114 protein-coding genes and 1 pseudogene (1 of these 115 running past the window's edge) are annotated in these 110318 nt (G+C 61.7%); 63 read left to right on the forward strand and 52 right to left on the reverse strand.

The window, feature by feature from the left end:
• Together AC1D1Z_RS01420 and AC1D1Z_RS01425 are read right to left on the reverse strand one after the other, a co-directional pair.
• A partial coding sequence (locus AC1D1Z_RS01420; RefSeq protein WP_477849256.1) for an ATP-binding cassette domain-containing protein occupies window positions 1-1243 on the reverse strand: 1243 nt, incomplete at its 3' end.
• A 195-nt stretch (window positions 1244-1438) separates the two neighbouring features.
• Entirely contained in the window at window positions 1439-3004 is a 1566-nt protein-coding gene (locus tag AC1D1Z_RS01425; protein ID WP_047619594.1) for a helicase HerA-like C-terminal domain-containing protein, read from the reverse strand.
• Window positions 3005-3226: 222 nt separating this feature from the next.
• On the opposite strand from AC1D1Z_RS01425, the gene AC1D1Z_RS01430 reads away from it, so the two are divergent.
• From AC1D1Z_RS01430 to AC1D1Z_RS01440, 3 genes are all read left to right on the forward strand, one after another.
• Window positions 3227-3619 carry a hypothetical protein gene (locus tag AC1D1Z_RS01430; RefSeq protein ID WP_018449432.1) on the forward strand — a complete coding sequence of 131 codons (393 nt, stop codon included), beginning with the start codon at window positions 3227-3229 and terminating at the stop codon, window positions 3617-3619.
• Between the two features lie 102 nt (window positions 3620-3721).
• Window positions 3722-4177, forward strand: a complete 456-nt coding sequence (locus AC1D1Z_RS01435; protein ID WP_047619596.1) for an NUDIX hydrolase — start codon at window positions 3722-3724, stop codon at window positions 4175-4177.
• 189 nt (window positions 4178-4366) lie between these two features.
• Window positions 4367-4690 carry a hypothetical protein gene (locus tag AC1D1Z_RS01440; protein WP_018241198.1) on the forward strand — a complete coding sequence of 108 codons (324 nt, stop codon included), beginning with the start codon at window positions 4367-4369 and terminating at the stop codon, window positions 4688-4690.
• Window positions 4691-4705: 15 nt separating this feature from the next.
• Here AC1D1Z_RS01440 and zwf read toward each other — a convergent pair whose 3' ends face one another.
• The 3 genes from zwf to AC1D1Z_RS01455 form a co-directional block, all read right to left on the reverse strand.
• The gene (zwf, locus tag AC1D1Z_RS01445; protein ID WP_018449431.1) at window positions 4706-6223 is read right to left on the reverse strand and encodes a glucose-6-phosphate dehydrogenase; all 1518 of its coding nucleotides are present in this window, start codon (window positions 6221-6223) and stop codon (window positions 4706-4708) included.
• Window positions 6224-6335: 112 nt separating this feature from the next.
• Entirely contained in the window at window positions 6336-7106 is a 771-nt protein-coding gene (tam, locus tag AC1D1Z_RS01450) for a trans-aconitate 2-methyltransferase (protein WP_439007375.1), read from the reverse strand.
• A gap of 83 nt (window positions 7107-7189) precedes the next feature.
• Window positions 7190-8464, reverse strand: coding sequence for a hemolysin family protein (locus AC1D1Z_RS01455; protein ID WP_477849261.1), 1275 nt, complete (start codon window positions 8462-8464; stop codon window positions 7190-7192).
• An 867-nt stretch (window positions 8465-9331) separates the two neighbouring features.
• On the opposite strand from AC1D1Z_RS01455, the gene AC1D1Z_RS01460 reads away from it, so the two are divergent.
• The 5 genes from AC1D1Z_RS01460 to AC1D1Z_RS01480 all read left to right on the forward strand — a co-directional run bounded on the left by AC1D1Z_RS01460 (window position 9332) and on the right by AC1D1Z_RS01480 (window position 14073).
• The gene (locus tag AC1D1Z_RS01460) at window positions 9332-11710 is read left to right on the forward strand and encodes a methyl-accepting chemotaxis protein (RefSeq protein WP_477849263.1); all 2379 of its coding nucleotides are present in this window, start codon (window positions 9332-9334) and stop codon (window positions 11708-11710) included.
• A gap of 157 nt (window positions 11711-11867) precedes the next feature.
• Complete coding sequence (locus AC1D1Z_RS01465) at window positions 11868-12431, forward strand: P-loop NTPase family protein (protein ID WP_439007377.1); 564 nt, start codon at window positions 11868-11870, stop codon at window positions 12429-12431.
• Window positions 12406-12882 (forward strand): GNAT family N-acetyltransferase, encoded by a 477-nt coding sequence (locus AC1D1Z_RS01470; RefSeq protein ID WP_018449427.1) that lies wholly within the window; start codon window positions 12406-12408, stop codon window positions 12880-12882. The genes AC1D1Z_RS01465 and AC1D1Z_RS01470 overlap by 26 nt, the downstream gene beginning before the upstream one ends.
• Before the next feature lie 67 nt (window positions 12883-12949).
• Window positions 12950-13444: a P-loop nucleotide/nucleoside kinase family protein gene (locus AC1D1Z_RS01475; protein WP_439007378.1), complete on the forward strand. Its 495-nt coding sequence runs from the start codon at window positions 12950-12952 to the stop codon at window positions 13442-13444.
• Window positions 13445-13497: 53 nt separating this feature from the next.
• Window positions 13498-14073: a histidine phosphatase family protein gene (locus AC1D1Z_RS01480; protein WP_439007379.1), complete on the forward strand. Its 576-nt coding sequence runs from the start codon at window positions 13498-13500 to the stop codon at window positions 14071-14073.
• Window positions 14074-14323: 250 nt separating this feature from the next.
• Here AC1D1Z_RS01480 and AC1D1Z_RS01485 read toward each other — a convergent pair whose 3' ends face one another.
• Both AC1D1Z_RS01485 and AC1D1Z_RS01490 read right to left on the reverse strand, forming a co-directional pair.
• The gene (locus AC1D1Z_RS01485; protein WP_028733820.1) at window positions 14324-14773 is read right to left on the reverse strand and encodes a hypothetical protein; all 450 of its coding nucleotides are present in this window, start codon (window positions 14771-14773) and stop codon (window positions 14324-14326) included.
• A gap of 126 nt (window positions 14774-14899) precedes the next feature.
• Complete coding sequence (locus tag AC1D1Z_RS01490; protein WP_439007380.1) at window positions 14900-15586, reverse strand: TetR/AcrR family transcriptional regulator; 687 nt, start codon at window positions 15584-15586, stop codon at window positions 14900-14902.
• 183 nt (window positions 15587-15769) lie between these two features.
• Here AC1D1Z_RS01490 and AC1D1Z_RS01495 point away from each other — a divergent pair, with 183 nt between their 5' ends.
• The 5 genes from AC1D1Z_RS01495 to AC1D1Z_RS01515 all read left to right on the forward strand — a co-directional run bounded on the left by AC1D1Z_RS01495 (window position 15770) and on the right by AC1D1Z_RS01515 (window position 20692).
• Window positions 15770-16948, forward strand: coding sequence for a patatin-like phospholipase family protein (locus tag AC1D1Z_RS01495; protein WP_112906313.1), 1179 nt, complete (start codon window positions 15770-15772; stop codon window positions 16946-16948).
• Between the two features lie 28 nt (window positions 16949-16976).
• Window positions 16977-17735 carry an acetoacetate decarboxylase gene (locus AC1D1Z_RS01500; RefSeq protein WP_439007381.1) on the forward strand — a complete coding sequence of 253 codons (759 nt, stop codon included), beginning with the start codon at window positions 16977-16979 and terminating at the stop codon, window positions 17733-17735.
• A gap of 26 nt (window positions 17736-17761) precedes the next feature.
• The gene (locus AC1D1Z_RS01505; RefSeq protein WP_128402272.1) at window positions 17762-18544 is read left to right on the forward strand and encodes a 3-hydroxybutyrate dehydrogenase; all 783 of its coding nucleotides are present in this window, start codon (window positions 17762-17764) and stop codon (window positions 18542-18544) included.
• 136 nt (window positions 18545-18680) lie between these two features.
• A complete protein-coding gene (locus tag AC1D1Z_RS01510) occupies window positions 18681-19574 on the forward strand; it encodes a DUF2092 domain-containing protein (RefSeq protein WP_439007382.1) in 894 nt (297 codons plus the stop codon).
• Between the two features lie 383 nt (window positions 19575-19957).
• A complete protein-coding gene (locus tag AC1D1Z_RS01515) occupies window positions 19958-20692 on the forward strand; it encodes a hypothetical protein (protein WP_439007383.1) in 735 nt (244 codons plus the stop codon).
• Between the two features lie 111 nt (window positions 20693-20803).
• On the opposite strand, the gene AC1D1Z_RS01520 is transcribed toward AC1D1Z_RS01515, so the two are convergent.
• Window positions 20804-21487: a TetR/AcrR family transcriptional regulator gene (locus AC1D1Z_RS01520; protein ID WP_439007384.1), complete on the reverse strand. Its 684-nt coding sequence runs from the start codon at window positions 21485-21487 to the stop codon at window positions 20804-20806.
• A gap of 120 nt (window positions 21488-21607) precedes the next feature.
• Between AC1D1Z_RS01520 and AC1D1Z_RS01525 the strand changes: the two are divergent.
• The 5 genes and pseudogenes from AC1D1Z_RS01525 to AC1D1Z_RS01545 all read left to right on the forward strand — a co-directional run bounded on the left by AC1D1Z_RS01525 (window position 21608) and on the right by AC1D1Z_RS01545 (window position 28704).
• Window positions 21608-22562: pseudogene (locus tag AC1D1Z_RS01525) on the forward strand (efflux RND transporter periplasmic adaptor subunit).
• A gap of 1 nt (window position 22563) precedes the next feature.
• Window positions 22564-23661, forward strand: a complete 1098-nt coding sequence (locus AC1D1Z_RS01530) for an efflux RND transporter periplasmic adaptor subunit (protein WP_439007386.1) — start codon at window positions 22564-22566, stop codon at window positions 23659-23661.
• The gene (locus AC1D1Z_RS01535; protein WP_439007387.1) at window positions 23658-26708 is read left to right on the forward strand and encodes an efflux RND transporter permease subunit; all 3051 of its coding nucleotides are present in this window, start codon (window positions 23658-23660) and stop codon (window positions 26706-26708) included. Before AC1D1Z_RS01530 ends, AC1D1Z_RS01535 begins: the two co-directional genes overlap by 4 nt.
• A gap of 1 nt (window position 26709) precedes the next feature.
• On the forward strand, window positions 26710-27999 hold the full coding sequence (locus AC1D1Z_RS01540) for an alpha/beta hydrolase (protein WP_439007388.1): 1290 nt from the start codon (window positions 26710-26712) through the stop codon (window positions 27997-27999).
• A gap of 66 nt (window positions 28000-28065) precedes the next feature.
• A complete protein-coding gene (locus AC1D1Z_RS01545; protein ID WP_439007389.1) occupies window positions 28066-28704 on the forward strand; it encodes a TetR family transcriptional regulator in 639 nt (212 codons plus the stop codon).
• A gap of 18 nt (window positions 28705-28722) precedes the next feature.
• On the opposite strand, the gene AC1D1Z_RS01550 is transcribed toward AC1D1Z_RS01545, so the two are convergent.
• A complete protein-coding gene (locus AC1D1Z_RS01550; RefSeq protein WP_028733833.1) occupies window positions 28723-29190 on the reverse strand; it encodes a cupin domain-containing protein in 468 nt (155 codons plus the stop codon).
• A gap of 444 nt (window positions 29191-29634) precedes the next feature.
• On the opposite strand from AC1D1Z_RS01550, the gene AC1D1Z_RS01555 reads away from it, so the two are divergent.
• Window positions 29635-30453, forward strand: a complete 819-nt coding sequence (locus tag AC1D1Z_RS01555) for a sugar phosphate isomerase/epimerase family protein (RefSeq protein ID WP_439007390.1) — start codon at window positions 29635-29637, stop codon at window positions 30451-30453.
• 68 nt (window positions 30454-30521) lie between these two features.
• Here the strand turns inward: AC1D1Z_RS01555 and AC1D1Z_RS01560 are convergent, their stop codons facing one another.
• On the reverse strand, window positions 30522-31565 hold the full coding sequence (locus AC1D1Z_RS01560; protein ID WP_477849271.1) for a zinc-dependent alcohol dehydrogenase family protein: 1044 nt from the start codon (window positions 31563-31565) through the stop codon (window positions 30522-30524).
• 247 nt (window positions 31566-31812) lie between these two features.
• On the opposite strand from AC1D1Z_RS01560, the gene AC1D1Z_RS01565 reads away from it, so the two are divergent.
• Window positions 31813-32700 carry a branched-chain amino acid aminotransferase gene (locus tag AC1D1Z_RS01565; protein ID WP_477849273.1) on the forward strand — a complete coding sequence of 296 codons (888 nt, stop codon included), beginning with the start codon at window positions 31813-31815 and terminating at the stop codon, window positions 32698-32700.
• 154 nt (window positions 32701-32854) lie between these two features.
• Here the strand turns inward: AC1D1Z_RS01565 and AC1D1Z_RS01570 are convergent, their stop codons facing one another.
• Window positions 32855-33757, reverse strand: a complete 903-nt coding sequence (locus tag AC1D1Z_RS01570; protein WP_018446283.1) for a LysR family transcriptional regulator — start codon at window positions 33755-33757, stop codon at window positions 32855-32857.
• Between the two features lie 138 nt (window positions 33758-33895).
• Here AC1D1Z_RS01570 and AC1D1Z_RS01575 point away from each other — a divergent pair, with 138 nt between their 5' ends.
• From AC1D1Z_RS01575 to nadE, 4 genes are all read left to right on the forward strand, one after another.
• On the forward strand, window positions 33896-35197 hold the full coding sequence (locus tag AC1D1Z_RS01575; protein WP_446983237.1) for an HlyD family secretion protein: 1302 nt from the start codon (window positions 33896-33898) through the stop codon (window positions 35195-35197).
• Between the two features lie 118 nt (window positions 35198-35315).
• Complete coding sequence (locus tag AC1D1Z_RS01580) at window positions 35316-36935, forward strand: MDR family MFS transporter (protein WP_477849276.1); 1620 nt, start codon at window positions 35316-35318, stop codon at window positions 36933-36935.
• Between the two features lie 30 nt (window positions 36936-36965).
• Entirely contained in the window at window positions 36966-38171 is a 1206-nt protein-coding gene (locus tag AC1D1Z_RS01585; RefSeq protein WP_439007393.1) for an adenylate/guanylate cyclase domain-containing protein, read from the forward strand.
• A 118-nt stretch (window positions 38172-38289) separates the two neighbouring features.
• Complete coding sequence (gene nadE / locus AC1D1Z_RS01590; protein WP_439007394.1) at window positions 38290-39126, forward strand: ammonia-dependent NAD(+) synthetase; 837 nt, start codon at window positions 38290-38292, stop codon at window positions 39124-39126.
• Here nadE and gstA read toward each other — a convergent pair.
• Window positions 39069-39764, reverse strand: a complete 696-nt coding sequence (gene gstA, locus AC1D1Z_RS01595; RefSeq protein WP_439007395.1) for a glutathione transferase GstA — start codon at window positions 39762-39764, stop codon at window positions 39069-39071. The genes nadE and gstA overlap by 58 nt on opposite strands.
• Window positions 39765-39882: 118 nt before the next feature.
• On the opposite strand from gstA, the gene AC1D1Z_RS01600 reads away from it, so the two are divergent.
• Complete coding sequence (locus AC1D1Z_RS01600; RefSeq protein WP_477849279.1) at window positions 39883-40497, forward strand: TetR/AcrR family transcriptional regulator; 615 nt, start codon at window positions 39883-39885, stop codon at window positions 40495-40497.
• Between the two features lie 109 nt (window positions 40498-40606).
• Here AC1D1Z_RS01600 and AC1D1Z_RS01605 read toward each other — a convergent pair whose 3' ends face one another.
• Complete coding sequence (locus tag AC1D1Z_RS01605; RefSeq protein WP_439007396.1) at window positions 40607-41842, reverse strand: multidrug efflux MFS transporter; 1236 nt, start codon at window positions 41840-41842, stop codon at window positions 40607-40609.
• A gap of 330 nt (window positions 41843-42172) precedes the next feature.
• Here AC1D1Z_RS01605 and AC1D1Z_RS01610 point away from each other — a divergent pair, with 330 nt between their 5' ends.
• Window positions 42173-42517: a nuclear transport factor 2 family protein gene (locus AC1D1Z_RS01610; protein WP_047619637.1), complete on the forward strand. Its 345-nt coding sequence runs from the start codon at window positions 42173-42175 to the stop codon at window positions 42515-42517.
• A 31-nt stretch (window positions 42518-42548) separates the two neighbouring features.
• On the opposite strand, the gene AC1D1Z_RS01615 is transcribed toward AC1D1Z_RS01610, so the two are convergent.
• The 3 genes from AC1D1Z_RS01615 to AC1D1Z_RS01625 form a co-directional block, all read right to left on the reverse strand.
• Window positions 42549-43280 (reverse strand): sulfite exporter TauE/SafE family protein, encoded by a 732-nt coding sequence (locus tag AC1D1Z_RS01615; RefSeq protein ID WP_018241221.1) that lies wholly within the window; start codon window positions 43278-43280, stop codon window positions 42549-42551.
• Between the two features lie 61 nt (window positions 43281-43341).
• Complete coding sequence (locus AC1D1Z_RS01620; RefSeq protein WP_439007397.1) at window positions 43342-43995, reverse strand: class I SAM-dependent methyltransferase; 654 nt, start codon at window positions 43993-43995, stop codon at window positions 43342-43344.
• A 319-nt stretch (window positions 43996-44314) separates the two neighbouring features.
• Window positions 44315-44641, reverse strand: a complete 327-nt coding sequence (locus AC1D1Z_RS01625; RefSeq protein ID WP_439007398.1) for a hypothetical protein — start codon at window positions 44639-44641, stop codon at window positions 44315-44317.
• Between the two features lie 225 nt (window positions 44642-44866).
• Here AC1D1Z_RS01625 and AC1D1Z_RS01630 point away from each other — a divergent pair, with 225 nt between their 5' ends.
• Together AC1D1Z_RS01630 and AC1D1Z_RS01635 are read left to right on the forward strand one after the other, a co-directional pair.
• Window positions 44867-45469 (forward strand): superoxide dismutase, encoded by a 603-nt coding sequence (locus tag AC1D1Z_RS01630; protein ID WP_008528928.1) that lies wholly within the window; start codon window positions 44867-44869, stop codon window positions 45467-45469.
• Window positions 45470-45606: 137 nt separating this feature from the next.
• Window positions 45607-46452 carry a metallophosphoesterase gene (locus AC1D1Z_RS01635; RefSeq protein WP_439007399.1) on the forward strand — a complete coding sequence of 282 codons (846 nt, stop codon included), beginning with the start codon at window positions 45607-45609 and terminating at the stop codon, window positions 46450-46452.
• A 52-nt stretch (window positions 46453-46504) separates the two neighbouring features.
• On the opposite strand, the gene AC1D1Z_RS01640 is transcribed toward AC1D1Z_RS01635, so the two are convergent.
• A complete protein-coding gene (locus tag AC1D1Z_RS01640) occupies window positions 46505-47197 on the reverse strand; it encodes a helix-turn-helix transcriptional regulator (protein WP_131605359.1) in 693 nt (230 codons plus the stop codon).
• A 130-nt stretch (window positions 47198-47327) separates the two neighbouring features.
• Here AC1D1Z_RS01640 and AC1D1Z_RS01645 point away from each other — a divergent pair, with 130 nt between their 5' ends.
• The 3 genes from AC1D1Z_RS01645 to AC1D1Z_RS01655 all read left to right on the forward strand — a co-directional run bounded on the left by AC1D1Z_RS01645 (window position 47328) and on the right by AC1D1Z_RS01655 (window position 49646).
• Window positions 47328-47963 carry a LysE family translocator gene (locus AC1D1Z_RS01645; protein WP_439007400.1) on the forward strand — a complete coding sequence of 212 codons (636 nt, stop codon included), beginning with the start codon at window positions 47328-47330 and terminating at the stop codon, window positions 47961-47963.
• Between the two features lie 190 nt (window positions 47964-48153).
• Complete coding sequence (locus AC1D1Z_RS01650; protein WP_477849286.1) at window positions 48154-48594, forward strand: c-type cytochrome; 441 nt, start codon at window positions 48154-48156, stop codon at window positions 48592-48594.
• A 137-nt stretch (window positions 48595-48731) separates the two neighbouring features.
• Entirely contained in the window at window positions 48732-49646 is a 915-nt protein-coding gene (locus AC1D1Z_RS01655) for a cytochrome c (protein WP_018241228.1), read from the forward strand.
• A 145-nt stretch (window positions 49647-49791) separates the two neighbouring features.
• On the opposite strand, the gene AC1D1Z_RS01660 is transcribed toward AC1D1Z_RS01655, so the two are convergent.
• Together AC1D1Z_RS01660 and AC1D1Z_RS01665 are read right to left on the reverse strand one after the other, a co-directional pair.
• Window positions 49792-50421 (reverse strand): glutathione S-transferase family protein, encoded by a 630-nt coding sequence (locus AC1D1Z_RS01660; protein WP_018241229.1) that lies wholly within the window; start codon window positions 50419-50421, stop codon window positions 49792-49794.
• Window positions 50422-50528: 107 nt separating this feature from the next.
• Window positions 50529-51023: a GNAT family N-acetyltransferase gene (locus AC1D1Z_RS01665; RefSeq protein ID WP_018446273.1), complete on the reverse strand. Its 495-nt coding sequence runs from the start codon at window positions 51021-51023 to the stop codon at window positions 50529-50531.
• Between the two features lie 269 nt (window positions 51024-51292).
• Between AC1D1Z_RS01665 and dmeR the strand changes: the two genes are divergently transcribed.
• From dmeR to bla, 3 genes are all read left to right on the forward strand, one after another.
• The gene (gene dmeR / locus AC1D1Z_RS01670; protein WP_018241231.1) at window positions 51293-51565 is read left to right on the forward strand and encodes a Ni(II)/Co(II)-sensing transcriptional repressor DmeR; all 273 of its coding nucleotides are present in this window, start codon (window positions 51293-51295) and stop codon (window positions 51563-51565) included.
• Between the two features lie 157 nt (window positions 51566-51722).
• On the forward strand, window positions 51723-52754 hold the full coding sequence (gene dmeF, locus AC1D1Z_RS01675; protein ID WP_477849290.1) for a CDF family Co(II)/Ni(II) efflux transporter DmeF: 1032 nt from the start codon (window positions 51723-51725) through the stop codon (window positions 52752-52754).
• A gap of 113 nt (window positions 52755-52867) precedes the next feature.
• Window positions 52868-53785, forward strand: coding sequence for a class A beta-lactamase (gene bla / locus AC1D1Z_RS01680; protein WP_182565361.1), 918 nt, complete (start codon window positions 52868-52870; stop codon window positions 53783-53785).
• A 61-nt stretch (window positions 53786-53846) separates the two neighbouring features.
• On the opposite strand, the gene AC1D1Z_RS01685 is transcribed toward bla, so the two are convergent.
• The 4 genes from AC1D1Z_RS01685 to AC1D1Z_RS01700 all read right to left on the reverse strand — a co-directional run bounded on the left by AC1D1Z_RS01685 (window position 53847) and on the right by AC1D1Z_RS01700 (window position 59337).
• Window positions 53847-54311, reverse strand: a complete 465-nt coding sequence (locus AC1D1Z_RS01685; protein ID WP_477849292.1) for a hypothetical protein — start codon at window positions 54309-54311, stop codon at window positions 53847-53849.
• 94 nt (window positions 54312-54405) lie between these two features.
• The gene (locus AC1D1Z_RS01690; protein ID WP_028733854.1) at window positions 54406-56745 is read right to left on the reverse strand and encodes a glucose/quinate/shikimate family membrane-bound PQQ-dependent dehydrogenase; all 2340 of its coding nucleotides are present in this window, start codon (window positions 56743-56745) and stop codon (window positions 54406-54408) included.
• 197 nt (window positions 56746-56942) lie between these two features.
• Window positions 56943-58445, reverse strand: coding sequence for a protein adenylyltransferase SelO (locus AC1D1Z_RS01695; protein ID WP_439007402.1), 1503 nt, complete (start codon window positions 58443-58445; stop codon window positions 56943-56945).
• 109 nt (window positions 58446-58554) lie between these two features.
• On the reverse strand, window positions 58555-59337 hold the full coding sequence (locus tag AC1D1Z_RS01700) for an HAD-IIB family hydrolase (RefSeq protein WP_018446267.1): 783 nt from the start codon (window positions 59335-59337) through the stop codon (window positions 58555-58557).
• Window positions 59338-59697: 360 nt separating this feature from the next.
• Here AC1D1Z_RS01700 and AC1D1Z_RS01705 point away from each other — a divergent pair, with 360 nt between their 5' ends.
• A complete protein-coding gene (locus tag AC1D1Z_RS01705; protein WP_047619664.1) occupies window positions 59698-61152 on the forward strand; it encodes a DHA2 family efflux MFS transporter permease subunit in 1455 nt (484 codons plus the stop codon).
• Window positions 61153-61169: 17 nt separating this feature from the next.
• Here the strand turns inward: AC1D1Z_RS01705 and AC1D1Z_RS01710 are convergent, their stop codons facing one another.
• Together AC1D1Z_RS01710 and AC1D1Z_RS01715 are read right to left on the reverse strand one after the other, a co-directional pair.
• Window positions 61170-61400, reverse strand: coding sequence for a hypothetical protein (locus tag AC1D1Z_RS01710; RefSeq protein ID WP_047619666.1), 231 nt, complete (start codon window positions 61398-61400; stop codon window positions 61170-61172).
• A gap of 21 nt (window positions 61401-61421) precedes the next feature.
• Window positions 61422-62369 carry a homocysteine S-methyltransferase family protein gene (locus AC1D1Z_RS01715; protein WP_047619670.1) on the reverse strand — a complete coding sequence of 316 codons (948 nt, stop codon included), beginning with the start codon at window positions 62367-62369 and terminating at the stop codon, window positions 61422-61424.
• Between the two features lie 218 nt (window positions 62370-62587).
• Between AC1D1Z_RS01715 and AC1D1Z_RS01720 the strand changes: the two genes are divergently transcribed.
• Window positions 62588-63256 carry a TetR/AcrR family transcriptional regulator gene (locus tag AC1D1Z_RS01720; RefSeq protein WP_018241240.1) on the forward strand — a complete coding sequence of 223 codons (669 nt, stop codon included), beginning with the start codon at window positions 62588-62590 and terminating at the stop codon, window positions 63254-63256.
• An 11-nt stretch (window positions 63257-63267) separates the two neighbouring features.
• On the opposite strand, the gene AC1D1Z_RS01725 is transcribed toward AC1D1Z_RS01720, so the two are convergent.
• Together AC1D1Z_RS01725 and AC1D1Z_RS01730 are read right to left on the reverse strand one after the other, a co-directional pair.
• On the reverse strand, window positions 63268-63792 hold the full coding sequence (locus AC1D1Z_RS01725; protein ID WP_047619674.1) for a DUF1697 domain-containing protein: 525 nt from the start codon (window positions 63790-63792) through the stop codon (window positions 63268-63270).
• Window positions 63793-63809: 17 nt separating this feature from the next.
• Entirely contained in the window at window positions 63810-65918 is a 2109-nt protein-coding gene (locus tag AC1D1Z_RS01730) for a S9 family peptidase (protein WP_047619675.1), read from the reverse strand.
• A 253-nt stretch (window positions 65919-66171) separates the two neighbouring features.
• Between AC1D1Z_RS01730 and AC1D1Z_RS01735 the strand changes: the two genes are divergently transcribed.
• Both AC1D1Z_RS01735 and AC1D1Z_RS01740 read left to right on the forward strand, forming a co-directional pair.
• Window positions 66172-66561, forward strand: a complete 390-nt coding sequence (locus AC1D1Z_RS01735; protein WP_003557772.1) for a DUF930 domain-containing protein — start codon at window positions 66172-66174, stop codon at window positions 66559-66561.
• A 102-nt stretch (window positions 66562-66663) separates the two neighbouring features.
• Window positions 66664-67476: a polysaccharide deacetylase family protein gene (locus tag AC1D1Z_RS01740; protein WP_047619677.1), complete on the forward strand. Its 813-nt coding sequence runs from the start codon at window positions 66664-66666 to the stop codon at window positions 67474-67476.
• A 33-nt stretch (window positions 67477-67509) separates the two neighbouring features.
• Here AC1D1Z_RS01740 and AC1D1Z_RS01745 read toward each other — a convergent pair whose 3' ends face one another.
• The 3 genes from AC1D1Z_RS01745 to AC1D1Z_RS01755 all read right to left on the reverse strand — a co-directional run bounded on the left by AC1D1Z_RS01745 (window position 67510) and on the right by AC1D1Z_RS01755 (window position 71021).
• On the reverse strand, window positions 67510-68799 hold the full coding sequence (locus AC1D1Z_RS01745) for an NAD(P)/FAD-dependent oxidoreductase (RefSeq protein ID WP_047619679.1): 1290 nt from the start codon (window positions 68797-68799) through the stop codon (window positions 67510-67512).
• Between the two features lie 18 nt (window positions 68800-68817).
• A complete protein-coding gene (locus AC1D1Z_RS01750) occupies window positions 68818-69984 on the reverse strand; it encodes an AI-2E family transporter (RefSeq protein ID WP_018241245.1) in 1167 nt (388 codons plus the stop codon).
• Between the two features lie 176 nt (window positions 69985-70160).
• Complete coding sequence (locus AC1D1Z_RS01755) at window positions 70161-71021, reverse strand: VOC family protein (protein WP_018446259.1); 861 nt, start codon at window positions 71019-71021, stop codon at window positions 70161-70163.
• A 293-nt stretch (window positions 71022-71314) separates the two neighbouring features.
• Between AC1D1Z_RS01755 and AC1D1Z_RS01760 the strand changes: the two genes are divergently transcribed.
• The 4 genes from AC1D1Z_RS01760 (at window position 71315) to AC1D1Z_RS01775 (ending at window position 73992) form a co-directional block, all read left to right on the forward strand.
• Window positions 71315-71734 carry a universal stress protein gene (locus tag AC1D1Z_RS01760; protein ID WP_477849367.1) on the forward strand — a complete coding sequence of 140 codons (420 nt, stop codon included), beginning with the start codon at window positions 71315-71317 and terminating at the stop codon, window positions 71732-71734.
• Window positions 71735-71850: 116 nt separating this feature from the next.
• On the forward strand, window positions 71851-72519 hold the full coding sequence (gene trhA / locus AC1D1Z_RS01765; RefSeq protein ID WP_018446257.1) for a PAQR family membrane homeostasis protein TrhA: 669 nt from the start codon (window positions 71851-71853) through the stop codon (window positions 72517-72519).
• 34 nt (window positions 72520-72553) lie between these two features.
• Window positions 72554-73105 carry a GNAT family N-acetyltransferase gene (locus AC1D1Z_RS01770; protein ID WP_018446256.1) on the forward strand — a complete coding sequence of 184 codons (552 nt, stop codon included), beginning with the start codon at window positions 72554-72556 and terminating at the stop codon, window positions 73103-73105.
• Between the two features lie 185 nt (window positions 73106-73290).
• Window positions 73291-73992, forward strand: coding sequence for a pentapeptide repeat-containing protein (locus tag AC1D1Z_RS01775; RefSeq protein WP_018446255.1), 702 nt, complete (start codon window positions 73291-73293; stop codon window positions 73990-73992).
• 20 nt (window positions 73993-74012) lie between these two features.
• On the opposite strand, the gene AC1D1Z_RS01780 is transcribed toward AC1D1Z_RS01775, so the two are convergent.
• Together AC1D1Z_RS01780 and msrB are read right to left on the reverse strand one after the other, a co-directional pair.
• Window positions 74013-74540, reverse strand: a complete 528-nt coding sequence (locus AC1D1Z_RS01780; protein ID WP_168297951.1) for a GNAT family N-acetyltransferase — start codon at window positions 74538-74540, stop codon at window positions 74013-74015.
• A gap of 105 nt (window positions 74541-74645) precedes the next feature.
• Window positions 74646-75059, reverse strand: a complete 414-nt coding sequence (gene msrB, locus AC1D1Z_RS01785) for a peptide-methionine (R)-S-oxide reductase MsrB (RefSeq protein WP_018241252.1) — start codon at window positions 75057-75059, stop codon at window positions 74646-74648.
• A gap of 187 nt (window positions 75060-75246) precedes the next feature.
• Here msrB and AC1D1Z_RS01790 point away from each other — a divergent pair, with 187 nt between their 5' ends.
• From AC1D1Z_RS01790 to AC1D1Z_RS01830, 9 genes are all read left to right on the forward strand, one after another.
• Window positions 75247-75462 (forward strand): hypothetical protein, encoded by a 216-nt coding sequence (locus tag AC1D1Z_RS01790; RefSeq protein ID WP_018241253.1) that lies wholly within the window; start codon window positions 75247-75249, stop codon window positions 75460-75462.
• A gap of 188 nt (window positions 75463-75650) precedes the next feature.
• A complete protein-coding gene (locus AC1D1Z_RS01795; RefSeq protein ID WP_446983240.1) occupies window positions 75651-78008 on the forward strand; it encodes a putative monovalent cation/H+ antiporter subunit A in 2358 nt (785 codons plus the stop codon).
• A 4-nt stretch (window positions 78009-78012) separates the two neighbouring features.
• On the forward strand, window positions 78013-78432 hold the full coding sequence (locus AC1D1Z_RS01800; protein WP_027685425.1) for a Na(+)/H(+) antiporter subunit B: 420 nt from the start codon (window positions 78013-78015) through the stop codon (window positions 78430-78432).
• On the forward strand, window positions 78432-78809 hold the full coding sequence (locus AC1D1Z_RS01805) for a Na+/H+ antiporter subunit C (RefSeq protein WP_032994420.1): 378 nt from the start codon (window positions 78432-78434) through the stop codon (window positions 78807-78809). The genes AC1D1Z_RS01800 and AC1D1Z_RS01805 overlap by 1 nt, the downstream gene beginning before the upstream one ends.
• A 67-nt stretch (window positions 78810-78876) precedes the next feature.
• Window positions 78877-80445 carry a Na+/H+ antiporter subunit D gene (locus AC1D1Z_RS01810; protein ID WP_446983241.1) on the forward strand — a complete coding sequence of 523 codons (1569 nt, stop codon included), beginning with the start codon at window positions 78877-78879 and terminating at the stop codon, window positions 80443-80445.
• A complete protein-coding gene (locus AC1D1Z_RS01815) occupies window positions 80442-80918 on the forward strand; it encodes a Na+/H+ antiporter subunit E (RefSeq protein WP_446983242.1) in 477 nt (158 codons plus the stop codon). The genes AC1D1Z_RS01810 and AC1D1Z_RS01815 overlap by 4 nt, the downstream gene beginning before the upstream one ends.
• Complete coding sequence (locus AC1D1Z_RS01820) at window positions 80915-81265, forward strand: cation:proton antiporter (RefSeq protein ID WP_446983243.1); 351 nt, start codon at window positions 80915-80917, stop codon at window positions 81263-81265. Before AC1D1Z_RS01815 ends, AC1D1Z_RS01820 begins: the two co-directional genes overlap by 4 nt.
• Entirely contained in the window at window positions 81262-81594 is a 333-nt protein-coding gene (gene mnhG, locus AC1D1Z_RS01825; RefSeq protein ID WP_018241260.1) for a monovalent cation/H(+) antiporter subunit G, read from the forward strand. Before AC1D1Z_RS01820 ends, mnhG begins: the two co-directional genes overlap by 4 nt.
• A 440-nt stretch (window positions 81595-82034) precedes the next feature.
• On the forward strand, window positions 82035-82466 hold the full coding sequence (locus AC1D1Z_RS01830) for a Ros/MucR family transcriptional regulator (RefSeq protein ID WP_003557810.1): 432 nt from the start codon (window positions 82035-82037) through the stop codon (window positions 82464-82466).
• Window positions 82467-82867: 401 nt separating this feature from the next.
• Here AC1D1Z_RS01830 and AC1D1Z_RS01835 read toward each other — a convergent pair whose 3' ends face one another.
• Both AC1D1Z_RS01835 and AC1D1Z_RS01840 read right to left on the reverse strand, forming a co-directional pair.
• Window positions 82868-83290 (reverse strand): SufE family protein, encoded by a 423-nt coding sequence (locus AC1D1Z_RS01835; protein ID WP_446983244.1) that lies wholly within the window; start codon window positions 83288-83290, stop codon window positions 82868-82870.
• 361 nt (window positions 83291-83651) lie between these two features.
• On the reverse strand, window positions 83652-84146 hold the full coding sequence (locus AC1D1Z_RS01840; RefSeq protein ID WP_446983245.1) for a DUF5330 domain-containing protein: 495 nt from the start codon (window positions 84144-84146) through the stop codon (window positions 83652-83654).
• A gap of 412 nt (window positions 84147-84558) precedes the next feature.
• Between AC1D1Z_RS01840 and AC1D1Z_RS01845 the strand changes: the two genes are divergently transcribed.
• Together AC1D1Z_RS01845 and AC1D1Z_RS01850 are read left to right on the forward strand one after the other, a co-directional pair.
• Window positions 84559-86139: a sensor histidine kinase gene (locus AC1D1Z_RS01845; RefSeq protein ID WP_245498925.1), complete on the forward strand. Its 1581-nt coding sequence runs from the start codon at window positions 84559-84561 to the stop codon at window positions 86137-86139.
• A complete protein-coding gene (locus tag AC1D1Z_RS01850) occupies window positions 86111-87064 on the forward strand; it encodes a peptidoglycan-binding domain-containing protein (RefSeq protein WP_446983246.1) in 954 nt (317 codons plus the stop codon). The genes AC1D1Z_RS01845 and AC1D1Z_RS01850 overlap by 29 nt, the downstream gene beginning before the upstream one ends.
• Before the next feature lie 3 nt (window positions 87065-87067).
• Here the strand turns inward: AC1D1Z_RS01850 and AC1D1Z_RS01855 are convergent, their stop codons facing one another.
• Window positions 87068-88105 carry an AraC family transcriptional regulator gene (locus tag AC1D1Z_RS01855; RefSeq protein ID WP_446945478.1) on the reverse strand — a complete coding sequence of 346 codons (1038 nt, stop codon included), beginning with the start codon at window positions 88103-88105 and terminating at the stop codon, window positions 87068-87070.
• Window positions 88106-88163: 58 nt separating this feature from the next.
• Here AC1D1Z_RS01855 and AC1D1Z_RS01860 point away from each other — a divergent pair, with 58 nt between their 5' ends.
• The 3 genes from AC1D1Z_RS01860 (at window position 88164) to AC1D1Z_RS01870 (ending at window position 91125) form a co-directional block, all read left to right on the forward strand.
• Window positions 88164-89138, forward strand: coding sequence for an oxidoreductase (locus AC1D1Z_RS01860; RefSeq protein WP_446983247.1), 975 nt, complete (start codon window positions 88164-88166; stop codon window positions 89136-89138).
• 132 nt (window positions 89139-89270) lie between these two features.
• The gene (locus AC1D1Z_RS01865; protein WP_131605300.1) at window positions 89271-90719 is read left to right on the forward strand and encodes a methyl-accepting chemotaxis protein; all 1449 of its coding nucleotides are present in this window, start codon (window positions 89271-89273) and stop codon (window positions 90717-90719) included.
• A 61-nt stretch (window positions 90720-90780) separates the two neighbouring features.
• Window positions 90781-91125 carry a DUF1491 family protein gene (locus AC1D1Z_RS01870; RefSeq protein ID WP_018446238.1) on the forward strand — a complete coding sequence of 115 codons (345 nt, stop codon included), beginning with the start codon at window positions 90781-90783 and terminating at the stop codon, window positions 91123-91125.
• A gap of 67 nt (window positions 91126-91192) precedes the next feature.
• Here the strand turns inward: AC1D1Z_RS01870 and AC1D1Z_RS01875 are convergent, their stop codons facing one another.
• Entirely contained in the window at window positions 91193-92242 is a 1050-nt protein-coding gene (locus AC1D1Z_RS01875; RefSeq protein ID WP_477849314.1) for a DUF2336 domain-containing protein, read from the reverse strand.
• Window positions 92243-92489: 247 nt separating this feature from the next.
• The gene (locus AC1D1Z_RS01880; protein WP_446983249.1) at window positions 92490-92696 is read right to left on the reverse strand and encodes a hypothetical protein; all 207 of its coding nucleotides are present in this window, start codon (window positions 92694-92696) and stop codon (window positions 92490-92492) included.
• 541 nt (window positions 92697-93237) lie between these two features.
• Between AC1D1Z_RS01880 and AC1D1Z_RS01885 the strand changes: the two genes are divergently transcribed.
• Entirely contained in the window at window positions 93238-93405 is a 168-nt protein-coding gene (locus tag AC1D1Z_RS01885; RefSeq protein WP_003546657.1) for a hypothetical protein, read from the forward strand.
• 13 nt (window positions 93406-93418) lie between these two features.
• Here the strand turns inward: AC1D1Z_RS01885 and AC1D1Z_RS01890 are convergent, their stop codons facing one another.
• The 3 genes from AC1D1Z_RS01890 to AC1D1Z_RS01900 all read right to left on the reverse strand — a co-directional run bounded on the left by AC1D1Z_RS01890 (window position 93419) and on the right by AC1D1Z_RS01900 (window position 96940).
• A complete protein-coding gene (locus AC1D1Z_RS01890; RefSeq protein ID WP_018241270.1) occupies window positions 93419-93967 on the reverse strand; it encodes a DUF1254 domain-containing protein in 549 nt (182 codons plus the stop codon).
• Entirely contained in the window at window positions 93960-94547 is a 588-nt protein-coding gene (locus AC1D1Z_RS01895; RefSeq protein WP_018241271.1) for a DUF1214 domain-containing protein, read from the reverse strand. Before AC1D1Z_RS01895 ends, AC1D1Z_RS01890 begins: the two co-directional genes overlap by 8 nt.
• Before the next feature lie 206 nt (window positions 94548-94753).
• Window positions 94754-96940 (reverse strand): transglycosylase domain-containing protein, encoded by a 2187-nt coding sequence (locus tag AC1D1Z_RS01900; protein WP_446983250.1) that lies wholly within the window; start codon window positions 96938-96940, stop codon window positions 94754-94756.
• 203 nt (window positions 96941-97143) lie between these two features.
• Between AC1D1Z_RS01900 and AC1D1Z_RS01905 the strand changes: the two genes are divergently transcribed.
• Window positions 97144-97620: a YcgN family cysteine cluster protein gene (locus tag AC1D1Z_RS01905; protein ID WP_018241273.1), complete on the forward strand. Its 477-nt coding sequence runs from the start codon at window positions 97144-97146 to the stop codon at window positions 97618-97620.
• A 119-nt stretch (window positions 97621-97739) separates the two neighbouring features.
• On the opposite strand, the gene AC1D1Z_RS01910 is transcribed toward AC1D1Z_RS01905, so the two are convergent.
• Complete coding sequence (locus tag AC1D1Z_RS01910; RefSeq protein ID WP_247266020.1) at window positions 97740-98300, reverse strand: TetR family transcriptional regulator; 561 nt, start codon at window positions 98298-98300, stop codon at window positions 97740-97742.
• 179 nt (window positions 98301-98479) lie between these two features.
• On the opposite strand from AC1D1Z_RS01910, the gene AC1D1Z_RS01915 reads away from it, so the two are divergent.
• The gene (locus AC1D1Z_RS01915) at window positions 98480-99394 is read left to right on the forward strand and encodes an SDR family oxidoreductase (protein ID WP_446983251.1); all 915 of its coding nucleotides are present in this window, start codon (window positions 98480-98482) and stop codon (window positions 99392-99394) included.
• A 76-nt stretch (window positions 99395-99470) separates the two neighbouring features.
• Here the strand turns inward: AC1D1Z_RS01915 and AC1D1Z_RS01920 are convergent, their stop codons facing one another.
• The 5 genes from AC1D1Z_RS01920 to AC1D1Z_RS01940 all read right to left on the reverse strand — a co-directional run bounded on the left by AC1D1Z_RS01920 (window position 99471) and on the right by AC1D1Z_RS01940 (window position 103886).
• Window positions 99471-100523, reverse strand: coding sequence for a fatty acid desaturase (locus AC1D1Z_RS01920; RefSeq protein WP_446983481.1), 1053 nt, complete (start codon window positions 100521-100523; stop codon window positions 99471-99473).
• A gap of 294 nt (window positions 100524-100817) precedes the next feature.
• Window positions 100818-100961: a hypothetical protein gene (locus tag AC1D1Z_RS01925; protein ID WP_003557866.1), complete on the reverse strand. Its 144-nt coding sequence runs from the start codon at window positions 100959-100961 to the stop codon at window positions 100818-100820.
• Between the two features lie 476 nt (window positions 100962-101437).
• Entirely contained in the window at window positions 101438-101773 is a 336-nt protein-coding gene (locus AC1D1Z_RS01930; protein ID WP_026230637.1) for a hypothetical protein, read from the reverse strand.
• A 238-nt stretch (window positions 101774-102011) separates the two neighbouring features.
• The gene (locus tag AC1D1Z_RS01935) at window positions 102012-102389 is read right to left on the reverse strand and encodes a hypothetical protein (protein WP_026230636.1); all 378 of its coding nucleotides are present in this window, start codon (window positions 102387-102389) and stop codon (window positions 102012-102014) included.
• Window positions 102390-102485: 96 nt separating this feature from the next.
• Entirely contained in the window at window positions 102486-103886 is a 1401-nt protein-coding gene (locus tag AC1D1Z_RS01940; protein ID WP_477849321.1) for an MFS transporter, read from the reverse strand.
• A gap of 123 nt (window positions 103887-104009) precedes the next feature.
• Between AC1D1Z_RS01940 and AC1D1Z_RS01945 the strand changes: the two genes are divergently transcribed.
• A complete protein-coding gene (locus AC1D1Z_RS01945) occupies window positions 104010-104972 on the forward strand; it encodes a LysR family transcriptional regulator (RefSeq protein WP_112906370.1) in 963 nt (320 codons plus the stop codon).
• A 7-nt stretch (window positions 104973-104979) separates the two neighbouring features.
• Here AC1D1Z_RS01945 and AC1D1Z_RS01950 read toward each other — a convergent pair whose 3' ends face one another.
• The 6 genes from AC1D1Z_RS01950 to AC1D1Z_RS01975 all read right to left on the reverse strand — a co-directional run bounded on the left by AC1D1Z_RS01950 (window position 104980) and on the right by AC1D1Z_RS01975 (window position 107590).
• A complete protein-coding gene (locus AC1D1Z_RS01950) occupies window positions 104980-105360 on the reverse strand; it encodes a VOC family protein (RefSeq protein WP_112906371.1) in 381 nt (126 codons plus the stop codon).
• A 184-nt stretch (window positions 105361-105544) separates the two neighbouring features.
• Complete coding sequence (locus AC1D1Z_RS01955; RefSeq protein WP_446983252.1) at window positions 105545-106387, reverse strand: transglutaminase-like domain-containing protein; 843 nt, start codon at window positions 106385-106387, stop codon at window positions 105545-105547.
• Window positions 106388-106414: 27 nt separating this feature from the next.
• Complete coding sequence (locus AC1D1Z_RS01960; RefSeq protein ID WP_446983253.1) at window positions 106415-106690, reverse strand: DUF1488 family protein; 276 nt, start codon at window positions 106688-106690, stop codon at window positions 106415-106417.
• A complete protein-coding gene (locus AC1D1Z_RS01965) occupies window positions 106681-106998 on the reverse strand; it encodes a hypothetical protein (RefSeq protein ID WP_446983254.1) in 318 nt (105 codons plus the stop codon). The genes AC1D1Z_RS01960 and AC1D1Z_RS01965 overlap by 10 nt, the downstream gene beginning before the upstream one ends.
• On the reverse strand, window positions 106995-107330 hold the full coding sequence (locus AC1D1Z_RS01970) for a hypothetical protein (RefSeq protein WP_047619713.1): 336 nt from the start codon (window positions 107328-107330) through the stop codon (window positions 106995-106997). Before AC1D1Z_RS01970 ends, AC1D1Z_RS01965 begins: the two co-directional genes overlap by 4 nt.
• On the reverse strand, window positions 107327-107590 hold the full coding sequence (locus tag AC1D1Z_RS01975; RefSeq protein ID WP_446983255.1) for a hypothetical protein: 264 nt from the start codon (window positions 107588-107590) through the stop codon (window positions 107327-107329). The genes AC1D1Z_RS01970 and AC1D1Z_RS01975 overlap by 4 nt, the downstream gene beginning before the upstream one ends.
• A gap of 513 nt (window positions 107591-108103) precedes the next feature.
• On the opposite strand from AC1D1Z_RS01975, the gene AC1D1Z_RS01980 reads away from it, so the two are divergent.
• The 3 genes from AC1D1Z_RS01980 to AC1D1Z_RS01990 form a co-directional block, all read left to right on the forward strand.
• A complete protein-coding gene (locus tag AC1D1Z_RS01980; RefSeq protein WP_003557889.1) occupies window positions 108104-108421 on the forward strand; it encodes a co-chaperone GroES in 318 nt (105 codons plus the stop codon).
• 48 nt (window positions 108422-108469) lie between these two features.
• Complete coding sequence (gene groL / locus AC1D1Z_RS01985; RefSeq protein ID WP_018241288.1) at window positions 108470-110104, forward strand: chaperonin GroEL; 1635 nt, start codon at window positions 108470-108472, stop codon at window positions 110102-110104.
• A gap of 64 nt (window positions 110105-110168) precedes the next feature.
• Window positions 110169-110318 carry the 5' portion of a hypothetical protein gene (locus AC1D1Z_RS01990; RefSeq protein WP_446967579.1) on the forward strand. 243 nt of this gene lie beyond the right edge of the window, so the window shows 150 of its 393 coding nt (coding positions 1-150); its start codon is at window positions 110169-110171; the stop codon falls past the right edge of the window.

A 110318-nucleotide genomic window follows, 5' to 3' on the forward strand; every position in this document is an offset into this window, starting at 1 on the left:
AGGCCGACGTATCGAGAAGGCTGACCGTCTGATCGAGCATCGAGAAGGCAGTCATGACGCCGATCGTGCCCGCCCAGGGTTTTAGGTCGCCGGTGATGAGCGCCAGCAAGGTCGTTTTGCCCGAGCCGTTGCGGCCGGTGACGGCGATACGCTCCGGTCCGGTCACATCGAAGGAGAGATCGCGGATGACGGGATCACCCGGCTGGTAGCCCGATGTCACGCCATCCATCCTCAGCACGATCTTGCTGGCGGGCAGCCCGGTCGGCGGCAAGGTGACCGACAAGGGCTGCAGGATCTCGATCTTCTCGCGCGCTGCCCTTGCCTCTTCCAGTGCCTGGGCGCGCCGGCGTTCGGCGAGGCGGGCATTGTCGCCGCCCGTCGTTTCGCTCCCCTCCTTCATGCCGCCGAGCATGATGCGCGGTATGCCGCCCTTGGCGGCCATCTTCCGCCCGGTGCTGTCCCTCTGCGCCTGGCGCTCCACTGTCGCCTGCGCTTTCTTTGCCACCTCGGCCATGCGTTTTTCGGCTTCAGTGAGATCATGCTGTGCCGCCACGAGCTCGAGGGCCTTACGCTCGCGATAATGGCTCCAGTTGCCGCCGAAGCGCGTGGCGCCAAGCGAGGTCAGTTCGACGATCGCGTCGACGCTTTCGAGCAGTTCCCGGTCATGGCTGACGATGATGGCGCCGGCCCGCCAGCCTGACATCAGCGCGATCACCGCCTCGCGGCCTTCGCGATCGAGATTGTTCGTGGGCTCGTCGAGCAGCAGGAAATCCGGTTCGGTAAAGATCAGCGCCGCCAGCCCGGCACGTGTGCGCTGCCCGCCGGAGAGTGCCGCAAGCGGGGTTTCCGGTGACGCGTCGAGCCCGGTCCGAGTGAGGGCTGCGGCAATGCGCGCCTCCAGCATCCAGTCCGCGGATGCCAGCTCGTCGGCCGTTGCCGCGCCGGCTTCGGCGCGGCGAAGAACAGCGAGCGCATCGGTCACGCCGAAGAGATCGGCAACCGTTTCGYCAGATGCTACCTGAACGCTCTGCCGCAGCACGCCAAGGCTGCCGTTGACGGATACGGTGCCCGAATGCGGCTGGATTTCACCGGAGACGAGCTTCAGCAGCGTCGTCTTGCCGACACCGTTGCGCCCGACAAGACCGGTACGCTCGGCCCCGAAACTCAGGTCGAGATTGGAAAAAAGCGGCCGCCCGTCAGGCGCGGACCACGAAATTTGGGAGAGGGTGATGGATGCAGGCATGGATCTGGATTTCCCGGTTGGCAAGGCGAACTGGCGTTGCGATCGGGTTAAAATCCATTGCGGCACACATCCTGTTGAAATGGTCGATGGCAGGGAATTTAGGGAATAAAGGCTGAAGGTTCAAGGCAAAGCAGCCAATGGGGCGGCAGGCAGCGATCCTGCCACCCCTTTTCTGCCTGCCGACAGTCCGCAATCCTATCGCTTCAAGCTGCCCAAGATCCCGCGCACCAGCGCCCGGCCGACTTGCGTCGCCACCGTGCGCGCCACGCTTTTCATTGCCGCTTCCACCACTGTTTCGCGCTGGTAGCCGGAAGTCCTGCCGCGCGATTGGCCGCGGCCCTGGTTGTCGTCGTCATTGCCGCCGCCGAAGCCCGGCAGGTTCCAGCCGGAGGTCGTGCCGCCCTGTTGCTGAGGCGCTTCTTCCTGGGCTCGCTTGGCGGCTTCGGCATCGGCCGCCTTCTTCGCCCGTGCGGCCAGCAGCTCGAAGGCGGATTCGCGGTCGATATCCTCGTCATAGATGCCGAGAACCGGGCTCCTGTCCATGATCTGCCGGCGCTCGTCATCCGTCACCGGGCCGACGCGGCCGGATGGCGGGCGGATCAGCGTGCGCTCGACGATCGAAGGCGCGCCTTTGGCCTCCAGCGTCGAGACCAATGCCTCGCCGGTGCCGAGATTGGTGATGACCGTGGCGCAATCGAAGGCCGGATTCGCACGGAATGTATCGGCCGCCGTCCTCACCGCCTTCTGTTCACGCGGCGAATAGGCGCGAAGCGCATGCTGTGCCCGGTTGCCGAGCTGGGCGAGCACCGTTTCCGGCACGTCGAGCGGGTTCTGCGTCACGAAATAAACACCGACGCCCTTGGAGCGGATCAACCGCACCACCTGCTCGACGCGTTCGGTCAGCACCTTCGGCGCGTCGTTGAAGAGCAGGTGCGCCTCGTCGAAGAAGAAGACGAGCTTCGGCTTGTCGGGGTCGCCCACCTCGGGCAATTCCTCGAAGAGCTCGGAGAGCAGCCAGAGCAGGAAAGTGGCGTAAAGCCGCGGGTTCATCATCAGCTTGTCGGCGGCCAGCACCGAGATCTGGCCGTAGCCATTATTGCTGGTGCGCATGATGTCGGAAATCTTCAGCGCCGGTTCGCCGAAGAAGTGCTCGGCGCCTTGCTGTTCGAGAACGAGCAGCGCCCGCTGGATCGAGCCGACCGAGGCCTTGGAGATCAGCCCGTACTGGTTGGAAAGTTGGCTGGCGTTCTCGCCCATATAGTTCAAGAGCGAGCTGAAATCCTTGAGGTCGAGCAGCGGCAGCCCGCCCTGGTCGGCGATCTTGAAGGCGATGTTGATGACGCCTTCCTGCGGTTCGGAGGCATCCATCAGGCGGGCGAGCAGCAGCGGTCCCATCTCGGCGATGGTGGTGCGCACCCGGTGGCCCTTCTCGCCGAACAGATCCCAGAATATCACCGGAAACTGGTCGAATTCGTAATCGGCAAAGCCGATCTGCTCGGCGCGCTTCGTCAGGAAATCCCTGGGCTCGCCCTTGGCGGCGATGCCCGAAAGATCGCCCTTGATATCGGCCGCAAACACCGGAACGCCGGCCCGGGAGAAACCTTCGGCCAGCACCTGCAGCGTTACCGTCTTGCCGGTGCCGGTAGCGCCGGTGACGAGGCCGTGGCGATTGCCGAATTTCAGGTCGAGATATTCCGGCTTGTTGATGCTGTCATCGGGATTGCGGCTCGCGCCGATGAAAATCTTGCCTTCCTCGATCATTCGGAATGCTCCCTTGGGGCTCTGCCGCCATTTATGAGAAGGCTTGCTTCAGCTACCTTCATCGAACCATCGTTTCCCTGTTATAAGCAGGCAGGCGCATGCGGACAACTGTTTGCATTGAAAGCAAAACCGGACAAAGCGCCGCCCGGGGAGGGCCGGCTTGAGTTGCTGTGGAATTTCGAATAACGTTGACGTTAACGTCAAAAAAACAGGAGGCTGACGATGAATGAAATTGTGACCCAGATCGCCGATCGTGTGGGTATTGCGCCTGATTTGGCCGAAAAGGCGCTCGGCATGATGCTCGGCTTCCTGCAGCGCGAGGCCGCCGATGGCCCGGTCGCCAAGATGATCGAAGCGATCCCCGGTGGCGCCGATCTCGTCGCCCAGTTCAACGGCGCAGGTGCCGGCGGCGGCGGTCTGCTCGGCGGGCTGATGAGCTCGCTCGGCGGCGGCGGCATCATGGGGCTCGGCCAGCAGTTGATGGGCGAAGGCCTCGGCATGGGCGAGATCACCTCGCTTGCCAAGGAAACCATCGCGATCGCCAGGCAATATGCTGGCGAGGAAGTCGTCGACGAGGTCGTCGCTTCCGTCCCGGGCCTCAGCCAGTTCGTCTGAGACGAGAGATCAGGAGCCCCGCATTTTGCGGGGCTCATTGTTCTCGCTTCGGAAGCACCGGAGTGAAGAGCATCCGCGGTCCCTTGGATGGAAGGAGAGCCCATGGCCATCTGGCGCCCATCGCAGCAGATCAGGGTGAAGGTGATCGGCCTCGCCTGGCGCAATGACCGGCTGCTCGCCGCCGAAGTGGAGGATGACAGTGATCGCATCAAGGGCGTTCGCCCGCTCGGCGGCGCCATTGAATTCGGCGAAAGCCGCGAAGAGGCCCTGCAGCGCGAATTCAGGGAGGAACTCGAGACCGATATTCGCATCGTCGGTCCCTGGCATCTGCTTGAAAACATCTACGAGCATCACGGCGCGACCGGTCACGAATACATCTTTGCCGCTGATATCGAACTGGCCGATGCGTCGCTCTATGAGCGCGATGAAATCCGCTATTCCGAACTCGACGAGACGGCGGCGACGGCGCGCTGGTTCGGCCGCGACAGGCTGCGCGACGCCGGCATCGATCTCTATCCGACAGGTCTCGACAAACTCCTGTCGCGCTGGCGCGATTGAGCCTGATATCCCCCGCTTTGAGGTGGCTTCGGCCGATCGCCGAACTTTGATCGTTTGCGGCCCGCTTCCGGGGGAACAATGAGCTGGCATCGCCTGTTGCTAGAGCAATTCCAGCAAAAGTGTGCAGCGGTTTCGCGTCCGGAATTGCGTGAAACAAAAACGATCGCTGAAACCAGAAGGAATAGCATCATGCGCAGGTTTATTGCAGCAACTTCGATCGCTCTCCTCAGCCTCTCCGCCCCGGTTCTTGCCCAGTCGAACATGGGCATGGATGCCAGCGGACGGATCGACGGCACGCCGCCGCTCGGCACCGCGCCGGGAGTTGAAACGCAAAGCGGGCTGATAATCCCGCTCGACTCGATCGAAACCGGCAGCATCGACAACGAGCCTCTAAGCGGTCCGGTCGACTGGGCGCGCTGCCCGCCGCGCAAGGCACGCGGAGCGCTTGCCACCGAAGGCGGCAAGAGCGGCGCCTCGGTCAGCGCCGCATGCCGTGATAACGGAAACCAGTAACACCAGGGGAGGGCGCTATTTGCCGTCCTTCTTGTCGTGATGCAGGATGACGCCGAGTTCATGCCACTGCCGCCTGTCGCGCTGGATCAGTTCGTCGGCTGAGGCCGGTCCCATGCTGCCCGGCGCGTAAGCGTCAGGCACGCTCTGATCCCCAGCCCAGATATCGAGGAAGGGCTGCACCGCCGCCCAGCCGGCCTCGATGCCGTCGGCGCGCTGGAACAGCGTCTGGTCGCCGATGAAGAGATCGTAGAGCAGCGATTCATAGCCGGTCGTCTTGGCTATATCGAATTTGTCGGCATAGCGGAAATCGAGCGAGACCGGCACGGTATCGACGGAAAGCCCCGGCGACTTGATCGAGATTTCCATGCTCATGCCCTCGTCCGGCTGTACCTGGATCACCAGCCGGTTCGGCGGCAGGCGGCTCTTGACATCGGTCTCGCGAAACTGTGCGAAGGGCACCGGCTGGAAGGTGATGACGATCTCGGTGTCGCGCGCCGTCAGCGCCTTGCCAGTTCTGAGATAGAAGGGCACGCCGGCCCAGCGCCAGGTATCGGCATAGAGCTTCAGCGCCACGAAAGTCTCAGTCCTGCTGTCGGGCGAAACGTCCCTGGTGTCGCGATAGGCGGGAAGCTGAGCCCCATTGAGCGGGCCTGCGCCATAGGCGCCGCGCACGCCGTGCGTCTTGGCCTCATCAGGCGTATAGATGCGCAGCGCCTTCAGCACCTTGCTTTTCTCGTTGCGGATTGCCTCGGCATCGAAGCTGTTCGGCGGCTCCATGGCGATCATCGCCAGCAGCTGGAAAAGATGGTTCGGCACCATGTCGCGCAGCGCACCTGTCGCATCGTAGAATTTGCCGCGGCTGCCGACATCGACGATCTCGGCGGCGGTGATCTGCACATGGTCGATGTAGCGGCTGTTCCACAAGGACTCGATCATCATGTTGGCGAAACGAGCCGTCATCAGGTTCTGCACCGTCTCCTTGCCGAGGAAATGGTCGAGCCGGTAGACTTGGCTTTCCCCGACCTGGGCGAGAATCTGCGCATTGAGCGCCTGCGCCGAGGCGAGATCGGTGCCGAACGGTTTTTCGATCGCGACACGGCGGAAGACGCCATTGCTTTCATCGGTCAGCCCATGCGCGGCGAGCTTCTCGACGATCGTCCCGAAGAAGGATGGCGGCACCGCGAGATAGAAGGCGGCATTGGCATTCGGCCCCAGCCGCTTGCCGATCTCGATGAAAATATCGTCCTTGGTGAAATCGCCTGACGTATAGGAAATACGCCGGCGCAGGCTTTCCCAGGCTTCGTCCTTTACCGTCGGCTCTTCGCCGCTCAGATGGTTGAGGAACTGGTCGAGCCGCCCGCGCAGGAATTCATCGTCACCCGGCTCGATGCCGATGCCGAGAATGTGGAGATCGTCGCCGACGAGGCGGCTGCGCGTTAGATTGATGATCGCCGGCACCAGTAGGCGGCGCGTCAGGTCTCCCGTGGCGCCGAAGATGACGAGGGTGACCGGCGGGGTTGGGGCAGCGTCCATGTGTCATCTCCTTGCAATTTGCGGCCGACTATAATGCGTACCGGTTTCGCCGCAACATAGGCGGCGAGGGGTAACAGGCATTTGACAACATCTGACGTGCGCCCGAGGTCGGTTACGCTTTGACCGCCACCATGAAAATCCTCGGAAACCTCAGCAGCACCCGCCCATCCGACATCTTGGGATAGGCCTTTTCCACCCGCTGGAGGTAATCCGCCAGGAATGCCTCGCGATGCTCTTCGCCGGCATGGGCGAGATAGGGCATCAGCCCGGTTCCCTTCACCCATTCGACGATATCAGCCGCATCCGCCATCGGGTGATTGTAGATGGTGTGCCAGATATCGACGCGCGAGGATTTGGCGATCAGCCGGCTGTAGTAAGTGGACGGCGGCGGCAGCCCCTTGCGGCGCACGGTCTTCGCTTCGAAGGCGGATTTCCACGGTCCGGCATGCGCCGTCTCCTCCATCGCCAGGTGCGAGGGTTCGCCGAGATTGTCGGGCATCTGCACCGCAAGCACGCCGCCTTCGGAAAGCCCGTCCATCAGCCGGTCGAAAATATCGAGATGATCGGGCAGCCATTGGAAGACGGCATTGGCAAACAAAAGGTCTGCGGGTTCGTCCGCCTGCCAGCGAGTGAGATCGGCTTCGACGAAGGCAGTGTCCGGAAGTCGCTTGCGCGCTGCCTCCAGCATGTTCATGTCGCTGTCGACGCCGGAGACGCCGGCCGCCCCGTAGCGCTCGATGATCAGTTCTGTCGAATTGCCCGGTCCGCAGCCGAGATCGATGGCGTGGCGAAGGCTTTGCAGCGGCACCTGTGCCAACAGGTCACGCGCCGGTCGCGTGCGCTCATCCTCGAATTTCACATATTGGTTGGCGGACCATGCCATGGCGTTCACTCCTGCTGTCAGGCCACATCTTCCATGTGGCGGATGCGGATCTTTGATGTTGCTGCCGTCGAGCGTGCCGACCTTCAATCCGCAGACACAAGTATTTTGTCGACGCGCCTCCCGTCGAGATCGACGACTTCGAAGCGCCATCCATCTCGCGTGAAGCTCTCACCCAATTCCGGCAGATGTTTCAACTCTTCCAACACCAGGCCAGCCACAGTCTGATATTCCAAATCGTCATCGAGCTTGAGATTTAAGAACTCAGCGAATTCGTCAATCGGCGTCCAGCCGGACACGARGTAAGAACCGTCGTCTCGGCGAGCGATGGCTTGCTCATCGATAGGTCCCTCCTGGAGAGCTCCCATGATCGCTTCCAAAATGTCACCTGACGAAACAACTCCCTCGAAATGACCGTACTCGTCAAAAACCAGCACCATGTGGACGGGCGATTTCCTGATTGCTTCAATCACATTGATGGCGGTTGAAAGGTCTGAAACCACCGGGACGTCTTGCGTCAGAGCCTTGATGTCGACACTGCCGTGTTCGGACATCGAGTCGTAGAAGTCCTTGACCGGAAGGATGCCGATCACCTCGTCCGAACTGCCTTTCCGAACGGGCAACCGAGACCGTTTCGTCCGGTGCAACTGGGTTCGAATTTCATCAAGGCTGTCGTCAATATCAATAATTTCGACGTCCCGTCGGGGCGTCATAAGCGCTCGGGCGGTGCGGTCCGCCAGTCGCATAACGCCTGATATCATCGCGGACTCTTCGCTTTCGATCACGCCAGCCGACTGCGCCTCGGCCAGAACAGTTTTGATCTCTGCGTCAGAGACATTGTCGCCACCTTTTCCTGATTGGCCCAAAAGCTTAAGCACAAGATTTCCGGAGGCGTTTAGAAGCCACACGAGTGGCAGCGCGATTTTTGAAAGTACCGCCATAGCCGGGGCGACCTTGGCCGCAACCGCTTCGGGTTCTCGCAATGCGATCTGCTTTGGAACAAGTTCGCCGATGATCAACGAAAGATAGGTGATTGCCACAACGACTGAACCTACACCAATGGCATCGGCGGCCGTCGATGACAGCCCCTGGGCTTCCAGCCATCCGCTCAGGCGGCCGCCGAGCGTGGCACCTGAGAAAGCGCCGGAGAGAACGCCGACCAGCGTGATGCCGATCTGAACCGTAGAGAGAAAGCGACCGGGGTTTTCGGCAAGTTTGATTGCCTGAGCTGCACCTTTGCTCCCATTGTCAGAGAGAACCTTTAGGCGGGCTGTTCGAGAAGACACAACAGCCAACTCCGACATGGCGAGCACACCATTTACGATGGTGAGAAACGCCACAATTCCAATTTCCAGAAACACAGGGACCCTATTCGTTGAGGTTTTAATGCCGCATGGATCAGGCGACGCGGCAAGGCGTTCGAAGTGACGCTATATCAGCATCGCCCATCGTCTTTCCATCATCGTGTTAACATCAGTACAGGTTCCATCAGTCCTCAGATTTCCTTGAGGTGGCAAGCCCGACCCAGCCGGAACGGTTGGAAATCCAGTCGGCCTGCAACGGCCCCGTCATTCGCGATGGTCTGGAACGCTCTCTGCTGGAACCTGATATGCCTGAGGCGAGGCGGATGTCATCGCACCGCCTACAGTGGTCGCCAGCTTCTTCGGCCGGGAGATCCCGGTTGGAGCGGGCGGAGCTTGTACTGGATGGGTCGCTGTCAGGCATGGCGCAATTTTGGCGGTGAAACGCTTTCGGCGCAAGAGGCGTCGGGCGAAAATCCTTATAGCGTCTTGATGTGACAGTTTTGAAAAGGACAGTAGCACCTCGTTCTGATTGAGGATTTCGGCGGATTTTCCGCGCTTCTGCAACGAGCGCTTTACAATGATCGAGCTATTGGCAGATGGAATTTTTAGGGTGTAGCAGCGGCACTGCGGCGCGTCCCATGAGCTGGAATAGCGATCCGGCAAAGAGGTGGTGCCAAGGACAAAATTATGCATAAATTCAAAGCGCTACAGCATTGTTTGCACGTCTGAAAAGACGCGCGGCGCTAGAGCCCATGACAAATCAAGGTGAGCCCGTGAACAGCTGCCCAACTCATAAGTAAAGCTGGCGCAATACACCGTAAATTAACAGCCTCTTCGTATTTTCTTCAAATTGCGAACGATTTCCGCGACGTGCAGCCACGTCCCGGCTCGATCGACGACATGCCCGCTCGAGGAGGTACGCGCATGCAGTTCAAATCGGCTACCGGACGCAACATTTTTTCCGTGGCGGCCTGCGGTGTCGTCGCGACAATCGCGGCATCGGGCGTTCTTTTTTACATCGCCTATAACGATATGCGCAAATCGAGCCTCGATCAGATGCTCCAGATCGCTGCCACCAACGCGCTCAACGTCGAGAAATCCATGAGCGTGGCGCTCGGCATCGTCAATGCGTTGGAGACGTCGCTGTCGACGATGAAGGAAAGCGGAAACGCCAGTCGTGCGACCGCCGACGACCTGCTGAAGAACATGCTGCAGGATAATCCGATGGCGCTCGGTGTTTGGACCGGCTGGGAACCGAATGCCTTCGACGGCAAGGACAAGGATTTCGTCGGCAAGGAAGGCCACGACACCACCGGCCGCTACGTGCCCTATTGGGTGCGCAGTGGCGACAAGATCCAGCACACGCCGTTGGTCGATTATGGCGTGTCGGGCGCCGGCGACTACTACCAGCTTCCCTTTACCCAGAAAAAGACCGTCGTCATCGAACCCTATGTCTACGCGGTCGACGGCAAGGATGTGCTGATGACCTCGGTCGCCAAGCCGATCATGGTCGATGGCAAGGCGCTTGGCGTTGCCGGCATGGACATTTCGCTCGACGACGCCAACAAGGCGATCTCCGCAGTCCACCCGATGGAGACCGGCTATCTCAGCCTGGTGACGGGTGCCGGCAGCATCATCAGCCATCCCTCCGCTGCGCTCGCAGGCAAAAATATCAAGGACGGCGGTGATCTCACCGCCGGCTGGGATCAGTTGATCGCCAAGCCCGGCGTCGAGCAGGAGATCGCGCCGGACGGTCAGAGCTATTTCTCGGTCGCCTATCCGGTAAAGCTCACGAATGACCTCAACTGGTACGCCATTGTTTCGGTGCCCAAATCCACCGTCTTTGCCCAACTCAATAACATGGCCTGGAGCGCCGTTGCGATCACCGCTATCGCTGCACTCCTGCTCGGTTTCGCCGGCTGGCTCATTGCCCGCAAATTCGTCCGCCGCATAGAGGGCGTGATTGCCGAGACCGATCGTATCGCCCATGGCCAGCTGGACGTGCAATTGAACGACAAGAATGCCAAGGACGAAATCGGCGACCTCTCACGCTCCCTCGCCATCCTGCTGGAAAGCAATCGCCACAAGATCAGGCTCGAAGCCGATGCGGAAAGCTCCCGGTCCCGCGAAGAGATCGAACGACAGGAACGTTCCGTCCTCCATGCCGCCCGTGAGGATTCGATCAAGTTCGCGGTGAGCGAACTCGGCAACGGACTGGCCAGCCTCTCCAACGGAGATATGACCATCCGGCTGGAAAAGCCATTTACCGACTCCCTTGACGAAATCCGCGTCGATTTCAATGCGTCTGTCGAAAAGCTCCAGGCAGCCCTGATTTCCTTCTCCGAAAACGCTGCCGTCATTCAGGCCGGTTCCGAAGAAATCCGCTCGGGCGCCGACGATCTCGCCCGCCGCACCGAACAGCAGGCCGCTTCCGTCGAGGAGACCGCCGCTGCGCTGGAGCAGATCACCACCTCGGTCAAGGACTCCACCCTTCGCGCCGAGGAGGCGGGAACGCTCGTCAGCCGCACCAAGGATGGTGCGGAAAAGTCCGGAGAGATCGTGCGCAATGCCGTTGACGCCATGACCGGCATCGAGCAATCCTCGCAGTCGATCTCCAACATTATCGGCGTGATCGACGATATTGCCTTCCAGACGAATCTGCTGGCCCTCAATGCAGGTGTTGAAGCAGCGCGTGCGGGGGAGGCCGGCAAGGGCTTCGCCGTCGTCGCACAGGAAGTGCGTGAACTCGCGCAGCGCTCGGCCACCGCCGCCAAGGAGATCAAGGCGCTGATCACCTCGTCCGGCGACCAGGTCAAGCGTGGCGTCGATCTCGTCGGCCAGACCGGCAAGGCGCTGCAGGCGATCGTTGCCGAAGTCCAGCAGATCAACAGCAATGTCCAGGCGGTCGTCCAAGCCGCCCGTGAACAGTCGACGGGTCTCCTGGAGATCAACACGGCGGTCAACCAGATGGACCAGTCGACCCAGAAAAACGCCGCGATGGTCGAGGAATCGAACGCCGCTTCGCACACGCTGGTGACGGAGGTGTCTGCCCTCTCGGAGCGTCTGGCGCAGTTCAATCTCGGCCAGGTGGCCAAGGCGGCCCCCGCCGCCCGGGCGGCTGCCAAGCCGGTGGCACGCCCGGTCGGGGCGATGCTTTCGATGYGCAGACCGGTTCCCGCCTCGGCCACCGACCATGCCAGGCCCGCTCCGTCACCGGCCCGTGCACTCGGCGGCAAGCTCGCAGCCGCCTTCGGCACGTCGGCTGCACCAGCTTCGACCGAGGGCAACTGGGAAGAGTTCTAGACACTCCACACGCGTCCTCGAAGGCGGCAAGCATTGTTTTTCCTCAAGCGGACACAACTGCGAGGATGGCGCGCGCTCAATTTTGATTTGAAAGCATTCAATATCTCGCGCTAAGGTCACACAAACCAGCATCAGCGCAAAGTCCTCGGAGTTGCCGATGACGTTTCCCAATCCCTCGGCCACATTTGACCGCATGCTCATCATGGGCAATGGCGGCGCGGGTAAATCATGGCTCGCCCGTCGTGTTGGTGAGCAGCTTCACCATCCGGTTGTCCACCTTGATGACATGCATTGGGAGCCGGGGCGCTACGGCATCGATCGCGACAGAGCGTTGCGGGACGAGATGGTCAAGGCGGCGGCCGAAGGTAATGCTTGGGTCATGGAGGGCGTTTACGGGCAGTTGGCGAACATCGTCCTCAACCGCACGACGATCCTGGTCTGGATTGATTTGCCGGAGGAAGAATGCATCGCCAACATCAAGCTTCGAGGCATCCAAGGCGGCGAGACCGAAACGCAATTCGATGGCCTTTTGAAGTGGGTGGCCGAATACAGGAGTAGAACGAACAACTGGAATTCATGGGAGACGCACGCACGATTGTTCTCGGTCTTTACCCGTCCGAAGTTCCTGTTATCGAGCCGTGAGGCAGTCACCGATTTTGCCGACAGATTGTCCACCAGCATCGACGAGGCCGCCGATGAAAGAGCCCAGATTTCCGAATGACGAGGGCGAAGACGCCTGGATGGTCGTCCAGGTGTTTGCGGATGAACACTGGAATGCCTACCACGACATCCGCCGCGCCGTCCTCTTCGAGGCCCGCGGGTTGATTGGCTATGATGCGAACCATCCCGATGATCGAAGAGATGGACATTTCCCTTTGCTGCTTCTGCTTGAAAACACTCCGGTCGGTGCGGCTCGTCTTGACCTGATGAGCGAGCAGACAGCATGTGTGCGGACGGTCGCAATCAGGGCGGAACGCCAGGGAAAGGGGTACGGCCGGATGCTCATGGCAGGCCTCGAAAAATTCGCATCACAACACCGGGTCAAGAGATTGCTTGTGAATGCGGCGCGAGACGCCGTGGGGTTTTACGAAGCGCTCGGATGGGCTGTCATTGAGGCCGGTGGTGAAAACCCGGTGCTGACAAAGGAATTGCGAACCAGGCCTCAATGGTGAAGTATTGCGCTGACCGCGAGCTGCTCTGACGTTCTCGTGGAGCCTCTCCAAAAACGACGAGGTCACGATGCTCATTATCTTCGGTGGTCTGCCTGGCAGTGGAAAGACGACGATTGCCCGCGCTTTGGCTGAGCGGTTGAATGCGGTCCATGTGCGCGTTGATACCATCGAGCAAGCAATCCGTGCCTCCGGAATTGCCGATGATGCCGGGCCTGCAGGCTATATTGTGGCTTACGGTATTGCCGGAGACAATCTGACCCTTGGCAGGACTGTTATTGCCGACTCCGTCAACCCGCTTCGGATAACCAGGTCAGCGTGGCTTTCGGTCGCGCAAGCCGCTGGGGTGACGGCGGCGGAGGTCGAGGTCGTTTGCTCGGACAAAGCCGAGCATCGCAACCGTGTTGAAACGCGCCTCACCGACGTCGAAGGCCTGGTGAAGCCGACATGGCAAGCGACTTGCGAAAGAGCCTATGACGAATGGCCCGATGCAGTCGTCATCGATACCGCTTCGAAAACGGTGGAAGCGGCTGTTGATGAACTGATCGACCGACTTGGCGACTGAGAAGGAAATTACACCAACCTGCCACCAATCAACGACGAACCGGTATCGAAACCATGGAATCTCGGATCGTTCTCGTTCGTCACAGTCTCCCTTCCATTGAAGGAGATACACCGTCTATCGACTGGAACCTAAGTGCACCGGGTAAGGCAGCCGCGATCGAGTTGGCAAAATACCTCTCCGGATTCCGCGTAAAGGAAATACGCAGCAGTCCTGAAAAGAAAGCGCATCAAACCGCTGCCTTGATTGCTGATCGTCTGGCTCTTCCCGTTTGTCTTGATTCTGACTTGCGGGAACACGACCGATCCAAGGTAGGATATATTGCGCGAACTGATTTTGAAGCAGGCATCACCAGACTGTTGGAGCATCCTCACCAGCTCACATTTGGCGACGAAAGCGCAGATGCGGTTTTCAATAGAATGGACCAAGCCGTGGCCCGAGCGAGAAAAGCCCGACCGAGTGGCGACTTAATGATCGTAACACATGGCACCGCCATGTCGATCTACGCCGCTCGGGTTCTCAGGGTCGATCCGCTGGCGTTCTGGCGAAGTCTTTCCATGCCGACTGCCGTAGTGCTGGACGGGAACGAAATGAAGATTATCGATGTACCGGACACTCCGGCGGACCGATGACCGATTAGGCAACCTCCCAAACATAGCTTCCGTCCGCGTTGCTTGCGCTCCACTAAGCGGCGAGGATGGTGATCCCGTAACCATTAGTCGCGCGCGTTCGAGATGATTGACACTAGACGAAAACTGCGCTCGTAGTGGCGCCTGATCGCCGGCGACGTCGAGGTGTGGCCGCGGCCGCGCGTCTTCCTTCACTTGGCTGGCTTGCGCGAACGTGGCTGACTGTAGCTTTGCTGGTGATTTCCGTAAAATCCTACCGTCTGGTAGCCAGGCGTCCTGTCGCCAATTCGGCCCGGCAAGCCTCACCAAAATCGAGGAGAAAGTTCATCGCGCCGGAACGGGCAAGATCGCGGATTTCAGAGAGCGAGCGATTGGGCGTCAAATAGGTTTCGACGATCCTTGCCATCGCCAGTTCGGCTGCGTCCACGACCGAACGGGATGAAATCAGACGCATCTGAGCGACCAGTGCATAAAGCAGCACGAGATCGGAAACGTCGTCCTTCTGGTGGCTTAGTGCGTCACCGTAAAGCCGCGTGGCTTCGGCGATGAAATCCGAAAACAGCTTTTCGCGCTTGGCAATCTCGACCTCGCGTTGTTTTTCCTTCACCTGTGATCGATGCGTCATCCACGTGCTGGCAAATGAGGTCAGGCTGCCAATCGCGATGCCGGCGAGACCCATCAGAGCAGAGATGTATGCGTCCATGAGATTCTCCTCTCGGAACGAGCCGCGCGCGACACGTAAATAACAGGGCGGATCGCCGACCAGCCCCAATGCCCAGGCGTGCTGGTCAAAAATTCAAAGGTTTACCAGCGCGAGGCTTGGGAGGTTCTACTCTGCAAGCGGAGGCCCCACCCACACGCCGACTGGTATTTCCGGGATACAATTCGCCAATCCGTCGAGCATGCCTTGCAACACGCCCGCGCTCAGCTCCTCAATCTTGCCGCTGGGGCCGACGAGGCTGTCTACCAGCAGCAAGGTAAGTCCATGCATTTGCGACCAGAATATTAGAATGGCACCATCGATCGTACGCGTGTTTGCCGCGGTGTTGGGAATGAGGCGCCCAAGAGCGCCGTCGCATATCGCCTCTACCACAACGGCTTTCATGCTGTAGGCCGCAGTTCTCTCGATCGCAGGGCGCCCATTGTCCTGGCCACCAAGGTAGCCGCCGAACATTAATCTGTAGAGCGCTGGATTGTTGACGCCGCCGCAAACGTAAGCGCGCGCTATAGCTGCCAGCCGCTCGCGCGGACTGTCGAGTTCCTTCGTCGCATCGGCCATCCGCTTCGCAAGGAGCTCAAATCCGACTGCCGAGACGGCGGCCAGCAATTCGCGCTTGTCGGCGAAGTGTTTGTAGGGGGCGTTGTGACTGACGCCCGCTCGTCGGGCGAGCTCCCGAAGCGAAAATTCCGTGCTCTGGGATTCGCTGAGGACATCCAGTGCAGCCTCTACGATCGCCCTGTGCAGGTCGCCATGATGATACGGGCGCTGCTCTGTGGTGGAAATATCTTTGGTCATATTCGTCCATTAGGTTTTTAAGTTGCTCGTGTCAACATTTTTGATTGTGCGATGTTGACATTGTCTACTCTCATCTTTAAGTGGGCGTTGTCAACATGTGGCGTGCCCGTTCCGCCTACTATTTCGGCGCAATACGAGCACGCGATCGGCGCCTACGGACGCTACAACAAAAAAGGTACATTGATGGCCGCTCAACATCCCGTCATAAACAAGAGGCACCGCATAGCGGAGCGTCCGCCATTCGAGCGTATCGCGCTGTTGTTGCAAGGCGGGGGGGCGCTCGGCTCATATCAGGCCGGCGTCTATCAAGCACTGGCCGAAGCCGGTCTGCATCCTGACTGGGTCGCCGGCATCTCCATCGGTGCCATCAACAGCGCTCTGATCGCCGGCAATCCGCCTGAAAGACGAGTGGAGGCGCTCAGGAGCTTCTGGGAGACGGTAACCGCCCCGGCTCACGGGTTTCCCACTCTGTTTTCGGCAATGCTAGGGGCGATGGGGCTCCAGGGTGATTTCGCGCGTGGCCTGCTCAATCAGGCACATGCCTTCGCCACCCTTATGGACGGCGCCGCGGGCTTCTTCAGGCCCCGTCCGGTGCCACCTTTCTTTTCATCCGCCGGCAGCATCGAGGCGGAAAGCTTCTACGACGTCGCACCGCTGAAGGCGACGCTGGAACGGCTGGTGGACTTCGACCGCATCAATACAGGGGCCATGCGTTTCAGCGTCGGCGCCGTCAACGTACGCACCGGCAACTTCGAGTATTTCGATACCACGACCCACGATATCCGCCCCGAACATATCATGGCGAGCGGCTCCCTGCCGCCTGGCTTCCCGGCGACGAGGATCGACGGCGAGTGTTACTGGGACGGCGGCCTCATATCGAACACGCCGCTGCAATGGGTCCTCGATAACGCGCCGCGCCAGGACACCCTGGCCTTTCAAGTCGATCTCTGGAGCGCGAGTGGCGAGTTCCCGCGTGACCTTCTCGGAATCGAACTGCGGCAGAAGGATATCCGCTTCTCGAGCCGCACGCGCGCGGCGACCGACCATTTCAAGACGCAGCAGCGGCTGCGCCGCGCACTCGGCCATCTGGTCGAACTCGTCCCGCAGGACGCTCTGCTGCAAGCCGATCCGGAGATCAAGCTGCTCGTCGATCAGGCCGACGAGAAGGTCTACAACATCGTCCAACTCATATATCGCGCCAAGAAATACGAAGCGAGCTCCAAGGATTACGAGTTCTCCCGGCTGACGATGGAGGAGCACTGGGCCTCCGGCTACAACGACGCCCTTCAAACATTGCGCCACCCCGAGGTGCTGCAGCGGCCCGGCACGCCGGACGGCGTCGCCATTTTCGACTTCGATTGAGATTTCACCCAAAGAGAAGAGCACGACCATGAAGATCGCCGCAGTCCGCGAAAATGCCTTCGCGATGCCGCTCAACAATCCGGCCTATCCGAGGCCACCCTACAAGTTCTACAACCGCGAATTTGTCGTCATCAACTACCGGACCAATCCGGAGGCCCTGCGCGCCGTCGTGCCGGAGCCGCTGGAAGTGATCGGCGACACCGTCGCCTATGAATTCATCCGCATGCCGGATTCGACCGGCTTCGGGGACTATACGGAAACCGGGCAGGTCATTCCGGTGCGCTTCACGACGCCATCGGGCAAGGTGCAGGAAGGCAGCTACGTGCATGCCATGTACCTTGACGACAGCTCTCCGATCGCCGGCGGCCGTGAGATCTGGGGCTTTCCGAAGAAGCTGGCAACGCCGAAACTGTCGCACGAGCAGGAGACGCTCGTCGGAACGCTGCACTATGGCTCGGTTCTCTGCGTGAGGGCGACCATGGGCTACAAGCATCGCGAGTTCCCGCTGGAGCCGCTGGCCAAGGCAATGGCGAAGCCCGCCTTCATGTTGAAGATCATCCCGCACGTCGACGGTTCGCCCCGGATTTGCGAACTCGTGCGCTACTATCTCGAGGATGTGACCCTGAAGGGCGCATGGGCCGGCCCGGCAGCCCTGCAATTGTTTGAACACGCGATGTGCGATGTCGCGCGGCTGCCCGTGCGGGAGGTCACGTCGGCCAGCCATTATATCGCCGACCTGACGCTCGGCCTCGGCGAGGTCGTGTTCGACTACCTCCAAAACGACTGATCTCCCGCAACTGAAAGGAACTATCCATGTCTCGATTTGATGGAAGAGTGGCGATTGTCACCGGAGCCGCGAGCGGCATCGGCAAGGAGATCGCGCTTCGCTTCGCTGCCGAAGGCGGCATTCCCGTGATCGCCGACCTCAATCTTGACGCCGCGAACGCAACGGCCGCCGAGGTCAAAAGCAAGGGCGGCGATGCATTCGCGGTGGCGATGAACGTCGCCGACGAAGAGCAGGTGGAAAAGGCCGTTGTCGAGGTGATCGCCAGGTTCGGCAAGATCGACGTGCTGGTCAGCAATGCTGGCATCCAGATCGTCAAGCCGCTGGTCGACTTTCCCTTTGCCGACTGGAGAAAGCTGCTTTCGATCCATCTCGACGGCGCCTTTCTGACCACTCGCGCGTGCCTCAAGCACATGTATGCCGCCAATTATGGCCGGGTGATCTACATGGGTTCCGTGCACTCCAAGGAAGCCTCGAAGCTGAAGGGGCCCTATGTCACGGCCAAGCACGGACTGATCGGACTGGCCAAGGTACTGGCAAAGGAGGGAGCCGAGCACAACGTCACGGCCAACGTCGTCTGTCCCGGCTTCGTGCGCACGCCGCTCGTCGACAAACAGATCCCGGAGCAGGCACGGGAGCTCGGCATCAGCGAGGAGCAGGTGGTCAAGACGGTGATGCTCAAGGATACGGTCGACGGCGAGTTTACCAGCACCGATGATGTGGCCGACGCTGTTCTCTATTTCGCGGCGGCCAAGTCCAATGCCGTGACGGGTCAGTCGCTGGTCGTGAGCCACGGCTGGTTCATGCAGTAGGATCGATTGCGGACAGACGGACGACACCCTTTGCGGCGCCGTGCGACAGAAACGCTCCAACACCCCGGACCAACTCTACCTCGCGACGAGCCGCAGTAGGCTCGCGCTATCTGGATTAGTATCAAAGGAAATGAACATGGAAGTCTGTAATGGTTTGCGGCGGGCCCTCGCGAAGGCCCGGCGACCTTCGGTGGCAACGAACCGCTCTGTCGACGGCGTAAGCGTGCGTGGAGTGACTGCGATACTGCGGAATGTCGGGCAGACTGCCGCGTTCGGCATTCTTGTGGGATTCGCCACACTGCCGACAGCCCGCGCGGATGAACCGACACCTCCGTTCAAGCCAGCGATCAGCGACGAGGCCGCGACCGCCGTTTCGCAGATGGGAAAGACGCTGCACGCCAGGGACCTGTCGGTCACGGCAAGAACGATCAGCGTCTATCTGGACGAATTCGGACAACCGCTTCACATCTTCCATACGATCAAAATCGCCGCCCGCCGGCCCGATCGGATCGCCGTCGAGTTTATCGGCGATGACGGCAGACACGATCTCTTCTACGACGGCAAGGCGGCCTCGGTCTTCTTTCCCGACAGAAAGAAATACATGACGATCCCCGCGTCGGGCGACATATCGTCCGCGCTCGACGAGATCGCAGACAAGCTGGACCTCGATTTTCCGCTCGGCGTCCTTTTTGCGGGCTCTCCAGACGAAGTGCTGCTGGGCGATGCCATGGCGGCCGAGCAGGTGGGCATGGCTACCATCGACGGGGTCGAGTGCCGGCATCTGCTTTTCTCACAGAAGTCCGGCATCGATGTGGAATTGTGGCTCGAGAAGAATGACGCGGCGACGCCGCATCGCTTGGTCGTCACCTACCCGTTGCTGCAGGGCCAACCAAGCTTTGTTGCCGAATTCACCAGTTGGACGACCGAGCCCCCTCTGTCCGACTCCGAATTCACCTTTGAACCTCCTGCTGATGTGAAAAAGATCGACCCGACACCAGCCGTCGCGTCGGGAACCGAGGGGAGGAAGTGATGAACCATCTCAAGCGCACCTGCCTTGCTTTTCTCGCTTTAACGGCCATCACATCGGACGTTGCCTTCGGTCAGTTTGCGCCGCCCCCTGGCGGCCCGCCGTCCCTGCCGTCTGGAGGGCCACCGCATTTCCCGTCGGGCGGGCCAAGCGGGGGCCCACGTCCGCAGATAGGCCGCACTCCGCGTCCACCAATGGCGAACCACCGTCGGCCGCCGGTGAGCGCTCAGAACCGCCCTCCGGCGAACCCACGTACTCTTATGCCAGGTGTCGGCGGCGCAAAGGGGCGATTGGCGGAAGGGCCTGGCCGCGGGGGGAGTAACGCGTCTGGAAATATCCGCAACACGCTGAACTCGGGCGGTAACATCAACGGGAACCGCACCTTCATGAACTCCGGCGGCAACATCGCCGCAAAGGACTCGGGCAATGTCACCGTCAACAATTCCGGCGATGTCAAAGTCTCCGGCAACGGCAACGGATACTTTGGCCGTGGATACTATGGTCGTGGAGACCACGGCGTCGGCGACTACGGTGACGGAGAGTATGGCGGTGGGGATTATGGTCGTGGATACTATCGCCGCGGAGCATATGTTCTGGGCGGGTATGCGGCAGGCGTCGTCACCGGTGCGGCAGCCGCCTCCAGCACCGGCGGAACGACATATTCTTCCGACGGATACCAGTCTGGATCCGCTGCAGGTTCCTCTGGCACAGCGTCCTCGGGTTCGTCCCACCGCACCTCTTCGGGTTCTGCCGACGCGTCGTCGTCGGGTTCGTCCCAGGCGGGCTCTTCAGGTTCGTCTCACGCCAGGTCTTCAGGCTCATCTGGCGGGGAATATGCGAGCTCTTCCGATCAGAGCCGCTCCGACCGGCCCGTTGGCAGCGGAGAGGGCGGGTCGAACCAGAGCGGCGGCAATGGCAGGTCCCAGTCTGTCAATCCGCTGATTGCCGGCCTGTTTGAGAGCCTGCCACCGGAGGGCACGGCATGGTCATCGGAGGATGCGGTCGGTTGGCTTCAGGCTGCGGCCGCCAATCTACGGATCGTCTATAAGATCCAGGGAAACATCACGGTCACGGGCGAAGTCCCGCCGTCGGATGACAATCGCGTTCCTAGCGGCAATTAGATTCAGCTCAGCGTGGGAAGAGGCAAAGGCCGGATACGTCGCACGACGTATCCGGCCTTTGCCAGCATCGAAAGTTGCACAGCTCCGTCCGCCCTGACGCACCTCGCCAAATCAGGCCATTCGTTTCGAACGCCGCAGAAGCCCGTTCATAACGAGGTTAAGGTGCGCCTCCATAAGCGCCCTGCCGTCGATCGGCTTTCGATCGGCAAGCATGAGATGCCAGACGGCAATCTGAAAAATCGAACTCGCGAGCACGTCAGGCGTATCGGTGGCCGTATCATGTCTCAACTCTCCCGATTTCACGCCTTCCTCGACCAAGGCCGTGAGGGCTGCAAGCGTCGGTGCGATGAATAGCTCATGACGGCAATCGACCATTTCGGGAAGACGAGTTCCTTCGGCGACGGACAAGCGCAGGAGTTCTCTCGTCTTTCGGTCGTTGGCCGTATTTTCATAAGCGATAAGCAGTAGGTCGCGGATCCTATCGGCGCAGGATCCCCGAAGGCTGCCGATGGCGGTCGACAGGTCTGCGGATGACGTCGACGCGTGACGAAACATCTCCTGGAAAAGAACATCCTTGGTCGGGAAATAGAGGTAGACCGTTCCCTTTGTTATCCGCAGTCGGGTTGCGACATCTTCAACTCGCGTTGCCGCATAACCTTTTGCCGCAAACTCCTCGAACGCGGCCTCCAGTATTTCATGGGGACGCCGCGCCTTCCGTTCCGCCCGCGATGTTTTTTTAACAACTCGTTCCATCATCCAATTGGAATTATTCGGCTGTCCGGCGGCTAACCGCATCTGCTTCACCCATGCCCATGTTGCGTGTGTCAACATTTTCTGACGGAGATGTTGACATCGTCTACTTTAGCTATTAAGTGGGCGTTGTCAACATCGGGCGATGGCCTGTTAGGAGCAAAAATGCAGTCCTTTCGATTGCTGGGAATTGGTCTCGCCTGCGCAGTCCTGGCTGCCTGCGAAGAGAAAGCTGAAGTTGCGCCGCCGCAGCAGCAAGTCCGCGTCGTCGCGGCAGCCGAGGCTCAGTATCAGCCGGGTGCGGAAATCACCGGCGAGGTGAAGGCGAGGGTCCAGACCGAACTCTCCTTTCGCGTCAGCGGCCGGGTTCTTGAGAGAAGGGTCGACGTCGGATCGCATGTCCACGCCGGCGACGTCCTCGCCCGGCTCAACGACACGGAACAGCAGGCGGACGTCAGCGTCGCCCGTGCCGCGCTGGCGTCGGCGCAGGCCGTCGTTGCGCAGAAGACGCTCGCCTTCGACCAGGCGAAGTCACTCCTGCAGTCGCAGGCCGTTCCGAGGGCGGTCTTTGATGATGCCCAGAAGGAGCTGCTGAGCGCACAGGCTTCCCTCGAGGCCGCCGAGGCCGCGCTCGCGACGGCAGAGGACGCTCTGTCCTATACCGAGCTGAAGGCCGCCGCGGACGGCATCATCACGGCGCGCAGCATCGAAGCCGGGCAGGTGGTGTCAGCAGCGCAGTCGGCCTTCACGCTCGCCCATGACGGGCCACGAGACGCAGTGTTCGACGTCTTCGAGGCGTTCTTTCTGGATGGCCGGCCGCTGAACGACGTCGAGGTCGCACCGGTCTCCGATCTTGCGAGCGACGTCCACGCCAGCATTCGCGAGGTCTCTCCCGTCATAGACGCGAAGGCAGGCACGATCCGGATCAGCCGGGGGCGAACCTGCCGTGTGGCTCGTCAACACTCAAAACCAATCCGTTTCGCTCCGTAAGATCTCGGTCGACCGATATCGCCAAAGCGATTTCGTCGTCACCGGCGGCGTCGCCGCACAAGACCTGATCGTCACCGAAGGCGGAAAGTTCCTCAAGGAAGGCCAGGCCGTCGCCTGGGAAGGCAAGTGAGATGACCCTCAATCGCATATATACCTCTCTCCCGCTTCTTCTGTCAGTGTCGCTGCTTGCAGGCTGCGATCAGAGCTCCGTTGCGGGGGAGGAGACGGCTCCCCGCCCTGTCAAAGTCGTCATGGCCGCGGCCGAACAGGACAAAATCGTAAGTTTGCCCGGCGTGGTGCGAGCCCGCATCGAGACCGACCTGGCGTTTCGGACGCTGGGGCGAATGGTGTCTCGCAAGGTCGATGTCGGTGACCTTGTGCACAAGGGCGATGTCCTGGCGGAAATCGATCCGCTCACTCTGCAGCTCGCGGTCACGAGCGCGGAGGCGGAATTCCACAACGCCCAGGCGCAGTTCGAGAACGCCGCGACGACGGAAACCCGCAAGCGAAGGCTCGTCCAAAGCAATGCAGCGAGCATTGCTGATCACGATCTTGCCGACCAGCAGCTCAAGTCGGCTACCGCCAATGTTGCGAAAGCGACGGCCAGCCTTGCGAAGGCGCGCGAGCAGCTAGGCTACGCCGAGCTGAGGGCCGAGTTCGATGGCGTCGTGACCGCCACGTCCGCAGAAATGGGCCAGACCGTTTCTGCCGGCCAACCGGTCTTGAAACTGGCACGCCTCGAGCAGCGCGACGTGGTCGTCGACATGCCGGAAACGCAGTTCAGTCGCATTCGCCTGGACGACCGCTTCAACGTCGCCCTCCAGCTCGACGGCAGGATCCAGGCGACTGGCGTGGTCCGCGAGATCGCACCGCAGGCCGATCCCAATACCCGCACCTATCGGCTGAAGATCGGGATCGATCAGGCGCCGGACATCTTCCGCCTTGGCGCCGTGGTCACCGCGACGCCGCTTGTCGGAGAAAGGAAGCAGGCGATCACGCTGCCGCTCTCCGCCATTCGCCATGAAGGCGGCACCAGCCAGGTATGGGTGGTAGATCGCTCGACAGCCACTGTCGCTCCGAGAGCGGTTGAACTGGAAGGTCCGGCGTCCGCCCCCCGTTCTGTCCTGGTTCAAGCGGGCCTGCGGGAAGGGGAAGAGATCGTCATCGCCGGAGTCGATGAACTCACCGATGGACAGAAAGTGCAACTCGGACAGGAGCCACGCCCGTGAACAAATTCAACCTTTCTGACTGGGCGCTCGAGCATCGTTCTCTCGTCTGGTACTTCATGATTATGTTCGCGGCGGCGGGCGCCTTTGCCTATCTCGGGCTCGGCCGCGAGGAGGATCCGTCCTTCACGATCAAGACGATGGTGATCCAGGCCCAGTGGCCGGGCGCTTCTGCACAGGAGGTGACGCAGCAGGTTACCGACCGCATCGAAAAGAAGCTCCAGGAACTCGACAAACTGGAACATACCCGCAGCATTACGACTGCCGGTCAAACGATCGTCTTCGTCGATTTGCTGCCGGATACGAACGCACGGGACGTAAAGCCCACCTGGTCGCGCGTCCGCAACTTGATTGACGATATCAAGCACGAATTCCCCCAAGGCGTGGTCGGCCCCTTCTTCGATGACCAGTTCGGCGACGTCTATGGCAATATCTTTGCCTTCACGGCGGACGGCCTCAGTCAGAGAGAACTGCGCGATTTCGCAGAGGGTGCCCGAACGCAGATCCTCAACATCCCCGACGTCGGCAAGGTCGACATCGTCGGTGCGCAGGACGAGGTGATCTACCTCGAGTTCTCCACCCGCAAGATCGCCGCTCTCGGCATCGACCGCTCCGCCATCATTGCCACGCTCCAGGCGCAGAACGCCGTAACCCAGTCCGGCTTTGTCGAAACGGGGCCGGAGCGAGTCGCTTTGCGGGTCGGCGGGCGTTTCATCTCCGAAGACACCCTGCGGGGGATCAATCTTCGAGTAAACGACCGCTTCTTCCCGCTGACCGACGTCGCCACCATCTCCCGTGGCTACGTTGACCCGCCGACGTCGCTCTTCCGCTTCAACGGAAAGCCCGCCATCGGGCTCGCGATCGGCATGAAGACGGGCGGCAATGTGCTTGCCTTCGGCGAAGCGCTTGACAAGACGATGAGCAAAATCACCCAGGAGCTTCCGGTCGGCGTCTCCGTCGAACAGGTATCCGACCAACCGAAGGTGGTTGAGGAGGCAGTCGGCGGCTTTACGAAAGCTCTGTTCGAGGCAGTCGCGATCGTGCTCGCGATCAGCTTCATCAGTCTGGGGATGAGGGCCGGCCTGGTGGTGGCAATCGCGATCCCGCTCGTTCTCGCCATCACGTTCATGGTCATGTTCTACACCGGCATATCGCTGCAGCGCATCTCGCTTGGAGCGCTGATCATCGCGCTCGGCCTCCTCGTCGACGACGCCATGATCGCCGTCGAGATGATGGTTGCACGGCTGGAAGCGGGCGACAGTCTCACGAAGGCCGCCACCTACGTCTACACATCGACTGCGTTTCCCATGTTGACCGGCACTCTGGTTACGGTCGCGGGCTTCATCCCCGTCGCTTTCAACAAGAGCAACGCCGGCGAGTTCACCTTCACGCTCTTTGTCGTCATTGCGGTTTCGCTCGTCGTTTCATGGGTGGTCGCGGTCGTGTTCACGCCCCTGATCGGGGTGACCATTTTACCAAAGACAATGAAGAAGCACGCTGAGCACAAGGGTTGGTTTGCGAAGGCGTTTTCGAACGTGCTGCAATTCTGCCTGCGCTGGCGCTGGATGACGATCATCGCAACAGTCCTTCTCTTCGCTGGATCAATCGTTGGCCTGTCGATGGTGCAACAGCAATTCTTCCCGAGCTCTGACCGTCCGGAACTGATCGTCGACTGGAACCTGCCGCAGAACAGCTCGATCGCTGAAACGAGCCGCCAGATGGCCCAGTTCGAGCATGAGATGCTGACTGACAACCCTGGCATCGAGCATTGGTCGACATACGTTGGCAGGGGTGCGCCGCGCTTCGTTCTTTCCTTCGACGTGCAGCCGGCTGACGTTTCTTTCGGCCAGACGGTCATTGTCACCAAGGGACTGGACGTCAGGGACAAGCTGAAGCAGCAGATGGAAACCTACCTTCAGAAGACGTTTCCGGGAACGGACGCTTACGTGAAGCTTCTGGACATCGGGCCTCCGGTTGGCAAGCCGATCCAGTACCGTGTGTCCGGCGAAAATCTGCAGACGGTGCGCGACCTGGCACAGAAGCTGGGCTCGATTGTCGGCACTTATCCTTCCCTCAGGAACATTGCCTTCGACTGGAACGAGCCGGCCCGTGTCGTGAAGATAGACGTGTTGCAGGACAAGGCCAGACAGCTCGGCGTCTCGTCCCAGGACATCGCAATGGCGCTCAACACTGTCGTACAAGGAAATGCCGTAACGCAGGTCCGGGACGACATCTATCTGGTCGATGTCATCGGTCGTGCCGCGGAAAAGGAGCGCGGCTCGATCGACACCCTGCTTGACCTGCAACTGCAAAGCAGCAGCGGTCAATCCGTCCCGCTGTCATCGGTCGCAACCTTCCACTACGAGCTCGAACAGCCGACAATCTGGCGCCGCGACAGAATTCCGACCATCACGATCAAGGCCGGGATCGGCGATGCGACGCAGCCGGCGACGGTGGTGAAGGCACTCTCCGACAAGGTTTCAGCTTTCGAAAAGACGATGCCGGCCGGGTATTCGGTCAAGATCGGCGGCGCGGTCGAGGAAAGCGCCAAGTCGCAAGGTCCGATCGCGAAGGTGGCGCCGGCTATGTTCGTCATCATGGCGACGCTGCTGATGATCCAGCTTCAGAGCTTCCACAGGCTGTTCCTGGTCTTCTCGGTGGCGCCGCTGGCCCTTATCGGCGTCGTCGTGGCACTGCTCGCCAGCAACTCGCCGCTTGGGTTCGTCGCACTCCTGGGTGTGCTCGCGCTGGTCGGAATCCTCATCCGCAACTCCGTGATCCTGATCGTGCAGATCGAGGAGCTGCGTGCAGAGGGAATGTCGGCATGGAAGGCGGTGGTGGAGGCGACCGAACACCGCATGCGGCCGATCATGCTCACTGCCGCGGCCGCGACTCTGGCCCTGATCCCGATCTCGCATGAGATTTTCTGGGGTCCGATGGCTTACGCGATGATGGGTGGGATCGTCGTCGGAACGGCGCTGACGCTTCTCTTCCTGCCGGCGCTCTACGTCGCCTGGTTCCGGATTCTTCGCGAAGCCGAGCAGCACTGAGATGACCACATCCCTCTCACTCCCTGGGCGCATTGCCCAGGGTCTCACCAGCTTTGGGTTTGGGTTCGGCAAGGCGATCGCTGCCCGCTTGGGCCGCGCCGTCCTGGTCCTTGTGGCCCTGTCACTCGTTACATCGGGTTGCGCCAACCGGGTGCAGGATGTCCTGCAGCCTCTCGCCGTGGCCCCGGCCGGCACGAGCCGGGTCACCATGCTCGTCGCCACGACGCGCAAGCCTTCGGAGGATCCCGGCAAACTCTTTTCCGGCGACCGCGGGACGGCGATTTCCCTTAACAGCGTCGACGTATCCATCCCGCCCGATCGGAACCGCAAGATCGGAGAGGTGCAGTGGCCGTCCCGCATGCCGCCCAACCCGCAAAAGCAGTTTGCGGTCACGCAGGTTGCCAAGGTGCAATCCGAGGGCCAGGCGTTCGACTGGTACCGGAAGAATCGAAACACCAAGCATCAGGTCATCATTTTCGTGCATGGCTTCAACAACACCTATGCCGATGCCGTCTTCCGCTTCGCGCAGATCGTCCATGACTCGGGAACCGACGCCGCACCGATCCTCTTCACCTGGCCATCAAGGGGCCGTGTCTTCGATTACCTCTATGACAAGGAGAGCGCCAACTATTCGCGTCGCGCTCTGGAGGATCTGATCCTCCAGGCTGTGAACAGTCCCGACGTCTCCGATGTGACGATCCTCGCCCATTCCATGGGCGGCTGGCTTGCGGCCGAGGCGCTGCGTGGCGTCGCCATGCGCGAGAAATCAATCCCGACGAAGGTGAAGAACGTTGTTCTCGCATCGCCGGACATCGATATCGACGTGTTCCGTCGCCAGTTCACCGAGATGGGGGCGAAGCGGCCACACTTTGTGATCCTGACATCGACACGTGACAAGGCGCTGGAGATGTCGAGCTGGTTATCGGGTGGCGTTAGCCGCGTCGGCGGGTCCGATCTCAGACCCTACGCGCCTCTTCTCGACCAACTCGGCGTTTCCGTTATCGATACCAGCGCCATCGCGACGAATGATCCGCTCGGCCACAATGCCTTCGCCGACAGTCCTGAGATCGTGCGCCTGCTCGGGCGGCGGCTGGCAGGGCAGAGCCTCGAGGGTAGAGAGGCAAGCGTTGCCGATCAGATCGGGATGACGGCGGCCATTTTCGCCGGCTCGGCAGCGCGCGTAGCCGTTGCGGCTCCAGTCGCGGTCATCAGCCCGGAGGCGCGAGAAATCCTGAAGCGGGAGCTCTCCTCGAATGGGGGAAAGATGGTGGATGGTCAGATTGCGTACTGATCGTCAGCCGCCTCGATCAGAGCGGTCTGAGACCCGTCCAGCATGCGGACTAGATAGGATTGGCAAATGGAAGTTGGCACGACTGTAAAAAACCAGCCGCGAGCTGATTACATCTCCTCGATCGTCGAAGCCGGCACGGCAGCGTGCCGGCTGTACGGGCCCACGAAAACAAACGTCGTCGATATTGCTCGACTGCTGGGGAAGTCGCCGGCAAGTGTGTACAAAATCTTCCCCTCCAAGGCGGCGATTTGGGATGCCATCGCCGGGAATTTTTTCGAAACTGACCTCCGCTTCACTCCGTCTGCCGACGGCGAGCTCACCAGTGCGGCGAGCCGCCTGAAAAAAACCGCGCTCGGGCAACACCGCCTGATGCTGCAGGCACGTCTCGGCGACAGCCAGATGTTCGACCTCGTTGTTCTCGCCGCAGACGGCAGTCGGCCATCATTCAGAGACCATCTGAAACGACTTGAGGCGCATGTGAGGGAGCTCGTTTGCGCCGGCATCGCGAATGAAGAGTTCGTTCCGAGGAATGTTGACGCGGCCGCATCCTGCTTTTGCGCCTCAATCATCTCCTTATGGGACCCCAGAATTATTGGCGCCCTGCCTTGGAGCCACGGTGAGCTATCAGCTCATGAACTCGCTTCCTTTGCAGTTGCAGCTCTCCGGCCAAGTTCCCCAGGCGTGGAGAGCATGGCCGCGGAATGACGCCCCCAGATGCGGCCGCTAGGCCGCGAGGATGGTGATCCCGTACGAATTGGCGGCCGCAGTCATGCGAGCGATGGTTTCCGCCGAAGGGCTGACCTTCGGTGGCTCGGTCGTGCCTTCCGCTTCGATAAACTCGGCCATGTCTCGATCGACGACCGCGGAAAAGACCACGGGAACGGTTCCGCGGTTGGAATAGCCGTGCACCATGAAGGGCGGGATGGTGACGATGTCGCCGGCGCTGGCTTCGATCTCTTCGGGGCCGCTGTCGCTCAGGCGCCAGATCGTCAGCTTTCCCTCGATGATGCGGAACACTTCCGGGCTCGCATGCGCATGTTTCGGCGTCCGGCTGCCTGATGGCACGGTGACGTCGAAGATATTGAGCCAGGCTCCGCTAATTCTAAGCCGCCGCTCGACCCGGTCGCCGAGGACGAAAAACCGCTTTGCCTCGTCGCTCGCAGGCATTTTCACAAATGAGTTGGACATCATGTCTCTTTCTTTTTCTTACAGGGCTTCTTCTTATGGGCTTTTTCTTGCGGGCGCAGCCGTTAGACCTTTGCGACGCCTTTGACAACCCGCCCTGTTGTTGGGAGTAACATCGCCGAACGCTTTCAAAGAAACGCGCTACATCGGTCGAAGCGATGAACAAACGGCTCCGTTGCCAGGGGTTCAGCGCCGCTCGCGCGCCACTGCGTCACGAGACTGTCGGGGCCGATATCGGTACGTCGGGGCGTTTCCGCAAGGTCCGCCAATGCCGCATCAGCTATGCGGAAATGACTGAGGCCGGAGAGTTCGAAAGGCTCGGCGCCTGTAATACCGCCGACACAGAAGGGGTGCATAGAACGCGGCGGCCGTTCTTAGCCGTTCTTGGGGGCCGTCATTCCACGCCGTCCCGGCATTCACATTGATCATTCACATTGATGGAGCGCATCCATGTCTACTCTTCCCGTCGTCGGCGCTGCCATGACGCTCGATGAAGTCGAACTTCACCGTGACTGGCTGTTCGAAAAGTCCCGCGATCTCGAATTGCAGAGCTTCGTCGATGCCGAGATTCTGAACGGCGACTGGGCGCCGCTTGCCGCCCGCGCCAGAAGGCTTCTCGACGGTCATGGCGGCCGCCTCGGCATTCACGGCCCGTTCTGGGGCTTCACCATCGCCTCGGAAGATCCTGATATCCGTGGCATCGTCACTAGGCGCCTGCTGCAGGGGCTCGATGTCTGCGCCGCCATCGGCGCAACCCAAATGGTCATCCACAGTCCCTTTACGTCATGGTCCTACAACAATCTCGACGACAATGCCGGCGCCCGCGAGGCCTTGGTCGAGCGCACGCACACGACCCTGCGCGATGCCGTCAGGCGCGCCGAGGATATCGGCTGCACCATGGTCATCGAGAACATCGAGGACAAGGATCCGCATATTCGCGTGGCGCTTGCCGAGAGCTTTAACTCGCCCGCCGTCGCCGTCTCGATCGATACCGGCCACGCCCATTATGCCCATGGCTATACCGGTGCCCCGCCGGTCGATTATTACGTCAAGGCCGCCGGCAATCGCCTGCAGCATGTCCACCTGCAGGATGCCGACGGATATGCCGATCGCCATTGGAGCCTCGGTGAGGGCTCGATCCACTGGCACGCCGTCTTCAGGGCCCTTGCCAAACTCGAAAGCAATCCGCGCCTCATCATCGAGATCAAGGATAAGTCCAAGATCCCGGCTTCATCAGCTTTTCTCGCCTCGATCGGCGTAGCTGAATAAGGTTCTAAGCCCGGCCCGCTCTCCCTGGTTCCCGTGCTCGCCACAGGAGGGGAGGGTGGAGTCGCGCTTCATGAGAACCTGGTGATTACGCTGATTCCCGTGGCCTCAGCCTTGTCGAGTGCCATCAGCGCCGGCACCGCCTCCTCGAGGCTGACCCGCCGTCCGATCAGCTTCTGCGGCGCGATCTTGCCGGCCGAAAGCATCGACAGCATGGCGTCGTAACGCCAGGCCTGCATGCCGTGGCTGCCGTAGATTTCCAGCTCGTGGCCGATCACCTGCGCCATTGGAATCTGCGGCGTTGCGTGTTCACCCAGCATCAGCCCCACTTGTACATGCCGCCCGCGCCGGCGCAGATTCTTGATCGAGTTGAAGCAGGTGACGGGATGGYCGAGCGCATCGATCGAGACATGCGCGCCGCCCTTGGTGATTTCGCGCACCGTTTCCGCCACGTCGGCGAGACCTGACGCATTGACCGTCGCCACCGCCCCGCAATCCCGCGCAAAGGCAAGCTTCTCCTCGGAAATGTCGATGCCGATCGCATTCGCTCCGAGCGCCGTGGCGATCATGATCGCCGACAGGCCGACGCCGCCGCAGCCATGCACGGCGATCCATTCGCCGGGCCCGGTGCGGGCCTGGTCGGCGACGGCGCGAAACGAAGTGGCGAAGCGGCAGCCGAGGCTTGCCGCCGTCGCATCGTCGATCGTATCGGGCAGGTGCACCAGATTGGTGTCGGCATAATCGATCGCCACATATTCGGCGAACGATCCCCAATGGGTGAAGCCCGGCTGGAACTGGTTCGGGCAGACCTGCTGGTTGCCGGAATGGCATTCGCTGCAATGGCCGCAGCCGGAAACGAAGGGCACGGTCACCCGGTCGCCGACCTTGAAGCGCATCACGCCGCGGCCGGTGGCGACGATCCGCCCGGCAAGCTCGTGTCCCGGCACATGCGGCAGGCGGATATCCGGGTCGTGGCCCATCCAGCCGTGCCAGTCGCTACGGCAGAGCCCGCTGGCCCCGACCGCTATGACGACGCCGTCCTCGGTTGGCGTCGGATCGGGCAGGGTGCGGATTTCGGGCGCCTGTTCGAAGGCTTCGTAGAACATGGCTTTCATCGGCGTCTTCCCTTGCTGTCTGTCCGTGATTGCGCGCATGATGACATGCGGCAGGTAGCCATTCCAACATTCCATTCCATCATTTTTGCTGATGCACCCATCGATGAAGCCGCCTTGCTGCGCACGAATATTGCGGCCTGCCGCCATTCCCCGGCATTTTCTTGCTTCCGCGTTTCCGCTCGGGATTTGTCCTTGACCCGGCTTGCCGCGGCGGTTTTTCCTTCTCCGGCTTCAGGAGGAAACCATCATGGCCGTCGATACATCACCCCGTTCAACCACCTGGACCCATGTCGACGGGGAGTGGCTCCCTGGCAATCCGCCGCTGATCGGGCCGACCTCGCACGCCATGTGGCTGGGCTCGACGGTCTTCGACGGCGCGCGCTGGTTCGACGGCATCGCGCCGGATCTCGACCTGCACTGCCAGCGCATCAACCGCTCGGCACTCGCCATGGGCCTGAAGCCGGTAAAATCAGCCGAGGAGATTGCCGCACTTGCCTGGGAAGGCGTTGCGAAATTCGACGGTGCGACGGCAATCTATATCAAGCCGATGTACTGGGGCGAACACGGTTCGCCCGGCAGCGTCGTCGCCGTCGACGGGGAATCGACCCGCTTCGCGCTCTGCCTGTTCGAGGCGCCGATGGGCGGCCATGGCGGCACCAGCCTCACCGTCTCGCCCTATCGCCGCCCCTCGCCGGAAACCGCGATGACCGAGGCGAAAACCGGCTCGCTCTATCCAAACAGCGGCCGCATGATCGCCGAAGCGCGCAGCCGCGGTTTCGACAATGCGCTGGTGCGCGACCTGAATGGCAACGTCGTCGAGACCGCTTCCTCGAACATCTTCATGGTCAGGGACGGCGTGGTGATGACGCCGGCCGCCAACCGCACCTTCCTCGCCGGCATCACCCGCGCCCGCGTCATCGGCCTGCTGCGCCAGGCCGGTTTCGACGTGCACGAGGCAACGCTCTCCGTCGAGGATTTCATGYAAGCCGACGAGATCTTCACCACCGGCAACTATTCCAAGGTCGTCAGCGTCACCCGCCTCGACGACCGCAACCTCCAGGAAGGCCCGGTCACCCGCAAGGCGCTGGAACTCTACATGGACTGGGCCTACGGCCGCAGCGAAAGCGAGGAGTGAGCCACGATCCCGCGAAGCGGGAGCAAGCGATCCAGTGAATCGATTGCAGTGGCGAACGCCCGAAGCGCAAGCGCAGGGCCGGCGCGGTCGGTGCCAGCCACACCCGAGCCCATTCGCAAAAAAAAGTGAGAGCAGGCCTACCCGGGGCGCACCCTCACGTCATCCACTTCCGATGTTCCGCAAATCTCTCCGCCAAGAGATCGATGAACAGCCGCACCTTGGTCGGCAGGTGGCTGCGGTTGGGATAGACGGCGTTGATGTTGAATTCGATCGGCCGGTAGTCCGGCATGATCTTCACCAGCCGCCCTTCGGCGATGTCATCGAACACCACGAAACTCGGCGCCAGGAAGATGCCCCGCCCGGTCAGCGTCAGGAAGCGCAGCATCTCGGCACTGTTGGAGACGACATTGCCGCTGATCTTGACGCTCTCCTTTTTGCCCTCGCCATCCTCGAAGCGCCATTCGTCGCCATAGGGGTAATAGGCATATTGCAGGCAATTGTGATCGGCGACCTCGGCCGGCGTCTTCGGCATCGGACGGCTCTCGAAATAGGCCGGCGAGCAGACGAGCATATGGCGCCAGGGCGTCAGCTTGCGCGCGACGAGCGACGAATCCGGCGGCAGTACGGTGCGCATCACCAGATCGTAGCCATCCTCGATCATGTCGACCATCCGCTCGCCGACGCTGAAATCGAGTGAGATCGAGGGATAGAGCTCCATAAATTCGCTGACGACAGGCGAGAGGAAACGCACGATGGCGCTGCTGGTATAGACCTTCAACGTGCCGCGCGGCGTCGAACTCAGCGCGCCTGCCGTCCGGTCCGCCTCTTCCAGCTCGGCCAGGATCTGCAAAGAGCGCTCATAGTAATATTTGCCGGTTTCGGTCAGGCTGACCTTGCGCGTCGTGCGGTTAAGCAGCCGCACGCCGAGCCGGTCCTCCAGCGATTGCACGTGGTTGCCGACCATGGTGACGGACATGTTGAGCCGGCGCGCGGCGGCGGAAAAACCACCGCATTCCACCACCCGGCCAAAGACTGTGAGGCTTGTCAGCCGATCCATATTGCCCTCGGATTATCCGCTGAGAGTTGATGATCCTTCCCGATTTAAGCAGATTATCAAAATAAATGTCAGGGTGCATTTTCCTGCGCATCGAACATGGCCTCTCACGGAGGAGGCCAACGGTGAAGGAGAATTGCGATGGTCGAGTTACCCCACAGGCAAGTTTTCGAAAGTGCGAAGCAGGCCGAGCAGATCTTGGCCGAGGAAGCCGCCAGGGCGCCGGCCGCCGAGGCGCCCGCCATGCCTGTCTCTGAAGCGCCGGTCGTCGAAGTACCGGCTGCGGACGCATCAGTCGCGGAAGCGCCCAAAAAGACCGGCCGTCGGATCGTCAAGCGCGCCGTCATTGCCGCCGCGCTGCTTGCCGGCGTCGCTTTCGCGGGCGATTTCGGCTATCGCTACTGGACGGTCGGCCGCTTCATCGAAACCACCGACGATGCCTATGTGAAGGCCGATTACACCACTGTCGCCCCGAAGGTCGCCGGCTATATCAGCCAGGTGCTGGTCAACGACAATGACGCGGTCAAGGCCGGCCAGGTTCTCGCCCGCATCGACGATCGCGACTTCCAGGCTGCACTGTCGCAGGCCAGAGCCGATGTGAAGGCGGCCGAAGCCGCCATCACCAATATCGACGCCCAGATCTCCTTGCAGCAATCGGTGATCGAGCAGGCGAGGGCGACGATCGATGCCTCGCAGGCATCGTTGGAATTTGCCGTGTCCGATGCCGCCCGCTCGGCCCGCCTGATCACCAACGGCGCCGGCACCCAGTCTCGCGCCGAACAGACCCAGTCGGCCCGTGACCAGGCCGCTGCTGCCGTCGAGCGCGACCGGGCAGCCCTCGTCACGGCTCAGAATAAGGTGCCGGTGCTGCAGACCCAGCGCGAACAGACCGTTGCCCAGCGCGACCGTGCGGCCGCCGCCGCCCGGCAGGCAGAGCTCAACCTCTCCTATACGGACATCGTCGCTGCCGTCGACGGCACGGTCGGCGCCCGGTCGATCCGCGTCGGTCAGTATGTCACTTCGGGCACGCAGCTGATGGCGGTCGTACCGCTGCATGCGGTCTACGTCGTCGCCAATTTCAAGGAAACGCAGCTGACCTATATCAGCCCCGGCCAGTCGGTCGAGATCAAGGTCGACAGCTTTCCCGACATCTCGATCAAGGGTCATGTCGACAGCGTTTCGCCGGCAAGCGGCCTGGAATTCTCGCTGCTGCCGCCGGACAATGCCACCGGCAATTTCACCAAGATCGTTCAGCGCATCCCGGTCAAGATCGTCATCGACGACGAAGCGCTGAGCGGCCTGTTGCGCTCGGGCATGTCGGTCGAGCCTGAAATCGATACCAAGGCTGCCCAAACCCAAGCTGCCGAGACCAAGGTGGGCGAGACCAAGCCTGCCCAAGCCACTGGGGCGGCCGAAGAGGGATTATCCAGCCACGCTGGATGATCCTTCCCTTCTTCGCCCAATGATCCCGATCATTTCCGAATGATCCCGATCATTCCCGAATGATCACCCGAACCCCGTCATGAGAAAGTTTCCCGCGAGAGCTGGAAGGAGATAAGCCATGGCCACTCTTCAGATCGCCGCAAACGGCAATTCGCTGGCGCGCCCCGCCGCCGCAGCGCCCGTGGCACCTGCCGTCATGAGCCCTCTGCGCATGTGGGCAGCCGTTGTCGGCTCGACGCTCGGCGCCTTCATGGCCGTTCTCAACATCCAGATCGTCAATGCCTCGCTTGCCGATATCCAGGGCGCGATCGGCGCCGGCACGGATGACGGCGGCTGGATTTCGACTTCCTATCTGATCGCCGAGATTGTCGTCATTCCGCTCAGCGCCTGGCTGGCGCGCGTCTTCTCGGTCCGCAACTATCTGCTTGTCAACGCCATCCTCTTTCTCATCTTCTCCGTCGCCTGCGCCTTCGCGGCCAATCTGCAGCAGATGATCATCCTGCGCGCCATACAGGGCTTTTCCGGCGGCGTGCTGATCCCGATGGCCTTCACCATCATCATCACCCTACTGCCCAAGGCCAAGCAACCGATCGGCCTTGCCCTCTTTGCCCTGTCTGCCACTTTCGCGCCGGCGATCGGCCCGACGATCGGCGGTTACCTCACCGAGAACTGGGGCTGGGAGCATATCTTCTACGTCAACCTGGTGCCCGGCGCGCTGATGGTTGGCCTGCTCTGGGTCTCGCTCGACCGGGCGCCGATGAACCTGAAGCTGCTCGCCAAGGGTGACTGGCCGGGCATCATCACCATGGCGATCGGCCTTGCCGCCCTGCAGACCGTGCTGGAAGAGGGCAACAAGGAAGACTGGTTCGGCTCCGATTTCATTGTCCGCCTGTCCGTTATCGCCGCCGTCTCGCTGACGCTGTTCCTGATCATTGAGCTGAAGACCGCCAATCCGCTGCTGAACCTTCGCCTGCTGGTGCGCCGCAATTTCGGCYTCGGCATCGTCGCCAATTTCCTGCTCGGCATTGCGCTTTACGGCTCGGTCTTCGTGCTGCCGATCTATTTGACCCGCATCCAGGGCTATAATTCCGAGCAGATCGGCATGGTTCTCGCCTGGACCGGCATCCCGCAGCTGCTGCTGATCCCGCTGGTGCCGCGGCTGATGAAGCATTTCGACGTCCGCCTGCTGATCGTCGTTGGCTTTGCCCTTTTCGCCGCCTCGAATTTCATGAACGTCCACATGACCGGCGATTATGCGAGCGATCAGTTGTTCTGGCCGAACATCGTCCGCGCCATCGGCCAGGCGCTCGTCTTCACGCCCCTCTCGGCAATCGCTACCGCAGGCATCGAGCAGGAAAATGCCGGTTCGGCTTCGGCACTCTTCAACATGATGCGCAATCTCGGCGGCGCCGTCGGCATCGCCTCGCTGCAGACCTTCCTGTCGAAGCGCGAGCAGTTCCACTCGAACATCCTGACCAACTCGGTCTCGGTCTTCGAGGAAGCCACCCGCGATCGTATCGCCAGGCTTACCGGCTACTTCATGAGCCACGGCATCAGCGATCAGGCGCTCGCCGGCCACAAGGCAGTCGTCGCCATCGCGCTGAAAATACGCAAGCAGGCCAATATCATGGCCTTCAGTGACACCTTCTTCCTGCTCGGCGTTGCCCTTGTCGTCGCCCTGCTTGCAACCCTGCTTCTCAGGAAACCCGGTCAACTCTCCGGCGGCGGCGCTCACTAGCGCCCCGCCTCCCTCAAGGAGGAGAAAGCCATGACGTCAGCGATCTATGCTCCCGATACCGACAGGCTCCAAACGAAGACCGCCGGCCATGCCGTCAGCGCCGCTGCGCTGCTCTCCATCATCGAATGGCTTTCCGGCGATGAATGTCACGCGCTCGACGAAGCGGGCCTCGTCTCCGGCCTCGGCCGCAGGCTCCAGGCGCTCGGCCTGCCAGTCGACCGGCTGACCTTGCATCTGATGACGCTGCATCCCGAGTTCATCGGCCGCACCATCGCCTGGGCGCCGGGCGAACCGGTCGAGATCCACGACCGGGAACACGGCGCCCGCGTCGCCATATCAAATACGCCGCTGCGCAAGGTCATGGAAACCCGCGAACCGCTGGTCGTCGATACCAGAGAAAGTGTGCATGGCCGCTGGCAGCATATCGATGTCTTTGCCGATCGCGGCCTGATGCAGCTCGTCATCGCGCCACTTTGCAATGTCGACGGCCCGGTCAGCGCCGCCGTCTTCGGTACGAAGCGGCCGGGCGGCTTTACCGCCTCCGAACGTCAGGTGATCGAGCGCATCCTGCCGGCGCTGCGCAATACCAGCGAACTGCGCATCCTTCGCCAGGTCGAGCTCAGCCTGCTCGATACCTATATCGGCCCGCTGACGGCAAGCCGCATCCTGGCCGGCCGCATCCGCCGCGACGAGGTCGAATCGATGGAGGCAGCCCTGCTGCTCTGCGATCTCAGAGGCTTTACCGAACTGTCGAACCGGCTGCCGGGCAGCACCGTGCTCGGCCTGCTCAACGCCTATTTCGATAAAATCGTGCCGGCCATTACCCGCGAAGGCGGCGAGGTGCTGAAATTCATGGGTGACGCCGTGCTTGCCTTTTTCCCGGGCTATGATGCCGCCCATTCCTGCGGCGCGGCCCTGGCATCGGCCCGCGCCATCCTCGATGAGATCGACCATTTCCAATATGAGGGCATCGGCGTGAAGGCCGGCATCGCCCTGCATTACGGCGAGGTCAGCTACGGCAATGTCGGCTCCGGCCGCCGCCTCGACTTCACCCTGATCGGCGGCGACGTCAACCTGGTCAGCCGGATCCAGACCGCCTGCAGCGAACTGGGTGCGGCCCTGCTGATGTCGGCGCCGTTTCGCGACGAGGCCGGGGCAGGGGATGCCGTCTCTGTCGGGGCGCACAGGCTGAAGGGTTTTGCCGATCCGGTCGAACTGTTCACGATCGTGCGGTAGGTGCCAAACCGCCCACTTGCATAAAATGCATGGCAGGTCTGCCCGAAACGGCTTCGTCTTCCCCCCATCTTTTCGCCATAGTGGCGCCGAAATTCCGCAAGCGGGGAGGAAGAGGCTTATGACTGTGCTGTTCGACGAACAAGGTGAGATCATCCGCGAACTGGGTGTCGCCGCCGACATCGACCCTGAGCGCGAGATCGAACGGCGAACCGGTTTCCTCAAGGATTATCTCATCGCTTCGGGCATGCGCGGCTACGTCCTCGGCATCAGCGGCGGCGTCGATTCGCTGACGGCGGCGCTGCTGGCCCAGAAGGCGGTGCGCGAGCTGCGGGACAGCGGTCACGCGGCCGAATTCATCGCCGTGCGCCTTCCCTACGGTGTCCAGGCTGATGAGGCCGATGCGGTGAGGGCGCTGGAAACGATCGGCGCCGACCGCTCGATGGTGGTCAACATCAAAGCGCCGGCGGATGCGATGCTTGGCGCCGCGTTAAACGGCGGCCTCGCCTTTGCCGATGCCGGCCGGCAGGATTTCATCCTCGGCAATATCAAGGCCCGCCAGCGGATGATCGCCCAGTTCGCCCTGGCCGGGGCGCTTGGCGGCCTCGTCATCGGCACCGATCATGCGGCCGAGGCGGTCATGGGCTTTTTCACCAAGTTCGGCGATGGCGCGGCCGATATCCTGCCGCTCGCCGGCCTCAACAAACGCCGGGTCCGCCTGCTGGCAAAGCGGCTCGGCGCCCCGGACGAGCTGGTGTTCAAGGTGCCGACCGCCGATCTCGAGGACCAGCGCCCATTGCGCCCCGACGAGGAGGCCTATGGCGTCAGCTATGACGAGATCGACGATTTTCTTGAAGGCAAGCCGGTCGGCGAGATCGCCCGCCGCCGCATCCTCGCCGCCTATCGGGCGACCGGCCACAAGCGCGCCCTGCCGGTCCGTCCTGATGAGGCGAGATAGGCGTGTGGTGCAAAATAGACGCCGTCGGCATCGAAGGCCTCGAGATCTTCGGCCTGCAGCGCCTCGCGCACCTTCGGTCGCGCCGCCACCCGGGCCATGAAGCCGTGCAGATCAGGCCATTGCTTGAGATCGATGTCGGTCCAGGGCGACCAGTTCAGGCAGACGAAGAGATAGGCATCTGCCACCGTGAAGGCATCGCCGGTAAGATAGGGTCCGGCAAGACGGCCGTTCAGCCAGGTGAGCCGCTTCGAGATCAGCGCGCGGACCTCGCCATGAACGCTGGAATAAATCGGGTTGAAGAGCAACACCATCGGCTTGTGCAGCTCGGCGGTGATGAAGTTGAGATAGGATTGCACCTCGTTGCGGCGGATGTCGCCGACATCAGGCAACATAGCTGCCCCTTCCGGCACGCTGTCGGCGAGGAACTGCACGATCGCCGGCCCCTCGGTCAGCACCTTGCCATCGTCGAGCATCAGCGCCGGCACATAGCCGTTGCCGTTGATGGCGAGGTAATCCTCGCCGTCGCTCGTCCTGTGGGTCTGCCGGTCAACCTGGACGAGCTCGATATCAAGCCCCAGCTCCCGGCAGATGATGTGCGGCGAAAGCGAACAGGCGGCTGCGTGCATATAGAGTTTCATTGCGGTTTCCTCTCCCTGTGGAGGCGGTCGGTGCCGCCCGCCGATTAGCGTTTGAATATTTGTACTGTTTCGCATAAAATAATCTTCGTCAAGAATTTAATGCGAAACGGTACAAAATATGAAGGACGAAAAGAAGCGCGGCCGCCCAAGGGCCTTCGACGCCAAGGCGGCGCTCGGCAAGGCGCGGGATGTCTTCTGGGACAGGGGGTTTGCCGCCGCCTCGCTCGACAATCTGAGCGCTGCGACCAACCTCAACCGCCCGAGCCTCTACGGCGCCTTCGGCGACAAGGAGGATCTCTATCTCGATACGCTGGAGGGGTATCGGCAGGACGGCATGGACGTGCTGACTGAGGCGCTCGACCCGTCACTGCCGTTGCGCGACAATATCGCCCGCGTCTATGCCGGTGCGCTGGCGATTTATCTGCACGGTGAAACCGCCGCCCGCGGCTGTCTGCTGATCGGCACGGCATYGGCCGAGGCGGTCCAGCATGAGCGGGTCCGCGAGATGCTCGGCCGCAGCCTCAATGATTTCGACGACGAGATCGAAAAGCGCATGCGCCTTGCCGTGGACAGGGGCGAGCTTCCCCAAAGCGCCGATCCGCAGATGCTTGCAAGGCTCGCCTCCGCCGTCATGCATTCGCTCGCCGTCCGCGCCCGCGCCGGCGACAGCCGCGAGACGCTGGAAGCGATCGCCCGGTCGGGCGTCGAGCTGATCTGCGGGAGCGCCCCCTAGAACAGGATGATTTTAGGCCCGGTCGGCCTAAAATCCAAATCCTGTTCTAAATTATATAGTTAGAGCATGATGTCGTCCGAAAACCGTTCACACTTTTCGGCATCATGCTCTAGCTGGATGTCCGCCGATCCCTCGGCCGTACCATCCAGGAATAGGCAGCGCCGGCGAGAAGCAGTACTGACGTGCCGAGGAACACCGCCCGCATGCCGATATGCCCGCCGACAAAGCCGCCAAGGATGGGGCCGGCCACCTGGCCGACATATTGCGACGAGATGGAAAGCCCGAGAATGCTGCCGGCCGCACTGTCCGGCACGCTGTGGCGGATAACAGCGGCGATGCAGGGCAGCAGCCCGCCGAGTGCTGCGCCCATCAGGAAACGCAGGATGATCAGCTGCCAGGAGCTGGTGACGAAGGCCTGCGGGATCAGCAGCAGCCCGGCGACGGCGAGCGCGCCTGAAATCACCAGCCAATGGCCGATCCTGTCGGCGAGCTTGCCGAGCCATGAGGCCGAGAGAATGCTGCCGAGAGCGGCGGCTGACATGACTATTCCCGATATCATCGTCACCTGGGCTTCGACGGGCACGAGCTGCGCGACATAGACGGTGATGATCGGCTCGATCGACATATTGGCGAACATCAAGAGCATGCCGGTCGCCAGCATGGCGATGACGGGCCGCTTGTCGGCAATGGATTTCCAGCCGCCGCTGGCCTTGGCCGCCTGCTTGCGAGCCGGCGATTTCTCTTCCTTGATCAGCAAGGCCGTGGCGAGAAAGGCGAGGAAGATCATGCCGCCAGCGGCGAGAAACGTGCCGCGGATGCCGATGATCGGCGGCAGCGCCCCGCCGACCAGCGGCCCGACGAGATTGCCGGCCATGATGCCGGAGGAGAGCACGCCGAGCGCCCAGGCCGAACGGTCCTTCGGCGTCTGCGTCGCCACCAGCACCATCGAGCCGGAGGCATAACCGCCGGCAAGCCCGACGAAGAGGCGCAAAGCCACCAGCTGCCAGACATTGCCGGCCATGCCCATCAGCGAGATCGCCAGCGTCATGCCGAGGCTGGCGCGCACCAGCATCAGCTTACGGCCGTAAATATCGCCGAGCCGGCCCCAGAGCGGCGCGACGAGAGCCGCGGCAAAGAAGGTGGCGCCATAGGCGATACCCGACCACTGCACGATGTCAGCATGGTCGCTGACACCGAGCTCCTCGACATAAAGCGGCAGGAAGGGAAGCAGCAGCGTCATCGCCACGATCGTGGTGAAGGAGCCGATCAGCGAGATGGTGAGATTGCGCTTCCAGTGGATCGAGCCGGGCCTGGCGCTGGCGGCGTCCAATTGCGTATCGGTCATTCTCTCGGCCCCGGCATTGATCGCGCGGCGAGTTCCGCACGCATGGTGAAACAATGTGCCCTTTGCCGCGGCGAGGAGATCGGCGCGGGTGAAACTGTCCTGAGATCGAGTTTTTCGAGGTCGAACGCATAGGCCGTAGCGGTGCATGCGCTCGCCGTTCCAGGGCGGGCACGCGCTGATATAACCGCGCTATGGCCCATCCTTCAAGATGGCGCTTCCGCATTGGTGGCCTGTCTTTGGAAATGAGAGCCGCAATCTGGACCCTCTCGGACAAAACTGCTACAACATGACCGATTGCATAATGCAATCGGTCAATCCAAGGACATTGCCATGAGCGACATGCGCAGATCCCGAGAGCAGAGCGTCCGTCATCTCTACGCCGCCTATCTCGACGACCGCAAGGATATCGTCGGCGCCATGTTGACGGAGGATTTCACCTTCTCCAGTCCGCGTGACGACCACATCGACCGGGCGACCTATTTCGAGCGCTGCTGGCCGAAGGAGCCGGTCTTCCGCGGCTTTGACATCGAATTCCTGGCGATCGACGGCGACGAGGCGGTCATCCGCTATCGCGCCGAAAAACGGGACGGCGGCAGCTTCCGCAACATAGAGAGCCTTCGCTTCCGCGGCGACAAGATCGCCTCCGTGGATGTCTATTTCGGCCGGAATCTGTAGTCTCCCGGCCGGGATGGCGATCGCCCTGTCTTTACAGGAGCCGCATTGCCGACGTGCCGATGATGATCATCGAGACCGCCACCATCAGCGGCCGCACCGGCAGCCGTTTGACGAGGATCGCGCCGAAGGGGGCAGCGATGACGCCGCCGATGATCAGGCCGATCGCCGAATTGAGCTCCGACCAGCCGAGCGTCAGCATGAAGGTCAGGGAAATCGTCAGCGTCACCGCGAATTCGGTGAAATTGGTCGAGCCGATCACCCGTTTCAGATCATGGCCGCGGCTGACCAGCGAACTGGTGACGATCGGCCCCCATCCGCCGCCGCCGATCGCATCGAGCACGCCGCCGCAAAGCCCGACCGGTGGCACCATCCAGTCGCGGACATCCCGTTTCGGCGGCGGCCGAAAGGCTTTGTAGAGGATCACCAGCCCGATCGCGATCAGATAGGCCGACACGAAGGGCGCGATCACCTTGCCGTCGATATTGGCCAGCAGATAGGCGCCGATCGCGCCGCCGATCATGCCGGCCGGTGCGAGCCGCGCCACGAGGCGCCAATCGACGTTGCGATGATAGGCGTGCGAGATGCCCGAGGCGGCGGTGGTGAACATTTCCGCCACATGCGTCATGGCGCTGGCATTGGCCGCCGGCACCCCGAAGGCGAGAAGGCTGGTCGTCGACAGCACGCCGAAGGCCATGCCGAGTGCGCCGTCGACGATCTGCGCGCAGAAACCCACGACGATGAAGAAGAAGAAATCCGATGTCATGCAGTCCCCTCAGACAAACGGTAGCATCAGAATAAGCGACGCGGGGAAAAAGTTTCCGGTCTCAGGCGGTAAGTCCGCGCTGCTTCAGACGGACGATCTTGAAGAAGCCGTTCGGAAAGACCGGCAGGATATCGGCAGGCGCGAAATTACCGCGGCGCTCGGCCCAGGCGAGGATGCGGTGAATGCGGAAGGCGGAGGACCAGCCGATGTGGCGCACCAGCGGCGCCACCGCCGTCTCGATCGCGCCCTGCAGACCGGCGCCGTCGCCAAGCTTGCTGGCAAGGATGATCTCGCCGCCCGGCCTGAGCACTCTCGCGCATTCGTCAAGCGCCCGTTCGGGCTCGGGGATGAGCGTGATGACGAAGGGCAGGCAGACCGCATCGAAAGACCGGTCGGCAAAGGTAAGCGCATGGGCATCCATCACATCAAGCGCCCGCACATGCTGCAGCTTCTCGCGTTTCGCCTTTTCACGCGCCCGCGCGATCATGTGTTCGGAAATGTCGATGCCGGTTACCCGGCAGTGGCGCGGGTAATGCCCGAGCGTCAGGCCGGTGCCGACGCCGATTTCCAGAATATCGGTGCCGGCTGCGGCCGCGAGTGCAGCAAGCTTGCGGTGGCCATCGCGCAGGATGCCGCGATAGACGCGGTCATAGACCGGCGCCCAACGCTGATAGATTTTTTGCTGATCTTCCGCCCTGCTGCGAAGCTCTGACATGCCGGCACCTCCCTACAGCGCCGCACGTCTTTTCGGACGCGCAAAGGGCGCTGTAACACTTTGAATTGCTGCATAATTTTGCCCCTAAACCAATTCTGCTTTAGGGAATTATGCAGTCGCAAGCCCAGGAAAAGTGGAAAGCGGTTCCCCAGGAATTGCATCTAATAAAAAGATTTGAGCGGTTCTGTGCTTCTCTCAAAAGCTGAACCGCTCTAAAGCCCAGCCTCTCAACTCCTAAGGGTAGGTTCCGGTTCCCGGCGAAATGTGACCCAAGGCACAGATCCACACCGGGGGGCACTTTGGGCGACCCCGCTACAGCCTATTTTGCCGGCATCAGCCCAAGCTGTTTGGCGTCCAGTTCGCTGCCGATCTCGACGGTTTTCTTTTGCTTGTCGTAGACGCAGATCTGGGCGATCAGCCCCTTGGCGCCCTTCGGCTTGCCTGTCACCAGGGCAAGCCCGTAATGCGAGCTGCCGAACGGATCAACCGTGGTGCTGGGCTTCTCGATCGTGACCGCTGCCTTATTGCATTTGGCCTCGACGTCGGCGGCGAGCTGCTTCCAGGCGTCATCGGAGGAGGCATGCGCCGTACCTGCCAGGCAAAGCAGGACGGCGGCAGTGAGAGGCTGGATTATATTCCTGTTCATATCGGGTCTCCGTTGATCTCCATAACAGGCAAAGCGGTTTTCGGGGCGGGCATTCCCATTGATTTGCCCAAGCGATTTCTACGCGCGACTCCAACCCTGTAACTGAGGCAAATTTTCCTCCGGCCGGTCGTTTTTTGATAATTCGCCGGTTGCCTCTCCCCCTTTCCGCTCCTATGTTCCGCCTCACCTGCCGAGACGCAATCAATTGCCAAGAGGAGATCTGACATGGCTTTCGAATTGCCTGAACTTCCCTATGATTACGAAGCGCTTGCTCCCTTCATGTCGAAGGAAACGCTGGAGTTCCACCACGACAAGCACCATAAGGCCTATGTCGACAACGGCAACAAGCTCGCCGCCGAAGCCGGTCTTTCGGACCTCTCGCTCGAAGACGTCGTCAAGAAGTCCTTCGGCACCAATGCCGGCCTCTTCAACAACGCGGCCCAGCACTACAACCACATCCATTTCTGGAAGTGGATGAAGAAGGGCGGCGGCGGCAACAAGCTGCCGGGCAAACTCGAAGCGGCCTTTACCTCCGATCTCGGCGGCTATGACAAGTTCAAGGCCGATTTCGCCAATGCCGGCGCCACCCAGTTCGGCTCCGGCTGGGCCTGGGTTTCCGTCAAGAACGGCAAGCTCGAAATCTCCAAGACCCCGAACGGCGAAAACCCGCTGGTTCACGGCGCCACCCCGATCCTCGGCGTCGACGTCTGGGAACACTCCTATTACATCGACTATCGCAACGCCCGCCCGAAATATCTCGAAGCCTTCGTCGATAGCCTGATCAACTGGGACTACGTCCTGGAACGCTACGAAGAAGCCACGAAGTAAGCGGCACCAGACCAGCCGCCATGGCGGCGATGTCGTCCGCCTCTTCGAATTTGACACCCGGCGCCTCAAACGCCGGGTGTTTCGTTTTCACACGAAGCCGTCACATCCCTGTCACCAGCCGCTCCTAATCACGCCCCATGTCTTCCTCTGCGTCTCCCTTGTTCCGCTTCGGCGTCATCGCCGACCCGCAATATGCCGCGATCGCGCCGCATGTGGCGATGGATCGCTATTACGCCAACAGTCTCGCCAAGGTCGCCGCGGCGATCGAGGTGTTCAACGGCTGGGAATTGAGCTTCGTCATGACGCTCGGCGATGTCATCGACCGCAGCTTTTCAAGCTTCGACGATATCCTGCCGGTCTATGACAAGCTCAGGCACGAGGCGCTCTTCCTGCTCGGCAACCACGATTTCTCGGTCTCTGCAGGACACTTGTCCGAAGTCGCCGCGCGCCTCGGCATGCCATCGCCCTATTATAGCTTCTTGCGTCACGGCTGGCGCTTTATCGTGCTCGACGGCAACGAGGTCAGCATCTTCGCGCCGCCCGAAGGCCATCATCATCGTGCGCTTGCCGCTGAGATGCTGGCGGAGCTGCAGGCTAAGGGTGCCAGGAATGCCCATCGCTGGAATGCCGCGCTGAGCGACGAACAATTCGCCTGGCTTGGCGATGAAATCGCAAAAGCGGCCGAGGCCGCCGAAAAGGTGATGGTCATGAATCACTATCCCATTCATCCGCCCAGTGAGCACGGCATGTGGGACAGCGAGCGCATCGTCGAGCTGCTTGCCTCCAGCAGCAATGTCGTTGCCTATCTCAACGGCCACGACCACGTCGGCAATTACGGCATGGCCGGCGCCTGTCACTTCGTCAATTTCAAGGGCGTGGTCGACACCGAGACGGAAAACGCTTTCGCGATCGTCGAGGTTTATACAGACCGCATCGAAATCCGCGGCTTCGGCCGCGAGGTGAGCCGCACGCTGGCTTACTAGTTGCGAAACAGCGCGAACCCGAGCGTGTCGATGATCGACCGAACGGCTGATATCAGGCAGGCACAGCCTTCTCCGTCCAGCCGCTGGTCCAAAGCTCCCGCAGCCGGTCGCCGTCGCCCTTGAAGAAATCCTCGCTCGTTGCGCAGCGCTCCACCCGGTCGCTGCGGAAATTGCGGATCGCCTGGCGCAGCTCGCACCAGGCGACGATATTGGCGGTCTGCGAATAATAGATCAGCGCGACCGGCCGGATCGTCCGCTCGCTGGCGCGGCCGAGTTCGTCGCGGTAGCCGAGCATCAGCTTGCGTTCGTCGCGGATCGCGCGGCGCACGATCGCCAGGTCGAAGCCGGCCGGCTGCGCAATCGAGCCCCAGGCGTAAAGCGCCTTGTTGTCCATCGCCTGGCGTAGGGGCGCCGGCACCGCGCCGGCAATCTTCTGGTTGACCCGGCGCGCGGCCTGCTTCAGCTCCTCGTCCGCCGTCCGTTCGAGCAGCGCCAGCGACAGAACGATCGCCTCCATCTCCTCGATCGAAAACATCAGCGGCGGCAGGTCGAAACCCGGCCGCATGATGTAGCCGATGCCGCGCCCGCCTTCGATCGGCACCCGCATCGCCTGAAGGGCGGCGATGTCGCGATAGATCGAGCGCACGGTCACCTCGAGCGTCTCGGCCATCGTCGCTGCTGTCATCGGCTTTCTTGCCAGCCTGAGGATCTGAATGATCTCGAAAAGCCGCGAGGCCTTGCGCATTTTTGCCTCTCCCATCCGCCACGCTCCTGACAATACACTGTCAGTTGGGTTCCCGTATAGAGCCGACTATCGGATTGAAATCAATCAGGGTCTTTCAAAACGGCTCGCAGAACTCAAGGCGGTAACTGACATGAACTACCACGAAAACCTCTGGCTCTTCTTCACCCTTCTCTTTGGCATCATCATCGTGCCGGGTATGGACATGCTCTTCGTGCTCGCCAATTCGCTGACCGGCGGCGTCAAACGCGGGCTGGCGGCGACCGGCGGCATCATGGCCGGCGGCGCCGTGCATTCGGCCTATGGCGCAGCCGGCGTCGGCGTGCTCGTCACCATGCTGCCGCAGCTTTTCAACGTGCTGCTCTTTGCCGGCGTCGCCTACATGATCTGGATCGGCATTTCGCTGATCCGCAGTTCGATCACCGTCGAGGCGGTTGGCCCGGGAACGGCGCACTCCGGCTGGCGCGCCTTCCGCCAGGGCGCCGTCACCTGTCTCGTCAATCCGAAGGCCTATATCTTCATGTTTGCCGTCTACCCGCAGTTCCTCAGACCGGAACATGGCCCGATCTGGATGCAGGGGCTGATCATGGGCGTCATGACTGTCGTCACCCAGTTTGCCATCTACGGCACGCTGGCGATGACGGCCGGCCGCAGCCGCGACCTGCTCGTCGCCAACCCTGACGTCACGGCCTTTGTCGGCCGCTTCGCCGGACTGCTGCTGGTTGTCGTCTCCGCCTTCAGCCTCTGGCAGGGGTGGAAAAGCGCTTGAGCGCCACTGCATGTCGCCCGGAAGTGTGCAGCGGTTCCGGGATAACGACATGCATAAAAGCAGAGAACGGCCTATCACATTGTTTTTATGATGCTCCGGCAAAACGTGACTGCCAGGACGCATGGATTTTGTCATGCTCCCGGTGCAGATTGGCCTCCGGCCAGTTGGCCGAGGAGAAATGGAGAGGAATATGAATTGGAAAGCAGTAGCTGCCGCCGCAGCGATGGCCGGCATAGCCTTAGGTTCGGTGACCGCCGCCGACGGTACTCATGATTCGCGCATTGCGCTGATGAAGCAGATCGGCGGTTCGGCCGGCGCCCTGGCAGCCATCGCCAAGGGCACCAAGCCCTATGACGCCGAGGCGGTGAAGGCGGCGCTGACCACCATCGCCGCAACGGCCAAGGTCTTCCCCGACCAGTTCAAGCCGGGCACGGAGACCGGCGACGAAGAGGCGAGCCCGAAGATCTGGGAAAACATGGATGACTTCAAGGCGCGCGCCGCCAAGCTCTCCACCGACGCCGAAACCGCGCTGGCTCAGCTTCCGGCCGATGCAGCCGCCGTCGGCGCCACGGTCAACACGCTCGGCGCCAATTGCGGCGGCTGTCACAAGGCCTATCRCATCAAGGATTGATAGGCCGTTTGATCTGGAACTTGATACGCGACCCGCGCCGGCCTTGCCGCCGGCGCGGATCACCTTATTCTCCGCCCGTGTGGGCTGGTCGCAGAACCGCTCCAAGCAGGAAAATCTCGGTAAAGGGGAGGCGGAGCATGGTCCGCAGGTTCATCCGGTTACTGCTCTGTCTGATCGGCGTCGCCGTGCTTGGCGGCGGCGCCTTCTATCTCGTCACCGCACCCGATCCGCTGCCGGAGAGCCGTTGGGCCGGTCTCGGCGCGCCGGACCCGGCGAACGGTCAGATGGTTTTCTGGGCGGGCGGCTGTGTCAGCTGTCATGCAGCACCGGGTTCCGAAGGCGATGCAAAGCTGACGCTTGCAGGCGGCCTGGCGCTGAAGAGCCCTTTCGGCACCTTCCACGTGCCGAACATCTCACCCGATGAAAAGGCCGGCATCGGCGCCTGGACGCTCGCCGAATTCGGCAACGCGATGAAGCGCGGCGTCGGCCCGGGTGGCGAGCACCTCTACCCGTCCTTTCCCTACAGCTCCTATTCCCGCATGAGCGATAAGGACGTCAACGATCTCTTCGCCTTCCTGAAGACCCTGCCGAAGAGCGCAAATGTCGCGCCACAGCATGAGCTGCCGTTCCCCTTCAACATCCGGCTGGCGCTCGGCGGCTGGAAATTCCTCTATTTCAGCGACCAACCGCGCGTCGCGCTCGCCAAGAGCGACGACAAGATCAAGCGCGGGCAATATCTCGTCGAAGGCCCCGGTCATTGCGGCGAATGCCATACGCCGCGCGATGCGCTGGGCGGCTTCCAGGCGGATCAGTGGCTCGCCGGCGCCCCCAATCCGGAAGGCAAGGGCCGCATACCGGATATCACCCCGGCCTCCAAGAGCATCGGCGGCTGGAGCGAGGCCGATATCGCCAGCTACCTCGAAACCGGCTTCACCCCCGATTTCGATTCCGTCGGCGGCTCTATGGTCGATGTGCAGCAGAACATCGCCCATCTGCCGGCCGCCGACCGCGAGGCGATCGCCGCCTATCTGAAGGCCGTGCCGGGACGCTAAAGCATGTTGCGCAAAACTGCGCAGCGGTTTTGCGGCAACGACATGCGTAAAAACAAAGATCCAAAGCGCGTCGCATGAATCAAGTTTGATGCGACGCGCTTTAAGTGCGGTTGTGCCTGGCACCTTCGCAAGGTCCCACGCCTGCTTATAGGGAGGTGGGACCTGGCATCAGATCATAGGGATGGCGCCAGCCGGGCATCTTGCTGATACGATCTTTCCAGGCTGTGATAGCCGGGAAGGCGCTGTGATCTATCCCGGTTTCCTCCGGCATGAAGACGTAGCCCGCCAGAGAGAGGTCTGCGATCGTCAGTCGGTCGCCGACCATGAAGGCCTGGTGCGCCAGATGTTCGTCAACAATGGCATAGGCAGCTTTGGCCCTCAGTCTCAAAAACTCGACGACGGGCGTCTCGCCGCTCTTCTGAAGGCCATACATGAACCTCAGCGTTGCGTAGTAGCTCGTGAATTTATGGTTGTCGAAAAGAATCCAACGCATGATGTCACGCCGTTCTTCGACCGTCTGCGCCCCAAAGTGGCCTGTCACCTCTGACAAGTAGTCCAGGATGATCCCCGATTGGCTGATTTTCGTTTGCCCATGTTCGAGCACAGGCGCCTCGCCCTGTTCGTTTATGGTTTTTCGCCATTGTTCGGTTCGCGTTTCGCCGCCCAGATAATCAACGAAAATGCTTTCCCACTCGATGCCGGCAAGCGCAAAGAACAGCGCGACCTTGTAAGAATTCCCCGACAGAGCGAAACAATGGAGTTTGAAATCAGGCATGAAAGCTCCTTATGCAATTCGACAAAGCATGTCGCGCAATACTGTGCAGCCGTTTTGATGCGTTGAGCTTCGGCTCTTGCGAAAGCCGAACCTTCGAGCCGGTCACCCTAAGCGATCGACTGCATATAGCGCATGCCGGTCACCGGACGCGGGGTGAAATCCAGCTGTTCGTAGAAGCGGTGCGCCAGCACGTTTCCGGTGGCGGCGCTGACGGAGAGGTAGCCGCAGCCGGCATTGCGGGCGGTCTCGCGCGCCCGGTCGACGAGCAACTGGCCGGTGCCGTGACCGCGATGGCCGTCACGCACGAAGAGGTGGTGCAGGTCCATGCCGCGCTTGCCTTCCTGCGCCCTGTAGAGCGGCACGAGAATGGCGTAGCCGATCAGCCCTCCGCCGGTCTCGGCGACGAGCGCATTAATCCAGGGCAGCGGGCCGAAGAGGTCGCGCTCCAGCTGCTCCGCCGTCGTGCCTGCCGAATCGCCGTGATGGGCGGCAAGCAGGGCGATCATCTCGTTGAGTTCGGGCAGGTCGCGCGGCTTGGCGGCGCGGATCGTCACCACCGATGGGCGCATCAGTGAAATTTCGCTGTCTTCGATTTCGGTCATGGTCTTCGCGTCCTTTGATATTCTGCCGTCAGGACGCTGCCGATACAACAAAGCCGCCTGACGGCGGCTTGTTGACAATATGATCTTGTCCGGCCGCCCTTTACAGGTACAGCCAAAAATACGAGCGGCTCTGGTGCGCGTTTTTGATCATGGATCATAGATCGTCGGAAATGCGGGCTTTGTCAATGGCGGATCGGAGCCCATCACAGGCATTGAGCCCTGGCCTCACTCTTGATAGTATACCCCCCTATGCTATATGAGGACCCATCATGTCCCACACCACCCTGCAGAAAAAGAAGCTCGTCGCCCGCATCAGCCGCTTGAAGGGGCAGATGGAGGCGGTCGAGCGCGCCCTCGAGTCTGAGCGCCCTTGCGGCGAGATCCTGCAACTGCTCGCCTCCGTCCGCGGCGCGCTGACCGGGCTGACCGGCGAGGTGCTCGACGATCATCTGCGTGAGCACGTGCTGAATGCCGCCGACGATGCGGCAAGGGCGGAGGCGGTCGAGGACATATCGGAAGTGTTGAGAACCTATATGCGCTAGAGCAATTCCAGGAAAAGTGTGAAGCGATTTTCCCAGGCAAAGCGCGAAGCGATTTTGCCGGGAATTGCGTAAAAAACAAAAGCTTAGAGCGGTTTTGCGTTTTCATGAAACGCTGAAGCGCTGAACCGCTCTAAGCGCGATGACGAAGGAGCCTGTCATGAGTGTGGGAAGCGACAAAGCTGGAATCAATGCCCTGGAACATGATCATGTCTTCCTCGGCGCCGATCATACGCGCAACGAGCGGCGCATCTGGCTGGTGATCGCGCTGACGGCAGTGATGATGGTGGCGGAAATCGCCGCCGGCACCGTCTACGGCTCCATGGCCCTGGTCGCCGATGGCTGGCACATGTCGACCCATGCCAGTGCGCTGCTGATTTCGGCGCTCGCCTATCTCTTCGCCCGCCGGCAGGCACGCAATCCGCGTTTMACCTTCGGCACCGGCAAGCTCGGCGATCTCGCCGGCTTCGCCAGCGCTATCATCCTTGCCCTGATCGCCCTGCTGATGGCCTGGGAAAGCCTGCTGCGCCTTTCCAATCCCGTGCCGATCGGTTTTGCCCAGGCGATCGCCGTGGCGGTGATCGGCCTTGCCGTCAATCTGGCCAGCGCCTGGCTGCTGGCCGGCGGCGGCCATGTCGCGCATGGCGATCATGCGCACCATCATCATGGGCATGGCCATCACGCGCATCACAGTCATGGCAACCACGCCCATCCCGCGCATGGACATCGTCCGCACGGTCATGGCGACCATGCCCATCACGCAAAGACCGGCGACAACAATATCCGCGCCGCCTATCTGCATGTCATCGCCGATGCTTTGACCTCCGTGCTCGCCATCGCGGCGCTGACGCTCGGCAGCCTTTATGGCTGGCTCTGGCTCGATCCCCTGATGGGCATCGTCGGCGGTTTGGTGATCGCCAATTGGTCGTGGAGCCTGATGAAATCCTCCGGCGTCGTCCTGCTCGATGTCATTTCCGAAGGCGAGACGCTGCCGGCGGAGATCCGCGGCGCCATCGAGACGGAGGACGACCGGATCACCGATCTGCATGTCTGGCAGGTCGGCCCCGGCCATCATGCCGCAATTGTTGCCGTCCTTACCTCGAAGCCGCGCGATCCGGCCTTCTACAAGGGCAGGCTTTCGGCGTTGGAGGAATTGTCGCATGTAACGGTCGAGGTTACGCGCGCGGCGTGATCGGCGCGATCGGACGACAAAGGTCGCTCGACGGACGATTAACATCACCTTGGGGACGAGATGCCGCCGCAATCTCGCCTTAGCTCTGTCCTCCCGATTTGCCGGAGGATTTCATGGATCTCAGTCTAACCCGCCGCATGCTGATAGGCGCGGCATTGTGCCTGCCTGCGATGGGCTTGCCCGCGCTGGCGATTCCCGCCAATGCCCAGGAGGGGGCCAAGGAGAGTGCCGAGGAGGGCGACGACAACATCGAGCGCCGCCTTGCTGCGCTGGAAAAACGCACCGGCGGCCGCCTCGGCGTCTCGGTGCTCGACACTGAGACGAGCATCTCTTTCGGCTATCGCGGCAGCGAGGCCTTTCCGATGTGCAGTACCTTCAAGGCGCTGGCCGCCGCTTTCGTGCTTGCCCGTGCTGACAAGGGCGAGGAGAACCTCGATCGGCGGGTGACCTACGGCAAGGACAAGCTCGTCGATTATTCGCCGCTCAGCGAAAAACACGCCGGCACCGATGGCATGACCATTGCCGAACTCTGCGAGGCGGCGGTGACCGTCAGCGACAACACGGCCGGCAATCTGCTGCTCGAAAGTTTTGGCGGTCCGGCGGCGCTGACCGAATGGCTGCGCTCGATCGGTGACGGCACGACCCGCCTCGACCGCTCCGAACCGACGCTGAACGAGGGCCGAAAGGACGATCCGCGCGACACGACGACCCCGGATGCGATGCTCGACACGCTCGGCAATCTGACGCTCGGCTCGGTCCTCACTGAGGCCTCCTGCGACAGGCTGATCGCCTGGCTGGTGGCGAGCACGACAGGCAAGGAGCGGCTGCGGGCCGGCCTGCCGGCCGATTGGAAGGTCGGCGACAAGACCGGCACCGGGCCGAATGGCTCTCTCGGCGATATCGCTGTGATCTGGCCGCCGGATCGCGGTCCGATCGTCGCAGCCGTTTATATCAGTGAGACGACCGTGCCGGTGAAGGAACTCAACCCGGTCTTTGCCGAAGTCGGCCGCATGATCGTCGACATGGTGTGAATCATGAAAAATGCGGCGGAGAAGGCTCTCCGCCGCACCTCGGGTCAGGTTTTCCTGTGGCTCAGGCGGCGGTGATATCGTCTGCCGTCTTGGTGCCGTCATCCTCGATACCGGCCATCTCGCGCTTGATCTGCTCGGTGATTTCCTTCTCGATTGCGGCGCGTTGGTCGGCCGGCATGGCGGCCAGATCGGCCTCGGTCAGATCGTGCTGCTCGAGATAGCGGGCGCGGATATATTCCGCCGGCGTCATGTTGCCCCATTTGGAGAATTCGTCGACCAGGGCGGCATGCGCCGCACTCGCCGCCACTTCATCGTCGGAAGGCTGATTGATGTAGGGGCCTTCGCTGCTTTGCAGGGCCCACATGGTATTGGCGATCGAAGGCGGCGTGCTGCTGGGCTCGAGACCGGGCGCGGTATTGCGCGCAGTGCTGTCGAAGTCCGTCGTTTGCTGATTCTTGGATTTGGCCGACTGATCGAAAAGACCGCCGACCCCGTTATAATTGCGAATATTGCTAGAGATTTCCATAAAAACTCTCCCCGAAAAACGGGGAGAGAATGGCGATGCAACCATGCCTAGAGCTTGCGCCGCCTCCTTCTCGTGAGGAGAAGGGGCGCTCCCATCAAGGCAGCGTATAGGCGATCACGTAATCGCCGGGCGTGGTGCCGACCGAGCCGTGGCCGCCGGCGACCATGACGACATATTGCTTGTTATCATCAGTCTCATAGGTCATCGGCGTCGCCTGGCCGCCGGCGGGAAGCCGCGCCTGCCAGAGCTCTCGGCCATTCGTCACGTCATAGGCGCGCAGGTAGTTGTCGACCGCAGCCCCCAGGAAGGCGACGCCGCCCTTGGTCAGCATCGGTCCACCGATGCCGGGTACGCCCACCTTGAAGGGCAGGGGCAATGGCGTCATGTCGCGCACGGTGCCGTTCTTGTGCATATAGGCAATCTTGCCGGTGCGCAGGTCAACGCCCGCGACATAGCCCCATGGCGGCGCCTGGCAGGGGATTTTGAGCAGCCCGAGGAAGGGACCCATGAACACGCCGTAAGGCGCGCCGTCATTGCGGTTGAGCCCCTGTTCGCTGCCCTTCTCGTCCTGGCCTCTCGGCGGAATATCGGCGGCCGGCACCAGGCGCGAGGTGAAGGCGAGATAGGTCGGCATGCCGAACATGATCTGCCGCTCCGGATCCACCGCCACGCTGCCCCAGTTGAAGGTGCCGAAATTGCCGGGATAGACGATCGTCCCTTTGAGCGAAGGCGGCGTATAGCGGCCCTCATAGTAGTAGCGGTGGAAGTCGATGCGGCAGGCGAGCTGGTCGAACAGCGACACGCCCCACATGTCCTTTTCCTGAAGCGGCTCCGGCGAGAAGGTGAGGTCCGAGATCGGCTGCGTCGGCGAAGTATGATCGCCGGAGACCGCACCACCCGGCGCCGGGATTTCCTTGACCGGGATGATCGGCTCGCCGCTGCGCCGGTCGAGCACATAGAGATCGCCCTGCTTGGTCGGGCCGACCAGGGCCGGAACCACGGTGCCGTCCTGCTTCGTCAGGTCGATCAGCGCCGGCTGGGCCGGGACGTCCATGTCCCAGAGATCGTGATGCACCGTCTGGCGCACCCATCGCAACTGGCCGGTGGCGATATCGAGCGCGACGATCGAGGAGGAGAATTTCTCGACATTGTCGCTGCGGTTGATGCCGAGCTGGTCGGGCACCTGGTTGCCGAGCGGGATATAGACCATGCCGAGTGTCTCGTCGACGCTGAAGACCGACCAGCTGTTCGGCGAGTTGGTCGTATAGGTCTGGCCCTCGGTGATCGGCGTCGTCACGTCGGGATTGCCGGAATCCCAGTTCCAGACCAATGCGCCGGTATTGATGTCGAAGGCGCGGATGACGCCGGATTGTTCCTCAGTCGAATAGTTGTCGTTCACCGCCCCACCGACGATGATCTTGCCCGCCACCGCGACCGGCGGCGAGGTGGAATAGTAATAGCCGGCCGGATTGTAGCGCATGCCGGTTTCCAAATGCAGCACGCCCTGGTCGGCAAAGCTGGTGCAGACCTTCCCGTCTGCCGCATCGAGCGCGATCAGCCGGGCATCGGATGTCGGCAGGTAGACGCGTTCGGCGCAGGGCTGGCCGGCGGCAACGGTTGGATCGGCATAATAGGTGACGCCACGGCAGGTCTGATGCTGCCGGTCGGGGTTCATGCCGGAGTTGGCGTCGTATTTCCATTTCTCCTTGCCGGTCTTGGCGTCGAGCGCGATCGCCCAGTTGTGCGGCGTGCAGAGATAGAGCGTGTCCTTCACCTTGAGCGGCGTCACCTGATAGGTCGTCTCGCTGATATCCTCCGGCCGTTTGACGTCGCCGGTCTGGTATCGCCACGCTTCCTTGAGAGTGGAAACATTCTGGGCTGTGATCTGGTCGAGCGGCGAATAGCGCTGGCCGAAAGGCGTGCGGCCATATTGATGCCATTCGCCATCCGGCACGCTGCCCCCGAAGGCGGGATTGGCGGCGACCATGTCCTTGGGCAGTTCGCCGGCAAGATCATGCGGGTCAGTCGTCATCGAATAAAGGGCGACGAGGATGGCGAGGATGACAGGCACGGCGAGCGGCCAGGGGTTGGCGGCGTAGGTGATGCCCGTCGGGCTGCGCAGGCCGAGCGGCCGGCGGATCCATGGTGTCAGCAGCCAGAGCCCGAGCAGGATGATCATGCCGCCGCGCGGGCCGAGCTGCCACCAGTCGAAGCCAACCTCCCAGATCGCCCAGGCGAGTGCTGCGACGACGAGCACCGCATAGACCCAGAGCGCCACCGCCTTGCGCATCAGAAGCAGACCGGCGGTAATCACGAACATCAGCCCGGCAAACAGATAGAAGACGCTGCCGCCGAGCGTGACGAGCCAGAGCCCGCCACCGCCGAGTGCCAGCCCGATGATGATGAAGAAGATGGAGGTGACGATGATCGCCATAAGGCAGTCTCCCGCTGAGGTTAGCCGGGGTGAAGGATCGGCGGAAAAGCCCCGCCGATCAGGCAGATAGCGCGAGGCAGATGCCTTTCAACGGCCACATTTGCCGCAGGGCGCGGATGCACCGAACGGCGCGTCAGGCCGGATGGAAGCGGATCGCTGTGGCGCAAATGTCCCACCAAAACGGGCGAGAGCGCTCGTTACGTTCCGCAGAAGGTCGCAAGCACCCGTTCGTCCGGCTTCGGTGGCTCCCTATAAGCGGCAAAGCCTGGCTGATCCTCATAGGGTTTCGAAAGCACGCTCAGCAGCGCCTCGAACAGCGAGAAATCCCCGTCCTCGACGGCAGCCTTGATCGCCTGTTCGACCCGGTGATTGCGCGGAATGAAGGCCGGATTGACGCCGCGCATGGCAATGGTGCGCTCAGTGGCCGTCTGCGGATCGCGGGACAATCTCTCGCGCCACTGCGTGAGCCAGGGGCCGCAGGCATCCGCTTCGCGGAAACTTGCCGCAAATGCGGGCGCTGCGACGTCATCGCCGGCAAGATCCGATAGCCGCCGGAAGGTCAGGGTGAAATCGGCGCCCTGCGCCTGCATCAGTGACAGCAGCGCCTGCACCAGTTCGAGATCGCCGTCCTCTTCACCGGCAAGGCCGATCTTTTCGCGCATGCCGGCCAGCCAATGCGCCTGGAACCGTTCGCCGTAACTCTTTATCACCACATTGGCCTTGTCGACCGCGCTGTCGGGCTCGGCGTCGATCAGCGGCAGCAGCGTTTCGCCGAGCCTTGCGAGGTTCCATTGGCCGATGCCGGGCTGGTTGGCATAGGCGTAACGGCCATGCTGGTCGATCGACGAGAAGACGGTCGCCGGATCATAGGTATCCATGAAGGCGCAGGGGCCGAAATCGATCGTCTCGCCGGAGACGGTCATATTATCCGTGTTCATCACGCCATGGATGAAGCCCACATGCAGCCAGCGGGCAATCAGCGCCGCCTGGCGTTCGGAGACCGCTTCGAAGAGCGAGAGATAGGGGGTTTCAGCCTCTTTCAATGCGGGATAGTGCCGGTCGATCACATAGTCGGCCAGAGCCCGCACGCCGTCGGTATCGCCCCTGGCCGCGAAGTACTGGAACGTGCCGACTCTGACATGGCTGGCCGCGACGCGGGTGAAGACCGCGCCCGGCAGCACCTCTTCGCGATAAACCGGCTCGCCTGTCGTCACCGCCGCCAGCGCCCGCGTGGCGGGAATGCCGAGCGCAAACATTGCCTCGCTGATGATATATTCGCGCAAGACCGGCCCGATTGCCGCCCGCCCGTCGCCGCGGCGCGAAAAAGGCGTCGGTCCGGCGCCCTTCAGCTGGATATCGTAGCGCTTGCCGCTGCGGTCGACGACCTCGCCGAGAAGGATCGCCCGCCCATCACCGAGCTGCGGCGAGAAGCCGCCGAACTGATGCCCGGCATAGGCCATCGCCAGCGGTTCGGCCCCTTCGGGAAGGAGATTTCCGGAAAAGATCGCCGCGCCATCGCGGCGCAAGGCCTCGACGTCAAGCCCGAGCTCGGTGGCAAGCGGCTCGTTGAGCTTGATCAGCCAGGGCTCCGCCACCGCAGTCGGCGCTTGCGCCGCAAAGAAGTGCGGCGGCAAACCGACATAGCTGTTGTCGAACGGAAAGGCCGCACCGGGCCGATTTTGCTGCAGGGCGGAGGTCATAGTTCATAGGTAGGGTTGGCTTGCCTGCCGCGCAAGCCGGTTCTGCCGCCTGTCTGATCTGCAACGGGTTGCAGACGCTGCATCGCGTCGATCGTCGATTGGCGGACGCTTATCGCCGTGATCGCAAAATCGCTTCTGCAGCCTCGACGAARCCAACTCCGCCCGGTCCATCTGTGATCCATACCGGTGGTGTAGGCATCTCAGGGAGATAGTCGACAACCGTGCTCACGCCCACCGTATGCCGGAAGAAACTGAACATTGGCGCATCGTTGGTCGAGTCACCCGCATAGAGCACCGCGTCGCGATCGGTCTCGACATCCAGATCATAGGCCTGCTTGAGTATCCTCTTGGCCATCGAGAGCTTGTTGTATCCGCCGAGCCAAGCGAGAAGCCAAAGATTGTTGACTGTTACATCAGCGCCTGCCGCGGCCAATCTGGCAAGGATTGTTTCTCGCAAATCCGAATCTTCTGGTTTGGCGAAAGCAAGGCTGGTCATGCGAAAGGGGTGATCTTCCGCCAGTTGCGCCCTCGGCAAGGCCACTCGGATTTCTTCCTCAATCGCACGCAGTCGCCGTGTAACATCCTCGCGATCCGCGTCAGAATGCCAGAACGAGCGCTTGGTGCCGTGCCCATTTGCATTGCGCCGAAAATAGAAGCCGCCGTTCTCGCCAATGACTCCATCGACCGGCCACATTCGCGCCATCTGATCGCACCATCCAGCAGGAGCTGCGGTCACCGGAATGACGATCACGCCGGATTGCTGGAGACGTTCCAACGCAGTGTAAGTGGCGGCAGCAAGCCGGCCGCGATAGGTCAACGTCTCATCCATGTCGGTAAGGACAAAACGCACGCTCTTAAATTCAAAGGCGCTTGCTGTATTCAGGGGCTTCATTGTCAGTTCTTTCCTCGTCAGACGGTAAAGCTGCCTATCACGCACTTGATCCGGCAAGCATGGATCGCAGGTCATTGACTTGATTCATCGGGGCACCTCCGTTGCTCAGAAAACCAGCGGTGATGGACTCACCGTCCGCCCGTCGCTTCTTCACCCCTAAGACCTCACGAAGAACAGACCCATGCAAGGAATCGTGATCTGCCTTTACCTCTCGTCAAAGCAGCTTTGCCATAAACGACATAGCGCCGCCATGATCGCAGGCGTATAGCAAATCGTCTCCCCTTGGCTTCGCGCCATGTCATCCCCCGCGGCCTTGCTGCCTTGTGTGCTCCGCCGCGCCACCGCGAGTGATCCCGGACGATGTCGGATCAGATTTACCAGGCGCCGATGGTTCGGCGCGCCACACCCAATTTCCGGGTGATCGCGATGATTGTCGCGAGTGCGATGCTGATGGAAAATATCGATGCGACCGTGCTTGCGACCGCGCTGCCGACCATGGCACGTGATTTCGGGGTCAGCGCCCCGGCCATGTCGATCGCCTTGACCTCCTATCTCTTGAGCCTTGCGATCTTCATTCCGGCAAGTGGCCGGATGGCCGATAGTTTCGGCTCCCGCACCGTTTTCCGCTCGGCCATCGCCGTCTTCGTCGTCGGCTCCATCCTCTGTGCCCTGGCGCCGACGCTGTCCTTCCTGGTGCTGGCGCGGCTGCTGCAGGGCATCGGCGGCGCGATGATGATGCCGGTCGGGCGCCTGGTGCTGATGCGCAGCGTCGACCGCAAGGATATGGTCAGCGCCATGTCCTGGCTGCTCGTGCCGGCGCTGATCGGCCCGATCGTCGGCCCGCCGCTCGGCGGCTTCATCGTCACTTATCTCGACTGGCGCTGGATCTTTTATATCAATGTGCCGATCGGCATCATTGGCATGATCTTCGTCTCGATCTACATCGACGAGGTCAAGGGCAAGGCAGGCGGTCCGTTCGATACGATCGGCTTCATTCTTTCCGGCGTCTCGCTCGGCTCGCTGCTCTTCGGCTTCGAAATGTCGAGCCATGAGGGCGAGGGTGCGTTTTCGATCTTCCTGATCGCACTTGGCCTGCTCTTCGGCATCGCCTATCTCAGACATGCCCGCAAGCACCCGTCGCCGATCATGGATTTCTCGCTGATGAAGGTGCCGAGCTTTGGCACGTCGGTCATTGCCGGTTCGCTGACGCGCATCACGCAAGGAGCGCAGCCCTTCCTGCTGCCGCTGCTCTTCCAGATCGGCTTCGGCCTGTCTGCCGCCGCGGCCGGCCAGATCATCATCGCGACCGCGCTTGGCGCTCTCGCCATGAAGCCGATGGCGAAATTTGTCTTCCGCCGGCTGGGCTTCCGCAGGAGCCTCATCCTCAACGGCATCCTCGGGACGATCGGCTATGGCCTTTGTGCCGCCTTCCGGCCGGACTGGCCGATGCCGCTGGTCTTTGTCGTCCTGGTGCTCAGCGCCTTCTTCCTGTCGTTCCAGTTCACCGCCTATAACACCATTGCCTATGACGAGATCAGCAAGGAGCGGATGAGCTCGGCCACGAGCTTCTACACCACCTTCCAGCAGCTGATGCTGTCGCTCGGCATCTGCATCGGCGCCTTGGCGCTGCACGGCTCCATGGCGTTCAATGGCGCCGAGACGCCGGCCCTTGGCGATTTCTCGGCAGCCTTCATCGTCGTCACGATCATCTCGATCACCGCGACCTTCTGGAACCTGCGCTTCTCGCCGACTGCCGGCGAGGAGATCACCGGCTACAAGGCCAAGCAGACGAAAGGCGCCGTCGCCAAAGGCTGACACCGCCTTTCCCTTCGTCAGAAGCCGACCGGCTCCCGCGGCTGCCTGCGTCGAAAGGGCCGGCCCTCGCGCCGGTCTGCCTCGAGCCCGTAGGTTATCGGGCCGGGCAAGCCCCCGAAGGCGAGATCACTATCCCGCAGCGCCACCTCCACGGCTGCCTCAGGCTCGGTGCGCCTCTGCCGTCCCGTGATCACAAGCCACAGATCGTGCCAGCGGCGCTCACGCATCATCGTGCCCCCAATCGTCATTCTCTCCTCCCTCTCAGGTCGTTACGCCGCCTGCGGCAGGCATGCCTCGCAGATCGCCGCGACATGGCGGTGGTCGGTGCCGCAGCAGCCGCCAAGCACGCGCACCGCAGGCATGCGGTCGATGAGCTTGCGGTAGCGGCGGCCGAGATCTTCGGGATCGCCCGCATCCAGCGTTTCGCTATTGTCCAACTGCTCATGGCTCATGGTCGAGGCATTGGCGCGGATGCCGGAAATGCGCTTCACCCAGCCGCTTCCAGGATCGAGCGCTGTTTCGAAATGCGTCGGATGGGCGCAGTTGATCATGTAATAGGCCGGCGCACCGCCGGTCGCCGCATCCGTCGTCTCGATGGCGTCCTGAATGCTGCGGCCCGTCACCAGCCGGCCATCCGTCTCCAGCGTGAAGGAGATGGCCGAGGGCATGCCGAGCGACTGTGCCGCCCGCGCCACGCCGATCGCCTCGTCGATGTTGGTCAGCGTGAAGGCGCTCACCATATCGGCTTCGGTGCCGGCAAAAGTGCCGATCTGGAAGGCGTGGTAGTCTTCCGCTTCGACCGCATCCATGAAGCCTGCCTTGTAGCCGTCGCCGCGCGGGCCGATCGCCCCGCTGATGACGATCGGCTGCTCCGGCCGCTCATAAGCGCTGCGTAAGCCGACGAGCAGGTCGACGGCCTCCTCGTTGACCGCCTTCAGGGCTTCGCTGGTATAGCCGAGCTTCTGTCCCCAGTCCGGATTGGCTCGCCATGTGGCGGTGTCGAGCACGAAGCCCGTGCCGTGCCGCCGGGCGATATCGAGATAGCGGCGATAGTAATTCCGCATGCGCTGCCGCCCGTCTTCGGAAGACAGCAATATGAAGGCGGCGAAATGCGGAAGCTCGATCCCTTCCTGGAAGATCATCGTCGTTTCCATGCCGCCATCGGTAATGAAGGTGCCGCCTTTGAGCTGCGGCAAACCATTTCTGTACTTTGCCATTGTTGAAGCCTCTCCCTCGCGGCGCCCGATTGGCTGCCGTCGATGAATGATGTTCTGGCGCTTAATCGGCTGCCAAACTAGACGACTTGCGGTATACTCCAGGTGGTTTTGGTTTTTGCCGATTGATATCAATTGCTTGCTTCAACCGATGCTGCCGGGGGCGCAAGCAAGCCTGAAGGTGCGGCGCCAAAAACTGTGCCGTCGGTACAGGAGGGGACATGCGAAAGGGCGAGGAAACGCGGACCCGCATCCTCGATGTGGCCGAAGCGGCAGTCTTGCAGAAGGGTTTCGGCGGCACATCCATCGAGGAGCTGATCGCCGAGACCGGCATCACCAAGAGCGGCTTCTTCTATCATTTCAGAGACAAGAACGAGCTCGCCAAGGCGCTGCTCAACCGTTACATCGAAAATGACGAGCGCATCTACGACGAGATCTTCAGCCGCGCGCGCGATCTGGTCGACGATCCGCTGCAGTCCTTCCTGCTCGGCCTGAAGCTGCTGTCCGAATTGCTCTCCGACCTGCCGAACGGCCATCCGGGCTGCCTTGTGGCGGGCATCTGCTATTACGAGCGGCTGTTCGACCGCGAGATACAGGAGATCAACCGGAATGCGGTGCTTGCCTGGCGGCGCCGCTTCGGCCGCATGATCCGGGAAATCGTGGCCGTCTATCCGCTGCGCGAACCCGTCGACGTCGACCAGCTTGCCGACATGGTGTCCTCAGTCCTGGAAGGCGGCATCGTTTTGTCGAAGACGCTGAAGGAGCCGAACACGCTGGCCGAACAGGTGCTGATGCTCCGCACCTTCGTGAAGATGCTCTTCCTGCCGGTGGCGGAGATGCCGAGGGCGTCGAGCGGTTCAGCCTTTCATGGAGGCGCAGAGCCGCACTAGCTTTTTGGGCGTCAGTCCTTGCCTTCCATCGCCGCGGCCATTTCCGCGAGCTTGCGCACGGTGTTGAGATTGCGCGACGTTCCAGTCTTCAGCGCCGGCAGCTTCAGCTTCGAGCGGCCGGAGCCGTTGGGATAATGCACGTAGATTTCCCGGCCGGCGAGTTTCGCCTCCTCGCCGTCGGGCGCCACCATCTTTTCCAGCGCATCGCCGGGCGGCTTTTCGGGCAGGAAGTAGACCAGCAGGAAGTTCGGCTTGGCCTTGGGGAAGGGTGCGTCGGCGGCAAGCTTGTCGAGTTCTTTGCGGCTGCGCACCGTCACGCCTGGGCGTTTGCCCATCGTCTTGCCGAGCGCCTCGTCGAGCCGCTCCTCCACCGTCTTTTCCGCCTCATCCGAGCGGAAAAGCACGTTGCCGCTCTGGATGTAGGTCTTCACGTCGGAAAAGCCGAGGCCTTCGCATATCGCCTTCAGTTCGGCCATCGGCAAAGAGCCGGTGCCGCCGACATTGACGGCGCGGAGCAATGCAACAAAGACCGTCATCGGCTCCTCCGAATCCTTTACATCTTGCCGGCAACCTTGATTGCAAACGCATACTCAAAGGCAATCTCTTCCAGCCGTTGGAAGCGGCCCGAGGCGCCGCCATGGCCGGCGTCCATGTTGGTCTTGAGCAGGATCGGCGCGTCGCCCGTCGTCTTGTCGCGCAGCTTCGCCACCCACTTGGCCGGCTCCCAATAGGTGACGCGCGGGTCGGTCAGGCCGCCGAGCGCCAGGACCGGCGGATAGGCCTTTGCGCCGACATTGTCATAGGGCGAGTAGGATGCGATCTGCTCGTATTCTTCCTTGCTGTCGATCGGATTGCCCCATTCCGGCCATTCCGGCGGGGTGAGCGGCAAAGTGTCGTCGAGCATGGTGTTGAGCACGTCGACGAAGGGAACGGCGGCGATGAGGCCGGCAAACTTCTCCGGCGCCATGTTGGCAACCGCACCCATCAGCATGCCGCCGGCCGATCCGCCCTCGGCGATGATCTTCGCGTAAGAGGTGAACTTCTGTTGATTCAGATAGTCGGCCGCTGCGACGAAGTCCCTGAAGGTGTTCGTCTTTTTGTCCATCTTGCCGTCTTCGTACCAGGAAAATCCCTTGTCCTTGCCGCCGCGGATATGGGCGATGGCATAGACGAAGCCGCGGTCGGCGAGCGACAGGCAATTGGTGTTGAAGCCGGCCGGAATGGTGATGCCGTAGGCGCCATAGCCGTAGAGCAGGCAGGGCGCGCTGCCGTCGAGTGGGGTATCCCTACGATAGAGCAGGGTGACCGGCACCTTCTCGCCGTCCCACGCCGGAGCGAAGACGCGGCGGGTGACGTAGTCGTCGGGATTGTGACCGGACGGCACTTCCTGCGTCTTCAACAGCGTGCGCTCGCGCGTCACCATGTTGTAGTCATAGAGCTGCGACGGTGTCGTCATCGAGGAATAGGAGAAGCGGATGATATCGGTGTCGTATTCCGCCGCGCCCTGCAGCCCCAGCGAATAGGCTTCCTCGGCAAAGGCGATCGCATGTTCCTCGCCGGTCTTGCGGTCGCGGATCATGATCTGTGGCAGCCCGTCCTTGCGCTCCAGCCACAGGAGATGGCGGGCATAGGCCATGTGGCTGATAACAAGCGTGCCGGGCTTGTGGGCGACCACTTCGCGCCAGTTTTCCTTCACCGGATTGTCGACCGGCGCTTCCATGATCTTGAAATCCTTGGCGCCGCCGTCATTGGTGAGGATGTAGAAGACGTCGCCGCCCTCGGTCAGCGAATATTCGATGCCTTCCTCGCGCGCCGCCACCAGCTTCGGCTCGGCGGTCAAGTCCTTGGTCGACAGCAGCCGGTATTCGCTGGTCTCGTGGTCGTGGATGTCGATATAGATGACATCGTCGAGCAGCGAGCCGCCGACCCCCATGAAGAAGCCGGCATCGGCTTCCTCATAGACCAGCCGGTCTTCCGACTGCGGCTGGCCGAGAATGTGGTGGAACACCTTCGACGGCCGGTGGTTCTCGTCGAGCGCCGAATAGAAGAAGCTCTTGCCGTCGGGCGCCCAGACGCCGCCGCCGCCGGTATTCTCGATCCGGTCCTCGAGGTCTTGCCCGGTCTGGAGGTCGCGCACCTTCAGCGTGAAGAACTCCGAACCCTTGTCGTCATAACCCCAGATGCCACGGTTGTGGTCGCTCGTATGGTCGAGGCCGGCGAGGCGGAAATAGGCCTTGCCGGCCGCCTCCTTGTCACCGTCGAGCAGCACTGTGCGGATCGTCTCGTCGGCGACATTGCCGTCGCGGGCGATGCGGAAATAACGCGGCTGTTCGCCGCCGGTGACATAGAAGGTGCCGTAGGCATAGGCGCCGTCCTTCATCGGCACCGAGCTGTCGTCTTCCTTGATGCGGCCGCGCATTTCGGAAAACAGCACCTTCTGCAGCGGCTTGGTGTCCTCCATCGCCGCGTTCATATAGGTGTTTTCAGCGTCGAGATGGCGGCGGATCTCGGGATCGAGGATCGACGGATCCTTGAACATCGCCTGCCAGTTGTCGGCGCGCAGCCAGGCATAGTCGTCCGTGCGGGTGATGCCGTGGCGCGTATCGGAGGTGGGCTTCTTCGGTGCGGCAGGCGGGGTCGGCAGGCTCTTGAAAGCGGACAAGGAATGGCTCCGGTGGGAATGTCGGGTTGGCAAGAGATAGAGGCGCACTGGTCCCGGATCAAGCGGCAAGGGTGTGGCAAGGGCGCGGATGACCTTCCACAGACAAGGAGGACGCTTTGCCCGCCTTGCCTTGATGTCACCACAATATTTAAGAAAGTCCGCTCTCGTCGCGCGAAATTTGCACGTGCCAAGCCTCCGGCAAGCCGCCTGTGGCAGGGTGAAGAATGGACAACAGCAAGGGATTTTCTCCGCAATGCCGAAACGTCTGCTCCTGTTTGTATCCCTCGCAAGCCTCGCTGCCCCCGCCTTTGCCGTCGATCCCGCCATCAAGAAGCAACTGGAAAAACTCGATCCCTCGACCCGCCTGGAACAGAGTTGCGACACAGAGGCGATGAGCCGCATCAACAAGGACAGCACCGGCTTCAAGCCCGACAAGGTGATCGCCTACACCTTCAAGGACCCGATCCCCGGCGACAATTCGCTGGACGCGCCGGGTGCCGTCTTCCGCAGCAAGGGCGACTGGTATCATCTCTCCTACAATTGCATCACCGGTCCGCAGCATATCAACGTGCGCGAGCTCAATTATGAGATCGGCGAGAAGGTGCCGCGCGAGAAGTGGGACAAGTATTATCTCTATGATTGATGCTGCCCTGTCCGTCCAGGCGGCTGCGGTGACATCCGGCCGCATGGCGCCGGGGGAGAGCCGCCGCTAAAATCGGCAGCTCGAATCATAGAAATCCATCGTATGAACCGCATCCTGCTCGCTTCGGCGTTCCTTTTCTCCACCATATTAACTGCATTGGCGGACGAAATTCCGTCAGCCGTGCCGGCCGCGCTCCGTCAGGTCCCGGCTGCAGTCAGTCCGGCCCCGAAGGCGCCGGCGCCAAAACTCGTCGAGCCGCATCTGCATATCGCCCGTTCCAATGTCGCCGGCCATGCCCGTGTTGCGCTGACCTTCGATGCCTGCATGGGGCAGGCGGACGAGCGCATCCTTTCGACCTTGGTGCGTGAACGCATCCCGGCAACGATCTTCGTCACCGCCCGCTGGCTGAAGCGCAATCCCGCCGCGGTCGCCGTGTTCCTGCAGAATCCCGATCTCTTCGAACTCGAAAATCATGGCCAGAACCATATTCCGGCCGTCGACACGCCGACGCTGATCTATGGCATCGCGTCTGCCGGCTCGCCGCAGGCGGTGCGGCAGGAAGTCGAAGGCGGCGCTGCCGCGATGGTCGCTGCCGGCATCCCGGCGCCGCACTGGTTCCGCGGCTCGACCGCCAAATATGATCTTTCCGCCATCAGCGAGATCCGCGCCATGGGCTATCGCATTGCCGGTTATTCGGTGAACGGCGACGGCGGCTCGCTGCTCGGGGCTGTTATCACCGAAAAGCGCATCGCCGCGGCCAAGGACGGCGATGTCGTCATCTCCCATGTCAATCAGCCGACCCATGCGGCCGGCGAGGGGGTGGCCAAGGCATTGGTCGATCTCAAGGCGAAGGGTACGCAATTCGTCCGACTCCAGGATGTCGAGGACACCGGTGACGACAAGACGACCGAATAACGGCCGAAGCCTCTTCTTCGTCTCGAACAAGATTTAACGCAGCATGATTTCCGGTCGGAAGCGCTCGTGCAGCGTTCGTAAGCCCGGTCCGTCGCGGTCGACCGCAAAATCCTCGAACCAATCCCGTTGCATGCCGGCCAGCATTGCGCCGATCATTTGCGCGGCGAGATAGGAGAAGGTGATGCCGTTGCCGCCGTAGCCGTAGGCCGCGAAGACATGTGGTATCTCCGGCACCGGACCGATCAGCGGCAGGCCGTCGGCCGTCTCGCCGAAGGTGCCGCACCAGGCATGGGCGACGCGTGTATCCGCCTTCGGCCACAGCCGCTTCATCTTCTCCTGGATTGCCATGGTCTTGGCCGGCAGCTTCCGATCTCGTACTTCGGCATCCGTGGTATCGTCATCCTCGCCGCCGGCGACGATGCGATTGTCCGCCGTCGTGCGCATGTAGAGATAGGGGTGGCTGTCCTCCCAGATCAGCGCCCTGTCGCGCCAGAAATTTGCCGGGTCCTGCGGCACGGTGGCGAGCGCCCAGCTCGAACTCGACCGGTGCAGTTTCGGCATGTCGAGGCCCGGCATCGAATAGCCGGTCGCAAGCACGACATGCCGCGCCTCGATGACGTGGCCTCCATCCGTCTCCGCCATGACGCGGTCACCTTCGCTGTGAAGCGCAGCCACGGAAGCGTTGACCAGCCGCGCGCCGCGCCGGACGGCCATCTCCAGCAGCGCCCAGGTCAGAAGCAGCGGATCGCATTCCGCCGAACCCGGCGAATAGATCGCACCATCCCGGTCGAGTTCGAATTGTGTGAAGAGATCGGGATGTTCGAGATAGACGCCGGGCAGGCCCGCCCGGCGACGAAGCTGGCGCTCCTCCAGCAGGTTGCGCGCGCCTTCGCGGCCATCAGCCAGATAGAGCGTATTGCGAGACCGGAAGCCGCAGGCGATCTCGTTTGCGGCGATCAGCTTGGAAAGGCCGGCGACCGCGGCACCACTGCGGCGGTAGATGCCGGCCGCACGCTCGAAACCGTAATAATCCTCGAGCTCGGTGAGGGTGCTGTCGATTTCCCATTGCAGCATCGCCGTGCTCGCCGCGGTGCTGCCGAAACCGGGCTCTTCCCGGTCGATGATAACAACGGAGAAACCGCGGGCCGTTAAATGTTCGGCAACCAATGCGCCGGTAATGCCGCCGCCGATCACGGCGATGTCGGTGGAAAAGCTCTGCTCGATCGGCCGCCATTCGGGCCGAATGCCGCTTTTTCCCCAGAGAGAACGGCCGCTGACCATCTGGTCATGATCGGATTCGGTAAGGTCGAGATCAGCTGCCACGAAGGTTTCCCCGGTTGATTATTTCGGCAATTGCGGCTGCGGTTTTTCCTCGATCAGCAACTCGTCGATAATAGTCATGACGATCAGCGAAAGCGGCAGCGCCAGCATGGCGCCGACGGCACCCCACATCCATGTCCAGAACAGGATGGCGAGGAAGACGACGAAGGGATTGATTTCCAGCCGCCGTCCCATCACCGCCGGGAAGATCAGGTTCTCCATGAGGAGATGCACGGTGAAGAAGGCTGCCGCCGGCATCAGTCCGATGAGGATGCCATCATGGGTCAGGATGCCGGCGACCGCGACGGCAAGTGTCATCAGCGTGATGCCGAGATAGGGGATGAAGCTCGACAGGAAGGCGAAGAAGCCCCAGAGCACCGGGGCCGACAGCCCGCCGGCATAGGCGATGACAGTCATGACGACGCCGAGCCCGACATAGATCAGCGAGGCCGTGGCGAAATAGAAGCCGAGCACCTGCTCGACGGCATTGATGACACGGATTGCCGCCAGGCGTTGCGTGCGGGTGCGGAAGGTCATGATGATCGTCTTGCGCAAGTTGACCCGACCAGCGAGGAAGAACAGCAGCGCCGCAAAGAAGATCATCCCCTGCACTAGCGCCGGCGTCAGGCTACTGGTCACCACGTGCAGCACGTTGCCGGTGTTTTCGAGCAGCGCACCGATCGACATCGACCCGCTTTCGAATGTCGCCGGCGTGATATGCAGCCATCTGATGCGTTCCAGATATGGCATGACGCGGTTTATGGTTCGCTCGGCGAAGGCCGGGCCCTCATTGGCAAGCGTCATCAGCGGGTCGGCAAGCGAGTTGATCAGCAGGAAGATCACCAGCGCCACGGCGCTCGACAGCATGAAGGCGTTGGCAAGCCGCGGCACTCCCATCTTGCCGAGCTTTTCTGCCGCCATGCCGAGGATCATGCCGACGACGACGGCAAGTGTGATCGGGATGAGGATCAGCGACATCAGGTAGACCGCGGCAAGAAAAAGAATGCCGAAGATGCCGATGATCGCCCAGGCCATGCTGACGTCGAGCCCATCCTTTTCCAGACGGTGCAGCGGAGGCGGCGGCAGTTCTTCCGCAGCTTCCTTCAGCGACTGTGCCCAGGCGCTGGTGTGGCGTTCGCCGATCGCGATTTTCTTTGCTTGTTTGCGGATGCCATTGGCGATGCCCATGCGGTGAGGTCCCCGAAGCCCCATTGCTTCCTCACGGAAACGCACCGATAGGGTTCCGGTTCCCTGAAGGAACGACCGCCTGTGAAGGTGCATCCGGCATGTCTTTGCGCCGATGGCATTGCCCGCATGGCGTGAGCGTCTTCAACCGCTATGGCTGATCTGCTGCAACCTGGAAATTACGCCGACAGCGTCAGGCCGATGCCCCAGGGATCCCTGAGGAATACGCCGCCGTCGCGCTTCTCGCTTTTGATCTCCAGCGCATCGAGCTTGGAGACCGCCGCATCCAGCGTCGCCTTGTCGTTGAAGCGGATCTTGTAGTCCGAAAGCCCGGTCATATTGCTGGCGCGAGCCGTCGCGCCGCGGCTGTTCCAGATATTGGCGCCGAGATGGTGATGATAGCCGCCGCTCGCAAAGAAGCTCGCGCCGGGATAGCGCGCCATCAGCTTGAGACCGAGGACGTCGCGGTAAAAGGCGTCGGCCTGCGGGATGTCGCCGACCTGCAGATGCAGGTGACCGATCGCCGTCCCCACAGCCATGCCGTTCCAGCGCTCATCAGGCGCGCTGTTATAGAGCGCCTGCAGGTCGAGGCGAAGCGTCGCCATCTCCACCATGCCGTCCTGGTGGAATTTCCATTGTTCGTGCGGCCGGTCGGCATAGATCTCGATGCCGTTGCCTTCGGGATCGGAAAGATAGATCGCCTCGCTGACGAGATGGTCCGAGGCGCCGTCGAGCGCGACATTGTTCTGTGCCGCATGGCGCAGCCAGCGTGCGAGCTCGGTCCGGTTCGGCATCAGGAAGGCGGTGTGGAAAAGGCCGGCGGCATTGCGCGGCGCGATGGTCGCATCTTTTGCGGTCGTCAGCGTCAGCAAAGGGAGATCGCCGACACCCAGCACTTCGCCGCTCGCCGTCTTCTCGATGACCTTCAGGCCGAGCATCGATTGATAGAAACCGGAAACGAGGCCGAGGTCGGTGACGACGAGATGCGACTGGTCGATATAGGCGGGCCGCGTCAGTGCATAGGAAGTTTCGGTCGTCATGGATTGTTCTCCTGCCTCTGAATTGGCCTGTAAGAGAGAAGGCGTACCGGCGGTGGCGGCAAACATGCCGCCTGTGGCAAGCCCGAGGAAGTTTCGCCGGTTCATTCGCCTCTGATCCCTCGGTTGCCGTACTTGATCCCTATATKGCGCATTCCGATTGTTCACAGAAGGCCCGTTTTTGAGGATGAAGCGTTGAACAGATGTTGACGATGACTTGCGCCCACTTGATCGCCGTCAACGCGCCCATATCTTATTTAGATGAAGCTTATAAATACCAGTCATGGAGGGAAGCCATGTACAGAAAGATCATCGTAGCGATCGCGCTCGGCGGCATCGAARAGGGAGAAAAGATCCTCCGCAAGGCCGCGTCCTTGCTCGATGACGGCGGTGAGATCATCGCGCTCAACGTTATCGAAGATGTGCCGAGCTATGTCGCGATCGAGTTGCCTGCCAATATGGTCGAGGACGCCATGCAGGACAGCCGCGACAAGCTGCAGGCGCTGCTCACAACCACCGGCGTCAAGGCAACCGTCGAGATCGCCAACGGCCCGCCTGCCAAAGCCATCATCTCAACCGCCGAAAGCCACGGCGCCGATCTGATTATCGTCGCCTCACACGTTCCGGACTTTTCCAACTACTTCATCGGCGCCACCGCCGACCGGGTCGTGCGTCATGCCAAATGCTCGGTGCTGGTCGACCGGCAGAAGATTTGATTTTTGGGCCACTGCGGCCTGTCACGAAGATTTACCGCCCGTGCGCTTTGCCGCGGTTGCGCGCCCGCCGGTTCGATGCGACGATTGCAATCGGGGTATGAAACGGATTGGCGTGCATGGCCGAGTTCAACGGCATTCGCTGGGCTTATGATAGATACGAACTGATCGCCGACGGTATCGTCCATGGCGTCGGCCTCGTGCTGGCGCTGATCGGCGCCACCGTGCTGATTTTCTACGCCACGGTCTGGAGTTCCTACGGCGCGCTCGCCGCCGCCTGGATCTATGGCGTCGGGCTGGTGCTGACACTTGCCATTTCCTTTTCCTACAACGCCTGGCCGGTCTCGCGCACGAAATGGTTTCTGCGCCGCTTCGATCATTCGGCGATCTTCCTGCTGATCGCCGCCACCTACACGCCCTTCCTCGAACGCGGCGCCGACGACCCGCTGCTCTTGTTCATGCTGGTCGCGATCTGGCTGTTCGCCGCCGTCGGCATTGTCCTGAAATGCGTCTTCCCSGGGCGTTACGACCGATTTGCCATCCTGCTTTATCTCGCTATGGGCTGGAGCGGCGTGCTGGTGGCCGGGCCTGTCGCTTCGCGCATTCCCTCCGCCTCGATGCTGCTGATCGTCATCGGCGGCGTCATCTATTCGCTCGGCGTCATTTTCCATGTCTGGGAGAAGCTGCGCTTTCAAAACGCCATCTGGCATGGTTTCGTCGTCACCGCCGCAGCCGTGCATTATTCGGCCGTCTTCACTTGCTTCAGCCTGTCGGCGCCGGGCCTCTGAACGACGGTCGTTTACATCTGTCGGGGTCGGGCGTATGCCGCCTTTCACAGACAATACGAACCGGGCAATCATGACTGACGCTGTCCTCCTCCGCGACGCCACCGAAGCCGATCTTTCCGCCATCCGCGATATCTACAATCACGCTGTTGAGCACACGACGGCGATCTGGAACGACACGCTGGTCGATCTCGAAAATCGGCTGGAATGGTTCAGGGCGCGCAAGGCGCGGGGCTTTCCGGTGATCGTCGCCGAAATGTCGGGCAAGGTCGCAGGCTACGCCTCCTATGGCGACTGGCGGGCCTTCGACGGCTACCGCCATACGGTCGAGCATTCCGTCTATGTCGACAAGGATTGCCGCGGTGCCGGCATCGGCGAGCGGCTGATGCGGGAATTGATCGCGCGTGCTGCGGCCGGCAACATCCATGTGATGATCGCCGGTATCGAGGCTGACAATACCGCCTCGGTCAGGCTGCACGAAAAGCTCGGTTTCCGCATCGCCGGCAGATTTTCCGAGGTCGGCACCAAATTCGGCCGCTGGCTGGACCTGACTTGCATGGAACTTCGCTTGCCCGGCAAGGCGGGTTGACCCACCTGCCTGGCAAAGCCCCAGACTGATCAGGCAAAGCCCCAGACCCATCAGGCAAAGCCATTGTGAACGGCGCGCACCATCTTTTTATTGTAGTCTGAGCTGTGTAAGAATGTGGACGCAGTCTGCTTCGCGGAAGGCGGCCTTGAAAGCGTCATGTAAGCGTCATGGGGGTGTATAGTTCAATGGCAATGCAAAGATCGTCGCTCGGTCTCCTTGCCCTCGTCCTTCTGGCATTTCCGCCGGTTGTAGCCCGGGCCGCCGATTGCGGCAGCATGGCCTCGCCGAAGCTCGACTGGCAGGAATGCACCAAGAAGAACCTGATGCTGCAGGGCAGTGATCTCGAAGGCGCCAATCTCGTCGGCACCGATTTCTCGCTGACCGATCTCGCTGGCGCCAACTTCAAATCCGCCAATCTGGAGAAAGCGACGCTGGTGCGCGCCTCACTCGAGGGCGCGCACGCTGAAGGCGCCAATTTCGCCAAGATCGAGGCCTATCGCTCCAGCTTCGCCAATATCGCCGCCGATGGCGCTTCCTTTGCCGGCGCCGAGCTGCAGCGCGCCAATTTCGCCGGCGCCCAGCTCGCCGGCACGAGCTTCGAAAAGGCCGAGCTCGGCCGCGCCGACTTCGACAAAGCGGTACTGACGGGTGCGAAATTCTCGTTCGCCAATCTCTCCCGTGCCGATCTCTCCGGCGCGACCTTCGAAACCACGCCGATGTTCGATCGCGCCTTCATGTTCCTCACGCGCATCGAAGGCCTTGACCTCTCGGCCGCTGCAGGGCTCGAACAGGCCCAGATCGACCTTGCCTGCGGCGATGCCTCGACCAAGCTGCCGGCCGGCCTCTCCGCCCCGACGACCTGGCCCTGTCCAGCCGAGCGCGAGTAACCAGGCGGGTCTGAACCGCTCTATGTCCGGTCCGTGATGTAGAGGTAGAATTCCATTATGCCGCCATCGGGGCTTCCCGTTTTGGCGAATGTTTCCCGCCGCCGGTGCACCCGCTCCGCAACACGTTGCGAGGGAATGTTGTCGGGCCTGACGATGGAGACGATGCGCGCAAGGCCAAGGGCATGAAGCGCGTGGTCGCGGCAGGCGGCGGCCGCCTCGATCGCATAGCCCTTGCCCCAATGGTCGCGCCACAGATGATAGCCGATCTCGGGTTCCAGGCCCGCGGAGGTTTCCTGCAGCGTGATGCCGCAATCGCCGAGCAATGTGCCGCTCTGCCGGTCCGTCACCGCCCAGAGGCCGAAGCCGTGACTGGTATAACTGTCGAGGGCGAGCCTCTGGAACCAGCGCGCGGTTTCGTCGAAACTCTTGATACCGGGGTAATACCGCATGCATTCGGCATCGCCGAAAATGCGGTGGAGAAACGGCAGGTCGGCAGGCGTGATCTCCCGCAGCGTCAGCCGCTCGGTCTTCAGGATATCGCGCGCCATCGGCCTTCTCCTGGTATCGCCGATCCGTCGATAGCGTCTACGACGGAGGAAGTCAGCGGCCCATCACATCGGAATGGGCCGCTTGCCGATTGCGGGGCTGCGCGCCTACTTCCCGGGCTCGAACACCATGGAATGGCCGTTGATGCAGTAGCGCAGGCCGGTCGGTGGTGGCCCGTCGGGAAAGACGTGGCCGAGATGGGCTTCGCAGCTGCCGCAACGGATTTCGGTGCGCACCATGCCAAAGGCCGTGTCGCGATGCTCCGTCACCGCTTCGGGCGACACTGCTTCGAAATAGCTCGGCCAGCCGCAGCCGGCATCGAATTTCGTGTCGGAGCGGAAAAGCGGCGCATTACAGCCGACGCAGCGGTAAAGCCCTGTCTCGAAGGAGTCCCAGTAGGGGCCGGTAAAGGCGCGTTCGGTACCGTGCTGGCGCGTGATGCGGTATTGCTCGGGGGTGAGCTGCTCTTTCCATTCGTCATCGGTTTTGTGGATCTTGGCGGTGGTCGCAGTTTCGGACATGAGGTGCTCCTTTCGCCGAGGGGCGGTTCCGTTTGCGCAAAATGTGGTGCGCCGCGTTCACTTCATCAAGTCTCCAGCGCCGCGCCATCAGATTGGCGGCATACCGCAATTGGAGGAAGACGCTTGCTTTTACATCCGTTAGGGGTTTTCTGTTAGGGTTAATGTTACGTGCATTGGAGAATCACTGGTGTTTGAGGCAGCAATCGTCCTGCTCTACGGCCTGGTGGCCGTGGCCGCCATGGCGGTCACGCTGTTGGAAGGCTGGGCCAACCATGACGGCTTTACGCTCCATCGTCTCGCCGGACTCTTCGCCTGCCTGCTCTGGCCGCTGACGCTTGTGGTCTTCATCCTGCACGGTTGCATCGCCCGGCTGCTGTCGCGTCTCTCCCGATCGATGGCCTGATCGACTTCGAACACCGCCATGCAGTGCGGCCTGCGGCCGAAATCACTTGAGACGCTCCCCCGTTTCGCCTAAGCCAGAAGACAGGCCGATTTTCTCCGGCTTTTCGTCTGTTGCCTTTACAGCGCCGCGCGCCTTGTCGGACGTGCAAAGAACTGTAACATTTTGAATTATGCAGTAGAGGAGGGGACATGGCCGATGTCACGGCTCTGACATTTCTGGCCCTGTGTCTGCCGCTCGTCGGCGCTCTTGCTGCCCCCTTCGTGATCCGCATCTTCGGCGCAAACGGTGCCTGGCTCCTAGCGATCGCTCCCTTGCTCGCCTTCCTGCATTTCCTGCGTTTCATTCCCAAGATCGCGCGCGGCGAGGTCGTCACCGGCGGCTATTCCTGGGTGCCGAGCTTTCATCTCTCCTTCTCCTGGTTCCTCGACGGCCTGTCGCTGGCTTTCGCGCTGCTGATCACCGGCATCGGCACTCTGATCGTGCTTTATGCCGGCGGCTACCTCAAAGGACACAAGGATCAGGGCCGCTTCTTCTCCTTCATCTTCCTCTTCATGGGCGCGATGCTCGGCGTCGTCGTTTCCGACAGTTTCCTGATGCTCTTCGTCTTCTGGGAGCTGACGTCGATCACTTCCTTCCTGCTGATCGGCTTCGATCACGAGCGTACGGCGGCTCGCCGCGCCGCCCTGCAGGCGCTTGTTGTGACCGGTGGGGGAGGGCTCTGCCTGTTGGCCGGTCTGCTGTTGCTCTGGAATATCTCAGGCGTCACTGAGATGTCGCGGCTCATCGGAACGGGCGATGTCGTGCGCGAAAGCCCGTTCTATCTCGCAGCCCTCCTTCTGGTCCTGGGTGGCGCCTTCACCAAGTCGGCGCAATTTCCCTTCCATTTCTGGCTGCCGAACGCCATGGAGGCGCCGACGCCGGTTTCCGCCTACCTGCATTCGGCGACGATGGTGAAGGCGGGCGTCTATCTGCTGATGCGACTCAATCCCGTCATGGGGGCAACGCCTGCCTGGGAGATCCTACTGCCCTTCTTCGGCGGGCTGACGCTGGTGGTCGGCACCGCTCTCGCCATCCGCCAGACCGACCTGAAGCTCAAGCTCGCCTATACCACCGTCTCCTCGCTCGGCCTGCTCGTCATGCTGATCGGCTTCGGCTCGGACCATGCGGTGGAGGCGGCGGCGCTCTATCTGGTGGCGCATTCCCTCTTCAAGGGTGCGCTCTTCATGGTCGCCGGCATCATCGATCACGAAACCGGCACGCGCGATATTACCAGGCTGCGTGGCCTGATGCGGGCGATGCCGCTCACTTGGATGATTGCACTTGCGGCAGCCTTCTCGATGGCCGGCCTGCCGCCCTTCTTCGGCTTCCTCGCCAAGGAGGAGATCTATACGGCGCTCGTCGGCGGCGATGTCCGCGCACTCACCTTTACCGCCATAACCGTCTTCGGCAATGCGCTGATGTTTGCCGTCGCCTTTGCGGTGGCGCTGAAACCCTTCTTCGGCCAACCGGTGGAGACGCCGAAACCTCCGCACGAAGCGCCCGTCCTCCTTTGGCTCGGCCCGGCCGTTCTCGCCGTCCTCGGCCTGCTCGCGGCGATCTTTTCGGGCTTTACCCATACCGTGCTGTCCTCGCCGATCGCCTCTGCCATCCGCCAGACACCCGTCGAGATCGATATTTCGCTGACGCCGCATGTCGGCCTGCCCTTGGCGCTCTCCGCCCTGACCGTGCTGCTCGGTATCGGCGTTTACTGGCAGCTCGCGCGCGCCCGTTTCCTGATGGCCGTCTTCTTGCATGCGGCCGGGCGCGGGCCGGATCACGGTTTCGACCTTGCCATATCGGGCCTTGTCGGCTTCGCCGGCCGCCTCATGCGTGTCCTCCAGCCGGGGCGGCTGGAGATCTATGTCACCTGCACCTTCCTTTGCGTYGCCGCCATCCTCCTCGTCCCGCTCGTCGTCTACGGCGAACTGCCGCGTCTCCCGGCCTGGCCGGTCGATGTCAGGCTCCATGAATGGGCGGTCTTCCTGATCGCCGCCTTCGGCCTTGCCGCCGTGCTCGTCGCCCGCGACCGGCTGACGGCGATCGTCTCGCTCGGTATCCAGGGCTTCGCCGTCGCCATCATCTTCCTGCTGTTCGGCGCGCCGGATCTGTCCTTCACCCAGTTCATGGTCGAAACCCTTTCGGTGGTGATCCTTGCCTTGGTCATGACCAGGCTCCGTCTCTCGCCCGCCGATCGGCGGCCGCTCGGCCGCAAGCTCTTCGACGGTGCGCTGGCGCTCGCCTGCGGCCTTGGCTTCACGCTTTTGCTGATGCGGGCGACGCAGGCGCCGTTCAACGACGCGCTGACGGCTTTCTTCAACGCCTATTCCAAATCGATCGCCCACGGCGCCAATGTCGTCAACGTCATCATCGTCGATTTCCGCGGCACCGACACGCTCGGCGAAATCGCCGTCGTGGCGGTCACTGGCCTTGCCATTCTGGCGCTGATCCGCATCCGCGCCGGCAGCGAGCGCAAGCTTGCCGCCAATGATCCCGCGGCGGAGGGCTGATCGCGTGAATACCCTCATCTTCCGCACCGTCGCCCCGTTTCTCACCGCGCTGATGCTGCTTTTTTCCGTCTTCGTGCTGCTGCGCGGCCATAACGAGCCGGGCGGCGGCTTCATCGGCGGGCTGATCGCTGCCTCGGGTCTGGCGATCTACGGCATTGCCCGCGGCGTTGGCGCCGTTCGCCGCGCGCTGTTTTTCCATCCGCTGTCGATTGCCGGCTTTGGCTTGCTCCTGTCGACCGCGGCCGGTCTTGTCTCCATCCTGTTTGCCGTTCCCTTCATGACCGGCCTCTGGATCTATCCGACGCTTTTCGGCGCCGAAGTGCCGCTGTCCAGCGTCATGCTCTTCGATGTCGGCGTCTATCTTGTCGTGCTCGGCGCCATCACCTCGATCGCACTGGCGCTCGAGGAAAAGGAGGTGGAATGATGGAGCCGCTTCTCGCGATCCTCGTCGGCCTGTTCTTTGCCGCCGCCATCTATCTGATGCTGTCGAAATTCTCGATCCGCATCATGCTCGGCATCGCCATCCTCGGCAACGCCGTCAACCTCCTGCTCTTTACCGGCGGCCGGCTGACGCGCGAGGTGCCGCCGATCATCCCGGCGGGTCTCGACAGCTTGCCCGCAGGCACGGCCAACCCGCTGCCGCAGGCCCTCATCCTGACGGCGATCGTCATCTCCTTTTCCTTCCTTGCCTTCCTGTTGGTGCTGACCTACCGCGCCTATCAGGACCTCGGCACCGACAACACCAGCGACATGCGCGCCGCCGAGCCCGACGACCGGCCGCTGCCGCCATTGGGGTATTGAGGCGGATGTTGGTGCGGATGCTCAACCCATGGCAAGCCCTCTCTCGCAATAGCGGAGGCGCCATCTGATGGCCGCCCCCGCCTCCACTATCGATCTCTCCGCCGCCCTGATCACCGCCCCGGTGCCCATCGGTCATTGGCTCGCCATCCTGCCGGTCGCCCATTGCATCACGCTGGGTGCCGTCCTGCTGATGCTGCGCGGCTATCCCCGCCTGCAGGCCTGGCTTGCCATCCCCGGCCTTGCGGCGCTGGCGCTGATCGATGCGGCGCTGCTCACCAAGGTCGCGGCCGAGGGGCCGCTGACCATGGTCATGGGCCGCTGGCTGCCGCCCTTCGGCATCGCCTTCACCGTCGATCTCTTCAGTGCGCTGATGGCCTTCACCGCAGCCCTTGCCGCGCTCGCCGCCAGCGTCTATGCGCTGGCCGATATTGGCGAAAGCGGCCGGCGATACGGTTTTTTCCCGCTGCTCATGCTGCTGATGGCCGGCGTCACCGGCGCCTTTCTCACCGGTGATATCTTCAATCTCTATGTCTGGTTCGAGGTGCTGCTGATCTCCTCCTTCGGGTTGATCATCCTTGGTTCCGAACGTGAGCAGATCGACGGCGCGCTGAAATATGCGGTGCTCAATCTGATCGCCACGACCCTGTTCCTGGTCGGCGTCGGCATCCTCTATGCCGCCTTCGGCACGCTCAACATGGCCGATATCGCGGCCCGGGCGAGGGATTTGCGCGGCACGGCGCCGCTGATGACGCTGGCAAGCCTCTTCCTGCTCGCTTTCGGCATGAAGGCAGCAGCCTTCCCGGTCAATTTCTGGCTGCCCGCCGCCTACCATACGCCGCGCATCACCGTGTCGGCGCTGTTTGCCGGCCTGCTCACCAAGGTCGGAATCTACGCGCTGATCCGGGTGATGGTCATGCTGCTGCCGGCGGAACGCCAGGAGTTGAGCCCGGTGATCGCGCTCGCCGCCGCCGCGACCATTCTCGTCGGCGCTCTCGGCGCGCTTGCCGAAAACGATATTCGCAGGCTGTTCGGCTATATCGTCATATCGGGCATCGGCAACATGCTTGCCGGCGTCGCCCTCGGCGGGCTCGGCGGCATCAGCGGTGCGGTCTTCTATGCGCTCCATTCCATGGTGCTGATGACGGCGCTTTATCTTGCCGCCGGCGAGATCGCCCGGCGCGGCGGCGGCTTTTCGCTGTCGGCCCTCGGCGGGCTCTATCGGCAAAGCGGCGGCTTCACCGCGCTCTCCCTCGTGCTCTTCCTTGCCGCCTGTGGCCTGCCGCCCTTTTCCGGCTTCTGGCCGAAAGTCATTCTCGTCAAGGCCTCGCTCGATCTCGGCGCCTGGTGGCTGGCGACATCGATCCTCGTCGGCGGTTTTCTGACGACGATCGCCTTCGGCCGTCTCTTCCTGCTCGCCTATTGGCGCCCGGCACCGATAGTCCCGGCGCCGATAGTCCTGACGTCGTCTAGGGCGCGGTGGCGCACGGGCCTGCCGCTCGCCGCGCTGACAGTGCTGGTCGTCGGCTTCGGGATATTGCCGGAACAACTGCTGACGCTGTCGCAATCGGCCGCCGCCGGCCTTGCCGATCCAGAGGCCTATCTTCATTCGGTCTTCCCGGAAGGAGGCGCGCCGTGATCTTCTTCCTCTTCAACCTGCTGCTTGCCATTGCCTGGCTCACTGTTACCGGCAGCGCCTCGCTGCACAATCTCGTCCTCGGCGTCCTGCTCGGGGCCTTGGCGCTGGCCATCATCCGCGAATCCTTCCGCGGCAAGGGGTATCATATCCCTCGCGTCCGCCCGGTTCTCTCGCTCGCCGCGCTGTTCTTGAAGGAATTGTCGCTGTCGGCCTGGAGGGTCACGGTCACCGTCCTCTCGCCCGATATGAAGCTGAAACCCGGCATCTTCGCCTTCCCTTTGACGGTGGCGAGCGATTTCGAGATCACTTTGCTGGCAAACCTCATCACGCTGACACCCGGCACGCTTTCGGTCGACGTCTCCACAGATCGCCGCACGCTCTATGTTCACGCGCTCGATTGTTCCGACCCCGAGGCGACCAAGCGCGATATCGCCAACGGTTTCGAACGCAAGATCATGGAGGCCTTCCGGTGATCACACCCGCCGCCATCGTCGCGGTCGCATCCTCGGCCGCACTCGTCATCCTCGGCCTGGCGCTGATCCTAACCGTCTGGCGCGTCGTTGCCGGCCCGACATTGCCGGACCGAATCCTCGCCCTCGACATGCTGACCGGCATCGCCATCGGTTTCATCGCCGTCATCGCGGTCAAGACCGGCTTTTCGCTCTATATCGATATCGCCATCTCGCTCGGCCTCGTCGGTTTCCTGGCGACTGTCGCCTTCGCCCGAGTCGTGCTGTCGCGCGGCAACATCACATCGAAGCCGTCCGCAACTGCGGCAAACGGCAACACGCAAAAGCGGGCAGGGGGCAAGAAGCGATGATCGACTATATCGTGGCCGCCATCACCGCCCTGCTGCTCCTCGTCGGCGCGCTCTTTGCGCTTGCGGCGGCGATCGGCCTGGTCAGGCTGCCCGATCTCTACACCCGCATGCACTCGGCCTCGAAGGCGGGGACTGTCGGCTCCGGCCTGTTGCTTCTCGCCGCCGGCCTCTATTCGCAGGATGCGGCGATTCTCGCCCGTGCCGTCGCCGGCTTTATCTTTTTCCTGCTGACGGCGCCGGTGTCTGCCCATCTGCTTGCCAAAGCTGCCCATCGCTCGGGATATGATCTCGATGCGCTCTCGGTTCGTGACGATATCAGGGATCGTTGAGCCTATGCTGTTCGGCAACTTTACCAGATTTATGCAAAACTTATGCACAGGAAGCTGTGAGTAAAGCTTGCCGGAGAGCCCCTCAATTCTTCATCTGTCATTTTTTCTCAAGAAAAACGACAAATAATAATTGGCGTTTCGACCAAACGATGGTATTTGAAAATGCAAGTAGAGTTCTGATTGTGAATTACAATCGTACTGCTTCCAAGTCCCTCAGTTTTGATTTTTAATGTCTAAACTGAGGCCATCGCCTGGAGCATGACGTAGTGGTTTCCGGTCAGGCAGTATAAGAACAGGTTACGCTCTTCGGAATCTAGGGGTGGATTTCGCGTTTTTCGAAACAGAAGGTCGATTCCTGCGCTTTTGCTGTTCGCTTCTACGAGGCGGGTCTTTGGCGTGTCAGTCAAAGGCCGTTTGAGCATGCTAACAGGAGAAAAAATATGACGGATATAGCGACCGGCAATGCGCCGGAGCTGCTTGTGGAACTGACAGCCGACATTGTCGCGGCCTATGTCAGCAACCATGTTGTACCGGTCAGCGACCTGGCCAATCTGATTTCCGACGTGCATTCGGCACTGAGCAACACGTCCGTACCGCAGCCTGCTGCGGCGATCGTCGAAAAGCAGAAGCCTGCAGTTTCTGTCCGCAAGTCCGTACAGGACGAGCAGATCACATGTTTGGAATGCGGCGGCAACTTCAAGTCCCTCAAGCGTCACTTGATGACGCATCACAGCCTCTCGCCGGAAGAATACCGCGAGAAGTGGGACCTGCCGACCGATTACCCGATGGTAGCGCCCGCTTATGCCGAAGCGCGTTCGCGCCTGGCAAAGGAGATGGGCCTCGGGCAGCGCCGCAAGCGCGGCCGCGGCTGAGCTTTTTCGAAAGCATCGACGACAAAAAGCCGGGTCTTGTGCCCGGCTTTTTTGTGCGCCTTTTCAAGGCGAGGAAAATAATCTCGATGGAGCAACTCAGGAACGTGCGAAACGGTTTTCCCAGGCAAAGCGCGAAGCGGTTTTGCCGGGAATCGGCTAAAGCGAAAGGTTGAAGCGGTTCTTCGTTTCAATCAAAAGCTGAGCGGCGTCGGTATTCGGGCCTTCGCAGATGATTCGGGCGGGCGCCAAGATAGTGTGAGCGACCCTGTCTTATGCTTTGCCGACAGGCTTAGAATGTATTCCTATACTATCAGCAAGTGTTAATGTATTCGATGTGCCAAGGCAGGCGCTGCCGGAATCGATCGGCTGTGGCTCTGAAAGCCGATCAGCCATCATCGCGGTCAAGCCGCGGCGCGAACTCTTGCCTCTTCGCGGATCCTGTTCACCATCGAGCGCAGTCCGTTCGAGCGCTGCGACGAGAGGTTCTCCACCAGGCCGATTTTCGAGAATATCTCGAAGGCATCGAGCCCGGCGATCTCGGATGCCATCTTGCCGGAATAGGTGGCAAGCACGATGGCGACGAGGCCGCGCACGATATGGGCGTCGGAATCACCCTCGAAGCTCATGACCGGGTCGTCGGGATCGCCTGTCGTATGCGTCACCAGCCAGACCTGGCTGGCACAGCCCATCACCTTGTTCTCGGCGGTGCGCTTCTCCTCGGCCAAGTCGGGCAATGCCTTGCCGAGTTCGATGACATAGCGGTAACGGTCTTCCCAATCGTCCAGGAAAGCGAAGTCGTCGATGATCTGGTCGAGGGATGCCATGGAGAAGCCTTTCACTGTTAAAGCAGTTCCAGCAAAAGTGCGCAGCGGTTTTGCGTCCGGAATGCGTCAGGAAATGCTCTACAAGTGCATATAGGTGAAAGACCGGCGGATTTGAACCGCTAAAGCAATTCCAGGAAAAGTTTGAAGCGATTTTCCCGGGCAAAGCGCGAAGCGGTTTTGCCGGGAATTGTGTAAACCAAGATAGAAAAACGCCGTGAGGGATGGGCATCCTCACGGCGCAGCAACATGCTGAATTAAACAGGGCAGGCACGTCAGGCATGGGGTTCTCCGCGTCATGCGGACCACCGATGCAAGCTATAAACCGAAAGGTATTGCGGACGAATGCCCGCGAAAAATTTCGTCAGATCGCCGGCTTCGGCGTCGGCAGCGGAATTGCGCCTGTTACCACCGTCTCGGCTGCGGCATCATCTTCGACCGGCGGGCGGTAAGGCATCGGCTGGTTGAGCGCAGCCTTTGCCTCGCGCACCTTTTCCTGGATGGCAGGCGGGGTGAGGGAAGGCATGTTGAGCGCCACCGGCATCTGCGGTTCGGCAAGCCTTGCGGTCGCCGGCGCCTCGTCCTTGAACTGGCTGTCGAGAAGTTCGTAAGCAACACGGGCACCTTCACGGGCCCGGTAGCCGAGCGCGGTGAGGGTCTCGCTGCCCTTGGTGCAGACTTCGGGCTTCTCCGAGCACATGCCGGTCAAATAGTCATAAGCGCCGCTTGCCGCCGTGAACGCGTCGGAAAGCTGCAATTGCGGGCCGTTGGCGAGCTTGTCGGAACTCTCCGTGCTGAAGACGGAAAGAAGTACGAGCACGAGGCCAAACCAGAAGGATCCTTTGATCAGAAACCACATTGTCGTCGCCCATCCTGTTTCCCCGTCCGGTTCTTGTCGCCGAATCAGGCCGGTTGTCCGGTGTGTTTTCACCCTACCGCCAAGTTGCGAATGCCGCTTTTCGAAACTCACGCGCATTTGCGGCAAATTTAGTTCAAATTTTAGCGAACGGTATTTGAGGGACATTTTAGTCGAATGCGAGCGATCGCCGTTAAGCATCAGGGCAGCACCTGCTTGCAATTGCAGGACTTTTGCCGGCTCGCCTTGCCCCAGGAGTTAACGCAATGCTGAAATATGAGGAAAATCCGTCGCTTACCCCCTATTAACCACAAAAGGCAAAGAGCCTTCCAGATGCTTCAAAACGGGAATTTCAGCCGTTTCAGGCTGTGAACAGCGCTTTTGCCTTATCCTTTCTTTAAGTCGCCAAGGCCTATTGTCCGGATCGATCGACAGCCTTTCGGGCGGGTATTGCGTGCGTGTATTGAGTAACATTGGCGGCTGGATGACGGCCCTCGTAGACCGGGCAGCGACAAGCTGGCTCTCCCGGACGGGCGGCGGTGAAGCCGTGCGCCAACGCGAGCTCGCGATCCTGCGCCGCCTCGTACTGTTCTCGTCGGCAGCTCTCGTTGCCGCGCCCATCGGCCTTTCGGCGGTCACCAGTCCTGCCGTCGCCTTGCCGGCGGGTGTCGCCATGGTCTGCGCCGCCTTTCTCTTTTCCGCCGTCGGCAGCATCGCGCTCGCCCGTCAGGGTTCGTCGGCCGGTATCGCCACGCAGTCGGCTGAGGATTTCTTCCTTGCCGCCACCCCGGGCCTCGTCTTCTTCCTCGACCCGCACGGCAGTGTGGCGACGGTCGGCGGTCGCGACCGACGCGATTTCCTCGCCTGGATGCGCGATCCCAAGGGCAGGGGCTTCCTCGAGCAGGTGCATGTCTCCGACCGCATCCTTTTCCTGCAGGCGCTTGATGACCTGCGCCGGGGCGAGGATGCTCAGAGCGTCGATCTGCGCATCGACCGGCCCACGGTCTCGCGCGATCAACGCCAGTTCGCCTATCTCCGAATGGACATGACGGCCCGGCGCGATGCCGATGGCGAACTTGCCGCCATCATTGCCCAGCTGCGCGACGTCTCCGTCGAGCAGCAGCTGCGTGACGAAGCCCAGAACCGCGCGGCGGATGCCGAATCGGCAAACGACGCCAAGTCACGCTTCCTCGCCGCCGTCAGCCATGAGCTGCGCACGCCGCTGAACGCCATTCTCGGTTTTTCCGATATCCTGATCGGCGAATATTTCGGCAAGTTTGAAAACGACCGCCAGCGCGAATATGTCGGCCTGGTCCGCGAATCCGGCGCGCATCTGCTGTCCGTCGTCAACACCATGCTCGATATGAGCAAGATCGAAGCCGGTCGCTACGAGCTGATCCTCGAAGCCTTCGATATATCAAGCTCCGTCAAATCCTGCGAATCGATGCTGGCCTTGCAGGCCAAGACCAAGGGCCTCACCCTGACGAGCCGTATCCAGCGCGGCCTCGGCGAGGTTGTCGCCGATCAGCGCGCCATCCAGCAGATCCTCATCAACCTCGTCGGCAATGCCATAAAGTTCACCGAGGCTGGCGGCGTCGTCTCGGTCGATGCGGCAGCGCGCGACGGCATCCTCAAGCTGACGGTCAGCGATACCGGCATCGGCATCCCGGCCGACAAGCTGGCATTGCTTGGCCAGCCCTTCGTCCAGATCCAGAATGATTATACCCGCCAGTTCGAAGGCTCCGGCCTCGGTCTCTCCCTGGTCAAGGGGCTGGTGGCGCTGCACGGCGGGTATTTCGCCATCGCCAGCCAGCCGGGCGAAGGCACGATCATCACCATCGAGATCGCGATGGACGGCTCGGGTGCTCAGCACGCCGAAGACGCCGGTCATGGCGCGACTGTCGAGTTTCCGCCGCGGCTGAAGGGCGCGGTCAACACAGGCGCAGAATTGGAAGAGGGGCGTTTCGATGGCCGCGCGCAAGCGAAAATCGCCTAAGGGAAAAAGGGGACGGCAGCAGCCGGGCCTTCTGATGTCAGGCGCTGCCGCCCTCGGCGGACTCGGCCTTCAGGGCGCCTCCGTGCTGGGCGGGCTCGGTCTGCAGGGCGCCTCCGTGCTCGGCAGCGTCATCGGCCGCAATCCGTCGGTCGCCGGCGGCACGATCACCTTCGCCGTCATTTTCTCCTTCGTCGCCGCCAATGCGCTCTGGTATCAGCCGGGCCTGCATCCGCATCCGATCTTCCGCACCCGCGATCCGCAGTCTCCGACCGTGCTCGGCGCCCGTCGCCTAGCCGAGGAGCAGCAGGGCGACGTCACCACCTTCCGGATCGAACGGCCGCAGGATACCGCCACCACCAACGCGACACCGGCGCCCGCCGTACCCGGCCAGCAACCGAGCCAGCTCGTCATGGACATCCAGCAGCAGCTGGTGCGCCGCGGCCTCTATAACGGCATACCCGACGGCATCATTGGTCCGCGCACCAGTGCGGCCATTCTCTTCTTCGAGGAGACCGTCGGCATGACCCAGACCGGCGATCCGACGCCGGAGGTACTGGCGGCGCTGAAGACCGATGCATCAGGCCCCTCGACCGTGCCCGCCGAAAAGCCGCCCGAAGATGTAAGCTCGAAGGCGGCGGCTGAAGACCCGGTGGCAGCGGCGATCCGTAGCGCTGAAAAGACGGTCAAAACGGCCCCATCAGCGGCAAAGCAGGGTCCATCAAGCGAAATCACCAATGTCGACCTGGTGCTGAAGATCCAGAAGGGTCTTTCCAACATGGCCTATGCCAATGTCGGCGTCGACGGCGTCGCCGGCGAGCAGACCCGCGCGGCCATCCGCCATTTTCAGAAGCACTACAACCTGCCCGAAGACGGTGAGCCCAACCAGGCGGTGCTGAAGAAACTCAAGGAAATCGGCGCGATCTAGCCGCTATGATGCCGCCTTCAACAGCCGGTAATGCGTCGTCATCGCCTGGCCCTCGACATCCACCACCTCTTCGATCGGGCCGGCCTCGCGGGCCATCGCCACGCGATAGCGCCTGGGCGCCATACCCGTCATCCGCTTGAAGGCGTTGCTGAAGGCGCTTTCGGATGTGTAGCCGAGCGAAAGCGCCAGCGCCGAGACCGGCATGCTGCCCTCCCGGAGCTCGCGTTCGGCAAGGCGCATGCGCCAGCCGATCAGATAGGTGAGCGGCGCAACCCCCGCCACGGTCTTGAACCGCAGCGCAAAGCTCGTGCGCGACATGCCGGCCGCCTTTGCCAGTTCGCCAAGCTGCCAAGACCGGCCGGGATCGCCGTGCATCAGCCGCAGCGCCGGCGCAATGCGATCGTCGCCGAAGGCGCGGAGCCACCCGACCGTCAATGGCGCCGAGCTCATGATGTGCGCCCTCAGCACCTGCACGAACATCAACTGTGCAAGCTGGGTCGAGGCGAGCAGGGCGCCTGGCCGCTTTGCCGCCATCTCCCGCACCAGCTGGTCGAGCAGCCAGCGCAGCACGCCGGCTTCGGCAAGGGCGGCGCGCACGTGAATGATCGGCGGCAGCACGTCGGACAGCAGCTCCATGCCCTGCGGCCCGAGCGCAATGTGGCCGCCGAGATAATGGAAATCCTCGCCAACGCCGTGGCGCGCCATGCCGTCGACCTTCTCCTTGAAGGCGCCGACCGCATCGGCGGGCGTAACGGCAAGGTCGCTCGCCAGGATGAAGGAATGCCGGCCGTTCAGAAGCGCAACGTCGCCTGCCTCGAGCAGAATGGGTTCACTGCCATTGTCGAGGCAAAGCCAGCAGCGCCCTTTGGCGACCGCGCTGATCTTGATCCGGTTCGGCCGGGGGAAGCGCAGCGCCCAGGCGCCGCCGGCGATCAGCCCGCCCGACACAAGGCAGCGCGCATCGAGCAGATTGAGCATTTCGGAGAGCGGGTCACTGATCATTTTTGAACGATGAAGCAGGAAATCGGGATTTGCAAGCATTCAGAATCCCGTTTCCCGGGCGTACATAAGGCCATCATGCAACAACGGAGGGCATGCCATGTCCACCCCACAAGCTCCCATCGGTTCCGGCTTCGGTGCGGCATCAACCGCCGCCGACGTCATTGCCGGGCACGATCTTTCGGGCAAGGTCGCGATCGTCACCGGCGGTTATTCCGGTCTTGGCCTCGAGACGGCGCGTGTGCTCGCCGAAGCCGGCGCCAGGGTTGTCGTTCCCGCCCGCAATCTCGGAAAGGCCAAGGCGGCCGTGGAAAGCATTCCCGGCCTTGCGGTGGAAAAGCTCGACCTGATGGACCCCTGCTCGATCGACGACTTCGCCGACCGCTTCCTCGAAAGCGGCGAGCCCTTGCATCTGCTCATCAACAATGCTGCCGTCATGGCGAACCCGCTGACGCGTGACGCCCGTGGTTACGAATCGCAGTTCTCCACCAATCATCTCGGCCATTTCCAACTCACTGCCCGCCTTTGGCCGGCGCTGGTGAAGGCCGAGGGTGCGCGCGTCGTCGCCGTCTCCTCGCGCGGCCACGTCTTCTCCGGCGTCGATTTCGACGATCCGAATTTCGAGAACCGCGAATACGCGCCCTATCTCGCCTATGGCCAGTCGAAGACGGCAAATGCTCTCTTTGCGGTCTCACTGGACGCTTTGGGTGCGAAGCACGGTGTCAGAGCCTTCTCGCTGCATCCCGGCGGTATCGTCACCACCAATCTGGTCCGCCACCAGTCGAGCGACTTCCTCAGGGCGAGCGGCTATGTCGATGAGGATGGCAAGCCGGTCATCGATCCGGAAAACAACAAGAAGACGATTGAGCAGGGGGCGTCGACCACCGTCTGGTGCGCCGTCAGCGAGAAGCTCGAGGGTCTCGGCGGCGTCTATTGCGAGAACTGCGATATCGCCACCGCCGTCCCCGGCGATTCGACCGAGATGCTCGGTGTCCGCCCTTGGGCAACCGATCCGGAATTTGCCGAACGCCTTTGGCAGCTGAGCGAGCGGCTGACGGGCTTCATCGCCAGCTGATGGCGCCACACGGCCACCCACAGTCACGGAGTCTGATTTCTCTACAACCTAAGTCTAAGGTGTCGCCGCTGTTTGCAACTTGTTAACCATGTTGCCTGAAGCTTTTCTGATTGGGGCGGGGGAGCGTCGGTCATGCATGCGCTGAAGGCGATAGACGATCTGGCCGGAGAACCGGCGGTCGAAGCGGGGGGGCCAGACCCCGAGGCGCTCCGCTACATTTTGCTGCGCCTTGCCGAAGAAGCCTCCACCCTTGGCATTGATCTCGTCGATATCGCCGGCGCTATCCAGGATATGGCGGGAATGTCGGCCCGGCATGCCTCCGCCTTCGATCATGTCACCCGCACAGCGCTGTCGATTGCCGAGACCAACCGCTCGGTCGCCGTGTCGCTGCGCGAGACCGACCGCACGGCGGCCGAGGCCCGCCACATGCTGAAAGAATCGGCCGACCGCCTAACCGGCTCCGTCGCCGAGATCGGCCACATGGTCCAGTCCTCCAACGAGATCGGCACTGAGATCGCCGGCTTCTCCAAGTCGCTTGCCGATGTCGACAATATCGCCGAGGAGATCAGCACCATCGCCCGCCAGACCAACCTGCTGGCGCTGAATGCCGCGATCGAGGCTGCGCGCGCCGGCGATGCGGGCAAGGGTTTCGCGGTCGTCGCCGCCGAGGTCCGCGCGCTTTCGCTGCAGACCTCGAAGGCGACCGGCTCCATCCAGCAGACGCTGGACGAACTGCGCGTGAAGATCGACCGGCTGTCGGCCGTCGGCAGCGATGCGCGCGACAGTGCGGCCGGCGTGCGTGACAAGTCGGAGGCGATGCGCGGTGCCTTCGAAAGCATGGAACATGTCATCACCCGCATCCTCGACAGTTCGACTGTCATGGCCAACACCACCGAGGCGGTCGACCAGCAATGCGCCGGCTTCGTTGAGAAACTCGGCGAGATGTCGGCCGAGGTCGCCGGCTCGAATGTCAGGCTGCAGCAGGCGGCTAAACGCGTCGACAGTGTCGTCGGCCTGTCGGAAACCCTGATCCAGCTGACGGCGAGCGCCGGCGTCAAGACCGCCGACAGCCGTTGGATCGAGGAAGCGCAATCGGTGGCAAGACAGATTTCCGGCGCCTTCGAACGCGCCGTCGCTGAAGGCCAGATCGGGCTCGATGCTCTCTTCGATCGACGCTATCGGCCGATAGCCGGCTCCGATCCGGCACAGGTGATGGCAGCCTTTACCGAGCTCACCGACCGCCTGCTGCCGCCGATCCAGGAACCCGTCACAGCCTTGGACGAGCGCATCGCCTTTTGCGCGGCGATCGACGAGAACGGCTATCTGCCGACTCACAACCGAAAATTCTCGCAGGCCCAGCGGCCCGGCGACACCGTCTGGAACACCGCCAATTGCCGCAATCGCCGCATCTTCGCCGATCGCGTCGGTCTTGCCGCCGGCCGCAGCACCGCACCCTTCCTCGTCCAGACCTACAGGCGCGACATGGGCGGCGGCAATTTCGTGATGATGAAGGATATCTCCGCTCCGATCACCGTGCGCGGACGGCACTGGGGCGGATTGCGGCTGGCAATCAAGGTCTGACCCCGGGATCAAACTCTGACCCCGCATTGCCGCCGCCCACAGGCCGGTCTATACCGCACCAATGAGACTACGCGCCGACATCTTCGTTTCAGCCCTCCTGCGCCGCGTCTTTGCCAGCGGCGATTTCGCCGCCGTCGAGAAGAGGGGCGCGGAGGAGGCGGGTGCGATCTTTATCCGCCAGCATTTCCGCAGCGGCCTGGAAACGCTCTATGCGCCGGCGCCGCAGACCGCCTTCGACGAAGGTCAGGCCGGTGACCGCCTGTTCGAGATCCGCCTGTCGCGCAGCGAACCGGAAGCGGTGCGTGCGATGCTGGAGCGCGAACGCAAATTCGACCCCGATCTCTGGATCGTCGAGTTGGAGGCGGAGGAATTGGGCGACATGATCCCGCTTGCCAGGGGCGGCTGACAGCAGGGCGCGTCAGCTCCTCGCCATTTCGAACAGCCCACCATGCGTTGAGGTCAGTCATTCCGGATCAGCGATACCGCCGCCCCATGACGCGCATGTCGCGCTGCGGCGCCGCCTGGCGGATGAAACGATGGTCGGGTACTGCCGCTGGAGCCGGCGTATCGGGCGCTTCCGGCCTATAGGTGTAGCGATCCGCACGCCGCCAGGCTTCGACGCGTTCGTGGCATTCTTCCGGATCGAGCGCATCGAGCACCATCCAGCCGCGCGTGACGTTGTGCTGCTGGTCGGCAAGGTGCGGATAGAGCCTTTCGAGCACGAAGACGGCGTCAAGAAAACTCATGCCGAGGCTGGTCAGCGTCGTGGCGAGCTGCTGGCCGGAAAGATCGAGCATGATGCGCTCGGCAAGCCAGCGGCTGGCGGAAAGCGCGTCGGCAAGTGCGGTTGCGAAATGCGTCGCCTCGCGCGAGCGGGCGAAGCGCACCAGCAGCGCCTCCTGAATGTCCGTGAGCGTGCGCAGACCGAGCCTGTCTTCGTCGGCACGGCCGAGATGACCGGCAAGCCCGAGGATGCGCTCGCGCAATGCCTCTTCATTGGCAACCCGCTGTTCCTCCAGCGCATCTGCCTCGTTGGTCTCGGCAGGCGCTGGTGAAAGCGGGACCGCCGGCGATTCCGTGATCGGCACCGATGCGCCCGCGGAGCGCGGCTGGCTCTGGCGCAGCGCCACCAAAGCATCGATGACCTTCGGCGAGAGTGAATCGCGGCTGACGATCGCCTTGACATGCGCTGCACCCTGCATGCGCGCGATGGTGATCAGCGTATCGTCGGCGACGGCCTTTGAGGCGGCAAGAAAAGGCGCCGCGATCTCGATCGGCTGGTTGCCGATGAACAGCGCCACGGCTGCCGGCATGTTCTCGCATTGGGACAGCGCCRCGACCGCCTGGCGCTTGGCCTCGTCGGAGGAGGCCTGAAACAGCGGCATGAAGAGTTCGGCAAATTGGCGCAGTTCGGACCGTGTCGGATGAGACAGGTTCTCGAAACTGCTGACAGTCGCCATTAACACCACGTCCTTTTTCCTGACGGCCAAGGGGCCTTCTAGGTCTCGAAACCGGTCACGCACAAAAACACCCCGAAAACGCAGAACAAGGGGACCAAGGGCCGATATACGCTGGCGGAACGCATGTCAGGCCATACGGTTATGAACAAATCCTACACCGGTACGGTTAATGCATGCTGAAGATTTTATTAAAAAGCAACAGAAATATACACGCTGAGCGAGTGTCAGCATGGCTGGCCGGCACTATAAAAGTGATCGGTTTGGAAGCGCCGTTGCGCGATGCTCATCGCCGCTGTGATGGTGGAAAAGCTCAGGCGATCCTATGATCGCGCAGCGCGTGCAGCAGCTTTTCGCGGCTGTCGTAACCGGCCTGATAAAGGTCGAGGGCTGCGGATGCCGCGAACTGCGCCTCGACGCTTTTGATGTCGACGCGCCGTTCCGAGCACCAGGCATCGAGGGCACTGCGCAGCACGTCGAGATCGTCAGGCGAGAAGGATGAATTCACCAGCAAAGACACCGCTTACCCTCCGCATTCCGGCAAGAGCGGGGAACATCTCCGATCGATCGGTGCCCGGAAACATGTGATCGACATGCGCGAACATACGCCCATCTGAGCGCCTCGCAATTAAATATTTTCATGACGCATTTTTGCAACACTGTCCCTTTCCCGGCGGGGAGATTGCCGCGCCAATGCCAACTATATGAATTATCTCTAATTTTATGCGTCGACGCCAGGCCGGGCCTTTGCGCGGGCGGCGTGAAACCAAATCAACTCTTCGGGCGTTAAAGGAGAAGTGAGGTGAACTGTGTTTGGCATCCGCCGAATATTAGTAAACTGTTAACTGTCATGTGGCTCAATTCGGATAGGAACGACGCGATTTGAGTAGTTGGATCGTTGAAACTCCGCATCACGGTATTTCAATCAAGTGCCGTGGGAAAGGCGCGAATGCCCTCGGTCCGGTCATCCCGGCACTGCAGGACGCGCCGGCTCGCACATTGGCGGGCAGGGTGAAATCCATCGCAAGTTCATCCGTCTCGGGCAGTGCATGGAGACGAGAATGGCAATAGTAGTCGCATTGGCGGATCGGCGGCCGCGGGCGCCGCGTCGCCCGGACAAAGAGCCCCGCGAAGCCAAGATCCTTTGGTTCACCGGCGTCCGCTACGAGCGGTTGGCCGAGAGCCCGAAACATCGTCCGGCGCCCGCGCCGCGCGTCAACAAGAAGTAACCGCTCTTCAACCTCAGCGAGCGGCGAATTGCTCGCAGCCGGCTTCCGTCAGGAAGTTGCGCGCGGCCTCATCGAAGCTCGCCTGCGGCGCCAGCGTCCGCAGCACGGCATAACCGTCCGGCCGTGCCATTTCCACCAGGATCGCCTGCTGCAGCTCCTGCGGCAGGTTTTTGCGCAGGTCGGTCAGCTGGATCGGACTGCCGGCCACCACATCGAGCGCACCACCGACCGACGTCCTGTCGTTCATGCTGAAGACCTCGTTGGAGGCGCTGTCGTAAATCGCGATCGACCAGAAGGGCACATTGCCCTTGGCGGTGAAATGCACCGGCGCATCCTCGACATCGAAGGAGCAGACGGCGGTGCGCACGAAGGGGTCGCCATTGGCAAGGCCGGCTTCGTCATACTGGTTGCCGAGCAGGTAGAAATTGTTGAGGTCGCCCTCTGCCTCCACGCGGGTTGCCGCATCCTTGCCGGTGAAATGCGGCAGCGACAGGATGATGACGAGATGCAGCAGGGCTGCGCCGAAAAGACCGGTCAGGACGGCGAAGAATATCCTAAGCATTGCCGCATCCGGTCTTGGTGAGTTTCGGCATGGCGAGGTCGATCACGCCGGAACTACCGGCGGTCGGAGTGTCGAACAGTGTCAGCACCAGCCGGAAAGTGCCGGCCTGTGGCAGGGCCAGCCAGTTGCCCGGCTGCGCCACGGCGGATATCTCGATCGAGAAACTGCTGTCTTGCTGGCGCAGCACCGTCCAGGAATTGAGCGCTGAGGGATGCCCGGTCGTCACCGCCGCCGGATTGCCGCCATTGTCGGCGGTAAACAGGGTCCAGAGCCGGGCAGGCGGCGTTTGCCCGCTGATGCGATAGCGGCAGCCGGCATTCAGCCGCGCGCCGTCGTCGTCGACGCTCGCCGTGAAGGTCAGGCCCTCGGCGCTGCCATAGAGCAGCTTGCCGGCGCGCGCCCGGTGCGATTTGGCATAAGGATCAGCCTCGACGGTCTGCAACGCCGGAAAGGCCTCCCAGGCGCCGAGCTTGATCGCCCCGAAACCCTGCGTCGCATCCAGCGCATAAAGCGAAATCATGATCCCGCCGCCAAAGGCGACGATCAGCGTGATCGCGATAAAGAGGGGGAATCGAAACACGTCAAGACCTTGGAAACCATATCGGATGAAAGGGTTACCACTGATTCTGGCAGGGTGGAATGCCACGCCACGACATAGAGGCCGATTGATCCACGGTCATGCCTACTGCGGCAAAGCCGTCATGGCGCAGGCGGCGACAGCAATCCACGCCGATGCATCGATGCCGGCGGACGCTGATGGGAGATCTGGACGTGAGGCGTGGCCGGCTACTCCGCGCTCGCCACCTTCGCCGGCGCGAGCGGGGCGGCATCCTTCAGCTTCTCGCCGAGCTTCTTGAGGATGTCCGTCGATTGAACCGAAAGCATGCGCGGCCGGATAAGCTGYGGCAATCCGTCCTGCTGCTTGGCGGCGGCAGTCTTGGCGAGATCCTTGTCCGAGGGTAGGGGGTTTTCGATGCCGGGGATGGCCCGCAGCGTGACACCTTGGTGGGCGTAGTCCATGGCGCGCTTGAAGGTCATCGCCGGCAGCGAGCCGCCGGTCATCTCGTTGGTCGAGGTATAGTCGTCATTGCCGAACCAGACGGCACAGGTGTAATTGCCGGTGAAGCCGACGAACCAGGCGTCGCGATAGGCCTGGGTCGTGCCGGTCTTGCCGGCTGTCACGATGCCGTTGTCGAGGGCTGCCTTGCGCGCCGTGCCGACATAGGGAACGCGCGACAGCATCTGGTTCATATAGGCATCGGCCTTTTCGGAGAGCACGCGTTTCGGCGCCGGCTCGTCGCGGTCGAAATCGTAGAGCACGTCGCCGTCGTAATCGAGGATCTGGGTGATGCCGTGGCGGCGCGACTGGTAGCCGCCGGCCGGGAAGGTGGCGTAGGCCGTCGCCTGGTCGAGCACCGTCACCTCGGAGGTGCCGATCGGGATGGTAACGTCGTCGCGGATCGGCGTTTCGACGCCGAGGTTTTTCGCCATTGCCCGGATCGGCTGAATACCGAGCTTTTCCTTGGCGAGCCGCACCGGCACGGTGTTGATCGACTGGGCGATGGCGGTCTCGAGTGTGATGCGGCCGGCATAGCGATTCGCATAATTATGCGGGCTCCAATTGCCCCAGGAGATCGGCGCGTCGACGATCGTCGTCTGCGGCGTCATCCCGCTCTCCATCGCCACCGAATAGGTGTAGACCTTGAAGGAGGAACCCGGCTGGCGCAGCGCCCTGGTGGCGCGGTTGAACTGGCTCTCGCCGTAATCCCGGCCGCCGACCATGGCGCGAACGGCGCCGCCGTTCTCGATCATCACCATCGCGCCCTGCTTGGCGTGATAGGCCTCGCCATATTCGCGCAATGACGTCTCGACCGAATCCTCGGCCGCCTGCTGGATGCCCATGTCGATCGTCGTGCGCACGATCAGCGAATGCTGGTGGAAACGCGGTGACAGCCGCTGCACCTCGTCGAAAGCCCAATCGAGGAAGAAATCGGGCGATTCCACCTCGTTGCGGTCGACGACGGTGGCTGGATTGCGCCTGGCGGCGATCACCTGGCCCTCGGTCATCAGCCCGCTCTGCACCAAATTGGTCAGCACTTCGTTGGCGCGGGCACGCGCCGCCGGCAGGTTGACATGCGGCGCGTATTTGGCCGGCGCCTTGAACAGGCCGGCAAGCATGGCGGATTCGGCAAGGTTCACATCGGTGATGTTCTTGCCGAAATAGAACTGTGCCGCCGCCGCTGCGCCGAAGGTGCCGCCGCCCATATAGGCGCGGTCGAGATAGGTGGAGAGGATTTCTTTCTTGGAAAGGTTCGCCTCGAGCCATAGTGCCAGGAACGCCTCGGTGACCTTGCGGTCGATCGAGCGTTCGTTGGACAGGAACAGGTTCTTGGCGAGCTGCTGGGTCAGCGTCGAGCCGCCCTGCACGACTTCGCCGGCGCGTGCATTCTCGCTCATGGCGCGGAAGAGGCCGATGAAATCGATGCCGAAATGGTCGAAGAAGCGCCGGTCCTCGGTGGCGATCACCGATTTGATCAGCGAATCCGGCAGCTCGTCGATCGGCACGGAATTCTGGTGGATGACGCCGCGATGGCCGATGACGTTGCCATAGCGGTCGGTGAAGGTGACGGCGAAATCGCCGCGGTTGCGCCAGTCCTCCTTGGTCGCCTCGAAGGCGGGCTGGGCAAGCAGCAGCATCAGCACCGAGCCGGCCGCCCCGAGCGTCAGCCCTTCGCCGGCAAGTTCGAAGACCATGCGCTTCCAGCCGCGCACGCGGAAGCGGCGGAAGAAGATGGTAATGTCTTCCCAGATCTCGGCGGCGCGGAAGCCGGCGTTCCAGACGGTCGAATCGATCCAGGAATCGATGCGCAGCAGAATGTGACGGCTCTTCCTCGGCCGCTTGTCCGCAGCCTCGTTCGCCGCTTTTCCGGGCCTGTTTTCTGGCCCGTTTTCTGGGTTGTCCGGATCCTGCACGTCCTGTATTCCCGCCTGATCGCGCTTCGGTCATATCCGACGAAAGCGCGAGGCCCGCATATGGCCGCAAAGCTCTCCGATACCAGGAGAGAATTCTCCGAGTACCAGGAGTATACTGAGAATTGATTGATTTTGCGGCTGATAACAAGAGAGATGCATGAGGGTCACGCGAATTTGCGGGCCGCTGTTGCAAGAAACGAACGATGAACGATCTGCCCTTCTGGAAGAGCAAGACGCTAGCCGAAATGACCGTCGCCGAGTGGGAAAGCCTCTGCGACGGCTGCGGCCTCTGTTGTCTCAACAAGATCGAGGAATGGGATAGCGGCGATATCTATTTCACCTCGGTCAGCTGCAAGCTGCTCGACGGCCAAAGCTGTCGCTGCTCCAGCTATGAGAACCGCTGGGATTTCGTGCCGGACTGCGTGCAACTGACGAAGGAGAACGTGCCTGACATTGCCTGGCTGCCGCCCACCTGCGGCTACCGGCTGGTCAATGAAGGCCGCGATCTTTACTGGTGGCACCCGCTCGTCTCCGGCGACCCGGAGACCGTCCATGCCGCCGGCATTTCCGCGCGGGGCCGCGCGATCAGCGAAAATGAGATCGATATCGACGATCTCGAGGATTATGTCGTCGACTGGCCGCTGACGGTGGGTGAGGAGAAGGACGAAGAGGAAGCCTAGAACAAGATGATTTTAGGCCGGGTCGGCCTAAAATCTGAATCCTGTTCTAACTTAAAGAGTTAGAGCATGATGTCGTCTGAAAACCGCTTACACTTTTCGGCATCATGCTCCAGGCGGGCTCAGGACCTTATTGCCGCGAGGAAGCGCCGCAGTTCCGTCTCGACATAGGCAGCCACCGGCCCGTCTGCGCCAAAACCCCACCAGAGCAGCGATCCCTGCCATTGCGACAGCATCAGCCGGGCGATTGTCTCCGGCGCCTTTGCCGATCCGAAACATCGGGCGATTGCCGCCGTCAGTGCCGCTCCCCAGGCCGCACCCCGGGCACGCAGCACCGGATCGCGGAAATCCTCGCGAAGCACCAGCAGTCCCTCGCCATAGGCGGCGGCATTGTCGCCGTAATCCTGCGACAGGCCGACGAGCAGCGCGACGGCGCCTTCCGGCGTTTTCGGCACGGTCTCGGCAAGCCGCGCTGTTTCCGCATCCAGCCGGCCCCAGGCGTAAAGCAACGCGGCGCGCAGCATCGCCGCTTTCGTCGCGAAACGCTGCACCAGCGTCGAGCCGGAAAGTCCGCTCGCTTTCGCCACCGCCGCAAAGGTCGCCGCCTCCGGCCCCTCGGCGTGGATCAGCGCCAGCACCATGGCGAGAAGCTGTTCATCGGAAAGTGTGCGGCGACGCGGCATGAAATTCCTCTTGCATTCGCCTCGAATGTAAACGATCATTCGTTTATATACAAGCGACGTCAGCTGGAGCAATTCCAGGAAAAGTGTGAAGCGGTTTTCCTTCCGGAATTGCGTGAAAACAAAGAGCTAAACCCGGGTGCTTACGGCGTGAAGGCCGTTTTAGCGTGGAGGATGGAGAAGTGAGAGCGAACCTGCGGGAGAAAGTAGCCTTGGTGGCGGGTGCAACGCGCGGCGCCGGTCGAGGCATCGCGGTGGAACTCGGCGCCGCCGGCGCAACCGTTTACGTAACGGGGCGCACGACGCGCGCGCAGCAATCCGAATATATGCGACCGGAGACGATCGAGGAGACGGCCGAGCTGGTGACATCAGCCGGCGGCAGGGGCATTGCCGTTCAGGTGGACCATCTCGTCAAGGAACAGGTCGAGGCGCTGGTTGCCCGCATCCGCGGCGAAGCCGGCCGGCTCGATATTCTCGTCAACGACATCTGGGGCTGCGAGAAACTGTTCGAATGGGACAAGGCCGTCTGGGAGCATTCGCTGGACAAGGGCCTGCGCATGCTGCGGCTCGGCATCGAGACGCATCTGATTACCGCCCATTACGCCCTGCCGCTGATGATCGAGCGGCCCGGCGGGCTGCTGGTCGAGATGACCGACGGCACGGCCGAATACAATGCCACCCATTACCGGCTGTCGCCCTTTTACGACGTCGTCAAAACCGGTGTCACCCGTATGGCCTGGGCGCATGCGCAAGATTTGGCGAAATACGGCGCCACCGCAATTTCGATCACGCCCGGTTGGCTGCGCTCCGAAATGATGCTGGATGCTTATGGCGTCAGCGAGGAGAACTGGCGCGAGGCGACGAAGGTGCAGCCGCATTTCGCCATTTCCGAAACGCCGCATTTCGTCGGCCGTGCCGTTGCCGCTATCGCTGCCGATCCCGACCGCGCCCGCTGGAACGGACAATCGCTATCGAGCGGTGCAATCGCCAAGACCTATGGCTTCGACGATATCGACGGTTCTCGGCCGGATTGCTGGCGCTACATGGTGGAAGTGCAGGAGCCCGGCAGGCCGGCGGATGTGACGGGCTATCGCTAGAACAGCATGATTTTAGGCCGGATCGGCCTAAAATCTGAATTAGAGCATGATGTCGTCTGAACCGCTCTCAAGTCCGTTACCGGGCGGCGGCGAGGCGCGCTGCGTCGCGAAACGAGACCAGTCGCTTCGTCTGTTCGTCCCACAGTACCAGCTTGACGCAACGCAGGCTTTCCATGAGCGTGATGCGGCCCATATCGGCAAGCTCAGGATGGTCTCGCAGCACCTCCGGCAGCCGGTAGTAAGGCACCCGGCTCGACAGATGGTGCACGTGGTGGATGCCGATATTGCCGGTGATCCAGCGCAGCACTGGCGGCAGGTCGTAATGCGAGGCACCGTGGAGGGCCGCATGCTGGAACTGCCAGTCCGGCTTCTTCGACCAATGTGTTTCCTCGAATTGGTGCTGCACGTAGAATAACCAGACGCCGGCAGCACCGGCCAGAAGCACGGTCGGCAGATGCACCAGCAAAAAGGGGACGATTCCGACGGCCCAGATCAGCAGCGCGGCGACCAGCGCGATGGCAAGATTGGTCGCCATGGTGGAGACCCAGGGCAGGGCGCCGGAGCGCATCATGCCGAAAGGCAGGCGCTGCTTGAAGAGGAACAGCCAGGCCGGTCCGATCCCGAACATCACGATTGGATGCCGGTAGAGCCGGTAACCAAGCCGGCCCCAACGCGACAGCGCGTTGTATTCGGCGATTGTCAGGGTTTCGATGTCGCCAACGCCGCGTTCGTCCAGGTTTCCGGCCGAGGCGTGGTGTTCCGCATGCGCCCGGCGCCAATAGTCGTAGGGCGTCAGCGTCAGGATGCCGATCGCGCGTCCAACCCAGTCGTCGACGCGGCGACGGGCGAAAAACGAGCCGTGGCCGCAATCATGCTGGATCATGAACAACCGGAGCAGGAAGGCGGCGGCGGGAAGGACGAGGATCAGGCCGGGCCAGAAGCTGTAATGAACCGCTGCCCAAGCGGCAGCCCAGAACAGCGCGAAAGGGATGACGGTGACGACAAGCTCGAAAGCGCTGCGTCCGGCTCGTGGCTGGCGATATCCGGCAAGGATCTTTAGCCAGCGTTTTTCAGCGAAAAGCTCGGCATTCCCTCGGGATCGCTCCGGATTTTCGTCAGACTCGCCCAAAGGGGCCACCTGGATTTCCTCGCACTCGCTGCGGCGCGCAGATTCGATCACAGAGTGACGCCGTGAAAGGCCGCGATGGCCGAAAGGCCGAGTGCAATCACTACGGCCGAGCGAATGAGGAAGAGCGGATAGTCGAAGTGGTACATTGTATGAAGAGTGGTCATGGTTGCAGCAATTCCTTTTTCGAGAAGATGTCAATGGGTGATGATGTCACGCCAGCGTGTCCGACAGGACGCGCTATCACTTGCGCCTTTAGGCGCAGCGAGGGCGAGAGTGGCGGCTCGATAAGAGGTTCTATTTCTTTGGAGCACTGCCCTGCGGGGCGGTTTTGGTCGCCGTCTTCATCTGGTTGGCGAATGTGCTTTCCACCTTCGCTTCCTGCTTGTCCTTCTTCGGCTTCCGGACCTCGCGATTGCTTCTTACCTGTCCTTTTGCCATGGATAAAATCTCCCTTTAGATCGAAATTGAAAGCCGCAGCCTGCGTGGTATTCGCCCCGTTTGTCGGTCGCGATCGAGATCGCGGGATCGTCATGAGGGGCAACCCGACAACACCGGGCCGCAGGGATGGAATGAAAATGATGCCTGCTGAAACCGCATCGCTGTCTGGAGGCGGATGACCGGAGAGGTCACCGAAAGCCAAACCCGACGTTGAGACGGGACGTCACCATGCTTTCGCGATCGGGAAAATGGCGGGCCGGAAATCCGGTCACCGCAAATGCCGCATCGGCCAAATCAGCGAGCCCTCCTTATAGAGTAAAATTGAGGTGCCATTAAGGCCGTCGCCGCAGGAAAGCCATATTTCCACAGGGCATAACGCCTGTCGCACAAAAACTATGCAGCGGTTTTGCGATCACGAAATGCGTGAAAACAAAGAGCTGAAGCGCGAGGAGCGAATCTGAAAGATTGCGACCGCCTTAGTCATTCACCGGAAACAGGCGGATCAGCTTCGTTCTTTCCATCTCCGCCAGGCCTGATGTCGACATGATGCCGCGGGCCAAACAGAGTTCTATGTCCCGTCCGATATCGAGCGGCACCAGCATACCGCCGGCCTTGAGCAGGCGGTCTGTCATCGACAGAAGCAGATCCACTTTCGCCTGGCAGCCATCGATTTCCAGGAGCGCCACCCGGCGCTCCCTGTCGATGTCTGCGAGATCCCTAGCCTGTTGCCGTTGTTGGTAAGCCCCGAATTGCACCCATCCGAAATAACCGGTCGCTACGACGCAGATACAGAGCAAGAGGATTTTCCGCACAATAATCCTTCGGAGCCGGGCGGCTCGCTTGCCTCTACAGCGCCGTGCGTCTTTTTAGACGCGCAAAGGACGCTGTAGCACTTTGAATTGCTGCATAATTTTGCCCTTAAATCGATTCCGATTTAAGGAGTTATGTAGCGGAGGATTTCCTGGTTTCTCCGAGTGACGGAAATGCTCAATCTTTTTGTTTTTGCGCTATCCGGAGGCAAAACCGCTGCGCACTTTTGCTGGTACTGCTCTAGCCGACAGCGCGTCTTTCGCGGGGTAATCCCTGTATCGCATATCGGTTAAAGACGGGGGTTACCGGTTTCGGCGGCGTCTTCAGCTTGCCGAAATGGTGTTCGAGCGCTTGTGAGAGCAAGGCCGGCGAGGTGACGCCCTCTTCGAACAGCCTGATCAACAGTATGGCCGCGACGTTGAAGACACGTTCGTTGCCGATCAGGATTTTGGCGTCGTAGCCGGCGTCGTCGAGCACGCCCTGCAGCATGTCGAGATCGGACGAAGTCAGATGCGGCTTTTCGAAAGTGGAAGACATCGGTCCTCCTTTCATCGGGGCAAGGGTATAAAAACCCTCAGTCGGCAGCGCCCGTACACTGGCTGCCGAAGTTGCGACCATGCGCCTTTCACCCAGGCAACGCAACGGGATTCTTGCAGCAAATATCGCTGCGGTTGATGAGTAGCCCGCACCGGTCAGGGTGCGGGCCGATGACGGTCATTCCGCCGCCTGATAGATGGGCCTCCGGGCGGCCGATCTCCGCGGACCGGCGGCTGCAAGCAGGGTGATCGCCACCGCAAGCAGCGCCACGAAAGCGATGCCGGCGATATAGGGGTTCCAGCCGAAATGTGGCGCGGCGCCGAAGACTGCCGAGGCGGCCGCGAGCACGATGCCGCCACCGATCTGGAAGGAGGCGAAAAGCAGTCCGGAGGCGAGCCCTGACTTGTCGTCTTCCACGTCGGAAAGGGCTGCGACCTGTACCGAAGGGTAGGTCATGGCGTAGCCGAGGCCGAGCGGGATCTGCGAAAACAGCACCAGCAGGATCGGGTCGACATGTCCGAGTGCTGTCACCCAGAAGATGTAGCTGAACGCCTGCAGGCCGACACCCGCCGCCATCAGCCCGGTGGCGCCGCGATTTTGCGCAAGCGTCGCAAAACGTGGCGCCAGGAACATCACGAAGACGCCGCCGAGCGCAAAGCAGAAGCCGGTCGTGAAGGCCGACCAGCCGATGACGTTCTGATAATAGAGCGTCGCCAGGAACTGGAAGCCGACATAGGCGCCCTGGAAGAGAGCGGCGATGGCATTGGCATGCCGGAGCTTGGCCCGGCGAAACATGCCGAGCGGCACCATCGGATCGGCATGCCGCGCTTCGACCACGAGGAAGAGCAGAATCAGCACCAGCGATGCCAGCAGCGAACCCCAAGTCGGGAAGGCTTGCCAGCCGGCGGCCGCAGCATTGGTGATGCCGAAGACGAAGAGCAGCAGCCCTGGCGTGATCGTCAGCGCGCCGGCCCAGTCGAAACTGGGCCGCGGTCCCGTCCTTTTGGGGTCGGCTGGCAGCGCCAGCGGCGCCAGAAAGAGTGTCAGGATGGCGACGGGCGCGCCCATGACAAGCGTCGCCCGCCAGCTGAAGATCGTCGCGGCACCGCCGAGCACCATGCCGAGCACGAAGCCGGTGGCGCCGGTAGAGGCGAAGACGCCGAGCGCCTTTGCCYGCGCGGTTCCCTCGCCGAAGACGGAGAGCAGCAGCGCAAGGGCTGCAGGCGCGGTGAAGGCAGCCGCAATGCCCTTGATCAATCGGGCGGCGATCAGTGTCGGCCCGCTATCGACGAAGCCGCCAGCGATGCTGGCGCCGGCAAAGATCGCCAGCGACCAGAGGAAGACGCGGCGATGGCCGAAGACGTCGGCGACGCGGCCGCCAAGCAGCAGGAAGCCGCCATAGCCGAGCACATAGGCGCTGACGGCCCATTGCAGCGATGTCGCCTCCATGCCGAGTTCGGCCTGGATGGCAGGCAAGGCAACGCCGATGGTGGAAACGTCCATGGCGTCGAGGAAATTGGCGGTGCAGAGCAGCAGCAATGCCAGCCCCGCCCCGCTTCGCGATTTGGAAAGAGTCATCGAAATCGTTCCTTCTTTACTGCCGCCTCATCGGGGGAGGTTGCCGGGCGGCAGGGAACGAGAAAATGTACAGCTTCCATTCCTATTGCAAATTGATAGTAGCTATGCCAGGTATTACTGACGATGATGAATGATGCCACGCTTCGCAAGATCGACCTCAATCTCCTGCTGGCCTTTTCGGTGCTGATGCAGGAGCGCAATGTCAGTCGCGCCGCCGAGCGCCTGCTGCTCGGCCAGCCGGGCCTGTCGGCCGCTTTGCGGCGCCTGCGCGAAGCGCTGGACGACGAATTGTTCGTGCGTGTCGGCCGCGGCCTGCAGCCGACGCCGCGCGCCCTTTCCATCGCCCCGGCGATTGAGGATGCACTGTCGGGCATCGAGCGTGCCATCCGCCCACAGGCCGAATTCGATCCGGCAAGCTGGCAGGGCGAGTTCCGCATCGGCATGTGCGACAATCTTGAATCGGCCTTCTTCGGCCCGCTTGCCGCCCGTCTTCTCCAGCTTTCACCCGGCGCCCGGCTGATCGGCATCGCTTCCGAAAAGCGCGATGCCGCACGCCGGCTGGATGAAGGCGTCTTCGATTTTAGCGTCGCGATGCATGACGAACCCGCCTCCTGGCACATTCGCGCGCCGCTGTTCGACCAAGTCTCGATCTGCATCTACGATGAAGCTCAGCTCGGGCTGAAGGCGCCGTTGAGCCTCAAGGATTTCGCCAATGTCGCGCATGTCACCGTCTCGTTCGAAGGCAACACCTCGACCGGTATCGACATGGCGCTGAACCGCACCGGCGATGTGAGACAGGTGGTGGCGACCGTCCCGCGCTTTTCCGCTCTGCCGATGGTGCTGAAGGCGATGCCCGCCATTGCCACCGTGCCGGAATCGATAGGTCGCTGCATGGCGCAGTTACATGGGCTGATGCTTTGCGAGCCGCCGCTTTCGCTGCCGACCGATCCCGTGACGATGCTTTATCGCCGAGTCGACCAGACGGACGGCCGGGCGCGCTGGTTCCGTCGCCTGTTCATCGATGTAGCCAATAAGGCGCTCGAAGCTTCCGGCTGCTGCGTATCCATTCCGAGAGCCGCTGCCTGACGGTCCGTTATAGCTCGCCTTTGTGGAAATAAGCTTCGAGGCGATAGCCGTCGGGGTCGATGATGAAGGCGGCATAATAGAAGCGCCCGTAATCCGGCCGGATACCCGGTTCACCATTATCCGTGCCGCCAGATGCGACGGCCGCCGCGTGAAAGGCATCGACCGCAGCCTCATTCGGGGCGACGAAGCAGAAATGCAGCCCGGATCGCATGTCGGCAACAACAGGCTGTTCAACCTGCATCACCCAGAGCCCGACCGTTTCCAGGCCGTAGCCGATCGTGGTGTCGGAATTGGAGAGGCGCTCATATCCGAGCGGCGTTAGCGCCGCATCGTAGAAACGGCGGGCTCTTTCCAGGTCTTTTACGCCGATGGAAATATGATCGAACATGGACTGCGAAACTCCCTATCTTCCGCTAATGGCCGCTCACACCCAAGATGGCTCGACGCCAACATCTTTCAACCGCTGTTCTAAAGCATGTCGCGCAAAAGTGTGCGGGACAGGCAGTCCTACGACTGCAGTCGCCTGCGGTAAAGCTGAGACCGGACATCGTCGCATCCCGCCCAGGTCTCGTTTAAACAGCGCCCTCAGCGACGTTTTGCATCTGGTGCAGGTCTGTCACCTCATAGGTCCAGACTCGAAACGCCTTCAGCACATGTGGTCCGAAGGAATTGATGAGCGGTATGTCGGCAGCGTCGCGCCCGCGTGCGACGATGATGCGACCGATCCGCGGTGTGTTGTTGCGCGGATCGAATGCATGCCATGCACCGTCAAGGAAGACCTCGATCCAGGCGCTGAAGTCCATCGGATCGACGACGGGAATGCCGATGTCGCCGAGATGGCCATTGATATATCGGGCAGGAATGTTGAGGCAACGGCACAACGCCACCGCGAGATGCGCAAAGTCGCGACAGACGCCGACGCGTTCGTGGAACGCCTCGAAGGCTGTCCGCGTCGATCGCGCCTGCATGTAGTCGAATTGGATATGGCCGTGAACGAAGTCGCAGATCGCCTGAACGCGGCCCCAGCCGGGTGAGACGGTGCCGAACATATCCCACGCAATTTGACTGAGACGATCCGTCTCGCAATAGCGGCTGCCCATTAGGTAGACGAGGCAATCATCCGGCAACTTCGAAACCGGGAGTTCCCTGGCGCCTGGCAGCGACCTGTCCGGTTTGCCGTCGTCTTCGATCGTCGCATCGCCCCATATGGTCAGGTCGCCCGCTGGGGCAACCAGCCGAAGACAGCGGTTGCCGAAGAGGTCGCGATAAGTCGAAGTGGGAACATTGGGCGTGGTGAATACCGTTTCCGGAATTCTGATGTCGGCCGCACGATCCTCATGCACCGACAACAGGCATACCAATGCGGTCGGCTGCGGGCAGGTCAGCGTCATTTCATAGCCATAACGGATCAACATGGAGCGTTCTCGCGCGTCCGGATCCGTCTAGCGGAAATCCGCCGCAGTTAGAGTATAGAAGGCGCGGCGGCGGTAGGAATAGGCTTTGTGCGCCACGACCTGAATGGAGTTGCGCAGGGCGTCGAAAGACGAAAGCCACCTCGTTTCCGAAGGCTCGGTTCTTTGCAATGCGGCGTCGGATTTCGCCAGCGCGCCAACCTCGATGAAGAACAACACCTGGAACATGCCGTCATGGCCGACGAAGCGCACAGCATTTCTCGCCGCATCGAAGCTACGGCTTTGGTTTAGAAACGCTAGCGCCATGGTTGGACCGGCGGGCTCTTACGAGCACTCCGAGCGGCGCCCGACAGCCTCAACCATTCCTTCCGGTATCCTATGTTGAGGAGATTGAAGGACATCATGTCCTTCCCGGCCTCCGAACGGCTCTTGCCGATCATGGCATGGTCGGCGTGCGCGGGAACGCTTGCAGAAACACGATAGACGGTCCACGAACGGGCGGATTCGATCCGGCGGTCGTGTTCGATCTCCATCGAGTAGCGGCCGGGCGCTTCCCATGTGTGGACGGCAAATGCATTCCGTCTTCGTTCGGCTTCGTCTCCATGGCTGTTCACGATGTCAACCTTTCGTCATTCGGGCCGCGGCCTTGGCCAAACGTCCTCTCGATCAGTGTTGCGCCGCTGCCGGCGGGCGATAGGTTTACCAGTTCCAGGCTATCTTCCGTCGCGACCCGCTCATGACGTTCATCGTCACTACGGATGCGGTATTGCAGCACATTTCCTCTCAGAGGCAGCGTGGCGGTAATGCGGTATGTGTCGGGAAGCTTGGAGGGAACGACCAAGAACCCGTCCTTCACCCGGACAGTCTGCCCCACCTTGAAGATATGTGTTGCTGCCTCGCGCCGGACTGAGCGTCCATTGCGTTGCGGGATGCGCGTAGCGGTCATGACGGTTTGTGGTCCTTTTCGAGCACGGTTTCGAGATCTGACAGGTGGATAGGCATCATCTGCTGCGTCGAACTCTGCGCGGCGATCGCCGGCAGGTGGATGAAGGCGCCGACCCGTCGCCAGGCAAGCCTGGAAACGCTTTCGATCAATTCCTCGTCATAATCGACGCGGTATTCTCCGGCTGGCTGCGTCGCGTCGAAACCGGGCAGGCGGAATGGGGATGAAAAGCGGACGACGGTTTGTGTGGTGCGACTAGTCACTGCTGAGGCCTCCGCAGGAATACACCGATGCGTTTCCTGTATCGTTGAGATCCGAACCGGACGAACTCGAGTCTGCCGGTACATCCGCGGTCAGCGCCAAGCTCATTCCGGATCGGAACAGGCGAACTCAACGCCGGAACGACGTCATGGATCGCTGTCGAGAATTCAGTGGTGATGGCGGGTCGTAGGTCTCTGACACCGCGAAGCCAAGTTGGCCAAATCGACGAGACCTATCATTGCGCCTCTATTGAGTTTAAATCAAGATAAATTCTGATTTATCTATAAAAAACGCCAAATTAACTCTTCGTTCAGGAAAATAAAATGAAGCGAGATGGCGTATAAAATTCTATTCATTTCCTGATTATTACAAAATATCCGGTCGGATTGATTTCCTGAATATCTCAAAAAAATTCCCTCCGCGAATAATATTTCTTGGCACTCCTATCAATCGAGTGCCACGAGTGTTATTTATGAGTTGCAGCCGCCATACGCGCCGGCAGCAGAAAGACCTCTATGAAATTCCGTTCACTTCACGACCGCGTCGTCATTCGACGTGCGGAAGGCGATGTCAAATCCAAGGGCGGGATCATCATTCCAGACACCGCCAAGGAGAAGCCGCAGCAAGGCGAAGTGGTCGCAGTCGGCCCGGGCCTGCGCGACAAAAGCGGCAATCTGGTCCCGCTCGATGTCGAGGTCGGTGATCTCATTCTGTTTGGAAAATGGTCGGGGACAGAGGTCACGATCGATGGCGAAACCCTTCTGATCATGAAGGAGACCGACATCATGGGCATCGTCGAAAAGACCGAGGCGGCTGCCGACAAAGCCGCCTGAGAGTCGAATTTGTGACCGCATCTCAAGACTGAACTGGGAAGAAATATCATGTCTGCCAAGGAAATCAGATTCTCCAACGACGCGCGCGACCGCCTGCTGCGCGGCGTCGAATTGCTCAACAACGCCGTCAAGGTGACGCTTGGCCCGAAGGGTCGCAACGTCGTCATTGACAAGGCCTATGGCGCACCGCGCATTACCAAGGACGGCGTCAGCGTCGCCAAGGAGATCGAGCTCGCGGACAAGTTCGAGAACATGGGCGCGCAAATGGTGCGCGAGGTGGCTTCGAAGACCAATGATCTTGCCGGCGACGGCACGACGACGGCAACGGTGCTCGCCGCCTCCATATTCCGCGAAGGCGCAAAGCTCGTCGCTGCCGGCATGAACCCTATGGATCTCCGGCGCGGCATCGATCTCGGCGTTACCGCCGTCGTCAAGGAAATCAAGGCGAGGGCGATGAAGGTCAAATCGTCAAGCGAGATCGCCCAGGTCGGCACCATTGCCGCCAATGGCGACGCCGCCATCGGCGAGATGATCGCCAAGGCGATGGACAAGGTCGGCAATGAGGGCGTCATAACAGTCGAAGAGGCGCGAACCGCCGAGACCGAACTCGACGTCGTCGAGGGTATGCAGTTCGACCGCGGCTATCTCTCACCCTATTTCGTCACCAACGCCGAGAAGATGCGCGTGGAACTGGAGGATCCCTATATCCTCGTTCACGAGAAGAAACTCGGCAGTCTGCAGGCGATGCTGCCGATCCTGGAAGCCGTCGTACAGACCGGCAAACCGCTGCTCCTCATCTCGGAGGACGTCGAAGGCGAGGCGCTGGCGACGCTTGTTGTCAACAAGCTGCGCGGCGGCCTGAAGGTCGCAGCCGTCAAGGCGCCGGGCTTCGGTGATCGCCGTAAGGCCATGCTGGAAGACATTGCCGTGCTCACATCAGGCCAGATGATTTCCGAGGACCTCGGCATCAAGCTCGACAACGTCACGCTCGATATGCTCGGCCACGCCAAGCGCGTGCTGATCGACAAGGAATCCACCACGATCATCGACGGCTCCGGCGAGAAAGCGGCCATCCAGGCTCGTATCCAGCAGATCAAGGCGCAGATCGAGGAGACCACTTCCGATTACGATAAGGAAAAGCTGCAGGAACGCCTGGCGAAACTCGCCGGTGGCGTCGCGGTTATCCGCGTCGGCGGCGCGACCGAAACGGAAGTCAAGGAAAAGAAGGACCGCATCGACGATGCGCTGAACGCCACCCGTGCGGCGGTCGAAGAGGGCATCGTGCCCGGCGGCGGCGTGGCACTGTTGCGCGCCAAGTCGGCGCTCACGGGCCTGACCGGAGAGAACGCCGACGTGACGGCGGGCATCTCGATCGTGCTCAGGGCGCTCGAAGCGCCGATCCGGCAGATCGCCGACAATGCCGGGTTCGAGGGCTCCATCGTCGTTGGAAAACTCGCGGGCAGCAATAACCACAATCAGGGCTTCGACGCACAGACGGAGACCTATGTCGATATGATCGAGGCCGGCATCGTCGATCCCGCCAAGGTCGTGCGCACCGCTCTGCAGGACGCCGGCTCGATTGCGGCGCTTCTGATCACCGCCGAGGTGATGATCGCTGACATTCCCGCAAGAGACTCCGCCCCTGCAGCCGGAAATGGCGGCATGGGCGATATGGGATACTGAGAACAGCCTGAACCGTCCGGCGTGGCCGGACGGCGAACCCGAACAATAGACAGGGAGAATTCCAATGTCCGTTCAGAGCAGCAGCAAGACATCGATCACCCAGCGTTTCGACAGTTACCAGCCATCCAAGACACTTCTCGTCTGGGCCTGCGTCGTCACGGCAATCGCCACGATGATTATCGGCTTCAGCTGGGGAGGTTGGGTAACAGGCGGC

The sequence above is a fragment of the Rhizobium sp. P1_E1 genome, assembly GCF_056406015.1.

Excerpts from the sequence above, each read along its gene's own strand:
- AC1D1Z_RS01515 (WP_439007383.1), top strand. The coding sequence starts at position 19,958 with ATGAACTCCGGCGGCAACATCGCCGCAAAGGACTCGGGCAATGTCACC.
- AC1D1Z_RS01925 (WP_003557866.1), bottom strand. The coding sequence starts at position 100,961 with ATGGCAAAAGGACAGGTAAGAAGCAATCGCGAGGTCCGGAAGCCGAAG.
- AC1D1Z_RS01660 (WP_018241229.1), bottom strand. The coding sequence starts at position 50,421 with ATGCCTGATTTCAAACTCCATTGTTTCGCTCTGTCGGGGAATTCTTAC.
- AC1D1Z_RS01705 (WP_047619664.1), top strand. The coding sequence starts at position 59,698 with ATGTCGGATCAGATTTACCAGGCGCCGATGGTTCGGCGCGCCACACCC.
- AC1D1Z_RS01635 (WP_439007399.1), top strand. The coding sequence starts at position 45,607 with ATGTCTTCCTCTGCGTCTCCCTTGTTCCGCTTCGGCGTCATCGCCGAC.
- AC1D1Z_RS01615 (WP_018241221.1), bottom strand. The coding sequence starts at position 43,280 with ATGACATCGGATTTCTTCTTCTTCATCGTCGTGGGTTTCTGCGCGCAG.
- groL (WP_018241288.1), top strand. The coding sequence starts at position 108,470 with ATGTCTGCCAAGGAAATCAGATTCTCCAACGACGCGCGCGACCGCCTG.
- AC1D1Z_RS01530 (WP_439007386.1), top strand. The coding sequence starts at position 22,564 with ATGACCCTCAATCGCATATATACCTCTCTCCCGCTTCTTCTGTCAGTG.
- AC1D1Z_RS01480 (WP_439007379.1), top strand. The coding sequence starts at position 13,498 with ATGGAATCTCGGATCGTTCTCGTTCGTCACAGTCTCCCTTCCATTGAA.
- AC1D1Z_RS01840 (WP_446983245.1), bottom strand. The coding sequence starts at position 84,146 with ATGTGGTTTCTGATCAAAGGATCCTTCTGGTTTGGCCTCGTGCTCGTA.
- AC1D1Z_RS01555 (WP_439007390.1), top strand. The coding sequence starts at position 29,635 with ATGTCTACTCTTCCCGTCGTCGGCGCTGCCATGACGCTCGATGAAGTC.
- AC1D1Z_RS01605 (WP_439007396.1), bottom strand. The coding sequence starts at position 41,842 with ATGACCGATACGCAATTGGACGCCGCCAGCGCCAGGCCCGGCTCGATC.
- AC1D1Z_RS01715 (WP_047619670.1), bottom strand. The coding sequence starts at position 62,369 with ATGGCAAAGTACAGAAATGGTTTGCCGCAGCTCAAAGGCGGCACCTTC.
- AC1D1Z_RS01520 (WP_439007384.1), bottom strand. The coding sequence starts at position 21,487 with ATGCGGTTAGCCGCCGGACAGCCGAATAATTCCAATTGGATGATGGAA.
- AC1D1Z_RS01545 (WP_439007389.1), top strand. The coding sequence starts at position 28,066 with ATGGAAGTTGGCACGACTGTAAAAAACCAGCCGCGAGCTGATTACATC.
- AC1D1Z_RS01685 (WP_477849292.1), bottom strand. The coding sequence starts at position 54,311 with ATGGAAATCTCTAGCAATATTCGCAATTATAACGGGGTCGGCGGTCTT.
- AC1D1Z_RS01465 (WP_439007377.1), top strand. The coding sequence starts at position 11,868 with ATGACGTTTCCCAATCCCTCGGCCACATTTGACCGCATGCTCATCATG.
- AC1D1Z_RS01425 (WP_047619594.1), bottom strand. The coding sequence starts at position 3,004 with ATGATCGAGGAAGGCAAGATTTTCATCGGCGCGAGCCGCAATCCCGAT.
- AC1D1Z_RS01610 (WP_047619637.1), top strand. The coding sequence starts at position 42,173 with ATGAGCGACATGCGCAGATCCCGAGAGCAGAGCGTCCGTCATCTCTAC.
- AC1D1Z_RS01630 (WP_008528928.1), top strand. The coding sequence starts at position 44,867 with ATGGCTTTCGAATTGCCTGAACTTCCCTATGATTACGAAGCGCTTGCT.
- AC1D1Z_RS01695 (WP_439007402.1), bottom strand. The coding sequence starts at position 58,445 with ATGACCTCCGCCCTGCAGCAAAATCGGCCCGGTGCGGCCTTTCCGTTC.
- AC1D1Z_RS01690 (WP_028733854.1), bottom strand. The coding sequence starts at position 56,745 with ATGGCGATCATCGTCACCTCCATCTTCTTCATCATCATCGGGCTGGCA.
- AC1D1Z_RS01585 (WP_439007393.1), top strand. The coding sequence starts at position 36,966 with ATGACGTCAGCGATCTATGCTCCCGATACCGACAGGCTCCAAACGAAG.
- AC1D1Z_RS01490 (WP_439007380.1), bottom strand. The coding sequence starts at position 15,586 with ATGACCAAAGATATTTCCACCACAGAGCAGCGCCCGTATCATCATGGC.
- AC1D1Z_RS01970 (WP_047619713.1), bottom strand. The coding sequence starts at position 107,330 with ATGACCGCTACGCGCATCCCGCAACGCAATGGACGCTCAGTCCGGCGC.
- AC1D1Z_RS01495 (WP_112906313.1), top strand. The coding sequence starts at position 15,770 with ATGGCCGCTCAACATCCCGTCATAAACAAGAGGCACCGCATAGCGGAG.
- AC1D1Z_RS01640 (WP_131605359.1), bottom strand. The coding sequence starts at position 47,197 with ATGCGCAAGGCCTCGCGGCTTTTCGAGATCATTCAGATCCTCAGGCTG.
- AC1D1Z_RS01980 (WP_003557889.1), top strand. The coding sequence starts at position 108,104 with ATGAAATTCCGTTCACTTCACGACCGCGTCGTCATTCGACGTGCGGAA.
- AC1D1Z_RS01485 (WP_028733820.1), bottom strand. The coding sequence starts at position 14,773 with ATGGACGCATACATCTCTGCTCTGATGGGTCTCGCCGGCATCGCGATT.
- AC1D1Z_RS01620 (WP_439007397.1), bottom strand. The coding sequence starts at position 43,995 with ATGTCAGAGCTTCGCAGCAGGGCGGAAGATCAGCAAAAAATCTATCAG.
- AC1D1Z_RS01735 (WP_003557772.1), top strand. The coding sequence starts at position 66,172 with ATGCCGAAACGTCTGCTCCTGTTTGTATCCCTCGCAAGCCTCGCTGCC.
- AC1D1Z_RS01470 (WP_018449427.1), top strand. The coding sequence starts at position 12,406 with ATGAAAGAGCCCAGATTTCCGAATGACGAGGGCGAAGACGCCTGGATG.
- AC1D1Z_RS01960 (WP_446983253.1), bottom strand. The coding sequence starts at position 106,690 with ATGGCGCTAGCGTTTCTAAACCAAAGCCGTAGCTTCGATGCGGCGAGA.
- AC1D1Z_RS01625 (WP_439007398.1), bottom strand. The coding sequence starts at position 44,641 with ATGAACAGGAATATAATCCAGCCTCTCACTGCCGCCGTCCTGCTTTGC.
- AC1D1Z_RS01740 (WP_047619677.1), top strand. The coding sequence starts at position 66,664 with ATGAACCGCATCCTGCTCGCTTCGGCGTTCCTTTTCTCCACCATATTA.
- AC1D1Z_RS01890 (WP_018241270.1), bottom strand. The coding sequence starts at position 93,967 with ATGCTTAGGATATTCTTCGCCGTCCTGACCGGTCTTTTCGGCGCAGCC.
- AC1D1Z_RS01870 (WP_018446238.1), top strand. The coding sequence starts at position 90,781 with ATGAGACTACGCGCCGACATCTTCGTTTCAGCCCTCCTGCGCCGCGTC.
- AC1D1Z_RS01775 (WP_018446255.1), top strand. The coding sequence starts at position 73,291 with ATGGCAATGCAAAGATCGTCGCTCGGTCTCCTTGCCCTCGTCCTTCTG.
- AC1D1Z_RS01860 (WP_446983247.1), top strand. The coding sequence starts at position 88,164 with ATGTCCACCCCACAAGCTCCCATCGGTTCCGGCTTCGGTGCGGCATCA.
- AC1D1Z_RS01855 (WP_446945478.1), bottom strand. The coding sequence starts at position 88,105 with ATGCTTGCAAATCCCGATTTCCTGCTTCATCGTTCAAAAATGATCAGT.
- AC1D1Z_RS01805 (WP_032994420.1), top strand. The coding sequence starts at position 78,432 with ATGGAGCCGCTTCTCGCGATCCTCGTCGGCCTGTTCTTTGCCGCCGCC.
- AC1D1Z_RS01475 (WP_439007378.1), top strand. The coding sequence starts at position 12,950 with ATGCTCATTATCTTCGGTGGTCTGCCTGGCAGTGGAAAGACGACGATT.
- AC1D1Z_RS01850 (WP_446983246.1), top strand. The coding sequence starts at position 86,111 with ATGGCCGCGCGCAAGCGAAAATCGCCTAAGGGAAAAAGGGGACGGCAG.
- mnhG (WP_018241260.1), top strand. The coding sequence starts at position 81,262 with ATGATCGACTATATCGTGGCCGCCATCACCGCCCTGCTGCTCCTCGTC.
- AC1D1Z_RS01755 (WP_018446259.1), bottom strand. The coding sequence starts at position 71,021 with ATGACGACCGAAACTTCCTATGCACTGACGCGGCCCGCCTATATCGAC.
- AC1D1Z_RS01440 (WP_018241198.1), top strand. The coding sequence starts at position 4,367 with ATGCGCAGGTTTATTGCAGCAACTTCGATCGCTCTCCTCAGCCTCTCC.
- AC1D1Z_RS01810 (WP_446983241.1), top strand. The coding sequence starts at position 78,877 with ATGGCCGCCCCCGCCTCCACTATCGATCTCTCCGCCGCCCTGATCACC.
- AC1D1Z_RS01710 (WP_047619666.1), bottom strand. The coding sequence starts at position 61,400 with ATGACGATTGGGGGCACGATGATGCGTGAGCGCCGCTGGCACGATCTG.
- AC1D1Z_RS01645 (WP_439007400.1), top strand. The coding sequence starts at position 47,328 with ATGAACTACCACGAAAACCTCTGGCTCTTCTTCACCCTTCTCTTTGGC.
- AC1D1Z_RS01500 (WP_439007381.1), top strand. The coding sequence starts at position 16,977 with ATGAAGATCGCCGCAGTCCGCGAAAATGCCTTCGCGATGCCGCTCAAC.
- AC1D1Z_RS01835 (WP_446983244.1), bottom strand. The coding sequence starts at position 83,290 with ATGGCATCCCTCGACCAGATCATCGACGACTTCGCTTTCCTGGACGAT.
- AC1D1Z_RS01955 (WP_446983252.1), bottom strand. The coding sequence starts at position 106,387 with ATGTTGATCCGTTATGGCTATGAAATGACGCTGACCTGCCCGCAGCCG.
- zwf (WP_018449431.1), bottom strand. The coding sequence starts at position 6,223 with ATGGACGCTGCCCCAACCCCGCCGGTCACCCTCGTCATCTTCGGCGCC.
- AC1D1Z_RS01885 (WP_003546657.1), top strand. The coding sequence starts at position 93,238 with ATGGCAATAGTAGTCGCATTGGCGGATCGGCGGCCGCGGGCGCCGCGT.
- AC1D1Z_RS01510 (WP_439007382.1), top strand. The coding sequence starts at position 18,681 with ATGGAAGTCTGTAATGGTTTGCGGCGGGCCCTCGCGAAGGCCCGGCGA.
- AC1D1Z_RS01720 (WP_018241240.1), top strand. The coding sequence starts at position 62,588 with ATGCGAAAGGGCGAGGAAACGCGGACCCGCATCCTCGATGTGGCCGAA.
- AC1D1Z_RS01770 (WP_018446256.1), top strand. The coding sequence starts at position 72,554 with ATGCCGCCTTTCACAGACAATACGAACCGGGCAATCATGACTGACGCT.
- dmeR (WP_018241231.1), top strand. The coding sequence starts at position 51,293 with ATGTCCCACACCACCCTGCAGAAAAAGAAGCTCGTCGCCCGCATCAGC.
- msrB (WP_018241252.1), bottom strand. The coding sequence starts at position 75,059 with ATGTCCGAAACTGCGACCACCGCCAAGATCCACAAAACCGATGACGAA.
- tam (WP_439007375.1), bottom strand. The coding sequence starts at position 7,106 with ATGGCATGGTCCGCCAACCAATATGTGAAATTCGAGGATGAGCGCACG.
- AC1D1Z_RS01725 (WP_047619674.1), bottom strand. The coding sequence starts at position 63,792 with ATGACGGTCTTTGTTGCATTGCTCCGCGCCGTCAATGTCGGCGGCACC.
- AC1D1Z_RS01780 (WP_168297951.1), bottom strand. The coding sequence starts at position 74,540 with ATGGCGCGCGATATCCTGAAGACCGAGCGGCTGACGCTGCGGGAGATC.
- AC1D1Z_RS01905 (WP_018241273.1), top strand. The coding sequence starts at position 97,144 with ATGAACGATCTGCCCTTCTGGAAGAGCAAGACGCTAGCCGAAATGACC.
- AC1D1Z_RS01540 (WP_439007388.1), top strand. The coding sequence starts at position 26,710 with ATGACCACATCCCTCTCACTCCCTGGGCGCATTGCCCAGGGTCTCACC.
- AC1D1Z_RS01550 (WP_028733833.1), bottom strand. The coding sequence starts at position 29,190 with ATGATGTCCAACTCATTTGTGAAAATGCCTGCGAGCGACGAGGCAAAG.
- AC1D1Z_RS01655 (WP_018241228.1), top strand. The coding sequence starts at position 48,732 with ATGGTCCGCAGGTTCATCCGGTTACTGCTCTGTCTGATCGGCGTCGCC.
- gstA (WP_439007395.1), bottom strand. The coding sequence starts at position 39,764 with ATGAAACTCTATATGCACGCAGCCGCCTGTTCGCTTTCGCCGCACATC.
- AC1D1Z_RS01435 (WP_047619596.1), top strand. The coding sequence starts at position 3,722 with ATGGCCATCTGGCGCCCATCGCAGCAGATCAGGGTGAAGGTGATCGGC.
- AC1D1Z_RS01575 (WP_446983237.1), top strand. The coding sequence starts at position 33,896 with ATGGTCGAGTTACCCCACAGGCAAGTTTTCGAAAGTGCGAAGCAGGCC.
- AC1D1Z_RS01665 (WP_018446273.1), bottom strand. The coding sequence starts at position 51,023 with ATGACCGAAATCGAAGACAGCGAAATTTCACTGATGCGCCCATCGGTG.
- bla (WP_182565361.1), top strand. The coding sequence starts at position 52,868 with ATGGATCTCAGTCTAACCCGCCGCATGCTGATAGGCGCGGCATTGTGC.
- AC1D1Z_RS01935 (WP_026230636.1), bottom strand. The coding sequence starts at position 102,389 with ATGGTCGCAACTTCGGCAGCCAGTGTACGGGCGCTGCCGACTGAGGGT.
- AC1D1Z_RS01945 (WP_112906370.1), top strand. The coding sequence starts at position 104,010 with ATGATGAATGATGCCACGCTTCGCAAGATCGACCTCAATCTCCTGCTG.
- AC1D1Z_RS01830 (WP_003557810.1), top strand. The coding sequence starts at position 82,035 with ATGACGGATATAGCGACCGGCAATGCGCCGGAGCTGCTTGTGGAACTG.
- AC1D1Z_RS01910 (WP_247266020.1), bottom strand. The coding sequence starts at position 98,300 with ATGCCGCGTCGCCGCACACTTTCCGATGAACAGCTTCTCGCCATGGTG.
- AC1D1Z_RS01505 (WP_128402272.1), top strand. The coding sequence starts at position 17,762 with ATGTCTCGATTTGATGGAAGAGTGGCGATTGTCACCGGAGCCGCGAGC.
- AC1D1Z_RS01430 (WP_018449432.1), top strand. The coding sequence starts at position 3,227 with ATGAATGAAATTGTGACCCAGATCGCCGATCGTGTGGGTATTGCGCCT.
- AC1D1Z_RS01570 (WP_018446283.1), bottom strand. The coding sequence starts at position 33,757 with ATGGATCGGCTGACAAGCCTCACAGTCTTTGGCCGGGTGGTGGAATGC.
- nadE (WP_439007394.1), top strand. The coding sequence starts at position 38,290 with ATGACTGTGCTGTTCGACGAACAAGGTGAGATCATCCGCGAACTGGGT.
- AC1D1Z_RS01750 (WP_018241245.1), bottom strand. The coding sequence starts at position 69,984 with ATGGGCATCGCCAATGGCATCCGCAAACAAGCAAAGAAAATCGCGATC.
- AC1D1Z_RS01950 (WP_112906371.1), bottom strand. The coding sequence starts at position 105,360 with ATGTTCGATCATATTTCCATCGGCGTAAAAGACCTGGAAAGAGCCCGC.
- AC1D1Z_RS01865 (WP_131605300.1), top strand. The coding sequence starts at position 89,271 with ATGCATGCGCTGAAGGCGATAGACGATCTGGCCGGAGAACCGGCGGTC.